Here is an 81,926-nt window from a genome sequence, read left to right on the forward strand (position 1 = left end):
AAACTCAAGGACTGGCGGCGTATCGCAACACGCTATGACCGGTGTGCCCACACCTTCTTCTCCGCCATCTGCATCGCAGCCACCGTCATCTTCTGGCTTTGATCAATGAGTCCTGAGCCTAGGCGCGAAGGGCGGAAAGAGGCGCGCGGAGACCATGACGCCCGAACGGCCCACGGAGATCGCGCGGAAGGCTGCACAGAAGCAGTGGAGCAGCGACTAAAGCGCCGCCAAGCGATCTCCTATGTACTGCCGAACCGGCCCGTAATCCTCTTCTTTCACGCACCTTTTTACCCATTCGGCGCACATGGCATGCCAAAGGACATTGCCGCCTACCGTTAGCCGCCTTGCCGCATCAAAATGCACAAGACGCTGCGCATGACTCCTGCAATCGCAGCAGGCGTGACTGACAAGCTCTGGTCAATGGACGATCTGGTCGCGATGATGGACGCGGTTGCGCCGAAGCCGGGGCCGCGCGGGCCTTATAAAAAACGGGCCTGAGTGCCTTTTTGTTGCCAAATCCACTCCTATTTAACAGGGAACCAAATCGCCCTTTACGCTTTGCTAGAATGTGCGTTGCAAAATGGGCGGGCTTGGACAATGATGCGTCTCAACGATCCACGGAGGTTGTTATGAAGCGAGAAGGTTTCGGAGGCTAACGAACAATGCCGGTTGAGCCGTCAGAGGCATTGACCGTCACATCTATTGCTTTCTGGATTGGCCCCATCATCCAAGCTGGGGCCATTCTTGTATCTGCCGCCTGTGTAGCGTGGATGATACGGACCAACCGAGCGATTGCACGTCAGCGTGCGGTGTTGGATTTTATCGTCAAAGAGCAAACCGATAGCGACATGCTCGAAGCGCGAAAGCGGTTCGTGAAGCTAAAGCAGGATGGGGCAATGGAACAGTATGCCGCCCCAGCCCAGCTCGCCAGCGAGCAGGCGGCAGACATTCGCTTTATTCTCAACATGTATGAGGTGATGGCGATCGGCATCAAAAAGAATGCCTATGAGGAAGCCATATACAAGGACTGGTGCCGCACCACGGCGGTCAAAGACTGGATTGCCTGCAAGGGCTTCGTCTCCCGATACCAAAGCGACTACAACCCGCGCATCTATCAAGAGTTTGAAAAGCTCGCAAAAAAGTGGGCAACGCCCGACGAAGCGAAGCACTGCTAATTTTCAAACTGAGACACTCCACACGCGCGCCAACGCTTGACGATCCGTGCAAATGCCACTATGGGAGGCCGACTTTTCCGAGAGGCCGCCCTGAAACGTCCGCGCGCCATGATGATGGTGCGGTTTGGATTTTGGCCGGTGTCGAACCGAAGGTACGAATTATGTCCCGCGCTTGCGAACTGACCACCAAGTCCGTGCTCTACGGCAACAATGTAAGCCACGCCAACAACAAGACGCGTCGCCGTTTCCTGCCCAATCTCGTCAACGTGACGCTGATGTCGGAAGCGCTGAACCGCAACGTGCGCCTGCGCGTGTCGGCGAGTGCGCTGCGCACAGTCGAGCATCGCGGCGGGCTGGACGCTTTCCTGCTCAAGGCCGACACCACCGAACTGTCGCCCAAGGCGCGCCTGCTGAAAAAGCAGATCGTCAAGAAGCTCGACGAGGCGCCGGCATCGGCCTGAGCTAATTTTTCCAGGCGGGGGACAACCGCCTTACTTGGGCGCCGTGACGCAAGCCGCCACGGCGCCCACTGGTTCCATCACCCAGGCTAAAAAAATGACCCGCATGACCTCCATTGCCCCTTTCGTGCTCGCGATGACCGCTGTCGTCGCCGCCTCCAACTATCTGGTTCAGTTGCCCTTCGCCCATTTCGGGCTCGAGGAGATTCTCACCTGGGGCGCCTTCACCTATCCCGTCGCCTTTCTGGTCAACGATCTGACCAACCGACGCTTCGGCCCGCTCGCCGCCCGCAAGGTGGTGCTTGCGGGCTTCGTGCTCGCCGTTGCGCTGTCGATCTGGCTCGCGACGCCGCGCATCGCGATCGCGTCGGGCAGCGCCTTCCTGGCCGCCCAGTTCTTCGACGTCGCGGTCTTCGACCGGCTGCGCAAGAACGCCTGGTGGCAGGCGCCGTTCGTCTCAACCGTGCTCGGCTCGATGCTCGACACGGTGCTGTTCTTCTCGATCGCCTTTGCCGGGGCTTTCGCAGGCCTCGACGCCCTGTTCGGCATGGAGGACGGGTCGCTTGCCTTTCCCGTCGCCTTTCTGGGCTGGCAGGTGCCGCTATGGGTGTCGCTGGCGCTAGGCGATTTCGCCGTCAAGATCGGCGTCGGGCTTGTCATGCTGGCGCCTTACGGCGCGCTGCTTTCGGTGCTGAAGCCCGTCCCAGCGGCCAGATAGGCCGACACGCGGCGCGCGCGCGAAACGCGCCGCCCGTCACTCCTCGTGCAGGCGGAATTCCAGGTAGAGATTACGCTGCAGGATGGAGTGGTTGTCGTCGGAAATCAGCGACACCATGACGGCGCCGTCGGCGCGCCGCCACACGTCGAGCCCTTCCATATTGTCGATCTGGTAGCCCATATCGGCTTCGAGCAGCACGGGGCCGTCGGCCACCTTGCCCTTGCCGATGCTGTCGCCCTCGATGCGTTTCAGCCGGATCGCCACGCCTTTGGCGACCGAGTAGCTGCGCTCCAACAGCAACAGATCGCCGTCCGGCAGGAAGGCGCCGTCGGTGATGTCGAAATCGCCGCTGCGCCGGACAGTGAAAATACCCTTGGTCGGTCCTTCGAGGATCGCGCCGAAGATGTCGCCTTTCCTGTCGAGGCTCTTTTCGGAAATGACGATGCGCGCGCCCTCATGCCGCCCCTCGGCCGGCGCATAGAGCACGGTTTCGAAACCGCGATTGCGCCGCAGCTCGTGGGCCGGCACCAGAAAGTCGAGATCGCGCAGCGGGCCCTTCATGTCCTTCGGCGTCAGCCGGAACACCGAGATGCGGTGCGCTCGCTCGAAGCCGACCGTCGCCTCGTCGCCGTTTACGGCCAGCCCCTCGGCGTCGGTGGTCCATTTGCGGCCGATGACATCGCCCTGGTCGTCCACCATCTGCTGCAGGGTGAAATCGGCGAAACCGGAGGGACGGCCCGCCTCATCCCGAACGAGGCGGCCGAAATACCAGAAGCCGGTATCGGTCACACCGACGAAACGCTGGCCCGGGTCGAGGAAACGGATCGCCGACATGGCGCCGAAATTCCAGGAGCCCGAGCCGAGCTCCAGCCCGCCGACGAATTCGAGCGAACCGAAACGGGTTTCGCCGGAACCGAGCTTGAATTGATGGATCGGCCGCGCACTGATCTCGGCCCGCTCCACCGGCGCCGGCTGCGCCCGCACGTCGACGGGAAACGCCAAGCCGACGATCGCGAGACCGGCCGCGAACCGGACCGCCCGAAGCCCGCGCCTGGCCAAGACCGTCAGCCCGCCCGCCGCATCGCGGCCCCGCCACGGCGATCGCCCTGACCGTTTTCCTCCTCGAACAGCGCGGCAAGCTGCTCGGTCATGGCGCCGGCAAGTTCCTCGGCGTCGACGATGGTGACGGCGCGGCGGTAATAGCGCGTCACGTCGTGCCCGATGCCGATCGCGATCAGTTCGACCGGCGAGCGCGTCTCGATCATCTCGATCACGGCGCGCAGATGCCGTTCGAGATAATTGCCCGGATTGACCGACAAGGTGGAATCGTCGACCGGCGCGCCGTCGGAAATCATCATCAGGATGCGACGCTGCTCGCGCCGGCCGATCAGGCGGTTATGCGCCCACAAGAGCGCCTCGCCGTCGATGTTTTCCTTCAGCAGCCCCTCGCGCATCATCAGGCCGAGATTGCGGCGCGCGCGCCGCCATGGCGCGTCGGCGGATTTGTAGATGATGTGGCGCAGATCGTTGAGCCGGCCCGGATTGGCGGGCTTGCCGTCCTTCAGCCATTTCTCGCGCGCCTGCCCGCCTTTCCAGGCCCGCGTGGTGAAGCCGAGGATTTCGACCGAAACGCCGCACCGCTCGAGCGTGCGCGCGAGAATGTCGGCGCAGGTCGCCGCCACCGTGATCGGGCGCCCGCGCATGGAGCCGGAATTGTCCAGCACCAGCGTGACCACCGTGTCGCGGAAATTGGTGTCGCGCTCCTGCTTGAACGACAGCGGCTGCATCGGATCGATCACCACGCGCATCAGCCGCGCCGTGTCGAGATAGCCTTCCTCTAGGTCGAAATCCCAGGACCGGTTCTGCTGCGCCATCAGCCGGCGCTGCAGCCGGTTGGCGAGCCGGCCGACCACGCCCTGCAGATTGGCGAGTTGCTTGTCGAGGAAGGCGCGCAGCCGCTCAAGCTCCTCCTCCTCGCACAGCTCCTCCGCGCCGATCGTCTCGTCGAAGGACGTGGTGAACACCTTGTAGTCGAAATCCGGCGGAAGCGACGTGTAGGGCAGGTCCGGACGCTTCGCCTCGCCGGGCGTCTCGGCGTCGTCGACATCCTCATCGGACAGGTCGTCGGAGGTGGCGTCGGTCGCTTCGCTTTCGCCCGCCTCCTGGTCCTCGTCTGAGGCCTCGCTGTCGTCGGACTGCGAATCCTCGCTGCCCTGATCCTGGTCGTCGCCTTCCTCGCTCTGGTCCTCGCCCTCGGGCGGTTCCTCGTTGTCCTCGCTCTCCTGGGTTTCCTCCTCGTCGCCCAGTTCCTCGGCCATTTCCATCGACACCAGCATGTCGCGCACCGTGCGGGCGAATGCCGTCTGGTCTTCCAGGTCGCCGGCAAGCCGCTCGATATCGGCGCCGGCCTTGTCCTCGATCCAGTCGCGCCACAGATCGACCAGCCGTTCGCCGCTGCGCGGTGCCGCCCGGCCGGTCAGTTTCTCGCGCACCATCAGCGCGATCGCCTCCTCGATCGGCGCATCGGCCTGCTCGGCCACGGCCCCCAGATTGGCCTTGGAATATTTGTCCTCCAGCATCAGCGCCAGATTGTCGCCGACGCCGGTCATCGCGCGCGCGCCGATCGCCTCGACCCGGGCCTGCTCGACGGCGTCGAACACGGCGCGCGCCTGCTTGCCTTCGGGCGCCAGCCGGGTGTGCACGGCATTGTCGTGGCAGGCGCGCCGAAGCGCCATCGAATCGCCGATACCCCGCGTTACCGACAGCTCGTTCGCCGTCGGCCGCTTGGTCAGGTCGGGCAGGCGCGCCCGGTGGCCGGCGAGCGCCGGCTTGTCCTTTGCGAACGCGACCTCGAGCTCACCGTCCCCCGAAATGGCGCGCATGCACACCGACACGGCGCGCTTGAAGGCTTCCGCCTCGCCCGCCGTCCTGGGTTTGCCGCTGCGCTGGTTGTCGCCTGGACCCGCCATGCGTGTTCCGTATCACCCCAAAACCACGTTGGCGGCCGATTCCTTCAGCTCCTCGCCGAAGGCGCGCTGGTAGAACTCGGCCACGAGAGCCCGCTCCAGCTCGTCGCACTTGTTGAGGAAGGTGAGCCGGAAGGCATGGCCGACATCGCCGAAGATCTCGGCGTTTTCGGCCCAGGTGATCACCGTGCGCGGGCTCATCACCGTCGCCAGGTCGCCGTTCATGAAGGCCGAGCGCGTCATGTCGGCCACCCGCACCATCTTGTTGACGATGTCACGGCCCTTGTCGTTGCGATAGTGCTTGGCCTTGGCCAGCACGATCTCGACCTCGTTGTCGTGCGGCAGATAGTTGAGCGTGGTGACGATCGACCAGCGGTCCATCTGCGCCTGGTTGATCTGCTGCGTGCCGTGATAGAGCCCGGTCGTATCGCCGAGGCCGACCGTGTTGGCGGTCGCGAACAGGCGAAAGGCTGGATGCGGCCGGATGACGCGGCTCTGGTCGAGCAGGGTCAGGCGCCCCGACGATTCCAGCACGCGCTGGATGACGAACATCACGTCCGGGCGGCCGGCGTCGTATTCGTCGAAACACAGGGCGACATTATGCTGGTAGGCCCAAGGCAGGATGCCGTCGCGGAACTCCGTCACCTGCTTGCCGTCCTTGAGCACGATCGCGTCCTTGCCGACGAGATCGATACGGCTGACATGGCTGTCGAGATTGACGCGCACGCACGGCCAGTTGAGGCGGGCCGCGACCTGCTCGATATGGGTCGACTTGCCGGTACCGTGATAGCCCGAGATCATGACGCGGCGGTTGAAGGCGAAGCCGGCCAGGATGGCGAGCGTGGTGTCCCGGTCGAAGAGATAGTCGGGATCCACGTCGGGGACGTGCTGATCGGCGGCCGAATAGGCGGGCACGACCATGTCCGAGGAAAAGCCGAACGTGTCCTTCACCGAGATGGTCGTATCGGGAAGATTGGCGATGTCGCGATCGATCTTGTTCATCATGCCTCCAGCGCGCCGCAAGCCTTCGGGCGTCGCCGTTTGTTTCTCACGAATTCGGGGGCAGTGCTTACCAGACCTTGGCTTCAACAGAAACCGGATTGTTTGAGCACCCGGTAGGCCTGGATCACGTCGCGGAACCGGTCTTCCGAACCCCGGTCGCCGCCATTCGCATCCGGATGGTGGCGCTTTACGAGTTCTTTATAGCGCGCCTTGATGTCCGCGCCAGTCGCTTTCTCGTCAAGCCCAAGCGTTTCCAGCGCCTTGGCCTCAAGCGGCTTGGCCTTGCGCACGCGCGGCCGCGACGGCTCGGCATCGCCGAAAAGGTTGAACGGATCGCGCACCCGCCGATAGTAACCGGCCCGACCGGACCGCTTGTCGGCGATATCGGGGCTCGACCGGGAGGCGGATTTCGCGCCCATCGCCCAGGTCGGGCGGTGGCCGGTCAGCGCCTCTTTCTGATAGCGCGCGACTTCGCTGTCGGCGAGGCCGGAGAAATAATTGTAGCCCTTGTTGTACTGGCGCACGTGATCCAGGCAGAAACAGAAATACTCGCCCTCGCGCAGACGTCCGACCGGCGCGCGGTGCAGGCCGGCCTCGCCACAGCCGTCCCACTGGCAGCGCGGCGCAGCCGACTTCACCTCCGCCTCGGGATCGGGGCGGACGCGAATGCGGTCAAAGAGTTTCGAATCCAGTTTCATACCTGCCCGATTATGGTGGCTTCGGCCCCGGAAACAAGAATTGACATTTGCGCAAGGTTGCCCCTACCCCGGTGATTTGCGCATTCCGGCCCGAAACCGACCGCACAGGAGATCCCGCATGAGCCTTCAATCAGCGATCGAGACCAAGCTGCGCGCACGGTTTTCGCCCGAAAGCCTGGACGTCCTCAACGAAAGCCATCTTCATGCCGGCCATCACCATCTCGACGGCGGCCACGAGGCCGTCTTCGACGGCAGCGGCGAAACCCATTTCCGCATCCGCATCGTGTCGGAGGTTTTCGCCGGCATGAGCCGGGTCGAGCGCCACCGCGCCGTCAACGAGGCGCTGGCCGAGGAACTGCGCGCCGGCCTGCACGCGCTCGCCATCGAGCCGACGGCGCCGGGAGAAAAGACCCGGCGCTGACGCAACGAGCGCTATTTCTCGGCCTCGCGCACCCGCAGCTTCACGATCCGGTTCTTGTTGCGCTTCATGACGATGAAGCGTTTGCCGTGGAAGGTGAAGGCCTGTTTTTCCTCAGGGATCGACTGCGCCTCGTGGATCACCAGCCCGGCGATCGTCGTCGCCTCCTCGTCCGGCAGGTTCCAGTCGAGCGCGCGGTTCAGGTCGCGGATCGGCACCGACCCGTCGACCACGACCGAGCCGTCCGCCTCCTGCTTGACGCCCTGAACGTCGACATCGTGCTCGTCGGCGATCTCGCCGACGATCTCCTCGATGATGTCCTCCAGCGTCACCAGCCCCTCGACCTCGCCATATTCGTCGACCACGATCGCCACATGCGCCTTCTTGCGCAGGAAGGCGTTGAGCTGGTCGTGCAGCGTCGTGGTGTCCGGAACGAACCAGGGTTTGCTCGCCACTTTGAGGATGTCGACGCGCCGCGGGTCGTTGTCGACATCGTGCAGGGCGCGCAGGAGATCCTTGGCGTGGACCACGCCGACGATGTTGTCGGTCGACTGCCGGTAGACCGGAATGCGCGTGTAGGGGCTTTGCAGGATCTCGCGCACCACCACGTCCGGCGGATCGTCGGCATTGACGAGCCGCATGCCGGTGCGATGGATCATCACGTCGGAGACTTCGAGCTCGGCGAGATCCAGCAGCCCGCCGACCCGGTCGCGCTCCTGCTTGATGAAGGCGCCCTCGCGATGCAGAACCTCGACCGTGCCGCGCAATTCGTCGTGCGCCGACACCATCGGCGCGTCCCGGGCCAGGTTGATGCCGAAAAGCACCAGGATGCCGCGCACGACGACATTGGCCGCGGAGGACACCGGGCCGAACACGAAAACCACGGCGCGCGCGAACGGCGACACCGTCAGCGCGAATTGCTCGGGCCGGAACAGCGCCAGCGATTTCGGCAGGATTTCCGCGAAGATCACCAGCATCGCCGTCATGATCAGCGTGGCGTAGACCACGCCGGCCTCGCCGAACAGCCTGAGAAAAAGACTGGTCGTCAGCGCCGAGGCCAGGATGTTGACCAGATTGTTGCCGATCAGCAGCGCGCCCACCAGGCGGTCCTTGCGCTCGATCAGCTTTTCGACGATCCCGGCGCGGACATGGCCTCCGGCCGCGAGCGAATGCAGCCGCGCCTTCGAGGCCGCCGTCATGCCGGTTTCGCTGCCCGAAAACAAAAAGGACAGCATGATCAGGAAAAGGATGACGGCACCAGTCACCCACAATTCGGATGTCATCCCGGATGGTTCTCCCTGAGAAAGGACAGCACTTCCGCAGCCGGCACGTCCTTGGCGATGTAGGACTGGCCGATGCCGCGGGTCAGGACGAAGGTCAGCGCGCCGCGCGAGACCTTCTTGTCCTGCATAATATAGGCGAGCAATGTCTCGGCGTCCGGAAGCTGCCCGGAAATATCGGCCATGCGCGTCGGCAGGCCGACGGCCGCCAGATGCGCCTCCACCCTGGCGGCGGCGTCGGCGCTGCACTGGTTGAGCCGTACCGAGAAGCGATGCGCCAGCGTCATGCCGATCGCGACGCCCTCGCCGTGCACCAGTCTTTCGCCGTCATACCCGGTGGCGGCCTCGAGCGCGTGACCGAACGTGTGGCCGAGATTGAGCAGCGCGCGCTCGCCCGCCTCGGTCTCGTCGCGGGCCACGATCGCCGCCTTGGCCCGGCACGATTCCGCGATCGCCTCGGCCCGCGCCGCACCGCCCGAAAACACCGCGCGCCAGTTTTTTTCCAGCCAGTCGAAAAAGCCGGGCCGGTCGATCAGCCCGTATTTGACCATCTCGGCATAGCCGGCACGGAATTCGCGCGCCGGCAGCGTGTCGAGCACGGCCGTGTCGGCAAGCACCAGGCGCGGCTGGTGGAACACGCCGACCAGGTTCTTGCCGCGGGCGGTGTTGATGCCCGTTTTGCCGCCGACGGAGGAATCGACCTGCGCCAGCAGCGAGGTCGGCACCTGGACAAAGCCCATCCCGCGCCGCACGACGCCGGCGGCGAAGCCGGCCAGGTCGCCGATCACGCCGCCGCCGAGCGCGATCACCAGGTCGCCGCGCTCGAGGCGGGCCTCCAGCAAGGCGTCGACGACCTGCTCGAACGGTCCGAAACTCTTGGTTTTCTCGCCTGGATCGAGCGTGATGACGCTCTGGTCTATCCCGGCTCGGGCAAGGCTGTCGGCAAGCGCATCGAGATGGACGGCGGCGACGTTTTTGTCGGTAATCACCGCGCAGCGCACGCCGGCCGTCCGGCGCGCGATCTCGTCACCGGCCCGCGCGACCAGCCCGGGGCCGATCAGAATGTCGTAGGCGCGCGCGCCGAGACCGACCTCGACGCGCGTAACCGGCATGTTCGCGGCGTCCTGCATCATTGCGCGCCCTCCTTGTCCTTTCCGGCTTCCAGATGCCGCAGCAGCGCGACAAGCGCTTCCTGCGCGATCACATCCTTCGGTTCGTCGCGCGACTGGACGGTGACGTCGGCCAAGGCATAGACCGGGTAGCGCTCCGCCATCAGTCGGTCCATCACGGCCCTCGGATCGGCGTTTTTCAGCAGCGGACGGTGCCGGTTTTTCATGACCCGTTCCATCAACACGTCCAGATCCGCCTTGAGCCAGATCGACACCGCGCGCTCCGCGATCGCCTGTCGTGTCTGCGCGTTCATGAAAGCGCCGCCGCCCGTCGACACGACGCGCCCGCCCTCGTCGAGCAGCCGTGCGATCACCCTGCGTTCGAGTGAGCGGAATTCGCTTTCGCCATAAAGCGCGAACAGATCGGCCACCGACAGGCGCGACACGGCCTCGATCTCGTGATCGCTGTCGATGAACGGCAGATCGAGCATCTGCGCGACCTTTCGCCCGATAGCCGTCTTGCCCGCGCCCATCAGCCCTGTGAAAACAATCGTCTTCTTGCCGAGCAGCTCTCGCAGCCTGGTTTCGACGGCATTCGGCGCGGTCGTCATGAAACAGTTCCTTCGCCGCGCGTATGCACATGAAAACCGTGAAGGCGTCAAGCGGTTGTGCGCATCTGCGCCGGGGTTGAATTCGCCCCCTTGCCAAAGCATAAGTAGGCGGGCGGGCACAGTATTGGGGAATTTCTGGGCGAATGCCGACCCTTTTTCGGTTCTTGGTGACCATAGCGGTCCTGGTTGGCATCGCATATGGAGCGATGTTCGCGCTGGCCACATTCGTGGAACCCAGGAAGGGCGAGATGTCGGTCAGGATTCCGCCTGAGAAGCTCAACCCCTAGGGTCAGGCACCGGCGACCTTCCGGAACGGGACGCGATGAACAGCCAGGCCGCGATCGAAGCCTTTCTGGAAATGATGAGCGCCGAGCGCGGCGCCAGCGCCAACACGCTCGACGCCTATCGGCGCGACCTCGAGGAAGCCCATGGCGACATGACCGGCGGCCTTGCCGATGCCGATGCCGCCGCCATCCACGCCTATCTGGAATCGGTCGCGGCCCGGGGGTTCGCGCCCTCGACCCAGGCCCGTAAACTGTCCGCCCTGCGTCAGTTTTTCCGCTTTCTCTATGGCGAGGGATGGCGCACGGACGACCCGACCGGAACCGCGAGCGCACCGCGCAGGACAGCGGCCTTGCCCAAAATTCTCAGCGAAGCCGAGACCGGGCGGCTGCTCGATCTGGCGGCGGCCGAGGCGGCAAACCCGCCGCCGGGCGTGGCGCCTGTCGCGGCCATCCGCCTGCATGCGCTTGTCGAGACGCTCTACGCGACCGGCCTGCGGGTTTCGGAACTGGTCGCGCTGCCGCTCAGCGTGGCGCTGCGCGACGACCGGTTCTTCGTGGTTCGCGGCAAGGGCGGCAAGCAGCGCATGGTGCCGCTGACGGACGGCGCGCGCCGGGCGATGAAAACGTGGCTCGACGCCCGCGCCGCCGGCAAAAGCACCGCCGACAGTGCGTTTTTGTTTCCCGCCGCCTCGGCGAGCGGATATCTGCCCCGGCAGGCATTCGCCCGCGAGTTGAAAGCACTGGCCGCGCGGGCCGGCATCGCATCGTCGAAAATATCACCGCACGTGATCCGTCACGCCTTTGCCAGCCATTTGCTGCAAAACGGTGCCGATCTGCGCGCGGTTCAGCAATTGCTCGGCCACGCCGACATTTCGACGACGCAGATCTACACCCATGTGTTGGAAGAACGCCTGGTGCGGCTGGTCAACGACCATCATCCGCTTGCCGATTAGACCCGCGAACGTTATGTGAGGGCCAGTCCGGCGCCGGAACCGGTCGACAACGACCGGTTGAGCGCCTTTTTCGCGTATCGTGAGCACGGCTGATCCACAGCGAATGTACAATTATCTCGACTTCGAAAAACCCGTCGCGGATCTTGAGGGCAAGATCCTCGAATTGAAGAAGCTCAACGAAAGCGGTGAAGCCGTTGACGTGGCCGACGAGATCGCACGCCTGGAAAAACGCGCCGCCGATGCCTTGAAAGAAGCCTACCGGGCGCTGACGCCCTGGCAAAAGACCCAGGTCGCGCGCCATCCCGACCGGCCGCATTGCCTCGACTACGTCAAGCACCTGTTCACCGATTTCACCGCGCTGGCCGGCGACCGCAGTTTCGGCGAGGACAACGCCATCATCGGCGGGTTCGCCCGCTTCAACGGCCAGCCAGTGGCGGTTCTCGGCCAGGAAAAGGGCGCCGATACCAAAAGCCGGCTGAAACACAATTTCGGCTCGGCCAGGCCCGAGGGCTATCGCAAGGCCGTCCGCATCATGAACCTCGCCGACCGCTTCGACGTGCCCCTGGTGACGCTGGTCGACACGGCCGGCGCCTATCCGGGCGTGGGCGCGGAGGAGCGCGGCCAGGCCGAGGCGATCGCACGCTCGATTTCCGCCTCGCTGGCCCTGCGGGTGCCGGTCGTGTCGGTGGTGATCGGCGAAGGCGGCTCCGGCGGCGCGATCGCGATCGCCACGGCCAACAAGGTCTACATGCTGGAACATTCGATCTATTCGGTGATCTCGCCGGAAGGTGCGGCCTCGATCCTGTGGCATGATTCCACGCGCGCCAAGGACGCCGCCACCTCGATGAAGATCACCGCGCAGAACCTGCTCGAGATGAAGATCATCGACGGCATCATCCAGGAGCCGGTGGGCGGCGCCCATCGCGGCCCCGAAAGCGTGATCGAGGCGGCCGGCAAGCAGATTGCGACCGCCCTGGAGGAACTGGCCGGCGCCGATATGGACTGTCGCGAGCACCGGCGCGAAAAGTTCCTCGCCATCGGCCGATCGATCTGATCCGCCTCGGCTGCGGCGGGTTTGCGCTGTCGACGGGCCGGAAAACGGTCGCCGCGAACCGCAAACGACGCGATTTGGCCCCGCTTCGCCACAAAATCGCCAAGTCTTGGCCGTCAATGACAAGCGCGTGAGGCACGCGGGACGGACCTTGTGGTAAGGTTTTTTCAAGGTTAACGACCTTAACGTGCGCCGAATGCGTGGCCGCGCCAGACGCGGCCGCACCCGAAGCGATGCTTGTAGGTAGCCAAACACCGATGATCTTGAGCCTGACACGTGGGGGATTGCTTGTCGCGGCGCTGGCATTGGCGCTAGCCGGGTGCACGGAATCAACCCTGCAATCGGCCAGCGGCAAAGCCGAAAGGCCGGTGCCGGCGCGTCTCATTTCGGAGATGAAGGCCAAGGGAATGAACCGCAATTCGCCGGTCATGGCCCGTGTCTTCAAGGAGGAAGGCGAGCTCGAAGTCTGGAAGCAGAAGGCCAACGGCCGCTACGACCTGCTTGCCACCTACGAGATCTGCAAATGGTCTGGCAAGCTGGGGCCCAAATTCACCGAGGGCGACCGGCAGGCGCCGGAAGGGTTCTACACCGTCAAGCCGGCGCAGATGAACCCGCGTTCGAACTACCATCTCGCCTTCAACATCGGGTATCCGAACACCTATGACCGCGCCAATGGCCGCACCGGGTCGCATCTGATGGTGCACGGCGCCTGTTCGTCGGCGGGCTGCTATTCCATGAACGACAAGGAGATGGAGGAGATCTACGCGCTCGCCAGGGACGCCTTTCGCGGCGGGCAGCGCGAGTTTCAGATCCAGGCCTTCCCGTTCCGCATGACGGCGCGCAACATGGCGCGTTATCGCAACGACCCGAATTACACGTTCTGGACGATGCTGAAGGAAGGCTACGACCATTTCGAGATCACCAAGGTGCCGCCCAAGGTCGACGTGTGCGAGAAGCGTTATGTGTTCAATCGCACCACCGAAGGCGGCGCCGCCTTTTCGCCCACCGGCGCATGCCCGCCGAGCGTTCAGCCCGAAGCGCTGATGACGGCCTTTCAAAGCTATCGTTCGAACTACGAGGCGGCCTTCGCCACCCATACCGCTCGGGGCGGCGGCGAGGCGCCGAAAGCTTCGATCGCCGGTCTCAAGGAAGCCGATCTGGTTGCCGACTGGACCCGTCGCCGCGCCCGCGGCGAGCGCGTGCCGGTCGAGCCGCCGTCGCTGTCGCCGGACGGCACCGTGGTCACCACCTCGGTGATGGGACGCATCGATTCGCCCGCCGGCCGCCGCCAGGCCGCAATCGACGCCGAAAAGGCGGCCAAGCGCAAGGCCGAGGAGGAAAAGGCCGCAGCCGTGCGCCGCGCCGCCGAGGCCAAGGCTGCCGCCGAAGCCGCCGAGAAGGAAGAGGCCGAAGCGGCCGAGCGCGCCGCCGCGGCCCCTGCCGAGGCCGCCCCGCAGGACGATCCGGGCATGCTCGGCTCGGTACGCAAGCGCTTTACCAATCTTTTCGGAAGCTGACGCCGCGGCCATGTCCGCTGCCACGGATGTCTACGATCTGAGAGGCCTGCAATGCCCGCTGCCCGTCCTGCGGACCCGCAAACGGCTGGAGGGCATGCAGGCCGGCGCATGGCTGTGGGTGGAAACCACCGATCCGCTCGCGGTGATCGACATTCCCGCCTTTTGCGCCGAGGCCGGGCACCGGCTGATGTCGAGCGAGGCCGCACAAGGCGGCGGCCACCGCTTCCTGATCGAACGGGGCGGGTAGCGCCCTCACCGGCGGCGCACCGCCTCCTTCAGGGCCGGTATCCGCCGATCGCGAGCGGATTGTCCTCCAGCGCGCGGCGATCGGGGGTATCGATCCCCGGCCGCTCCGCGAAGGCGTCGAACAGGCGGCGTACATAATCCTGCGGCACATCCTTGGTGATCAGCACCAGCCGTGTCCCGCGCCTGTCGTCGGGCCAGGCGGCAAGCCGCACCGGCGGATGCAGGAAGCGCCGCACGCCGTGAATGACCAACGGCCGCTCCGGCTCCTCGACCGTCTCGACGATGCCCTTCATGCGCAGCAGGCCTTCGCCATGCGTGGAACGCAGGAGGTCGAGGAAATTGGCCACCGCCGCGAAGGCGATCGGCCGGTCCAGCGTCAGCGAAAACGTCTCGAAACGATGATCGTGCGCATGGTGGTGATCGTGCCCGTGCCCGTCGTCGGCGTGGTCGTGGTGATGATCATCGGCCGCGACCGCGCGCAGCCATCGTTCGACATCGACGCTCTTGGTCGAGGGGTCGTAGAGCCCGCAATCGAACAAGGATCCGACATCCGCCTCGCCGCCGGCCGCATCGAGGATCGGCGCGCCGGGATTGAGCCGCGCCAGCCGCGCGCGCAAGGACGCCACCGCTTCGGCGGAAGCCAGGTCCGTCTTGGTCAGCACGATCCGGTCGGCCACCGCGACCTGGCGCACCGCCTCCTCATGCGCGTCGAGCGTGGCCTCGCCGTTGAGCGCGTCGGCGACCGCGATCACCCCGTCGAGCCGATAGGCGGCCAACAGCGCCGGATGCGCCATGATCGACTGCAGCACCGGGCAGGGGTCGGCGAGCCCGGTGGTCTCGACGACGACGCGCGCGAGCGGGGCCAGCCGGCCGGTCTGCACCCGGTCGGCGAGATCGGCCAGCGTGTCGACCAGTTCCCCGCGCACGGTGCAGCACAGGCAGCCGTCGGACAGTTCGATGATGCCGTCGGAGGCCTGCTCGACCAGGAGATGGTCGATCGGCACGTCGCCGAACTCGTTGATGATGACCGCGGTTCCGGCCATGTCCGGCGCCTTCAGGAGCCGGTTGAGCAACGTCGTCTTGCCCGCACCGAGAAATCCGGTGAGCACGCTGACGGGAACGGGCTGGCGGGGAGCGTTCTGCGGGTCCATGTCCAAGCCGCTATTGCACCGCCGTTTGCGTTGCCGGCTTGTAGTCGGGACGCGGCGTGGGAATGGGCACGTTGGCGTATTCGACCGCCGCCGCCGGCGATTTCGGACCCGTCGCGCCGCCGAGACCGACGGCGACCAGGCGCGGCTCGCGATCAAGATCGCGGATATAGGGCGAGCGGATGATCATGCTGCCGTCCTCGTCACGGTTTTCGGCCCGCTGCTTGCGCGCTTCCTCGGTGCAGATCACCGGGCGCATGTTCGTCGCCTCGGCGAGCATGCCGCCGCCGACCGGCAGCGCGGCCAGCGACGAGGCGAAGGATTGGTTGCGTTTGAACCCGTCCTCCAGCAACTGCGCCGCCTTCTCGGCCCGTTGCGAGACGGACGCTTCGCCGACCAGCACGGCGATGATCGTGCGCCCCTCGCGAGTCGCCGAGGCCACGAGATTGAAGCCGGCCGGACAGGTAAAGCCGGTCTTCATGCCGTCGGCACCGTCGAACCGGCCGATCAGCGTGTTGTGGTTGGGCAGCTTCACCTTGCCGGCCGCCAGCCCCTCGATCGCGAAATAGCCGACATTTTCGGGAAATTCCCGACGGATCGCCAAGGCCAGAAACGCCATGTCGCGTGCCGTCGTGTATTGTTCGTCGTCGTGCAGCCCGTGCGCATTGACCCAGTGCGAACCGCTCATGCCCAAACGGCGCGATTCCGCATTCATGCGCGTGGCGAAGGCCTTTTCGGACCCGGCGATGCTTTCGGCGATCGCCGTGGCGACGTCATTGGCCGACTTGACCATGATGATCTTGATTGCGTTGTCAAGGGTCAGCACCGAGCCGGGCTTGTAGCCCATCTTGCTCGGCGGTTCCTTGGCCGCGTTCTTGGAGATCGTCACCGGCGATTTCAGCGTCACCTCGCCGGCCTTGATGGCGCGAAAGGCGACATAGGCCGTCATCAGCTTCGACAGCGAGGCCGGATACCAGCGCCGAAACGCCTCCTCCTGGGCCAGCACCTTGCCCGACTTCAAGTCGACGACGATCGAAGGCCCCGCCTGTGCCGGCGATGCCGTCCACACCATGGAAGCCGCCAGCAGCCACGCGGGATTTACGAGACGCCTCGCCCAATTCCGTGTCGATTTCACTATGGCCTCTCCAGGGATTTGCGCTACCTTCGCCCGGTCCCGACAGGCCCGCAAGGCGGAACGGGACGCCTGGCCGAGCGTCGGCGGGTCTTATTTAGCGCATGTGACGCCATGATGGCAAAGCCGGCCGGGACCGGCGCGACGGGGCGGATTTGCGCCTTGATGTGGAGTGGGAGCCTAAGGAATGCCAATACTCAACCGCGCGGCCGAGCTTCAGGAGGAAGTCAGTGGATGGCGGCGCCAGCTGCACCGCAGGCCGGAGCTGAATTTCGACCTGTTCGAAACCTCGACCTTCGTGGCCGACAAGCTGCGCGAGTTCGGGTGCGACGAGGTCGCCACCGGGATCGCCAAGACCGGCGTCGTCGGCCTCATCCGCGGGCGCCTGGGCGACGGGCCGACGATCGGGCTGCGCTCCGACATGGACGCGCTGCCGATCAACGAGGCGAGCGGCGTTCCGCACGCCTCCGAAACCCCCGGCAAGATGCACGCCTGCGGCCATGACGGCCATACCGCCATGTTGCTCGGCGCGGCCAAATACCTGACCGAGACCCGCAATTTCCACGGCACGGTGGCGGTCATCTTCCAGCCGGCGGAGGAAGGCGGCGGCGGCGGCCGCGTCATGGTCAAGGAAGGGCTGATGGAGCGCTTCGGCATCGAGCGCGTCTTCGGCATGCACAATGCGCCGGGCCTGCCCGTCGGCCAGTTCGCCACCCGGCCCGGACCGATCATGGCCTCGACCGCGGAATTCACCATCACCATCAAGGGCAAGGGCGGGCACGCCGCCTTTCCGCACCAGACGGTGGACCCGATCGTCGTCACCAGCCGGATCGTCGGCGCGATGCAGTCGATCGCCTCGCGCAGCGCCGACCCCGTCGACGCGCTGGTCGTCTCGGTGACGAAATTCCACGCCGGCGACGCCTACAACGTCATTCCCGAAACGGCCGAGATCGCCGGCACGGTGCGCACGCTGCGTCGCGAGACCGCCGACCTGGCCGAGGAGCGCATCCGCGCGCTGGTGACCGGCATCGCGGTGGCGAGCGGGGCGGAGGCGAATATCCACTACGACCGCAACTATCCCGTCACCTTCAACCATGCCGAAGAGACCGATTTCGCCGTCGACGTGGCGCGCGACGTCGCCGGCGACGCCAAGGTCGACCCGCAGATGCCCGCGATGATGGGCGGCGAGGATTTTTCCTACATGCTGGAAGCCCGGCCCGGCTCGTTCATCTTCGTCGGCAATGGCGACACCGCCAATCTCCACCACCCCGCCTACGACTTCAACGACGAGGCGATCCCGCACGGTATTTCCTATTGGGTGCGGCTGACGGAAAAGGCGCTCGCCGCCTGAAGCGGGGCCTGCGCCGGTTGGCCCAAAAACGCCGATCGCGCCACAGGGCATGCGTCGACGCCGCCTCCCCCATCGTCTAACCGGCGGCGCGACGGCGGCGCCGAAGACCACGCCATGGCCGAGACCGCGCAGCCAAAACGGTTGGCGAAGCGGCGCGAAACCGCTATGAGGGCGGCGGGGTCCCGTAGCTCAGCAGGATAGAGCATCAGATTCCTAATCTGAGGGTCGCAGGTTCGAATCCTGCCGGGATCACCAGTTTCTCAAGGTCAATTCCGGACGCGGGGCGGCGTCCCGAGCCGCTGGGGACGCGATTACGCGGCGCCGCAGATTTCAGAGAAGGGTCGCGGTCAGTTGATCGTCATGACGACGGCGTCATCGTCGTCATTCCGCGCCGGCGCCACCGGACCGAGCTCCAGATGCCATGCCGCCGGAAGTCGCTTCTCTTCCAAAAAGCGCTTGATCTCGCCCGGGCATTCGCAAGCCGCCTTGGCGGCCAGAAAGGCGCTGTAGGGAATATTCCGGGACTGGGTCTGCATCGCAACCTCCTCCTTGCCCGGCATTGAAGCCGCAGAAATTGGCCGAAATCTGACAGACACTAATTTTTCGTGAACGCGGTGTCCGGCGGCGCGACAGGCGCTTTTCCGGCGCAAACGGTCCGCCGGACCGACTGTGGATTTCATCGCGTTGCAACAAAACCGTAGCCGGACTGTCATGCGCTGCCGATAGGCGATTGGCTGAAAGTGCTGGAACTTTCGCCAACCCAATTCAGGGAGAGCCTCATGAAGCCCTTTGGTATCGCCGCGGGTCTCGCGGCCGGACTGTCGCTCCTTTCCGCCAGTTCCGCCTTTGCCGTCACCGAGATTTCCTGGTGGCACGCGATGGGCGGCGCGCTCGGAGAGACCGTCAACGAGATCGCCACCAATTTCAACGCCTCGCAGGACGAGGTCGTTCTGACCCCCGTGTTCAAAGGCACCTACGAAGAGGCGCTGACCGCCGGCATCGCCGCCTTCCGCGCCGGCGAACAGCCCAACATCCTCCAGGTCTTCGACGCCGGCGCGGCCACCGTCATCGGCGCCAAGGGCGCGGTGAAGCCGGTCCAGGATCTGCTCGAGGGCGCCGGCGCGTCCTTCGATATCGAGGACTACATCTCCGGCGTGCGCTATTTCTACGCCGACAGCGACGGCAAGATGATCGGCATGCCGTTCAATTCGTCCGCGCCGATCATGTATTACAACACCGAGGCCCTGGAAAAGGCCGGCGTCGAGGCCCCCAAGACCTGGGAAGAGTTCGAGCAGATCGCGCCCAAGCTCAAGCAAGCCGGCTACATCCCGCTGGTGCAGTCGCATCTGCCGTGGGAATTCACCGAGAATTTCTTCTCCCGCCACAACCTGCCCTTCGCCACCAACAACAACGGCTATGACGGCGCCGAGGGCACCAAGCTGCTGGTCAACACCGACGGGCTGAAGATGATGTTCGCCAAGCTCGCCGCGTGGAAAGAGGACGGCCATTTCGAATGGTACGGCACCGGCTGGGGCGACAACCAGACCCCCTTCGAGCAGGGCAAGGTCGCGCTGTGGGTCGGTTCGTCGGGTTCCTTCGGCGGCCTGACCAAATCGGCCGCCATGCCGTTCGGCGCCGTGCCGCTGCCCTATTGGGAAGCGATCGGCGGCGAGGAGGGCTACCAGACCTTCATCGGCGGCGCGGCGCTGTTTGCCATGGCCGGCAAATCCGAGGAAGAGAACAAGGCGACCGCCAAGTTCTTCGAATACCTGACCTCTCCCGAAGTGCAGATGATGTGGCACAAGAGCACCGGCTACGTGCCGATCACCAACGCCGCCTATGAGCGCGCCAAGCAGCAGGGTTATTACGACGAGGTGCCGCAGGCCGAAATCGGCATCCAGCAGCTCAACATGAAGGCCGGCGAGTGGACCAAGGGCTACCGCATGGGTTTCTACGTCCAGATCCGCGACGTGATGAACCGCGAATACGGCAAGCTGTTCACCGGCGAGACCACCGTGGACGAGGCGTTCAAGACGATCGAGGCCGAAGGCAACCAGCTTCTCGAGCGTTTCGCCAAGACCGGTAGCTAAACAACGGCTCCCTTCCCGATAGCGGGGCGCATCCGGCAGCGGCTGCGCCCCTTCCTTTCCCGGCAACGGAGTCCCGCGCCATGGACAAGGTCCGGTTCGGCCATTCGATCGTGCCCTATCTGTTCCTGCTGCCGCAGATGGTCGTCGTTGCGGTGTTTTTCTACCTGCCCGCCGGCGAGGCGGTGCGCTCGTCCTTCTTTCTCGAGGATCCGTTCGGCTTCAGCGCGACCTTCGTCGGCCTCGACAACTATGCCGATGTGCTGTCGAGCGCGGAATATCGCCGCGTGGCGAGCTTCACCGTCTGGTTCACCGCGCTCGTCGCCTTCTTTGCGCTCGCCATCGCGCTGCTGCTCGCCGTCAAGGCCGACGCGGTGCTGCGCGGCGCCAAAACCTACCGCACGCTCCTGATGTGGGTCTACGCCATAGCGCCCCCGGTCGCCGGCCTGCTCGGCATTTTGTTGTTCGACCAGCATGTCGGCCCGTTCGTCGACATCGCGTCCTGGTTCGGCTGGAACCTGCGCATCGGGGTCAATTACTACGACACCGCCTTTGCCATGATCGCGACCGCGGTCTGGTACCAGGTGGCGGTCAACTTCATCTTCTTTCTGTCCGGCCTGCAGTCGATCCCGCGCGCGGTGCGCGAGGCAGCCCTGATCGACTGTCGGTCTGGCCTGCGGCGGTTTTTCACCGTGACGCTGCCGCTGCTGACCCCGACCGCCTTTTTCCTGCTGGTGATCAACATCACCTACGCGCTGTTCGACACGTTCGGGCTGATCGACCTGATGACCAAGAACGAACCGGGCAACAACCCCGTCACGCTGGTCTACAAGGTTTTCCTCGACGGGTTCCGCGGCAACGATCTCGGCGGCTCCTCGGCGCAGTCGGTCATTTTGATGATCGTCGTCTTCGCACTCACCGTCGTGCAGTTCCGCTTCATGGAACGCCGCGTGCATTATGCGTGAGGCCCAGATGAGCGACGCCGTTTCCACCGCCCGGCCGCTTGCGCCGGCAAGCCACAGGCCGGCCTTCAAATGGGGCCCGGTCTTCGACCACGCCATCCTGATCGCCGGCGCGGCCTTCATGCTCGTGCCGGTCTTCCTCGCCTTCATGACCTCGACCCACGACGCCGTGACGATCCACACCGGCGGCGTCCAGGCGCTGCCCGGCACCAGCCTGGTCGACAATTACGCGACCGTGATGTTCGACGGTCTCGGCTTTTCCGGCGCGGTCAACGGCACCACGATGATGCTCAATTCGATGATCCTCGGCCTGGGTTTCGCCGTCGGCAAGATCGTGCTTTCGATGATGGCCGCCTACGCGATCGTCTATTTCCGCTTTCCCCTGGCCGAATTCGCCTTCTGGGCGATCTTCGTCACCCTGCTCCTGCCGCTCGAGGTGCGTATCCTGCCCTCCTACGAGATCGTGCAGTCGATGGGACTGATCAACACCTATACCGGCCTGATCGTGCCGCTGGTGGCCTCGGCGACCGGAACGTTCTTCTTCCGCCAGTTCTTCAAATCCGTGCCCGACGAGCTGATCGAGGCGGCGCGCATCGACGGCGCGGGGCCGCTGAAATTCTTCCGCGACATTCTGCTTCCGCTCAGCCGCACGATGATCGCCGCCATCTTCATCATCATGTTCGTCTACGGCTGGAACCAATATCTGTGGCCGACCCTGATCACCACCAACGAGGATTATTTCACCCTCGTGCGCGGCATCAAGCAGATCATCCAGGTCTGGGTCGGATCGCAAATTCCCGAATACGGTCAGGCGATGGCGCTCGCCGTCCTCGCCATGCTGCCACCCGTCATCGTCGTGGTGGTGTTCCAGAGCTGGTTCATCAAGGGCCTGACCGAGAGCGACAAATAGGAGCAACATTCATGGCCCGGCTGCATATCGACCAGGTTTCCAAGATCTATACCGGCACCCAGCGTGCCGTCGACACGGTGTCGATCGACATCGACGACGGCGAATTCCTCGTGCTCGTCGGTCCGTCCGGCTGCGGAAAGTCGACGCTTTTGCGCATGATCGCCGGGCTCGAGGCGATTACCGAAGGGGCGATCACCATCGGCGAGCGCGTCGTCAACGATCTCGACCCGGCCGAGCGCGACATCGCCATGGTGTTCCAGAACTATGCGCTCTATCCGCATATGAAGGTCTACGACAACATGGCCTACGGCCTGCGCAACCGCGGCATCGCCAGGGACGAGATCGACAGGCGCGTGCGCGAAGCCGCGACCACGCTCGAACTGGGCCCGCTTCTGGAGCGCAAGCCGCGCGAACTGTCGGGCGGACAGCGCCAACGCGTGGCCATGGGCCGGGCGATCGTGCGCAACCCGGCCGCCTTCCTGTTCGACGAGCCGCTGTCCAATCTCGACGCCAAGCTGCGCAGCCATATGCGCGTGGAGATCAAGCACCTGCAACGCTCGCTCGGCATCACCTCGGTCTACGTGACCCACGACCAGCTCGAGGCCATGACGCTGGCCGACAAGCTGGTGGTCATGAACGCCGGCAAGGTCGAGCAGATCGGCGCGCCGCTCGACGTCTACGAACGACCGGCAAGCACGTTCGTGGCAAGCTTCATCGGCGCGCCGGCCATGAACCTCATCCCCTTCTCGGCCCTCGGCGACGACGGCCGGCTGGGCCTGCGCGACGCGGCGGTGGCCACGATCGGCTTCAGGCCGCAGGACGTTATCGAGGTCGCCAACGACAATGAGGACGGCGACGGCCTGTCGTTGCGCTTTATCGTCGATGCCGTCGAGCCGGTCGGCTCCGAAAGCTTTTTGCACGGCAAGGTCGGCGCCGAACGCGTTGTGGTGCGCATCGACGGGCGGGCGCCGCATCGCGAGGGCGACAGGGTCGGCATCGCGGTGCCGTCCGAACGGCTGCATGCCTTCGACGCCGACGGCCGGCGGCTGGACGACTGGCGCGCGCCGATCGGCACCGACACCGCCAAGCCCAAAATCCGCGCGCGCTGATTGGGGGTCGCGGAAGCGGCGCACATGCGGTAGGAAACGGAAGGATCCGTCAGACTCCTTCCGTTTCGAGACCGCCATGCCCAACCCACTCTACGATGCCCTCTTTCGCCCGCATGAGGGCAGCGACCGGCCGTTCCTGATCCTCAAGACCGGAGAGCGGCTGAGCTACGGCGATTTTCTGGCGATGACGGCCCGCTTCGCCCATGCGCTGCGCGCAGCCGGCGTCGAGGTCGGCGACCGCGTCGCGCTGCAGGTGGCGAAATCGCCGCAGGCGCTCGCGATCTATGCCGCCTGCGTGGCTTCCGGCGCGGTGTTTCTGCCGCTCAACACCGCCTACACGGCGGCCGAGGTGGAGTATTTCGTCACCGACGCGCAGGCAAGGCTCCTGATCTGCGACCCGGCGGCTGCGGCAACGCTGGCGCCGGTCGCGGAGGCCGCCGGCGCGGCACTGGCGACGCTCGACGCCGATGGCGGAGGCAGTTTCGTGGCCGCCGCCGACGGCAAGCCCGAGCGCTTCGAGCCGGCGGGGCGCGAGCCCGACGATCTGGCCGCCTTTCTCTATACGTCAGGCACCACCGGTCGCTCCAAGGGCGCGATGCTGACCCAGGACAATTTGCTGTCCAATGCGCGGGTGCTGGTCGACTATTGGCGCTTTTCGGCCGACGACGTGCTGTTGCACGCTTTGCCGATCTTTCACACGCACGGCCTGTTCGTCGCCACCAACGTCATGCTTCTTTCGGGCGGCGCGATGATCTTTTTGCCCCGGCTCGACGTCGACGACCTGATCGCCGGCCTGCCGCAAGCGACGGCGATGATGGGCGTGCCGACATTCTACACCCGCCTGCTCGCCGATCCGCGGTTGACGCGGGATCTGGTCGCCCATATGCGGCTGTTCATCTCCGGCAGCGCGCCACTCCTCGCCGAAACCCACACCGCCTTCGAGGCCCGCACCGGCAAGCGCATCCTCGAACGCTACGGCATGACCGAAATCAATATGGGCACCTCCAACCCGTATGAGGGCGAGCGCCGCGCCGGCACGGTCGGCTTTCCCCTGCCCGGCACGCGACTGCGCATCTGCGATCCGGAAACCAGCAAGGCGCTGGCGCAAGGCGAGATCGGCGTCATCGAGGTGCACGGGCCCAACGTCTTCAAGGGCTATTGGAACATGCCGGAAAAAACCCGCGCGGAGTTCCGCGCCGACGGTTTCTTCATCACCGGCGATCTCGGCACGATCGACGCCGACGGCTACGTCACCATTGTCGGGCGCGCCAAGGACCTGATCATCTCCGGCGGCTACAACATCTATCCCAAGGAGATCGAGCTTGCACTCGACGAACAGGAGGCCGTGGCCGAATCGGCCGTGATCGGCGTGCCGCATCCCGATCTCGGCGAGGGTGTCGTCGGTGTCGTCACCGCCAAGCCGGGTACCGCCGTCGACGCGCAGGCCCTGCTTGACGGCCTGGGCGACAGGCTGGCGCGCTTCAAGAAGCCGCGCCGGATCGTCGTCGTCGACGACCTGCCGCGCAACACCATGGGCAAGGTTCAAAAGAACGTGCTGCGCGAGCGTTACGCGACGATTTTCGCGGCCTGATCCGGGTCCGAAACCGCCCGCCCTGCGTCTGCGTCACCGGGCCAGCACGTCGTCCCAGTCGGGATGATGGCGCTTGAATTCGTCGGCAACGAACCAGCAGCGCGGCACGATCGTCCTGCCCGCCGCCCGCGCGTCGGCGACCAGCCGTTCGACCAGCGCCTCGGCGATGCCCTGCGCGCGATAGGGAACCGGGACGAACGTGTGGTCGGCCTCGATCACTCCCTCGCCGAGATGACGCCAGGTCAGGCGCGAATCCTCGCCATTGGGCATGGCGACGACATAGTGCCCGCCGGCCTGCGTTTCCGCCGCGTGGATGGGCAGTTGGGTATGGTCCATCACGTCGCCTTTTTCAAAACATCCGCCCATTCGGGATGCCGGCGGAACTGCGAGGCCGCGAACGGGCACAACGGAATGACCGTCTTGCCTGCGGCGCGCGCGTCCTCGACCGCCCGCGCAACGAGCCGCGCGCCCACGCCCTGGCCGCGAAAACTGTCGGGAACGCCGGTATGATCGATGATGATCTGGCGTGTTCCGATCTTGGAAAAGGTCAGTTCCGCCTCGTCCCCGCTCTCACCGCGCAGAACATAGCGTCCTTTCGAGTCCGTCTCCTGGAGTTCGATGTCTTGCGACGGCTCGGTCATGAACGGGGCTCCCTGGCAACGAACGGGCTGATCAACAGGCTTTCTGATCTCGAACTGCGAAGGATGGATCGTATCCGTCCTCGCGGCGATACATGGTGGCATCACCGCGGGCCGTCTGCAAACGGCTTTCCGACCGGTTGATCCGCAACCGGCCGACAGAGCGGATCGGAACGTCGAAACGGATCGAATCGCCTTGACATGCGTTTGCCGTTCTCTTCTCTGGTTCTACCGGCATCGGAAGATCATGCGCATAATCGCCCTCTTGAATCGCGGCGGCGGCACGCTCCGCACCACCGACCTCGACGCCCTGGAAGCGCATTTGCGCGAGGCGATGCGGGTGGGCGGGCACACGATCGAGCTGGGCTACATCGAGGGCGAGGAAGTCGGCCGCGAACTCGAGGCGGCCGCCGGGAGCCCGGATCATGACGCTGTGCTGGCAGGCGGCGGGGATGGCACGATCTCGGCCGCGGCCGCGGCGCTGATGGGCTCTGGCAAGACGCTGCTGGTGTTGCCGGCCGGAACGATGAATCTCTTCGCCCGCGCGCTCGGCCTGCCGATGGACCTGCACAAGGCCGTCGACGCGCTGGCAAAAGGCGTCGCGCGCGACGTCGATATCGCCACCGCCGACGGCCGACCGTTCGTGCACCAGTTCTCGGTCGGTCTGCATGCGCGCATGGTGTTGATGCGTTCGCGCTTGGAATATGCCTCGCGACTGGGAAAGATGCTCGCCTCGCTGCGCGCGGCATTCGCCGCCCTCGCCAAACCCTCGACCATCGAGGCCGAACTGGTCATGGGTGAGACGGTGGTCCGCGCCAGAACGCCGGGCATCGGCATTTCCAACAACCTGTTCGGGGACGGTCCGTTGCCGATCGCCGAAAAGCCGGATGGCGGGCTGCTTGGCATCTATATTTTCCGCACCGCGCGGCGTCTGGAGATCGCCCTTCTGTTCGTCGCCATGATGCTCGGTCGCTGGAAGGAGATCGAAACCGTCGACATCCACCAGTCGGAAGAGGTTGTGCTGCGCGTCCGCTCGCGGCGCCGCAACCAGACCTGCGTGATCGACGGCGAACTGGTTCCCGCCAGCAACGAAACCAGGCTGCGCATTCACCCGAAAGCGTTGCGCGTCGTGGTTCCCGCCGACAACGACCGCTAGCAAACGCAGCCGCGCGCATCAATCGCGGGCGGATCGCTCAAGGCTCAGCCGACATGTTCGACCCGCGCGCCGGTGTCGGCATCACCGGTGTCGGCATCGTAGGCCTCGCCCCACCACTCCACGCCGACCCAGGCCACGCTGGCAAGGATCAGAGCGACGATTAGAACGATCAGCACGCGAAGGCCGCGACGGCCTTGACGGGCGTTTTCTGGATCAAGCGGAGTTGGCATGGGTCCTGTCTTTGTCCTCCTGGAACCTTTCGTGGGCGGCAGCGATCGCCGCGGCACGCCACGACTTCGCTCCCGATCCTAGAAACGGTTCGGGCGCGGCATCGTTCCAAGACGGGTCAGGACGGTCTCACCGAACCTCTAAATCTCGTCGTCGGAAAACGGCTCGTCGTCATCGTCATCGACATTTTCGCGATAGATCGCATAGGCCGCGATCGCGGCAAGCGGAATGGCGACCTGCCCGACAAGACTGCGCGAACGGATGATCGACGGCAGCGCCGCAAGCGCCGCCGTCATGGCGAAGGACTTGATCTGCTCGGCTCGTTTTTCCTCCGCGCGGCGGCGCATCTGCAGGCCGACGATCATGCGGTGCACGATCAGAATCAGGCCGGCGAGCACGATGAAACCGACGCCGAAGCCGGCCGTGGTGTAGAGCGCCCCGTAACGTTCGGACACGAAGATGAAGGCGGCGGCGAGCAAAAAGCCCAGGCCGAGCAGCAGCGCCGCACCGGCAAGCGCAAAATCGATCAAGGCCCGACGGAACCGCCGCGCCGCCCGCTTGGCATCGAGACCGGCGAGCATTTCGATGGCCGATTTGAGCATGGGGTGCAGCCCGAGCCTCAGCGCCGCGCGATCAGGGCAAACAGGAACCCGACACCGGCGGCGATCGCCAGCGAGGTGACCGGCTTGCGACGCACATTGTCCACCAGTTGGGTTTCGATATCCCTGGCACTGGCGCGCAAATCGTCGAGTGCGGCCTCGCCCTGCTCGCGCAGATGGTCGCGCCCGCTGGCCGCCGCCTTGCGCGCCGCTTTCGCCGAACGTTCGCCCGAACCCGCGAGTTGCGCCTTGACGGCCGCCAATTCCTCTTTCAACGCCTCGATCTGCGCCTCGAATTCCGCCTGTGCGTCGGTCTTGCCGGCGGCCGCCGATTTGGCGCTTGCGGTCCGTGCAGCGTTCATGTCTGTCTCCCTGTCTGGTTCATGCGTGGCCTGGACCGAACGCATACAGCCGACGGTCGTTCCCGAAAATCGTCTCAGCCATGAAAATGGGTTTCATCGACCGAGTCCAGCCGCAATCTTATCCCCATGCCCGATCGACGCGCGCCCGCGTCATGCGGCCCGAACGGGCCGTCATATTGTGCCGGCGTGAGTGCGCTATTTGACATAGGGCGGAACCGAAGGGCGCTAACATCGTTTTCCAGGCACGAAAGGAACGCGCCATGGAACACATTGCCGCCTTACTTCTCGTTATCGGATGTTCCGGTAACCTCGGCGATTGCCGCGAGATTCCAGTCGACGTCCCGATTTTCGAAACGCGGGAGGAATGCCGTGACGCCTTGCGCGAAGTCCCCGAAAAGGGCAATCAGGAAACGCCCCGGATCGTGGCGACATGCGTCAATGTCGATCCTGCCCTGGTTTACGATGACGCCGAGCTGGTCTGGCATGTCGATGCCGACGGCCGTCTCGAAGCCGCGCTGGAGCAAACCGACGTCCTGACGGCGTTCAATACCCATCGCGCGAGCGAGGGGCTTGCAATCACGCAGGATTTCTGAAGCTATCACGTTGGCATCACACTGATGCAAGGGCGAGGATCCGAAGGGACATCAGCGTAGAATGGAGAGAATGGAATGAAGAAATTCTTGCTAGTCGCGGCGGCGGTGGTGGCACTAGCCGGCTGCACCACCAGCGAGCGCGACGCGGCGCTGGGCGGCGCTGCCGGTGCCGCGATCGGCGGGCTGGCCACGGGCACGGCGTCAGGCGCGGTCATCGGCGGTGTCGCCGGTGCTGCAACCGGTGTGCTTTTAGGGCGAGCGACCCGCAAAGGGATGTGTGTATATCGCGATCCGCGCACCCTCAAACGCTACACCGACGTTTGTCCCGCCGGGTACTACTAACATTTCTGCATGCATGACCCGACAGACGATCGCCGGGTTCGTATAGGAATAAAAAAGACGAAGCCCGACCGCGGAGAAGTGGAACGTGGTCGGGCCTCGATTTTAACAACCGGTGTGCGAGGTCGTGGTCTGCCGCTGTCCGCCCGGTTCAGGCCACCGCGCTCAGCGCGCCGGGTCCCGGCGTGGCGCCGGCCGGGCATTTTCCCAGAATGATCATGCCCAGCACCTCGTCCTTGGTGACGTCGTCCGTGCTGGCCGTCCCCACCACCTGCCCGTTCTTCATCACGCATACCCGGTCGGCGAGGTCGAACACGTCGTGGATGTCGTGGCTGATCAGAAAGATGCCGATCCCCTCGGATTTGAGCTGCTTGACCAGGTCGGCGACCTGGGCCGTTTCCTGCGGGCCGAGTGCTGCCGTCGGCTCGTCCATGATCAGGATGCGCGCGTTGAACAGGATCGCCCGCGCGATCGCCACCGACTGGCGTTGACCGCCCGAAAGCGCCTTGACCGGATCCTTGAAACGTTCGAAACGCGGATTGAGCCGTCCCATCACCTTGCGCGCCTCCGCCTCCATGGCGACGTCGTCGAGCGTGCCCCAGGGCGTCAGGCGTTCGCGGCCGAGGAACAGGTTGGCGGCGGCGTCGACATTGTCGGCAAGCGCCAGCGTCTGGTAGATCGTTTCGATACCGTAATGCTTTGCGTCGCGCGGGTTGTTGATCGCCACCGGCTTGCCGTCGACGCGGATCTCGCCGGCGTCGCGCTTATAGGCCCCCGACAGAATCTTGATCAGCGTAGACTTGCCCGCGCCATTGTGGCCGAGCAGCGCCATCACCTCGCCCCGATGCAGATCGACGGACGCGTCGTCCACGGCGCGGATGCCGCCGAAGGCGATCGAAATATTGGTCAGTTCGACCAGCGGGGTTTGCGTTGCGCTCATCGTCCCCTCCTACTGAACCCGGCGCCGATAAAGCGTATCGAGCCATACCGCCACCACCAGCACGAGCCCGACCACGATGTTTTGCAACGGCGTGTCGACGCCGAGCAGCACCATGCCGGACTGGAGCGACTGCATCAAAACGGCGCCCAGCATGGCGCCGGCCACGGTACCGGCGCCGCCGGCGAGCGACGTCCCGCCGATCACCGCGGCAGCGATCACCAGAAGTTCGTCGAGCGTGCCCTGGGCGTTGGTGGCGGCATTGAGGCGCGCGGTCGAGATCGCCGATCCGATCGCGGCCAGCGCGCCCATCAGCATAAAGATCTTCATCACCACCCAACGCGTGTTGATGCCGGCCAGCTCGGCGGCCTCGGGATTGCCGCCGATCGCGAAAACGTAGCGGCCGAAGCGGGTCCGCGTGGCGACGAAGGTCATCACCACGCCGGCGCCGAGCGCGATCAGCACCGGAATCGCGATCCCGTGGGCTATGAACACGTCTTCGGGCACCGGCAGGCCCTGGCCCTCGAAATGCCGGCGCACGATGCCGATCGGCCAGGGATAGGAATTGACCACCCAGACGGCGCCGAGGATCAGCGCCGCGCCGACGGCGCCGAGAAAGATTTCGGCCCAGACCGGACGCAGCGGAAACGCGAAGCGTTTGCGCTGGATACGGCCGTTGACCAGCACCAGCATCAGCGCAACACAACCGGCAAGTCCGATGATCCAGCTCCATGTCGCGCCGATCGAACCGGCCGGACCGCCGCCCATCAGCCGGAACGTTGCATCCATCGGCGCAACGGTGCGCCCGCTCGTGACCCACCAGGCCGCGCCGCGCCAGACAAGCAGACCGCCGAGCGTGACGATGAAGGCGGGCACGCCCAGATAGGCGATGACGAAGCCCTGCAGGCCGCCGATCAGCGCGCCGACGCCGATGCCCACCGTGAGCGCGATCACCCAGATCCAGGGATTGCCGAAATCGAGGCTTTGCGGCAGCAGCTCCGCCTGCACGACGCCCATCACCATGCCGACGAAGCCCAGGATCGAACCGACCGAAAGGTCGATATTGCGGGTGACGATCACCAGCACCATCCCGGTCGCCATGACCGCGATCGACGAAGATTGCACCGACAGGTTCCAAAGATTGCGCGGCGTCAGGAACAGGCCGCCCGACAGGAAATGGAAACCGACCCAGATCAGCACCAGCGCACCGATCATGCCGAGCATGCGCGTATCGAGTTCGGTCGCCTTCAAGAAGCCGGCCACGGGACCGGCCTCGGTCGTGCGGGCTCGGTCGGCCGATGCCGCCGAAGTCGCTTCGGACATCGTTTCCTCCCCATTGTCCTCGGGGCCGTCACCGTCTGCGCGGCGTTATGTTGGGAAGACTAGAGCAAAGCCGGATCGGATTGAACCGCTACGGTCGATCCCGCCCTGCTTCGAGGCGTGCCGCGATGCCCCTCGCATCGCGGCACGCAAGCCAGCCGGCGTATCAGCCGCAGACCTCGAGCTGGCCGGCGGGAACGCCCTGGCAGACCACGTCCTTTTCCACCCAGCCCGCGTCGATGACGACGTCGAGATTGTCTCTGGTGATCGGGATCGGCGCCAGGAAGACGGCGTTCATCTCCACGCCGTTCGGTCCGCCGGACCATTTTTGCGCGTCGGGAATGTCGGCCATCGCCGTGCCTTCCGCCATCATCGAGGCGATTTCGGCCGCAGCCTTGCCGAGTTCGCGCGCATCCTTCCAAACCGAAACGGTCTGCGTGCCCAGGGCCACGCGGTTCAGAGCGGCATGGTCGCCGTCCTGGCCGGAAACGGGTACCGAACCGGCCAGCCCCTGCGCATCGAGCGCGGCGACGACACCGCCGGCCGTCCCGTCATTGGAAGCCACGACCGCGTCGACCGCGTTGTCGTTGGCCGTCAGGATCTGCTCCATGTTCTTCTGCGCGTTGGCCGGCAGCCAGCCATCCGTATAGGCCTCGCCGACATTCTTGATCTTGCCGGCATCAATCGCCTCTTTCAGCACTTCCATCTGGCCGGAAAACAGGAAATCCGCATTCGGGTCGGCCGACGAGCCCTTGATGAAGGCGTAGTTGCCTTCCGGCTTCACTTCGAAGACCGCGCGGGCCTGCATGCGGCCGACTTCCTTGTTGTCGAAGGTCAGGTAAAAGGCCTCCGGATTTTCGATCAGGCGATCATAACCCACTACCGGGATGCCTTCCGCGACCGCCTTTTCGACCGCCGGGCCGATGGCTGAGGCGTCCTGCGCCAAGATGATCAGCGCGTTGGCGCCCTGCGCGATCAGCGCCTCGACATCGGTCAGCTGCTTGGCGGCAGACGATTGCGCGTCGGCCGAGATATAGGTGTCGCCGGCGGCCTCGATCGCCGCCTTCATGGCCGCTTCGTCGGTTTTCCAGCGTTCTTCCTGAAAGTTCGACCAGGACACGCCGATGGTCTTGTCCTTGGCCAAGGCCGCGCCGGAAATCGGCAGGGCGAAGGCGGCGCAGCTCAGCGCCAGAGCCAGTCTGTTCATGTTTTCCTCCCGGGTGCATCGTGCACGTTATTGGCCGGAACGGTGCGAGCGGCCCGGCCGCCACCTCTATTAATTCGAGACTCGAAAAAAATAGTGACTCACCCGGAAAGCTGTGTCAAGATGATTTTCGGGCGCCCTAACGTGTTGCAATGCAACATGGATTTCCTGCAAAGCTGTCGGGACGCCCAAGGGAGGAAGACGCCGCATGACGGCGATCGCACGTTCGGACGATGTACGCCGGCAGAACCGGCGCCTGGTGCTCTCGGTGCTCCGGCGCAGCGAAAAGCTTTCGCGCACCGAGATCACCGCCCGCACCGGCCTGAGCCCGTCCACCGTCTCCGCCATCACCTCCGACCTGTTGTCGGACGGCATCCTGTGCAAGCTTCGCGACGGCGACGCGACAGCCACGCGGCGGGGCCGTCCCCAGGTCGCCCTCGGCCTCAACCCCGACGCGGCGGCCGTGATCGCCGTCGTCTTGTCACTCAACGCGCTGTCAGCCGCCCTGATCGACTATGCCGGCGACGTCATCGTCAGCGAACAGGCGCGGCTCGACACGCTGGCGATGTCGGGCGAGGAGATCGTCGCCAGCGTGCGCGCCATGGTCGGCACGCTGGTCGACGAGGCCACCTATCGCGACATGCACGTGCCGCGGATCGCCGTCGCCTTCCAGGGCATCACCGATGCCGGCGCACGCACGCTGCTGTGGTCGCCGATCACGCGCGAGATCGACATCCCGCTCGGCGACGCGCTCGAGAACGCATTCGGCATTCCCGTCACCGTGGAAAACGACTGCAACATGATCGCCGTCGCGCTCAAGGCGAAGGATCCCGGGCACTATGGCGACAATTTCATCGCCATCCTGCTGTCGCACGGCCTCGGCATGGGAATGATGGTACGCGGCGAACTGTTTATCGGCACCAAGTCCTCGGGCGGCGAATTCGGTCATATGAACCATGTCCCCGACGGAGCGCTGTGCCGGTGCGGGCGACGCGGATGCATCGAGGCCTATGCCGGCAACTACGCCATCTGGCGCGCGGCCCGCGGTCTGGGCGACGACACGCCGCCGGCCGCCGATATCGCCGACGCCGACATGGCCGCGCTGGCGGCCGCCGCGCGCGCCACCGACGGACCGGAGCGCCGCGCCTTCGATGCGGCCGGCCGGGCGATCGGCTTCGGCCTCGGCAGCCTGTTCGCCATCCTCGACCCAGCACCGGTGGCAATCGTCGGTCAGGGCGCGCTGGCCTTCGACCTGATCCGCACGCCGATGCTGGAGGCGCTGGCCAAGACGGCCGGCGGCCAGCACCACTCCATTCCGAGCTTCTACACCGACCCCGACGAAATGCCATTGATCCGCGCCGGCTGCGCCATGCGTGCGCTGGCCTTCGTCGACCGGGAAATCTTCGCGCGCGGCGCGGCTTCGCCCGCGGCCGGCGTCGGGCGGGCGGTCGCATGACACGCGGCGGCCTCACGCGCCTCATCTTTGCCGCCCTCGCCGGCCTTCTTGCCGCACGCCCGGCGACCGGGACGGAACCCTGGGCCGAGCGCGTCGTCACCCGTCACGTCGAGCAGGCGTCACTTGCCGGGCGGCTCGAGCACGACGCGCTTGCCCGCCTGCGCGCGGCGGGCGCGCATCTCTTCACCGGACGCTTCACCGCACTCGACGGCGTCGGCCGCCCGCTCGCCACCCAGGCCATCATTCCCACCAAGCGCAAGCGGCCGCCCGAAACCGCGTTCAGCCGGACGTCGGGCATGGATTCCAATGCCTGTTCGTCTTGCCACAACCAGCCGGTTACGGGCGGCGCCGGCGATTTCGTCACCAACGTGTTCGTCTCGGAAGGGTTCGAGAGTTTCGATTTCGATTCCACCGATCCGCAGTTTTCCAACGAGCGCGGCACCAATCACCTGTTCGGCGCCGGGCTGATCGAGCTCCTGGCGCGCGAGATCACCGCCGAACTGAAGGCGATCCGCGGGGACGCTCTCGCCGAGGCGCGTGCGACCGGCGCGCCGGCGACCCGCGCGCTTGCCGCCAAGGGCATCGATTACGGCACGATCACCGCGCATCCCGACGGCATGCTCGACCTGACGGGCATCGAGGGCGTCGACGCCGATCTGACGGTCAGGCCGTTCAGCCAGAAGGGCGTCATGACGTCGCTGCGCCAGTTCACCGTCAACGCGCTCAACCATCATCACGGCATGCAGCCGCAAGAGCGTTTCGGCACGCGCTGGACCGGCGAGCGCGACCATGACGGCGACGGTCATGACGACGAGATCAGCGTCGGCGACGTGTCCGCGCTCGTCGCCTGGCAGGCCGGCCTGCCGGCACCGGTGCGCGCCGTGCCCGAAGAGGCCGCCTGGCGCGCGGCCGCCGCCCGCGGCGAAACGACTTTCGCCGCCATCGGCTGCGAGACCTGCCACAAGCCGTTCCTGCCGCTGGCCTCGCTCGATTTCGCCGATCCCGGCCCCGACGACATGGCCGGCACGCTGCGCACCGGCGATGTCGAGAAAGGCGCGATCTACGACCTTGCCCTGCTCGAATGGACCAAACGCCTGCCGCGCAACGACAAGGGCGAGATCATGGTCCCGCTGTTCGGCGACCTGAAGCGCCATCGGATCGCCGACCGCCAGGTCGCCGTGCTCGGCAACGAGCTGCTCGCCCAGCGTTTCGTGGAACGCAACGTCTTCATGACGGCCGAATTATGGGGCGTCGGCTCGACCGATCCCTACGGCCATCGCAACGACCTGCCCTCGCTCGATGTCGTGATCCGCGCCCATGGCGGCGACGCGCGCGCGGCGCGCGACAATTACCTCGCGCTTGGCGAAACCGAGCGCAGCGCCCTGATCGCCTTTTTGAAGACCCTGGTGATCGAGCCGGCGCGGGTCACGCCATGACCGCCCGGTCGCACCCCATTCTGCGTCTCGCGCGCCGGGCCGCGATCGCCGCGGCGCTTTTGTCGACGCCGCTTTACGCCGACGAGGCCCTGCCCGATCCGTCTGGCGATGTTCCGGTAATGGAGGAGCAGGCGCGCGCGGCGGGGCTCGTCCACGCCTATCGCGGCCCCTGGGAATTCTTCGTCGGCGGCGGCGCGGCGGCACTCGACTGCGATGGCGACCGCCTGCCCGATTTGTTCGTGGCCGGCGGCCGCGAACCGGCCCGGCTCTACCGCAACCGCAGCACGGCCGGCGGCGCGCTGCGTTTCGACGAGACCCCGCTCGGCCTCGATCCGGACGACCTCGACAAGGTACTCGGCGCCTATCCGCTCGATATCGACGATGACGGCCACCAGGACCTCGTCGTCCTGCGGCTCGGCGAAAACCTGATCCTGAAGGGCCGACCGGACTGCGCCTTCGAAAAGGCCAATCGCGCCTTCACCTTCGACGGCGGGCGGGCCTGGACGACGGCCTTCGCGGCGAGCTGGGAGGAGGGCCGGCGTTTTCCCACGCTCGCCTTCGGCAATTATGTCGACCGCAACGCGCCCGGATCGCCCTGGGGCACCTGCCACGACAACCGGCTCCACCGGCCCGGCGCCGGCCCCCGGCCCGACTATGCCGCCGCCAGCGCGCTCAGGCCCGGCTATTGCGCGCTGTCGATGCTGTTCACCGACTGGAACCGCTCGGGAACGCCGGCGCTGCGCATCACCAATGACCGGCATTATTATCGCGGCGGCCAGGAACAGCTCTGGCGCGTCGAGCCCGACCGACCGCCGCGCGCCTATCGCAAATCGGAAGGCTGGCAGCACCTGACGATCTGGGGCATGGGCATCGCCGAGGGCGACCTCGACGGCGACGGCTTCCCCGAATACGCGCTGACCTCGATGGGCGACACCAAGCTGCAAAAGCTCTCCGAAGAGGCAGACGAGGACGAGCCCGCCTATGTCGACATCGCCTTCGAAAAGGGCGCGACCGCCCACCGCCCCTACGCCAGCGACGATTTGAAACCGTCCACCGGCTGGCATTCCGAATTCGCCGATCTCAACAATGACGGCCTGCTCGACCTCTTTATCGCCAAGGGCAATGTCGAGCGCATGCCCGACTTCGCCGCGGTCGATCCCGACAATTTGCTATTGGGCCAATGGGACGGCACCTTCGTGGAGGCCGGCCACCTGGCCGGCATCGACCGGCCGACCAAGGGGCGCGGCGCGGTCGTGACCGATTTCAACGCAGACGGCATGCTGGACTTGGCCGTCGTCAACCGCGAGCAGAACCTGTCGCTGTTCCGCAATCGCGGCGCCAGGACGGCGTTCGGCACAAGGCCGATGGGCAATTTCCTGGCCGTGGAGCTCAGCCAGCCGGCCCCCAACCGCCACGCCGTCGGCGCGCTCATTTCAGTCAAGGCCGGCAACAACACCTATAGTCGCACGGTACAAGTCGGCGGCGGCCACGCCTCCGGCCATGCCGGCTTCGTCCATGTCGGGCTGGGCACCGCCGAACGGGCCCAGGTGCGCATCAAGTGGCCGGACGGCGAATGGAGCGCGCCCTACCGGGTGTTCGCCAACAATTTCGTGCTGATTGCGCGCGAGGCCGACGCGGCGCGCTACTGGTATCCGCCCGAGGCACCGCACGCCGACACGGCTCGGCGCAAGGACGGCGACAGCTGGAAGGCCGGCAGCGCGCGGTGACACCGCCGCCCGGCGCTAACCATCCTTGATCGCGTAGCCCGCCCCGCGAATGGTGCGGATGACATCGGGAAGCCGGCCGACATTGACCGCCTTGCGCAACCGACCGACATGCACGTCGACGGTGCGCTCGTCGATATAGATCGTCTCGCCCCACACATTGTCGAGCAACTGGCTGCGCGAGAACACGCGGCCTGGATGCTGCATCAGGAATTCCAAAAGCCGGAACTCCGTAGGGCCGAGCCGGATCTCGCTCTTGCCGCGATAGACGCGGTGCGCCTCGCGGTCGAGCACGATGTCGCCGACCTTCAAGACGCTCGACAACACCTCCGGCTTGGCGCGTCGCAGCAGCGCGCGCACGCGCGCGATGAACTCCGGCGTCGAGAACGGCTTGACCAGATAGTCGTCGGCACCGGTCGACAGGCCGCGCACGCGGTCGCTCTCCTCGCCGCGCGCCGTCAGCATGATCACCGGCAGGCGCTCGGTCTCGGGTCGCATGCGCAGCCGCCGGCACAATTCGATCCCAGACACGGCCGGGATCATCCAGTCGAGCACCAGAAGGTCGGGCACGCTTTCCTGCAGGCGGATTTCGGCCTCGTCGCCGCGCGTGATGACCTCGACCTGATAGCCCTCGGCCTCGAGGTTGTACTTGAGCAGCACGCAAAGCGGCTCCTCGTCCTCCACGACCATGATCTTTGCCGCATTCATAGCCAAGTCGGCACTCCGTCAAGCTTCGGACGCCGCGCTCGAAACGGCTGTTTCGTCGAGCTTCGGCCGGTTGATGGGGAGTTGTTCGCCGGTCATCACATAATAGGCGTTCTCGGCGATATTGGTCGCGTGATCGCCGATGCGCTCGAGGTTCTTGGCACAGAACAACAGATGCGTGCAGGCGGTGATGTTGCGCGGGTCTTCCATCATATAGGTCAGCAATTCGCGGAAGATGGCGGTGTATTTGATGTCGATCTTCTCGTCGCCGGCACGAAGCGACTTGAGCGCCGCGGCATCGCGCGCGACATAGCGGTCGACGATGCCGGAGGCTTGGGCATGCACCATCTCCGCCATCGATTCGATCGACTGCGACAGGCTTTTGGGCGTGGTCGTCTGGCCGACGGCGCCGACACGCTTGGCGATGTTTTTGGCAAGGTCGCCGATCCGTTCCAGATCGCCCGCCATGCGGATCGCGCCGATCACCGCGCGCAGGTCCTGCGCCATCGGCTGGCGCCGGGCAATCAGCGTGATCGCCCGGTCATCGAGCTCGCGCTGCTTGGCATCCATGATCGCATCGTCAGACACGACGCGCTGCGCCAGTGGATTGTCCGACGACAACAGCGCCCGCGTGGCGTCGGCGACCATCGTCCCCGCCAAATCGCCCATCTCGCGGATCAGGCGGTCGACGCCTTCCAACTCCTCGCCGAAAGAAGTGACGATATGTTCGCCCATCGGTTCATCCTTGCATTCGAAAAAACGCGCAAACGCCCGGTCAGCCGAACCGGCCGGTGATGTAGTCCTGCGTGCGCTTGTCGTCGGGATTCGTGAACATCTTGTCGGTGGCCCCTTCCTCGACCAGATAGCCGAGATGGAACATCGCCGTGCGCTGCGAAACGCGGGCGGCCTGCTGCATGGAGTGGGTCACGATCACGATCGTGTAGTTCTGCCTGAGCTCGTCGATCAGCTCCTCGACCTTGGCCGTGGCGATCGGATCCAGCGCCGAGCACGGCTCGTCCATCAAGATGACTTCCGGCGACACGGCGATCGCCCGCGCAATGCACAGGCGCTGCTGTTGGCCGCCGGAAAGCCCGGTGCCCGGCTCCTGCAGCCTGTCTTTGACCTCGTCCCACAAGGCGGCCTTGCGCAGGCTCGATTCCACCACCGCATCGAGCTCGGCCTTGTTTTTGGTCAGGCCGTGAATGCGCGGACCATAGGCGATGTTCTCGTAGATCGACTTGGGGAACGGGTTCGGCTTCTGGAATACCATGCCGACGCGCGCACGCAGTTCGACGACGTCGATCTTGGGGTCGTAGATGTCTTCGCCGTCCAGTGTGATATCGCCGCCGACGCGGCAGATCGGGATCGTGTCGTTCATGCGGTTGAGACAGCGCAGGAAGGTGGACTTGCCGCAGCCGGACGGGCCGATCAACGCCGTCACCTGCTTTTCGGGCACATCGAGATCGACCCCGAAAAGGGCCTGCTTGTCGCCGTAATGAACGGTCACGCCCTTGCCACGCATCTTGATGGCCGGGGTGTTCCCCTGGTCGGCGAGTTGCTGTTCAACACCGGCTTCGGTCAGCATGTTCATCGTCCTCACTCCGTTACCACCGCCGCTCGAAGCGCTTGCGCAGCACGACGGCGATGGCGTTCATGATCACAAGAAATCCGAGCAGGATCAAAATCGCGGCGGACGTCTTTTGCTGAAAGGCGGGTTCCGGAAAATCGGCCCACATGAAAATCTGCACCGGCAGGACGGTGGCGGCGTCGGTGAAGCCGCCGGGTATGTCGACGATGAAGGCGACCATGCCGATCATCAGGAGCGGCGCCGTCTCGCCCAGCGCCTGGGCCATGCCGATGATCGTCCCGGTCATGATGCCGGGCATGGCCAGCGGCAAGACGTGGTGGAAGACGGTCTGGACCTTGGACGCCCCGATGCCCAGCGCGGCCTCGCGGATCGAGGGCGGCACCGCCCGCAGCGCCGCGCGCGCGGCGATGATGATCGTGGGCAGCGTCATCAGCGCAAGCACCATGCCGCCGACAAGCGGGGCCGATCGCGGCAGGCTGAACCAGTTGAGAAAGACCGCCAGACCGAGCAGGCCGAAGACGATCGACGGAACGGCGGCAAGGTTGTTGATATTGACCTCGATGAGATTGGTAAGCCGGTTCTTGGTTGCGAACTCCTCGAGATAGATCGCCGCGGCGACCCCGATCGGAAAGGACAGCGCCAAGGTGACGACCATCGTCAGTGCCGAGCCGACCACCGCCCCCCAGATACCGGCGAGTTCCGGTTCGCGGCTGGCGCCGGTGAAGAAAAACAGCGTATTCCAACGGTTCTCGATCTTTCCAGCCCCGGCGAGCCGGTCGAGCCAGACGATCTCGCGATCGGTGATCTTGCGATTGGCTTCCGCGGTCTCGATGGTGCGCAACATAGCGTCGGCCGGCATGTCGGACGCGCTTGCCAAGGGCTCCAGAACCGTCGCCTTGCCAATGGCGCCGCCGGCCTCTCCCGTCGACAATTCGGTGATCTTCAGCGTGCCGCCGACGATCTCGAGCAAAAGCGATTGCGATCCGCTGGTCAGGCGCAGGCCGCCGTCCTCGCCGTCCACCGCACCCGCGCCGCGCGCCATCGCCAGGATGGCGTCGTCGGGAAAGCCGACCGCGACCTCGTCGCCCGCACCCGAAACCGTGACCCCCGCGATCCGGCGCGACGGCCCCGACTTCGCCAGCAGGCCTTTCAGATAAAGATCGGCGAAATCGTCGAGCGGCACGGCGATCCGGCGCGTCCCCCCGAGCATGGTCGGGTCCGCCTCGATCGCTTCGCGCAGCATCACGCCCGCCCCCGTCGAGACCAGGCCGCGCAGGAGCCGGCGTTCCTGCCGCCCGGAGACCTGCGGAAACTCGCCGGCCATCCCGTCATGGACAAGCCCGAGAAAATTCGCCGCGCCCGGATCGGCCGGATCGATCTTGTCCGCCGACAGATCGACCTCGAGCGCGACATAGTTCTGATGGAAGGCGGGCAGCGCCTTGGTCACGATTGTGGAAAGCAACAGCAGCAGGAAGAACCCTGCCAGTGCCACCGCGCCGGCGCCCAGCCATTTGAAGCGTGCCTCGGCGGCGTAGCGCGCGCGCAGGCGTGCCTTCGCGGCATCGCCGGTGTGGAGGTTGTCGGGCGAGGCAGGCCCGGTCGATAGGGTGGTATCAGTCATATTGCTCACGATATTTCTGGACCACACGCAGCGCGATCACATTGAGAGCCAGCGTGATGACGAACAAGAGCAGGCCGAGCGCGAAAGCCGCACGCGTCTTGGCGCTGTCGAATTCCTGGTCGCCGACCAGCAGCGTCACGATCTGAACCGTCACCGTCGTCACCGCCTCCAGCGGATTGAAGGTGAGATTCGCCGCCAGGCCGGCCGCCATCACCACGATCATGGTTTCGCCGACCGCGCGGCTGACGGCCAAAAGCAGGGCCGACACGATGCCCGGCAGCGCCGCCGGCAGCACCACGCGCCGGATCGTCTCCGAGCGGGTCGCGCCCAGCCCGGCCGAGCCGTCGCGCAAGGATTGCGGCACCGCGTTGATGACATCGTCCGACAAGGACGACACGAACGGGATGATCATGATGCCCATGACCACGCCGGCGGCGAGCGCGGATTCGGAGGCGACGTCAAGGCCGATGCTCTCGCCGACGCCGCGAAAGAAGGGAGCGACCGTCAATGCGGCGAAGAAACCGTAGACGACGGTGGGAATGCCGGCGAGAATCTCCAGCACCGGTTTCGCAACCGCCCGCACACGCTGGGTGGCGTAGTCGGACAGGTAGATCGCCGCCATCAGCCCGACCGGGGCCGCGATCAGCATGGCGATGAAAGTGATCAGCAACGTGCCCGCCAGCAGCGGCACGGCGCCGAAGATTTCGGTGTTGACGTCGCCCGCATCGCCGCCGGCGCCGGTAAAGGCGCTTTGCGGCGACCAATGCAGGCCGAACAGGAAATTGAAGATCGGAATTTCCGAGAAAAACAGAATCGATTCGAAGATCAGCGACAACACGATCCCGATCGTCGTCAGGATGGCGATCATCGAGCACAGAATGAGAAACCACTTCACCACGCGTTCGACGACGTGGCGCGCGCGATAGGCCGGCGCGATCCGGGAATAGCCGAAAAAGCTGCCGCCAGCCGCGAGAATGAGCGCGACCGCGGTGATCAGCCAGATGCTGGTCTGGTGGAGCGAGCGGAAGACCACGGCCGCGGCTTCCTTGGTTTCGTCGGGGAACGAGACGATGCCGCCGAAGGCGATCGCGCGCGCATCGCGCAGAAAGGCCTGGAGCTGCGGCACGCCGAATTCGGCCAGTTCCGCCGCGAAGCGCGACTGCACGATCGAATCTTCGATACCCGGCGTGGCGATGCGCCAGATCAGGACGGCCAGCAGCGCCGGCCCGGCGGCGATCATGGCCAGAAACAGGCCGTGCTGGCCGGGAAGCGAGTGAAGCCGCGACACCTCGCCACCGACGGATGCGACAGCCCGCGAGCGCCCGACGAAATAGGCCGCGACACCCAGGACAAGCAGCAACAGGACGAGATAACTAACCATCGGCGACGTCCCACCCGGAACAGTGTCTCAAACTCTCAGGCGCTCGAACGCACCGGTCTTGCGGGGATCGCATGGCGCGGCCGGCCGACAGCCGGTCGCGCCATGCTTTATAGTGTCAGGAGCCCATGCCCTTGAGCGCCTTGGCTTCCTCGGCCTGCGTCGCACGGGCGGCCTCCGGCAGCGGGATCAGACCCTTGTCGGCGAGATAACCATCGGGGCCCCAGGCCGCCTCGGACGTGTATTCGGCAATGAACTCTTCCATGCCCGGAATGACGCCGACATGCTCCTTCTTGGCGTAGATGAAGAGCGAGCGGGACACGCCATAGTCGCCCGAGGCGATGTTTTCGAAGGTCGGCTCGACGCCCTCGACCGTCGCGCCCTGCAGCTTGTCGGCGTTCTGGTCCAGGAAGGAGAAACCGAATATGCCGAACGCCTTCGGGTTGGCCTCCAGCTTCTGCACGATCAGATTGTCGTTCTCACCGGCTTCCACATAGGCGCCGTCCTCGCGGATTTCCGTGCAGGCCTTTTCATTGGCCGCCTCGACCGCTTCCTGGCAGGCCTCTTCCATCACCAGCTCGACAAACGCGTCGCGCGTGCCGGAGGTGGGCGGCGGGCCGAGCACCTCGATCTTGTCGGCCGGCAGGGCCGAATCGACATCGGCCCAGGTCATGTACGGGTTGGCGACCACCTTGCCGTCGACTTCGACATTCTTGGCCAGAGCCTTGAAGATCTGCTCCTTGGTCAGCTCCACCGCCGTGCCGGCCTTGGAATTGGCGAGCACGATGCCATCGAAACCGACCTTGATCTGCACCGGTGTTACGCCGGCTTCCTTGCAGCTCGCCAGTTCCGTGTCCTTGATGGCGCGCGAGGCGTTGGTGAAATCGGGCGTGCCTTCACCGACACCGGCGCAAAACAGCTTCATGCCGCCGCCGGTGCCCGTCGATTCCACGACCGGCGTCTTGAACGCGCCGCTCTGGCCGAGCTTCTCGGCGACGGCGGTGGTGAACGGAAACACCGTCGACGAGCCGACGATCTGGATCTGGTCGCGCGCCGCCGCAACACCGGCGGACGCCGCAACGGCGAGGGCAGCCGCCGACGCCGTGAGGAGAACTTTCTTCATGAGGCCTACTCCTGTTCGGAATTCTTCTTCGCCGCGCTCCAGCGGCGACGGGCCCCGATTAGCCGGCCTGTGTTACAGTTCGATGACGGTTTTGTGTCGCGCCTATTACGCCGTCAACGGGCGCTGCGCGGCCGCAATGCCGGCGAGGCGGCGGCGTCGCCGATAATCCGCACATATCAGGGACTTGGTTTCGCGCCTCTTTCCGGCTCGCACCGGCCAGGCGTCAAGAGATTTTTCCGGCGCGCCCGGTCTTTGAAGGCTTCGGAATAAAAAGCCGGGCAGGTGAGCGTTGCGTGCATCGTCTGGAGCACATGCGGCAGACTTGGTGGGAACCGGATCGGTTGGAGCTTGCGATTGCCGTGTTCGATCCGCCGCCGCTCATCCTGCCCGGAAACGATATCCGGCTGAATATGGGGATGATGGTACCGGTTAACCATAGGGGGTGCGCTATGGCGTGATCGCACCATGGTTTCATTTATCGGCAAAGGAACGCGAAAAGGCGTCAAACGCCCTGATCGCGGCGCGGGGCCGCGGTTTCATGCCACTTGTAGACCTTCGCCAACAGCGCGTTCGGGCTGATCGGCTTGGGCAGATAGTCGTCCATGCCGGCTGCCGTGCAACGCGCGCGATCGCCCTTGAGCGCATGCGCGGTCACGCCGATGATCGGCGTGTGGACCCCACGTCCCGCCTCCACGCGACGGATCGCCTCGGTGGCCTCGAAACCGTTCATGTCCGGCATCGAGACATCCATCAGGATCATGGCCGGCTGCATCTCGGCATGCGCCTCCACGGCGAGCCGGCCGTTGCGAACGATCTCGTAGGTGAACGGCGTTTCGCCCAGGATCTGCGCGAACACGAGCTGGTTGACCTCGTTGTCCTCGGCCACGAGGATATCGAGCCGCGCAGTCCGGCGCGGCGGCCGCGCCTGGGCGCCGTTGTCGTGCGAAACGTTGCCGCCCGAGGGTCCGACCACCGCGTTGGACTGCGAGGAGTCCTGGCTGAAACCGGAGACGGCCGGCGTCGCGCTGTTGTCCGGGTCTTCAGCCGGCGCACTATCGGTCGCGGGCAAGCCACCAAGCCGGCCGCGCCGATGCTGTATCTGTTCGACCACCACATCCAGCAAGGCGCAGGAGCGCACCGGTTTGGTGAGCTGGGCGTCGATACCGTATTCGGCGAATTCCGCGCTTGTCAGGGCGTGGTCGACCGAGGTCAGAAGAACGATCGCGGTCCCGGCGAGACCGGCGGTGTTGCGGATCGCGCCAGCAACCTCGAGCCCGCTCATACCCGGCATCTGGTAGTCCAGCACCACGCACTCGACCTCGAGCCCCAGTGCTGCCGCCGCCCGCAGGACCGCCAGCCCCTCGCCGCCGTTTTCGGCCGCGCATGCGTCGAAATCCCAGGAACGCATCTGTTCGAGCAGGATGGCGCGATTGACCTGGTTGTCGTCCACCACGAGCACCCGCGCGCCGGAGACGTCGACGGCGACGGGGTTGTCGCGCGCGCCCTCCTCCGCGACCGGCAGCTCGACCGTAAACCAGAAGGTCGAGCCCTTGCCCACCGTGCTTTCGGCGCCGATCTTGCCGCCCATAAGCGCGACGAGACGCGCGGTGATCGCCAGGCCCAATCCGGTCCCCTCGTGCCGGCGGGTCGCGCTGGTGTCGGCCTGGCTGAATTTCTCGAAGACCGTCGGCAGCTTTTCCGACGCAATCCCGATGCCGGTATCGGTTATCTCGAAGCGCAGTGAAACCCGTCCCGCATCGACAGCACCCGATACGTCGGCCAGCACATGCCCGGAATCCGTGAACTTCACCGCATTGCCGACCAGATTGGTGAGGATCTGGCGCAACCGACCGACATCGCCGGTCACCATGCGCGGCAGATCGGGGTCGACACGCACCACCAGTTCCAGGTCCTTTTCCTTCGCCCTGGTCGACATCAGCGTGGCCACGTCCTCCACGGCCTCGGCCAGATTGAACGGCACCGGATCAAGAACGAGCTGGCCGGCGTCTATCTTGGAAAAGTCGAGAATGTCGTTGATGATCGTCAGCAGCGCATTGCCCGATTTCAAGATGATCTCGGTGAAGGTTTTCTGCTTCTGATCGAGATCGCTTTTCGCCAAAAGTTCGGCCATGCCCAGCACGCCGTTCATCGGCGTGCGGATCTCGTGGCTCATATTGGCCAGGAATTCCGACTTTGCGCGGTCGGCGAGCACCGCGCGCTGCTCGGCGGCGCGCTGCTCCTCCTCGCGTTGCTTGAGTTCGGTGACGTCCGTGGTCGAGCCGATCAGATATAAGGACCCGTCGGAGGCGATCATCGTGCTCTTGCGGGCGATCCGATAGTTGGGGGCGCCGTCGGCATCGGTACCGGTTTCCTCGATGACCCGCATCTCGCCGGTCTTCAGGACCGCGCGGTCGGCCTCCATATAGGCTTCGCCGTCGGCCCCAAACACCTCCACATCGGTACGACCGATCGCGGTATCCTTGGCGAAACCGGTCAGATCGCACCAACCCTGATTGACATAGGCAATGCGCAGATCCGGATGCTTGGCGTAGATGGCGACCGGCACATTGTCGATCAGCGTACGGAAGAGCTCGTTCTCGCGCGTGGTTTCCTGCAGCGACGCCTCGCGTTGCTTCATGTCGGTAATGTCGACACGAACTCCGACGAAAAGGCCGTCTTCGGTGCGCGTGTCGTAGACCCGGAGCCAGCGGCCGTCCGGATTGCGGCGTTCCGACACCGACTGCCGCACGTGATAGCGCTCGAGCGTCCGCTCGATCCACGCCTCGCGATCTGCGTCGAACAGCGCGTCCAGCTCCGGATCGCCGGAGTGACGGAAATAGCCGGCGTCGTGCGCGGTCTCGATCGCAACGCGCAACGTTTGCCCGGGCTCGGTGAACGGCCTCAGCGCCGGCAACAAATCCTTGATGCGCTGGTTGGAAAGCACCAGCCGGTCTTGTTTGTCGTAGATGATCACGCCGGCCGGCAGCGTCTCGATGACCCGCGCCAGCAGCGTGCGCGCCTCGTCGGCTTCGCGCTCGCGCCGCCTGATGTCGCTGATATCGAAAACGAAGCCGGCGACATAAGCGGTGCCGGTCGCGGTCTCGAGGCGGGTTTTGCGCACCAGATGCGACCGCGCGACGCCGGCATGGTCGAAATCCTCCTCGATCTCGTAGGCCTCGCCGCTGGCCAGCACCGCGCGCTCGCTGTCCTCGAACCGGACGGCGTCGGCGGGCGCCACGATATCGGCGGCGCGCTTGCCCAATATGGCGGCGACGGTGGTGCCGTTCAGCCGCGCGAAGGCTTCGTTGGCGAACACGAACCGCAATTGGCAATCCTTGACGAACACCGCGTCCTCGACGCTGTTGATCGCCGCATCGGCCAGTTGCGACCGCTCGAGCGCCTCGGCGAGCTCCGCCTCGCGTTGCTTCAACGGCGTGATGTCGGTGCAGACGCCCATCCGTCCGCCGTCCGCCGTCGGCAGTTCGCGGTGCATCAGCCAGCGCCCGTCCGAAAGCCGCAGCGTCACCGCGGCGTCCGGCTCCCGCGCGCGCCGTTCGAAATAGGCTTCGCGCCATGCGGCCGCGTCGAGCCCGTCCGTCGACCAGATCCCCCGCTCGAGCCCGGTATCGATGAATTCGCCGACCGGCAGCCCCGGCCGGATCACGTCCTCCATGCCGCGATAAAGCGTAAACAGGGCATCGTTGTACAAAACGATGCGATCCTCGGCATCATAATAGACGAACGCGTCCTGCATGACGTTGAGCGCCGCCATCAGACGTTCCGCGTTGGTCCGGCCGGCTTCGGGCATCGGCTCCGCGACGGCAGCGGCGCTCGGCGCAACTGTTTCGATCAATTCGGTCACGTCGCGCGCGGTGCCGCGATAGCCGGCAAAAGCGCCACCCGCGTCGCGTTTCGGCATGCCCGACAGCGACACCCAGCGGCATGACGCGCCAGGCACGGGTACACGCTGCAGGAAATCTCGGAAGGGACGCCGCGCCGCAAGCGTTTGGCGATGGCTGGCAGCGGCTTCGGCGGACGCCGCGTCGCGGTCGAGCGTGGCGAGCCGCGAATGGCCGATAATGCCCGATCGCTTGATCCCGGTCAGGGCGGAGCAATCCTCGCCAATATCGGTGTAGCGATGCTCAGCGTCGGTTTCCCAGGTCCAGTCGCAGGTCAGGGCCGGGAGTTCGGCGGTGGCCGACAGATCGGCTCTTGCGGACACGTCGAGCCGCTCCGGGTCGCGCCTGACAGCGCGCGGCTTTGCTTTCTTCCGGCCTTTACCGGGACTGTTGTCGCCTCGCTCCACCCTCGCGGCGTCCTTTCGGCACCTCTTGCCGATCAAGGATGCGCGACAACGCTTAACGTTCCGCTAACCCTGTTGCCCGTCAGGAGCGAGTCCGGTCCGCGCCGGCCTCAGGCGAACGCGCCGTGGCAATGCTTGAACTTCTTGCCGGACCCGCACGGACAGGCCTCGTTGCGGCCCACCTTGCCCCAGGTCGACGGATCCTGCGGATCGCGATCCTCCGGCGCAACCGTGCGCGAGGACTGCAGCAAGGCGAGCGCGCCGTCGCCGTCGTCGAAATCGTCCTCGCCGGTGCTGGCGTCGAGATGATGGCCTTCCGCCTCCGGCGCTTCCGGCATCGGTGCGTCCGCGGCCTCGCGCACCAGCTCAACACGCATGAGTTGTGCCGTCACCGCCTGGCGCAGATTGCCGAGCATGCCCTGGAAGAGTTCGAACGCTTCGGATTTGTATTCGTTGAGCGGATCGCGTTGCGCGTAGCCGCGGAAGCCGATCACCGAACGCAGATGGTCGAGATTGACCAGGTGCTCGCGCCACAGATGGTCGACCGTCTGCAGCAGGATCGATTTTTCGACATAGGTCATGACTTCCGGGCCGAAGCGTTCCGCGCGTTCGGCGGCCGCCTTTTGCGTCGCCTCGGTGAGACGCTCGCGGATGGCCTCCTCGTCGATCCCCTCTTCCATGGCCCACTCCTCGACCGGCAGATCGAGGTTGAGATAGGCCGCAACGCCCTGTTTGAGGCCGTCGACGTCCCACTGCTCGGCATAGGCGTTTTCAGGGATATGCTTGGCGACCAGGTCGTCGATCACGTCCTGGCGCATTTCGGCGACGGTGTCGGACAGGTTCTCCCCGTCCATCAATTCGAGCCGCTGCTCGAACACGACCTTGCGCTGGTCGTTCATCACATCGTCGAACTTCAACAGGTTTTTGCGGATGTCGAAATTGCGCGCCTCGACCTTCTTCTGGGCCTTCTCCAACGCCTTGTTGATCCAAGGATGGATGATCGCCTCGTCTTCCTTCAGGCCAAGCTTCTTGAGCATGCCGTCCATGCGCTCGGACCCGAAGATGCGCATCAGATCGTCTTGCAGCGACAGGAAGAATTTGGAGCGCCCCGGATCGCCCTGACGGCCGGAGCGGCCGCGCAGCTGGTTGTCGATGCGCCGGCTTTCATGGCGCTCGGTGGCCAGCACGTAGAGCCCGCCGGCGGCCAGCGCCTCGCCCTTCAGCCGCAACACGTCCTCGCGGATTGCCTTTTCCCGCGCTTCGCGCTCGGGGCCGTCCGGCATGTCGCCCAGTTCGTCCTGAATCCGCAATTCGGCGTTGCCGCCAAGCTGGATATCGGTGCCGCGACCGGCCATGTTGGTGGCGATCGTGATCGCACCCGGCTTGCCGGCCTGGGCAATGATCTGCGCCTCGCGCTCGTGATGGCGGGCATTCAGGACCTCGAAGCCCGGCAGGCCTTCCTTGCGCATCAGCTCGGCCAGATATTCCGATTTCTCGATCGAGGTCGTGCCGACCAGGATCGGCTGGCTGCGCGCGTTGGCGTCGCGGATCTCGCGCACGATGGCGCGGAATTTTTCCTCCGCGGTGCGGTAGACCTCGTCGTCCTCGTCCAGGCGCGCGACCGGCAGATTGGTCGGGATTTCCGAAACGCCCAGGCCGTAAATATTGCCGAATTCCTCGGCCTCGGTCGAGGCCGTACCGGTCATGCCGGCGAGCTTGTCGTACATGCGGAAATAGTTCTGGAAGGTAATGGAGGCCAGCGTCTGGTTTTCGGGTTGGACCTGGACGTGCTCCTTGGCCTCGAGCGCCTGGTGCAGCCCCTCCGAAAAGCGACGGCCCGGCATCATCCGGCCGGTGAATTCGTCGATGATGACGACTTCGCCATCGCGCACGATATAGTCCTTGTCGCGCTGGAACAGGCGATGCGCCTTCAGCGCGTTGTTGATGTGGTGCACGACGGCGACGTTTTCCACGTCGTAGAGCGACTCGCCCTTCAACATGCCCGCGTCGCGCAGCAGGTTTTCGACCTTTTCCGTGCCCTGCTCGGTGAAGGTCGCGGTGCGCTGCTTCTCGTCGATCTCGTAATCGGCCTCGTCCAGGCCCGGAATGAACGTGTCGACCTGGTTGTAGAGTTCGGAGCGGTCGTCGAGCGGGCCGGAGATGATCAGCGGCGTGCGCGCCTCGTCGATCAGAATGGAATCGACCTCGTCGACGATCGCGTAATTGTGACCGCGCTGCACCATCTGGGCGCGCTCATATTTCATATTGTCGCGCAGATAGTCGAAGCCGAGCTCGTTATTGGTGCCGTATGTGACGTCGCAACCATAGGCCTCACGCCGCTCGTCGTCCGAAAGACCGTGCACGATGACGCCGGTGGTCAGGCCGACGAAGCCGTAGACCTTGCTCATCCACTCCGCGTCGCGGCGGGCGAGATAGTCGTTAACCGTCACCACGTGAACGCCCTTGCCCTCGAGCGCGTTCAGATAGACCGGCAGCGTGGCGACCAGCGTCTTGCCCTCGCCGGTTTTCATCTCCGCGATCGAGCCGTCGTGCAGCACCATGCCGCCGATGAGCTGCACGTCGAAGGGCCGCAGCCCGAGTGCGCGCTTGGCGGCTTCGCGCACGGTGGCGAAGGCCGGCACCAGCAGGTCGTCGAGCGAGGCTCCGGCGGCGACCTTGTCGCGAAACTCAGCCGTCTTGGCCTGGAGCTGCGCGTCCGTCAGCGCCTCCATTTCGGGCTCGAGCGCGTTGATCGCCTCGACACGCGGCCGAAGCCCCTTGATGCGGCGGTCGTTGGACGAACCGAATATCTTGCGGGCGAGGACACCGAGGCTGACCATCAGATGGTCCTTTCGATCAATTATTTTCCGGCTGAACCGGCCGAAACGTGCTTACGATCGCGATTTGAGCGGATCAAGGATATAAAATGCGTCCGGAAAACGGTTCTGGACGCGAAGCCGAAGGACAGATAAGAGGGGCCCACCGTGATGTCAACTTGACGCCGGGGAGCGGTGACACGCGGATTTTCGCCGTATTGACGCCCATATTGGCGCCATTCTGCGCGCTGTTTTCTGGAGACATTTGATGCCCGTGTCCTACGCCTTCCGCCCCCTGCTTGCCTGCGGAGCAGCATTGGCGTTCTCGATCTGCGCCGCCACGGCCGGTTTCGCGGCCGAAACGGACGTGGTCGCGACCGTCAACGGCGCACCGATCACCGAGGGCGACCTCGCCATCGCCGAGAGCGATCTTGATCCGCAATTCAATCAGCTGCCGCCGGAAAAGCGCCGTGCGGCGGCGCTTTCCGCCATCATTGAGATCCGGCTTCTTGCCGCCGCCGCCGAGGCCGGCGGACTGGCCGACGATGATGCGTTCAAGCGCCGCATGGCGTTTTTGCGCGACCGGGCTCTGCACAGTGCCTTCGTCGAGCAAAACGTCGCCGCCAAGGTCGGCGAGGAAGCGGTGCGCGAACGCTACGACCGGGAAATCGCCGACACGCCGCCCGCCAATGAAATCCGCGCCCGCCATATCCTGGTCAAGACCAAGGAAGAAGCCGAGGCGATCATCGCCCAGCTCGAGGCCGGCGAGGATTTCGAGGCGCTCGCCAAGGAGAAATCGACCGATGGAGCTGCCGCGCAGGGCGGCGACCTCGGTTATTTCGGCCCGGGCCAGATGGTTCCCGCCTTCGAAAAGGCTGCCTTCGCGATCGAGGTCGGGGCGTTTTCGAAACAACCGGTCGAAACCCAGTTCGGCTTCCACGTGATCAAGGTCGAGGACAAGCGCGCGCAGCAGCCGCCGGCCTTCGACCAGGTTCAGGAGCAGTTGCGCTCGCTGCTTCTGCGCGAGGCCTATTTCGGCGCGGTCAAGGATCTGCGCGAAAAGGCTGAAATCGAGATTGCCGATCCGGCCCTCAAGGAGACGGTCGACTCGCTCGACCGAAGCGAATAGAGACCGCTTCGTCGAGGCAAGCCCATGTCGACCGCCATTTCTCCGCTGGCCCCGAAGAAGGCCCCTATATTGCCGGCGCTCGACGGGGCGCGGATCGCCACCGCCGCCGCCGGCATCAAGTATAAGGACCGCACCGACCTGATGGTCATGCTGTTCGAGCCGGGCACGCAGGTGGCCGGCGTTTTCACGCGCTCGAAATGCCCGTCGGCGCCGGTCGATTTCTGCCGTGCCAATCTGCCGGCGGGTGCGGCCCGCATCCTGGTTGTCAATTCCGGCAACGCCAACGCCTTCACCGGGCGCAAGGGCGAGGAGGCGACGCGGTTGACCGCCGAGGCGGCCGCGCGCGCGGCCGGCTGCGAGACCGGAGCGGTTTTCCTGGCATCGACAGGCGTGATCGGCGAGCCGCTCGAAACCGGTCGCTTCACCCCTCTGCTCGACCGCCTCGTCGCCGAAGCCGAACCCGATCGCTGGGCCGACGCGGGCAAGGCGATCATGACGACCGACACCTATCCCAAATACGCCACCGCCACGGTGAAGCTCGACGGCGTCGAGGTGACGGTCAACGGCATCGCCAAAGGGGCGGGCATGGTCGCGCCCGACATGGCCACCATGCTGTCCTTCGTCGTTACCGACGCGCCGATCGAGGCGCCCGTCCTGCAGACGCTGCTGCGCCAGGGCGTCGGCCGGTCGTTCAATTCGATCACCGTCGACAGCGACACCTCGACCAGCGATACGCTGATGCTGTTTGCCACCGGCGCCGCCGAACGGCGTGGCGCGCCGCGCATAAAGGACGCCGCCGACCGGCGGCTGGTGCCGTTTCGGCGCGCCCTGAACCGGATTTTGAAGTCTCTCGCTCTCCAGGTCGTGCGCGACGGCGAGGGCGCGCGCAAGGAAATCGAAATCACCGTCTCGGGCGCGCGCTCGGCCCGTTCGGCCAAGCGCATCGCGCTGTCGATCGCCAATTCGCCGCTGGTCAAGACCGCCGTGGCCGGCGAGGACGCCAATTGGGGCCGTATCGTCATGGCCGTCGGCAAGGCCGGCGAGCCGGCCGAGCGCGACCGTCTGGCGATCAGCTTCGGCGAGTACCGGGTCGCCGTCGATGGCGAGCGCGACCCGTCCTACTCGGAGGATGCCGTGTCGCGCTACATGCAGGGCGAGCGCATCGCGATCGGCGTCGACATCGGCATCGGCCGCGGCCGGGCCACCGTGTGGACCTGCGATCTGACGAAGGACTATGTCGCCATCAACGGCGATTACCGCAGCTAGGCGGGGACGAGACGTGCGGACCAACGCCGAAAACAGGATCGACCTGGCCAAGGTCCGGCGCTACGAGGCGGCCGGCTTTCGCGCCTGGCCGGCGAATTTCGTCGTTTACGACGGCACCTGGCTGGTCCGGCTGACGGCCGGCCTGCCGGCAAAACGGCTCAATTCCGTCAACCCGCTCGACCCGCGCGACGACGGCAGGCTCGAGGAGCGACTGGCCCGTGTGCGCCGGCGTTTCGACGGTTATGGCCGCCCTTTGACCTTTCGCATGTCGCCGCTGGCCGGCCAGACCCTTGCCCGTCATCTCGATCGCGAAGGCTGGAGCCGCTTCGGCGAATCGATTGTCATGCACGCGCCCCTGGAAGAGGCGGGGCTCGAGGGCGTCATCGACCAGATCCCGCTGCAGGACGTGGGACGTTTCGTCGGCGCGGCCCTCGACATCCATGCCCTCGATGCGGCCCTGCGCCCGGGCCTGTCGGAGGTGATCGGGTCGATCGAGCCCGAGACCGGCCTGTTCGTCCTCGAGGGCGAAAACCAGCCGGTGGCGACCGCGATCTGCGTTCTCGACAGCGACCTGGCCGGCCTGTTCGAAGTCGCCACGCTGTTGCAACAGCGCGGCCGCGGCCACGGCCGGCGCGTCGTGCAGACCGCCTTGAAATGGGCCCACCAGCGCGGCGCGCGCGAGGCCTGGCTGCAGGTCGAGGCCGACAATGTCCACGCGCTCGGCCTTTATCGCGCGCTCGGCTTTCGCGAGGCCTATCGCTACCATTATCGGCGCCCGCCCGGCTCATGACCTCTCGCCAGCCTGCCAAACCGGTTGTTCTGGTCGCCGCCTGCGCGCTGGTCGACGCGGACGGGCGCGTTCTGATCGCGCAACGGCCGGCGGGCAAGGCGCTGGCCGGGCTGTGGGAATTTCCCGGCGGCAAGGTCGAGGCCGGCGAGACGCCGGAAACGGCGTTGATCCGCGAATTGGAGGAAGAGCTCGGCCTCACCACCTGGGCCTCGTGCCTGGCGCCGCTGACCTTCGCCAGCCACGGCTACGAGACCTTCCACCTGCTGATGCCGCTCTTCGTGTGCCGCAGGTTCGACGGCACGGCGGCCGGGCGCGAGGGGCAGGCGATCAAATGGGTGCGCCCGCGCGCGCTGCGCGACTATCCCATGCCGCCGGCCGACGAACCGCTGATTGCCCATCTGATCGACCTGTTGTGATCTGCCGCCCGGCACGCCATTCGCGCAAACAGCGTTAATGGATCGTTTAGCCGCACGTGGCAATTTCAGCCGGAGCGGCCGGCCGATGCCGGCCCGGCGAGGCGCCTGCCGGAGATGGACCGATGCGATCAGAACACGAATGGCGAGCAGATGACACGGAGGCTGCCTCCGTCCCGAACGGCACCGGCTTGAGCGCGGTGCGGCTGGCGCTTCTGTTCGGGGCGGGCGCGGTCGTGCTCGGCCTCGTCGTGGCGCCGCTCGCCGAAAAACGCCTTTCCGGCGGCGTGGTTGCCGCCGACGGCTTCTACGGCGTGGACATGACCAGCACCGGCTCGATCGGCTCGGGCAAAACCTACACGGTGCGCAAGAGCGTGCTGCAAACCGTTCCCGGCGCGGCTTGCATCATCAACGGCGACGGCCGCCGGATCGGCGATTGCTGAACGCCGTCCCGGCGCTTCCCCGTCGGGATCGACGCGACCGCCGGCACCGACCGGCCGGCAAGGAGCGGTTAACCGTCCGCGTTAAGCTTTTTTCACCGCTTTGCGACTAGTTTTACAGCAAAGGAAAGGTGCCCGAGCATGCTTGTGCGTTTCTGGAACGACCGATCGGGCGCCACCCTCATCGAATACGGCGTGCTTTTGACCGTGTTGTCGTTGGTGATCGTGGCGGCTATCGCCAATGTCGCCGACAAGATCGAATTCCTGTTCTCCGATCCCGCCAGCAAACTGCAACAAGGGCTCGACTAGGCGATAAGCCTGAAAGCCCAAGACCGGTTTTCAGGGCTCATCGCGGCAACGAGGCAATTTGACCGCACTGATAGATCGCTGGACCAGCACATCCCGTACGGCAGACTTGGAGAAATATCCCGTAGAACGGCCGGGCGGATGTCCACAAAGAAACCGCGTTTCACCAGATCAGCGCCCATGAACCCGCCGCCGCGAAGACGGTGGCGAAAGTGCCTACCCGGTGGCCCCACCACCGGATGCAGAGGCGTGAACGACTTTGCCGCCCACCACCGTCAGCTCGGCCTTGATATCGCGTAGATCATCTTCCGGGCAGGTCAGCGGGTCGCTTGACAGCACGGCCAGGTTCGCCAGTTTTTGTGGCTCGAGAGATCCTCTGTTCCGCTCCTCCTGTGCCAGATATGCGCCACCCATTGTCATGCAACGCAACGCTTGGGGCCGGGTGAGCGCCTGCTGCGCGCCAATAACGCGGTCGGTGCTGCGCTCCCGACGACCCACGGCATGCCAAAACGAATGAAAACGGCTGGGCGGCAGGTTGTCGGAACCGAACGATACCGGCACCCCTGCATCCACGAGCGCGCGCAAGGGCACGATTTCATCTTCCCAATCGGGCCCCAACCGCTCGAGCAGCGCAAGGCCGCCTTTGTACAGAAAGCTGCTGGTGTGTGTCGTGATCACCAGACCGAGATCGCGAATTGCGGCGATGTCGTCTGCCGTCAGGTTGGCAATGTGGCCGAACACCCTGCGCTGGCCTGAAATCGACGCTTCAACATCCACGTCGCGGAACGGATCGAGCATAAGGGGGAATATCCCGGTAACGCGGATGCCGTAACGGGCGCATTCGACAAGAAGCGGCTTGAGCTTCTCGTGCGGCAACGACGAATCGAAATTGAAACCCGCCCAGCCGGCCTGAGGCGATCCGGCGGCGCGAAGGGTACGCTCACGCTCGCCGCAACAATTGTCTTCTGGCTATGAGCAAAGAGGCATGAGCCTAGCGTGTGGACAGCGCCTGTCCGCTCCGCAGGAGCCGGTCACGAAGGACTGCCGTCTGATCGTCGGACAGGTCGATCGGCAGCACCAAGCAGATCGTGGCTTCCACCTGATCCTCCGCATTGTAGATTGGCGCCGCAAGGCATTGCGTATACGCGTCGACCAATCCTTTCGTCAGGCAATAGCCGTCTTGCCGGGCCTGTGCGATGGCGTCGATGAAATCGTCGATCATGATCCGGCGCCCGTCGGGGAGTACCAGATCCTCCGGCACGATCAGTGCCTCGATCTCCGCGCGGCTATGTCCGGCAAGCAAAAGCCTTCCCGACGCCGTCCAAGGAATCGGAATTTGCAGGCCGACGGCGGAACTGATGCGGAAGGGCCGGGTGCCCGGACACATGTGCATAATTGTATAGCGGCCGGTCTGCAGCATGCAGAATTCGCTGGTCTCGCCGGTTTCCTTCGCCAGCCGATCGACTTCCGCGCGCGCGCGCTTGGCGAGCGAATTCTCGCGGATATAGTTCAGACCGTAGAGATACATCCGCTTGCCGAAAAAGATGCGCCCGTCGTCCGAGGATACTTCTAGGAGCCCGGCATCGGTCAGGTCATTGACGACGGTGTAGATCGACGAGCGTGGCGCATCCAAGGCCTTTGCCAGGGCCCCGATACGGATGCCCTCGCCGTGACCATGCAGAAACTCCAGAATCTGCACGATGCGATCGACGCTGCGTTCTCGTCGAGTCGCGGGTCTCGCGCGCGACGCCCGACCTTCGGCATCAATCCCCACGTCCTGCTCCACTTGCGTATTTCTCCGTCAATGCTATTCTGTCTCTAACACAAGACAATTGTCCTGTATATAGGACAAATTTCATCGCGAGCGACGCGCAATCCGCCGCCTTCCAACAAGGGGCAAGCGTTGCCGACAAGGGGATTTCGGTGAGGTTGGGATGAGTGGCTTGCCTGGGATCCATGCGCGCATACGTCAATCGATCGCGACGCTGCCGCGCCTCGATATCGCGCTCAAGAAAACGCCGCTCGAGGAAGCCGGAAACCTTTCCCGCGTGCTCGGCGGTCCGCGCATCTTCGTCAAGCGCGACGATCTGACCGGTGTGGCGCTCGGCGGCAACAAGCTGCGCAACCTCGAGTTCCGGCTCGCCCACGCGATGAAGGACGAGCCCGACACCGTCATCGTCGGTCTCGACCTGCAATCGAATTCGGCACGCCAGACCGTCGGCGCCTGCAACAAGCTGGGCCTGCGAACCGTCCTCGTGCTGGAAGGGCGTCGGCCCGACACGATCCAGGGCAATCTTCTGGTCGACTATCTTTTGGGCGCCGAGGTTCATTTCGCCGCCGACGTCCACGAACAGCGCACGATGCTCGACCGTCTGGCCGCGGCTGTTCGTGCCGGCGGCGGACGCCCGCACATCCTCAACGACAACCCGATGTTCGACGTCGCCTCCGCCGTTGCCTATCTGGAAGTGACGCTGGAGATCGTCGAGCAGCTTGACGCACTCGGAAAGACGCCCGATTGCATTTACATGTCGTCAAGCGGCAAGGGGCAGGCGGGCATGATTCTGGCCCAAAAACTGCTCGACCTGCGCTTCGCCATGCATGGCGTAACCGCCACGGACGAGTTCCACATTCCCTCGCGCACCGCAACCATCGCCAACCAGACCAGCACGGCCATCGGACTGGACGTAACCGTCGACGAGAAGGACGTGGTCAATTTCGACGATTTCGTCGGCGAGGGTTACGGCATCCCGAGCGAGGCCGGCAACGAGGCCGTGCGCCTGTTCGCCCGAACCGAGGGTATCATTCTCGACCCCATCTATACCGGCAAGGCGGCCGCCGGCCTTGTCGCGCATGTGCGCGAGGGCCGCTTCGCAAGCGACGACGTGGTGGTGTTTGTCCATACCGGCGGCACACCGGCGATCTTCACCTGGAACGAATTATGGCTCTGACGCGCGACGCGCAAAGTCCGCACCCGGCAATGTCAACGAAGAAAAGGGGAATAGTCATGCAACGCAGAACACTTCTCACCGGCGCGGCAGGCGCCATGCTCCTGTCGGCACTGCCGGCAACGACGCTCCGGGCTTTCGCCCAAACAAGCCAGGGTGTGATCACCTTCGGCCAAAGCACCGCCGTGCTGACGCTCGATCCGGCGCACGGGGCGTTCACGGGCTATCCCGGCGGCTACGAGGCGGCGCTCGTGCTTTTCGACCGGCTGCTGGATTTCGATGCCGACATGACGATCGTGCCGCAGCTCGCCGAATCCTACCGCATGAGCGACGATCTCAAGTCCTGCGAGTTGAAGCTGCGCAGCGGTGTTACCTTCCATGACGGAACCCCCTGCGACGCGGCAGCCGTCAAGTTCAACATCGAGCGGATGATGAATAAGGAGATCAACACCACCAACAGGCCGCTCTGGGATCCGATCTCGGGTGTCGACATGGTCGATGACACCACGATCGTCATCCGCATGTCGGCGCCTTTTGCACAACTGCCGAACACGCTCGCCCATGGCTCCGGGGCGATCGTCTCGCCGGCGGCGATCGAGAAGTTCGGCGAGGACGGCTTTGCCCAGAACCCGGTCGGTGCGGGCCCCTATAGGATGGACTCCTTCAACGCCGGACAGGAACTGGTGCTCAAGGCCTATGACGGATACTGGGGCGGCGCGCCGGGCGCGACTGGAATCGTCTTCCGCTTCATCGCCGAACCGGCAACGCGCATCAACGCGTTGACCACCGGAGCGGTCGACGTCATCGACGCCGTACCGGTGCATCTGGTCGGTCAGCTCTCCGGCAATGCCGACATCGAGATCGCACGCCGCCCGGGTCTGCGCCCGATCGGTCTCGCCTTCAATCTCACCCGGCCCGCTTTGCAGGACGTGAAGCTGCGCAAGGCGCTCAATCTCGCCGTTCCCGTGGCGACGATCGCCGAGCGGGTCTTCTTCGGCTTCGCCAAGGCGCCCGATTCGCCGCTGGCCTTCGACGCCATCGGCCACAGGACGGTGGGCGAAACCGTGTTCGATCAGGCCAAGGCCAAAGCCCTGCTCGCCGAGGCCGGCTATAGCGCGGGCGCCGACGGCATCCTGGAAAAGGACGGCGAGAAGCTCAGCCTGTCCTTCTTCGCGCCGGACGGTCTGTTCCCGGGCGACGTCGCAGTGGCGGAAATCGTCGCGGCCTCGCTGCGACAGGTCGGCGTCGACGCCGCGATCAACAAGATCGAGAAGGGCGCCTACTGGGATCATCTGCGCCAGGACAAGGCCAACCTCGCCTGGGACATGGCGATGTTCGGGTTCAATCCCTCCAACGCGTCCGGCACCTATCACCTGGCCTCGCTGTTCAAGTCGAACGCCGACGATAACGGCAAGCCGGATGTCTGGAATATCGCCCGCTACCGCAACGAAAAGGTCGACGCGCTTCTGGAGACGGCCAGCAGCGCGCCCGAGGAATCCGCGCGCCTCGACGCGCTCGGCGAGGCCCAGGCGCTGATTTGGGAAGACGCGCCCTATCTGTGGCTGCAGATCAACGAGAACGTGTCGGCGGCCGGCAAGTCCGTCTCCGGTCTGGGCGTGCTGCCAATCGTCTTTACGACATTGCGCAACGCCTCCAAGGCATAACGACCGGCGGCACGATGTTCAGGTTCCTCGTCAAGCGTTTTGCGATGATTCCCTTGGTGGTGCTGGGAGTCGTGACGATCCTGTTCATCATCTTCAAGTCGGTGCCCGGCGACGAAGCGGCCTTCGTCGCCGGAGCCACCGCAACCCAGGAAGAGATCGAGGCGGTGCGCATCCGGCTCGGCCTCGACCGTCCCCTGGCGGAACAATATCTCAAGCATCTCGCGGGCCTCGCCGTCGGGGATTTCGGCTATTCCACCACCTTCCGCGGCAATCCGCTTCCCCATATCGTCGACAGACTGCCGGCCACGGTCGCCCTGACGGTATCGGCCATCGTGCTAACTATCCTTGCGGGCATACCCGCCGGCATCGTCGCCGCCGCCTTCCGCAATCGATGGCCGGACTACCTGATCTCGTTCACCGTCGTGGGCCTACTCGCGGTGCCGAATTTCTGGCTCGGCATGCTGCTGATCGCCTTCCTGTCGGTCAATCTCGGGTTGCTGCCCAGTTTCGGCGCAGCGGGACCGACATCGCTGGTCATTCCAACGCTCGCGCTCGCCGCACGGCTGATCGCGCTGGTGGCCAGGATGACGCGGGGCGTCGTGATCGAGGAACTGCGCAAGGACTATGTACGCACCGCGCGCGCCAAGGGTCTTTCCCATGACGGCGTGTTGCGTGGACACGTGTTGCGCAATGTGATGATCCCGACGGTTACCGTGATCGGCCTTCAAACGGGATATCTGCTCGGCGGGTCGGTGGTCATCGAAAGGCTCTGCGCATGGCCGGGCATCGGCGACCTGATGCTGACGGCGGTCTCGGTGCGCGACTACACGCTCGTTCAGGCGATCGCGCTGATCTTCGTCGTATCCTTCCTCGTCATCAACATCGCCGTCGAGATCATCTATCGCTTCGTCAATCCGAGGTTGCGCTATGCATGAGGTCACGCCGGCACGGCCGGCAAGGCGGCGACGAGGCGTCAACGTGTTCCTGTGGCTGGGCGTGAGCCTGCTGGCAGTCTTCGCACTGTTGGCACTTTTCGGCGAGGTCGTGGCGCCACACGATCCCAACGCCCAGGACCTTTTCGCGATGCTCGAGCCGCCCTCGGCGACCCATCTTCTCGGCACCGACAATGTCGGGCGCGACATCCTTTCGCGCATCATCGTCGGCACGCGTTATACGCTATCGATTGCACTCGCTTCGGTCCTTTTCGCCGGCATTGGCGGGGTCGCGCTGGGCGCCATTGCCGGTTATTTCGGCGGCGTAACCGACCGCGTGGTCACCGGGATCATCGATCTCCTGCTGACCGTGCCCAACATCGTGCTTGCGATCGCCATCGCCTCGGTTGCCGGCTCCAGCGCAACCGGGCTCACCATCGCCATCACGGCGAGCTTCATCCCGCCGCTGGCACGGCTTGTCCGGGGCCGGGTGATCGAACTCGCACAGGAAGATTTCGTCGCCGCCTCAATCACCGTGGGCATGAGCCATACGCGCATCCTCCTGCGCCACATCCTGCCCAACGCGGCGACTGTCATCATCATCGAGCTCAGCCTCAATGCGGGCCAGGCGGTGCTGATCGGCTCGGCGCTGGGTTTCCTCGGGCTCGGTGTCCAGCCACCCGCGCCCGAATGGGGAACCATGCTCGGCGCCAGCCGGGAATATCTGACCATGGCCCCGCACCTCGTGATCGCCCCGGGCATCGCGATCTCCCTCCTCGTTCTCGCCTTCAACGCCTTCGGCGACGGTCTGCGCGACGTGTTCGATCCAGGTTCAAGCTCATGACGGTGTCCACAATGGATTTCGGCATCATCGACTGCCACGCCCACATCTTCCCCCCGGCCGCCGGTGCTGCCGGTTTTCCCGACGTGGAAACGCACCGGCTGCACCAGCAGCGCGCCATGCACATGCATGGAAACCAACCCTACCGCCGAACCCGCGACGGCTCCCTGGTCACCGAGCGCATGCTGTGGAACCAGACCGACCCGTCACCTGCGGGCCGGCGCGACTGCGCCTTCCGGGCCGGGCGGTTCGGCCGCTTCGAATGGACGAGCGGCGGCGAGGATTTTTACGTTCAGTTCCTGCCACCCTGGATGGACGACCTGTCGATGAGCGCCGAAAAGCTGCTGGCGTTCATGGACAATGCCGGTGTTGCGGCCGCGATTCTCCAAAACGACCATATTTACGGCAATCTGGCCAAGGATTTTGCCGCCGCGGCAGGCGCGCATCCGGGCCGCTTGGTCGGCCTTGCCCAGGTCGAGGAGGCCTTCGCCTATACCGACGAGGAACTGCAGCGCCTTGCCGACGAGATCGGTCGTCTGAAGATGGCAGGCGTCTATTTTACCACGACGGGGCTGTTTCGCAGCGGCTACCGGCCAATGCACTCCGACGCCGTCTACGACCCCTTCTGGCGCTTCATCGAGCAGAGCGGCCTGCCGGTGTTCTGGGTCCAGTCGGCAAACTCGCCGGTTGGCACCTATGAAGACGAGATGCGCCATCTGGAACGCATCGTGGAGCGCTTTCCCGGCATTCGCCATGTTCTGGTTCACGGCGTGCCGACATCGCTTTATGCCGACGACCAGGATCGTCTCACGCTTCCCGCCGTGATCGACACACTGCTTTCCCAGGCGCCGGTTTCCGCCGAAATTCTCTACCCGATCGCCTGGGGCGGGCGGCAGGACTACCCCTACCCGCGCGCGCACCTTCATATCCGCCAATTGGTCGAGCGCTTCGGCGCGGAGCGCTTCCTGTGGGGCTCCGACGCGCCCAATGTCGACCGCTACTGCACCTATGCGCAGTCGCTGACCTATTTCACCCACTACGCCGACTATCTTTCGGACCGGGATCGACGCGCCATCCTGCGCGACAACGCGGTCGCGCTCATCCCGGCGCTCGCCGGGCGGGACGGCACCGGATGACGCCGCTTCTCTCGATCCAGGACCTAACCGTGGAACTGTCCGCCCGGGACCGCACATTCGATGCCGTAAGCGATCTGTCCTTCACCGTCGCGCGCGGCGAAGTGCTTGCGCTGGTGGGAGAATCCGGCTCGGGCAAGAGCATGACCGCCCTGGCGATCATGCGACTCTTGCCCGAGCCGGTCGCGCGGATCAGCAAGGGCCGCATCCTGTTCGACGAACTCGACCTTGCCGCGGCGAGCGAGGCCAGCCTGCGCTCGATAAGGGGAAATCGCATCGGCCTGATCTTCCAGGAACCGATGACATCGCTCAATCCGTCGATGCGCGTCGGCCCGCAGGTCGCCGAGGCCCTGCGCCTGCACAAGGGGCTCGACGCCGCCGCCGCCAGACGGCGCGTGGAAGAGATCTTCGAACAGGTGCGCATACCCGATCCGAAGCGGCGTTTCGACGACTATCCGCACCAAATGTCGGGCGGCATGCGCCAACGCGTGGTGATCGCGCTCGCACTGGCCTGCGATCCGGATGTGCTGATCGCCGACGAGCCGACCACGGCGCTGGACGTGACCACCCAGGCCCAGATCCTGGAAACGTTCCGCGACCTGCAGGCCGCCGTCGGCGCCGCGACGATCCTGATCACCCATGATCTGGCCGTCGTCGCCGAAACGGCCGACCGCGTGGCCGTCATGTATGCCGGCAGGATTGTCGAGGAGACGACGACCGAACGATTGTTTGCCGCCCCCCAGCACCCCTACACCCACGGCCTGCTCGGTTCGATCCCGCATATCGCCGAGGCCGGCCGCGCCACCGAACGCGGCCGTCTTGCCGAAATTCCCGGCACCGTGCCCGCACTGTGGGCCCTGCCCCGCGGCTGCGCCTTTGCGCCGCGCTGCCCGCGAGCCCGGCAGCGATGCGAGGACGAACGACCGCCACTGTCCGACATGGCGCCCGGACACCGCGCGGCATGCTGGTATCCGATGAAAGGCGCGGCATGAGCAAGCTGCTTGAGGTCAGCAATCTGGGCAAGCGCTTCACCATTGCCGGCGGGCTCGCCGGTAAGGCGCGAACCGTTCACGCCGTCGACGACGTTTCCTTCTCCATCGCCGCAGGCGAAACGCTCGGCCTGGTTGGCGAATCGGGCTGCGGCAAGTCGACCGTCGGCAAGATGATCGTCAGGCTGCTTGAGCCGAGCGACGGAAAGATCCTTCTCGACGGCATCGACATTTCCCATTTGTCCCATCGCCGCATGCGCCCGTTGCGACGCCGCGTGCAGATGATTTTCCAGGATCCGAACGGTTCACTCGATCCGCGACAGCGCGCCCAGGATATCGTCGCCGAGCCGCTTCTGGTCAGCGGCATGCGCGGCGCCGCGCGGCGACGCGAGCGGGTCGCCGACCTGTTCGAAAAGGTCGGATTGCGGCCGGACCAGATGCGCAACGTGCCGTCGAAATTCTCCGGCGGCCAGCGCCAGCGGCTGGCGATCGCCCGCGCCCTGGCGCTCAACCCGGCTCTGATCGTCGCCGACGAACCGGTATCGGCCCTGGACGTGTCGATCCAGGCACAGGTTGTCAACCTGATGTCGGACATCCAGCGCGAATTCGGTCTCGCCTATCTGTTCGTCGCGCACGATCTCGGCATCGTGCAGCACATCAGCGACCGGGTCGCGGTGATGTATCTGGGCCGCATCGTGGAAATCGGCGACACCGCGCGTGTCTATCAGCAGCCCAGCCACCCCTATACGCGCACGCTGATGGATGCCGTGCCCAAGCCCGATCCGTCGCGCCGCCACCGTCGCCTCAAGGTGCCGCGCGGCGAGGTGCCCAGTCCGCTGGACCCGCCCTCCGGCTGCGCGTTCCATCCGCGTTGCCCGGTCGCGACCGACATCTGCCGCCGCGAGCGGCCGCTTCTGCGCCGTGTTGCGTCCGGCGCCGAGACCGCGTGCCACCATGCTGATTGATCAACCGCCGCGCCGCCGGCGCGGACACGGCCAACGCAAGCCCTGCGTTCGGCAATCATGGAGTCTTCGATGAATCTCGCATGTTCCGGCCCAGCGGCCGGTCGCTCCCCCGAGGAACGGCTTGCGCAAATGGGGGTCGTTCTGCCGCCTCCCCCGCCGCCGATCGGCAACTTCCTGACGCATGTGCGCGAGGGCGAGCTTCTGTTCCTGTCCGGCCAGGGGCCGCGTGAGGCCGACGGACGCCTGCATACCGGCAAAGTGGGCGCCGATGTTTCGGTCGAACAGGCCTACGCGCATGCGCGGCTGACCGGCATGAACCTGCTTTCGGTCATGCGCGCCGCCCTCGGCGAGCTTCACCGCGTCAGGCGCGTGGTCAAGCTCCTGGGCATGGTCAACGCAACCCCGGACTTCGCCCACCATCCCGACGTCATCAACGGCTGTTCCGATCTGCTCGTCATGACATTCGGCGAAAACGGCCAGCATGCGCGCTCAGCCGTCGGACTGGGATCGCTGCCGGGAAACATCACCGTCGAGATAGAACTGGTCGTCGCGGTCGAACTATTCGCCCCAGAGAAACTGTAACCTATCTCTCCGGGTCGTACAGTCAGATAATGGCGGTGCTGGCAGACCAATTCGAACCAGTCTCTGCATGGACAGCGACTCTGTCCCCTATGCCGCAAGAAAACTGCGCCACTCGGCGAGAGCGACGGCGCGGTTCCGTTTGAAAATGGCGCGACTTGAGAGGTTACTGAATAGCCCCGATTTCCCTGGGCGTCATCGGGTTACATCTTCTGCTGCCGCTCGAACTCGACGGGTGACAGCATTCCGTTTCTAACGTGCTTCTGTTTGGGATTGTAGAACATTTCGATGCAGTCGAACACGTCGTGCTTTGCTTCGCCGATCGGCTGATGACACCACTTCGGCGTGCCAGACATCATGAACAACGCAGATGACCGGCAATTCCAGATCGGAAAAATGCTGCAACAGTGCCTCTGGCTCACTCGCCACCTTCGTCTCTCGCACGATCTTGCCCGATGAATCGACTACGCAAGCGCTTCTCTGTTCCAGCGACACATCAATTCCTGCACAATAGTCGATGGTTGTCCCTCGCTTGATGCTTGGGGCCGACACAATCGGACCCCGTTATCAACATCATCACGCTGAGGGACAGCCGCCTTCCTGGCTATGCGAGGAGCGTCGGCCCACTATGGCATCTAGCCCAATCGGGCAACCCGAACGATTTGGATCGGCGTATCCAGATATTCCTTGCTTGTTGCGCGAGCGAACAGGTTTTCAATGGTCTGGCGGCCGGAGACAAGCTGGCCGAACGCCGCAAAGCCGGCGCGATCGGGATTGCGGCCGCCGCCCTCGTCGAGTTCGGGCTGGTCGCCGCGGCAGATGAAGAAACCCGGCCCCGCAGTGCCCGGCGCGCGCCGGGCCATCGACAGCGTCCCGTCCAGATGCCGCAGCCCGGTCTGCGAGGTCGGCTCGTGCGGGATCGGCGGAAATGGCGGTTCGGTGCCGTCGATCAGGCGCCACCCCCATTGGATGACCTCGATCTTGTGTGGTGTCTCGGGCGGCTGATTGTGCATGGTGACGATCCGGTAGACCGCGCTGCCGTCGAGATGGCCGCCATCGACATAGGCGAGAAAATTGCCGGCGCTGATCGGTGCGTTGGCCTCGTCAACAGCCAGCGTGAAGCTGCCAAGCTCGGTTTCGACCTCGACCCGTGTCGGGGCGGATGCGCTCATGTCGTCCTCGTTTTCATGCAGGGTGCCGCAGCGCGGCGAAAAAAATGTCGAATCAGATATATTTCGTCGTCACGGCGGTTGTGAACTTCATCTCCTCCATGCTGATCGACGAATTGAAGTCGGAAAATTCGAGCTTTGAGATCATGCGCTTGTAGACCGTGTCGTAGACCTCGATATTGGGCACGACGATCTTGATCAAATAGTCAGTCTCGCCGGTCAGCCGGTAGGCCTCCACGACTTCGGGCGTGTTTTCGATCAGCTTACGGAAATCGTCCAGCCAATCGATCTGATGGCGCGGCGCCTTGACGCCGACAAACACCGTCATCGCGACGTTCATCTGTCGCCGGTCGGCCAGCGCGACGCGCTTCTTGATGAAGCCGAGTTCCTCCAGCCTGCGGATGCGCCGCCAGCACGGCGTCGACGACAGATTGACCTCGTCGGCGATTTCGCTGACCGGCCGGTCGCTGTCGTGCTGCAGCGCATCCAGGATCTTGCGGTCGATGTCGTCTATTCCGCGACCGCCGACAGGCGTCCCGCCGCCGACCTTGGCCGTTTTCGAACTGTTTTCGCTCATGGGCCGATAAACTCGATGATGGCGCCGCTGGCGGCTGCCGGGCTGACAGCAAGACCGTGCGGCATGGTCCGATAGGGGATGGCGGCAGCGGCGAGCAGACGCTCGGCCGCCGCCCGGTCGGCGACCGCGATCTGCAAAACGGCGAAGGCGCCGCTCGCCAGCCCGGTAGTGTCGAGGCCGTCATAGCGGCGCCCGAGCGCATCGCGTGTGACGAAATCGACGGGGATCGAACCCGTTTCGACCCGCCAGCCATCGCCGATGACGACAGCGCGCCCGGCCGCGAACAGTCGGGCATAGCGTCTGGCCGCCGCTTCGGGCGCATCGACCGCGGCACCCATGCCGGCAAGCGCCCTGGCGCCGTTGGCGTGCTCCATCAATTCGGGCCGCCAGACCAGGTCGCGGGTGCGGTGCTGGCACATGAAGGCGATGCCGACCGGCACCTCCGCGGCCTCGAAGGCGAGCGTCGAAAAGGCGGCGGTAGCGCGGGTACCGTCTGGCAATGTCAACGGCCGGTCGAAATCGTTGACCGCCCCGGTGGCGATGCCGCGCGCGGCAAGGCCCACCTTGGCCACGTACGCGTCCTCAATGCGACAGGCCACAGCGTAAAGCCCCTCGCCGCCGCTGGCGAGCAACGCGCGCCGCGGTGCGTTCTCTGGCGTATCGGCCACAACGCCCAACAACTCGAAATAGTCGTTGTCGGAGAGCATGATCGTATGGTTGGCCGTACCCTTTTTGGCGCTGTGAAGACCACGCGGCGAAACGGTAAAGCCGAGCCTGCGGTATTGCTCCAGACTGCTGTCGAGATCGCGCACCAACAAGAAGCAATGGTCGACCCCGCGCACCGGATGGGGCGTATCATGCTTGGCCGCAGGCGCTTCCGGCACGAAGGTTGATTTCACAACAATGCCTCTTTCTTGGATGGAAATCACATCCATATGTAGAAATTGAGCATATGATTACATAATTATCAAGAGAATGAGGAGTCCTTTCTATTGACTTGCGGGCAAGCCGGTTGCAGTGATGGGCTCGACGGTGCCCGTCCGGGCCGCCGCGAAAGACCGAGCGGATTCCCGCGAACGTCCTTGCCTGCCGGAGTACTTCATGCCCCCTGCCCCAGAATGGCCGTCCTCGCTCTGGAACGCCGTGACCGCGCCGCGCGCCGCCGCGGCACCGTTGCGCGGCACGATCGAGGCCGACGCGGTGGTGGTCGGCGGCGGCATGTGCGGCCTGTCGACGGCGTTGCATCTGGCGCGCGGCGGCCTTTCGACCGTGGTGCTGGAGGGGTTCGAGCTCGGCTGGGGCGCTTCCGGACGCAATAATGGCCAGGTGATCCCGACCATGTCGGCCGTAGAACCGGATGCGCTGGTCAGGCGTTTTGGCGAGACCGGAGAGCGCTTCGTGCATCTCATCGCGCAAAGCGCGACAACGTTATTCGACCTGGCGCGCGACGAAAAGATCGATTGCGAGGCGGAACAGACCGGCTGGTACCAGCCGGCTCACTCACCCGGGCGGGTGCGGCTCAGTGAGAATCGCGTGGCAACCTGGCGCCGGTTCGGGGCACCGGCCGAATTGCTCGACCGGGACGCCAGCACCCGCCTGCTCGGAACCGATTTCTGGCATGGCGGCATGTTCAACCCGACCGGCGGCCACATCAACCCGCTGGCCTTCGTGCGCGGACTTGCCGCAGCATGCGAGCGTCGCGGCGTCGTCATTCACGAACACTCCATCGTGACCGGCTACGCACGCGACGGCGATGGCTGGCGGGTCGCCACAGCGCACGGCGCGGTCAGGGCGCGCACGGTGGTGTTGGCGACCAATGCGTATACGGATGCGCTCACCACGCACTTCGAGCGCCGCATCGCGCGCTCGGTCGTGCCGATCCTGTCATGGCAGATGTCGACGCCGCCGCTCAACGAGGCGGTGCGGGCGGCGCTCGTGCCCGGCCGACAGGCTGTGTCCGACACGCGCGCCGATCTGCGCTTTTTTCGCTACGACGCGCGCAACCGTCTCGTGACCGGCGGTTCCGTGCTCGGCACCCACAAGGCCGCAGCGCGCGTGGCGGCGAATGCGTCCGCGCGCATGGCTGAGGCCTTTCCCGGGCTCGAGGGCGTGCGGTTCACCCATGTGTGGAACGGCCGGGTCGGCATAACCCTCGACCGCCATCCGCATATCCACCGCCTGGCGCCGGATCTGTGGAGCTGGGTCGGCTGTAACGGGCGCGGCGTCGCCTTGTCTGTGGCGCTCGGGCGCGAACTGGCCCGCGCGATACGCGGCGAGCCGCTCGACACACTCGCCCTGCCGGTCACCGACGTCGACCCGATGCCGTTTTACCCGATCGCGCGCCGTGTCGCGCCGTTCGTGCTCGCCTGGCTGAAACGCCGCGACCACGTCGAAATCAATCCGCGCTGAAGACAGGTATCCCGGACATGGCCGTCGAAAACTGGGTTTCCCGCCATCTGGACGAACTCATCTCCTTCCGCCGCGACCTGCACGCCCATCCCGAACTGCTCTACGACGTCGACCGCACCGCCGGGCGCGTCGCGCAGGCCTTGCACGCGGCCGGCGTCGACGAAGTCGCCACCGGGATCGGCCGCACCGGCGTGGCGGGCGTGATCCGCGGCGCGACCGCCACCAGCGGACGCGCGATCGGCCTGCGCGCCGACATGGACGCCTTACCGGTCAGCGAGGAGACCGGCGCGGCCTGGGCCTCGACCAAACCCGGCCTGATGCATGCGTGCGGCCATGACGGCCACACGACGATGCTGCTGGGCGCCGCTCGCCATCTTGCCGAAAACCGCACCTTCGACGGCACGGTCGTGCTGATCTTCCAGCCCGCCGAGGAAGGCGGCGCCGGCGCCAGGGCGATGATCGAGGACGGCCTGTTCGAGCGTTTCCCGGTCGACGAAGTCTACGGCCTGCACAACAAGCCGAACCTGCCGCTCGGACATTTCGCGATCGCGCCCGGGCCGGTCATGGGATCGGTCGACGAAATCCGCATTCGCGTCCGCGGCGTCGGCGGCCATGCCGCCTTTCCGCACAACACGGTCGATCCCATTCCGGTAACCGGGGCGATGATCCAGGCGCTCCAGACCGTCGTGTCGCGCAATCTGGATCCGCTAAAATCGGCGGTCGTGTCGATCACCAGCCTCCATGGCGGCGATGCCTTCAACGTCATTCCGACAGAGGTCGCCCTCAACGGCACTGTGCGCACGCTTGACGCGCAGGTCCGCGACATGGTCGAGAACCGCCTTGGCGCGGCGGTCGCAGGCATTGCCTCCGCTTTCGGCTGCGCGGCCGATCTGGACTATGTGAGACATTACCCGGTGACTGTGAACGACGCCGACGGAACGGCGCGCGCCGCGGAGGCGGCCATGGCGGTCGCGGGCACGCAGCAGGTGGCGACCGATCTGACGCCGAGCCTTGGCGGCGAGGATTTCGCCTTCATGCTGGAGCAGGTGCCGGGCGCGATCATTTTCGCCGGCAACGGCGCCGGCCCGGGCCTGCACCACCCCGCCTACGACTTCAACGACGAGCTTATCCCCTGGGGATGCTCTTACTGGACCAGGCTCGTCGGACAGCGCCTGCCGCCGAAAACGAACACCGAGAAACAAAATCCATAATGAGAACAATAATCGAGCATGAAATATCTCTTCTGAAATTCTAGATAGCATGAAATTTGAATTTTTTTGGAAATGCCGCAAAAATTTGGTCACAAATTCCCAGCCCGAATCGCTAGAACGGAGCACGTCGACCAATTCAAGGAATTCTCTATGCGCTCCATCGGATTGCTTGGCGGCATGAGCTGGGAAAGCACGGCCGTCTACTATCGCCATCTCAACGAACGGGTTCGAAGCCTGCGGGGCGGCCTCGCCTCCGCCGATATCGTTTTGCGGTCGCTCGATTTCCAGGAAATCGTCTCGCTTCAAAAAGCGGATGCATGGCAGGACGCGGCCGACCGTCTGGCAACCGCCGCACGCGGTCTCGAGGCGGCCGGTGCCGATATGGTGCTGATCTGCACCAACACCATGCACAAGCTCGCCGAAGAGGTCGCCTCGGCAGTCAACGTGCCGCTGATCCATATTGCCGATGTCACCGCCGGGGCGATCGTTGCGGCGGGCTGCCGGCGTCCCCTGCTTCTGGCGACGCGCTACACCATGGAACAGGATTTTTACCACAGCCGCGTGCGCAGTGGTTACGACGTCGAGATCATGGTGCCGGACGAACAGGATCGCGGCACCGTGCATGACATCATCTTCGGCGAGCTGTGCTGCGGCATCATCCGCGAGGAGTCGCGCGCGGCCTACCGCGCCATCATGGAAAAGGGGCGGAAGGCCGGCGCCGACAGCGTCATTTTGGGGTGTACCGAGATCGGCTTGCTGGTCGGCGCGGACGACACCAGTCTTCCCGTCTTCGATTCCACGCTGCTGCATGCCGATGCCGCGCTTGACTACGCGCTGCAGCCAGCTGGCGAACCGGTCACCGTCCAATAGAGCGAGGCACAATGACAAACAGCAGCGACAGGATCGGCGCGCTACGCGGCCTCATGGCCGAGGCGGGCCTGGACGCAGCGGCCTTCATCCCCGGCGCCACGTTCCGCTACCTGACGGGTGGCGTCTTCCACGTCATGGAGCGGCCGACGGTTCTGATCGTACCCCGCCAGGGGCGCCCGGTCGTGGTCCTACCAGATATGGAGGCCGATTCCTGGACCCTGCTGTCCTGCGACGCCCACGTGATCCGCTGGCGCGACGAGGAAGGCTATGCCGCCGCGTTCGCCAAGGCGGCCGAGCTTGTCGAGGCCCGGCGCCTCGGTGTGGAGGGGCTCAGTATGCGGGTTGTGGAGGCCAACGCGCTGCGCGCCGCCTTCCCCGGTGCCGAGCTCATCGACATGCAGGCCTGGACGCTCGGCCTGCGCGCCGTCAAGGACGACGCCGAGATCGCCTGCCTGCGCAAGGCGGTCGCGATGGCGGAAGCGGCGCTGACGGCAACCCTTGACGAGGTCGACGTCGGCATGAGCGAGCAGGACGTCCAACGCCTGATGCTGCAAAACATACTGGCGCAGCCCGTACAGGGACCGGTTTCGCCACCGCTGGTGCTGGCCGGCCCGAGCTCGGCCATGCCGCACGGTCGCGCCGGCAGCTATCGGCTCAAGGTCGGCGACGCGCTGTTGTTCGATTTCGGCGTCGGGGCCGGAGGCTACCGCTCCGACATCACCCGTACCGTGTTCATCGGCGACGTCTCGCCCGAGGATCGCGCGCTTTACGAATGCGTGCTGGCGGCGAATACGCTCGGCCGCGAGATCGCCCGTCCAGGCCTCACCGCGCATGCCCTCGACGACGCGGTGCGCGGCCATCTCGAGGCAAGCCCCTATGCCGACTACGTCGTGCACAAGACCGGCCACGGCCTTGGCCTGGATGTGCACGAAGCGCCGCAGATCATCCGCGGCAACCATGTCGAGCTCGTCGCCGGCAACGTCATCACCATCGAGCCCGGCCTCTACCGTCCGGGGCGGCTCGGCGTGCGCATCGAAGACGACGTTCTTGTCACAGCCGACGGCTGCGAGAGCCTGAGCGCGCTTCCCAGAGAGTTGCTGGTCGTCGGCTGACCGGCCCGGATATCAAAAGGAGGAACTGTATGTTCAACATCACCAGAAGAAGTCTCCTGATCGGCGCGTCGCTTTCGGCGCTCGCTTTCGGAACCCTGCCGGCCCTGGCCGTGAACGACACAGTGCGGATCGGGATGGATGTCGATTCGGTGTCGCTCGACCCGCGCACCGCCCGCAACACCACCGACTACCGGGTTCTCGATCTCGTCTATGACGGCCTGGTACGGATGAACAGCGAGCTGGTGCCGCAGCCGAACCTCGCCACCAAGTGGGAACAGGTCGATCCGACCACGCTGGTCGTGACGCTGCGCGAGGGCGTGACGTTCCACGACGGCACGCCGCTGACCGCCGCCGACGTCGTCTTTACCTACACGACAATCCTGGATCCGAAGTTGGCATCCAACGCCGCCTCGCTGTTTGCACCGATCGACAGCGTCGAGGCGACCGCACCGAACCAGGTTACCTTCAAGCTCAAGCACCCGTACGCGCCGCTGCTCAGCTATCTCGACGTCGGCATCACGCCGAAGCACGCGGTCGAGGCCGGCCACGATCTTTCCGGCAATCCGATCGGCACCGGCCCCTACAAGTTCGTGCGCTGGAACCGCGGCAGCGAGATCGTCCTCGAAGCCAATCCGAACTATCGCGACGGCGCGCCCGGCACCGGCGAGATCGCCTTCGTCACGCTCGGCGACAACACCGCCCGCGCCCAGGCGCTCGAAGCCGGCGACCTCGACATGATCATGACGCCGCTGTCGCCCGACGACGTCGAGCGCCTGGCCGACGACGAGCGCTTCACCCACACCAAACTGCCGGGCCTGACGATCACCTATCTCAACTTCAACACCGCGAGCCCGGTGCTGAGCGACCCGCAGCTTCGGCACGCGCTCGGCATGCTGGTCGATCAGGAGGTGATCGTCGAGCAGATCTATGGCGGGCTCGACATCCCGGGCACGTCGGTGCTTCTGCCAACCTCGGCATGGAGCTACACCGACACCATCCGCCAGCCGAGCTTCGACATGGAAGCAGCCGCCAAGGCGCTCGCCGATCTCGGCTGGACCAAGGGTGGCGACGGCATCCTGCAAAAGGACGGCACCAAGCTGTCGATCACGCTCAGCACCAATTCAGAGGACTCCGCGCGCATCCAGACGATCGAGTATATCCAGAACGTCATGCAGCAGGTGGGCGTGGACGCCAAGATCGAGATCGCGGATTTTCCGGCCTGGATCGCCAATGTGCGCAGCGGCAAATACGACATCGCGCTTTTGTCGTGGGTGAACCTCGTCGATCCCGACCGCGGCACCTATTCGCAGCTTACCAGCGACGGAGCGCTCAACTGGGGTAAATATTCCAACCTGCAGGTCGATGCCGCGCTCGAACTCGGCCGCAGCGCCACCGATCAGCAAACGCGCGTGGAGGCCTATCGCGAGGCGGCCAGCATCATCGCCGAGGAGGTGCCCTACTACATCATCTCCTACACCGGTTTCGACGCGTTCGCGCAGGAAACGGTCGAGGGCGGCCGGCCCGACGACGCACGCGGCTATGTCCGCGGCCTGATGGCACAGTAACGGGCGGCCGGCATGGGCATGTTTGTCTATACCGTCAAACGGGGGCTGCTGTTCCTGCCCATGCTGGTGGGCGTGACCGTCGTCGCGTTCGCGTTGATTCAGCTCGTACCCGGCGATCCCGTCGGGATCCTGCTCGGCGACAGCGCGACGCCGGAGCAGATCGCGCTGATGCGCTACGAACTTGGACTGGACCAGCCGCTGCTGGTCCAGTTCACCACCTACGTCACCAATCTGCTGCACGGCGATCTCGGCAATTCCATTTTCATGAAAGAGCCAGTGCTGTCGTTGATTCTGGAACGTCTGCCGGCGACCCTGGAACTGGCCTTCGGCGCGATCCTGGTCTCGGTATTGATCGGCGTGCCGCTCGGCGTCGTGGCCGCGATGCGCCAGGGCGGCCTGGTCGATTTTCTGGTGCTCGTCTTCGCCCAGCTCGGCGTCGCGCTGACAGTGTTCTGGCTGGCCATCCTGTTGATGTACGTCTTCGCGGTCGAGCTGAACTGGCTACCGGCGATCAATCGCGGCGTGCCGCTGGTGGTGGCGATGAAGGCACTGCTGTTGGAGGGCCGGCTCGGACCGCTGGCGGATTCGCTGTCGCATCTCATCTTGCCGTCGATAGCAATGGGGCTGCAGGGCGCGGCGATGATCTGCCGGCTGGTACGCGCATCCATGCTTGAGGTGCTGGGCAGCCATTTCGTGCGCACTGCCCGCGCCAAGGGCGTCAGGGAGCGGCGCGTGGTGTGGCGGCACGCCCTGTCGAACGCGCTACTGCCGGTGGTGACCGTTATCGGCCTGCAATTCGGCAACCTGCTGAGCGGCGCCGTCCTGGTCGAGGGCATTTTCGGCTGGCCGGGACTCGGCCAACTCACCGTGGGCGCGATCTCCCAACGCGACTTTCCGCTCGTCCAGGGCATCGCGCTCAGCTTCGCGGTCCTGGTCGGCCTCATAAACCTTCTCACCGATCTCGCCTATGCGCTGATCGATCCGCGGATCCGGGTCTAGCCATGACGTTCGCTCGCCAGAATCCCCTGCTGGTCGTCGGCGCGGCCATGGTGGCCGCCCTGCTGCTGGTCGCCGCGTTCTACGATCTCGTCTCGCCCTACGGGCTGGAACAGATGAACATGCGCAACCGTTTCGCCTTGCCCGATCTCGAGCATTGGCTGGGAACGGACAATTTCGGTCGCGACCTTGCCACGCGGCTGGCGGCTGGCGCGCGGGTGTCGATCGTGATTTCGATCGGAACGGTGCTGATTTCGGCGCTCGTCGGCACCGCGCTCGGCCTGATCGCCGGCTATCATGGCGGTTATGTCGACATGGTGCTGATGCGGATCGTGGACGTGTTCATGGCCTTCCCGGCCTTCGTCCTGGCGCTTGCCATCATTGCCGTGCTTGGACCCGGCACATTCAATCTCATTCTCTCGCTGGCCGCCATCTACTGGACCCAGTATGCGCGCGTGGCCCGGGCCATGACGCTCAGCGAGCGCGAGCGCGACTACGCCGTGGCCGCGCGCGGACTGGGCGCGTCGGCGACGCGCATCATGGTGCGCCACATCCTGCCCAACATCATGGGGCCGCTGATCGTTTTGGCCACGTTCGGCATGGGCACAGCGATCGTGGCCGAAAGCGGGATGAGCTTCCTCGGCCTCGGCGTGCAGCCGCCGACGCCGACCTGGGGCTGGACGCTCGCCTACGGCCTGAAATATCTGCGCGCTGACCCCTGGATGTCGACGGCGGCCGGACTGTCGCTGATGTTCGCCGTGCTGGCCTTTAACCTGCTCGGCGATGGCATCCGCGACTGGCTCGATCCGAACCGCGTCACCAAGACGGCGCTCAAGCGCAAACCCGCCCGGAAACGGACCGCTCCCGCCGGATCCGCCGGCTGACAGTTTTCCAGAACATCCTAGGACCCCCCATGAAGCTCGACCCCGTCACAATCGAAGTCATCAGCCGCAAGCTGATCGCCATCACCGACGAGATCTATTTTACCGTCCAGCGCACGGCGCGCTCGAGCTACGTCAACGAGGTGGCCGACTTCGCCGTCGCCATGCTCGACGTCAACGGCGACGTGTTCGCCTATCCGCCCTCGGCCAGTTTCAACTTCCTGATCGACACCAATTTCAAGTCGACCATCGACGCCGTGCCCGACCTTCGGCCGGGCGACGTCATCATCACCAACGATCCCTACGCCTCAGAGGGGCTGTCGACCCACCTGCCCGACGTGCATCTGATCCAGCCCTATTTCCACGACGGCGAGATCATCGGCTATGGCTGGTCCTTCATACACTCGCTCGATTTCGGCGGCGCGGTGCCCGGCAGCGTCTCGGCGACGAGCCACGAAATCTACCAGGAAGGCCTGCGCATCCCGCCGATGAAGCTGGTCAAGGGCGGGGCGATGAACGAGGAACTGCTCGCCCTGATCAGGCTCAACACCCGCGTGCCCGACATCACCATCGCCGACTTCAAGGCGATGATGGGCGCGCTGGAAACCGGCAACAGGCGCTACGCCGACATCATCGCGCGCTTCGGCGCACCGACCGTGCTGCAGGCCCAGACCGACCTGCTCGACTACACGGCGGCGCGCGGCCGCGCCGTTCTGCGCCGTATTCCCGACGGGGTCTACGAATTCTGGGACTATCTCGACGACGACGTGGTGACCAACATTCCGCTGCGGGTGCGCCTGCGCATGGAAGTCAAGGACGGCGAGGTGCTGCTCGACCTGACGGGGACGGATCCCGAGACCCGCTCGGCCTTCAACGTGCCGTCGCTCGGCCGGCGCATGTACTGGCTGTCCTTCCGCCTGACCGGCATCCTGACCACCTACGATCCGGACATTCCCCGCAATGCCGGGCTCTATCGCTCAATCGCGGTGCGCAACCAGCCGGGCTCGGTCTTCGACGCGCGCCCGCCTGTCGCCGTCGGTATGCGCCACAGCGCGCCCTACCGGCTGTTCGACTGCGTGACCGGCGCGGTATTGCAGGCCAACCCGTCGCTGATGTCGGCGGCCATGGGCGGATCGATGGCGACCTTCCGCTTCACCGAGCAGAACGAGGACGGCTCGCTGCGCGTGGAGGTGGTCGAGCCGCTGCGCTCGGGAATGGGCGCCTTCGAGGGGCGCGACGGCGTCGACGGGCGCGACAACTCGATCAACAATATGCGCAATCGGCCGATCGAACTGATCGAGATGGAACAGGGGCTCAGGGTCCTCAGATACGACATCAATCCCGATTCAGGCGGCCCCGGCAAATGGCGCGGCGGCGTCGGCCAGCTTTTGGTGGTCGAGCTGACCGGCGAGGCCGGGGGCGATATCCAGATCAGCGGGCTGGAACGCTCGCGCATGGCGCCGTGGGGCTTTGCCGGCGGCAAGCCCGGGGCACTGGTGCGTGCGATCATCAACGAGGGTAGGCCCGACGAGCGACCAGTGTCGAAGGGCGTGCCCGTGCGGCTCGGCCGCGGCGACACCGTCACCTTGCGCATGCCGGGCGGCGGCGGCGTCGGCGATCCTTTCGAACGCGATCCCGCGGCGGTGGAGACCGACGTGCGGCGCGGCTTCGTCACGGCCGAAGCGGCGATGCGCGAGTACGGCGTGGCGATCGTCGACGGTCGCGTGGACGAGGCGGCGACGGCGGTCCTGCGTGCGGCGGCCCCGAGCGAACGCAACGACGTGTTCAGCTTCGGCACGCAACGCGACGCTTGGGAACAGGTGTTTGGCGACGAGGCGATGCTGGACCTGAACGCGCGGCTCTACGCCGCGCCGAAAACCCACCGCCACGAACTGCGCCGGCGGGTGTTCCAGAGCGTGCTGCCCGGTCTGAAGGACGGCCGGCAGTCGCCACTCGACGAACTGGTCGCCGATCCGGCCGCGGCGCGGGCGCGCCTGACCGAAGCCATGGACACTTTGCTGCCGAAGGCCACGGCCTGACGGCGCCACGAAAAAGACTACGAAAGGTCGCTGTATGAGCATCGAGCAGGCATTTTGCCGTATCGGCGTCGACGTGGGGGGCACCTTCACCGATTTCGTCCTCGCCAACCAACGCACCGGTGCGGTGGTCCGCTACAAGGAACCGAGCGTGCCCCAGGACCCGTCGCTGTCGATCGAACGCGGCGTGCCCAAGCTTCTGGAACTCGCCGGGGTCGAGGCGCGCGACGTCGGACTGATCGTGCACGGAACCACGATCGCGCTCAACGCGACCATCCAGCGTCGCGGCGTCAAGCTCGGCATGGTTGTGAGCCGGGGCAACCGGGGCGTGCTGGAGATCGCGCGCGCGCAGATGCCGAGCGCCTTCGATTTCGCCGCCCCGCGCGAGGAGGCCCTGGTGCCGCGCGACCTCGTGCTGGAAACCTCGGCCCGCTGCGCCCATGACGGCGCGGTGTTGGCCACCGCCTCGCCGGCGGAACTCGACGAGATGGCGGCGACCTTCCGCAGCGCCGGCGTTCAGGCGGTGACCGTCATGCTGATGCACTCCTTCGCCCATCCCGAACTCGAGCGCGAGGTCGCGGAAGGGCTGAAGCGGCGGCTGCAGGACGTTTCGGTGACGGCGTCGGCGGCGATCTGGCCGGAAAAGCGCGAATATGAGCGTTCGATGGTGGCGCTGCTCAATGCCTATACCCAGCCGCTCATGGAGGCCTATTTCACCAAGTTGGAGCGCCGCGTGGCCGCCCTCGGCCTGAGCGCGCCGATCTACATCACCGCCAATAATGGCGGCATCCTCAGCCTCGAAACGGCCCGCAGACGCCCGATCGACACGATCCTGTCCGGTCCCGCCTCCGGTGTGGTGGCGGCGTCGGCGGTGGCCGCCGACACCGGGATCGAGCGGCTGATCACGGTCGACGTCGGCGGCACCAGCGCCGACATGGCGGTCGTGCATGACGGGCGACCGGCCAATACGGTGCGGGCGCGCATCGGCGAGTTTCCGCTAGTTCTGCCGGTGATCGGCGTGACGGCGATCGGCGCCGGCGGCGGTTCGATCGTGTGGGTGGACCCTCACAGCATCATGAAGGTCGGCCCCGATAGCGCAGGCGCCTTTCCGGGGCCGATCTGTTACGGCAATGGCGGCACACAGCCGACGATAACCGATTGTTATCTGGTCGCCGGCTTGCTCGACGCGGCGCGGTTCCTGGGCGGACGCATCGAGCTCGATCTCGATGCCGCCCGCAGCGCGCTGGCAACCATCGGCCAGCGGCTGAACTTCACCGGTGACAACATCGCCGAACAGGCCGCCGAGGCGGCCATTCGCGTCGCGGCGGCCGTTATGGCGACGGAGATGGGGCGCGAACTCGCCCACCGTGGCGACGACCCGCGCGAGTACGCCTTGCTCGCCTTCGGCGGCGCCGGCCCGACTCATGCCAGCCTGGTCGCCGACGAGGCCGGCATCGCCACCACAGTGGTGCCCGCCCTGCCGGCGACCTTCTGCGCGCTCGGCGCGGTCCTGGCCGACGTCAAACGCGACTATCTCAGCTCGTTGCGCATCGACCTGGCCGCGGGCGCCGAAACCGCGCTCGATCGGGAATATGCCGCGCTGGAGAGCGAAGCTGCCGACTGGATCGCCGGCGAAGGCGATTTCCTCGACGAGATCACCTACGAATATCTGCTCGACATGCGGTATGTCGGCCAGGGTTTCGATCTCCAGGTGATGCTGCCGCCGGGCATGCGCGACGCGCTCGACGCGGAAGCCCTGACCGCGCTGTTCCATGCCCGGCACGAGGATAATTATGGGTATCGTGACTTGGACAGCCGCGTCATCGTGACCACCCAACGCGTGCGGGTGATCGGCCGGATGCCGCGACTGACGCTGCCGAAATTGGCCGCGCACAAGGATGACGCGACGCCGGCACGCTCCCGCCAGGTATTTACCGCTGGGAGATTCGTCGACGTGCCCGTCTACGATCGTGCGTGCCTGGCTGCCGGCTTCAACCTGCGCGGTCCTGTGTTGATCGAGCAGGGCGACACCACGATCTGGGTCCTGCCCGAATGGAGCTGCCGCGCCGACGCAGCCGGCAATCTGGTCATCGAAAACGGCAACGCGGCGGCGAAAAGGACATGATGCCGCTGCTCGACATTCGCGACGTCACGACCGAGTTCGCCACGGCCGACGGCGCGGTGACGATCGTCGATGCGGTCAGCCTTTCCGTCGACAGGGGCCGGACGCTGTGCATCGTCGGTGAAAGCGGCTGTGGAAAGTCGATGCTGTCTCTGTCACTGATGCGGCTGGTGCCGGCGCCGGGCGAGGTCAGCACCGGCCAGGTGTTGCTCGACGGACAGGACCTGCTCGCGCTGGACGAGGAGGCCATGCGTTCGGTGCGCGGCCGGCGCATGGCGATGATCTTCCAGGAGCCGATGACCAGCCTCAATCCCGTGTTCACCATCGGCGACCAGATCGTCGAGGCATTGCGCTGTCACGATCGCACGACCGGCCGCAAGGAACTCGAGCGGCGGGCGCTCGATGCGCTGGTGCAGGTCGAGATGACGGACCCGGTCCGGCGCATGAAACAATATCCGCACGAATTGTCGGGCGGGATGCGCCAGCGCGTGATGATCGCCATGGCACTGGTGACGCGACCTGAACTCCTGATCGCCGACGAGCCGACGACCGCGCTCGACGTCAGCGTGCAGGCGCAAATCCTGGATCTTCTGAAACGCCTGCAGGAAGAAACCGGCATGGGGGTGGTGTTCATTACGCACGATCTCGGCGTGGTCTCCGAGATCGCCGACGAGGTGGCGGTAATGTATGCGGGCCAGGTGGTCGAGCGCGCCCCGGTCGCCGATTTGATCAGCGATCCCCAGCACCCCTACACGATCGGGCTCTTGGCGAGCGTTCCCGAACTGGACGGCGCAGCGGCGCGGCTGCACGCCATTGACGGGATCGTGCCGGCTCCCGATTCCTTTCCCGCCGGCTGCCGGTTTCATCCGCGCTGCGCCTTCGCGACACCGGCCTGCGCCGACACGCAGCCGGCTCTGCGCGCGGTAACCCCCGCGCATCAGGTGGCCTGCTTGCGCGCGCCCTTGGAGGAGCATTGGTGATGGGCCCAGCCCTGCTCGAGGTTCGCGGGCTGACGAAGACCTATCCGGTCGCCACCGGACACGTCTTCAACCGTAAAACGATGCGTGCGGTCGACGACGTCAGCTTCGACGTGCGGGCGGGCGAAACGCTCGCCGTCGTCGGCGAAAGCGGTTGCGGCAAGTCGACCATGGCGCGGATGGCGAGCGGTCTGCTACCTCCCACGAGCGGCTCGATACGCTATCAGGGCGAGGAGATCGCCGGCCTGCGCGGCAAGCGCCTCTTTGCCTTGCGGCGGCGTGTGCAGATGGTGTTCCAGGACCCGATGGCCTCGCTCAACGCACGCATGAAGGTCGGCACTATTCTCGAGGAACCGCTGATCATCCACCGTCATGGCGATGCTGCGGCGCGCAGGAAGCGCGTGGACGAACTGCTCGATCTCGTCGGCCTGCGGCCCGAATATGCGCGCCGTTATCCGCATCAGTTCTCCGGCGGGCAGAAGCAGCGCATCGGCATCGCGCGCGCGCTCGCTGTCGAGCCCAGCCTGCTGGTGCTCGACGAGCCGGTGTCGGCGCTCGACGTCTCCGTGCAGGCACAGATCATCAACCTGCTCAAGGACCTTCAGGCGCGCCTTGGTCTGGCCTATGTGTTCATCGCCCACGATCTGGCCGTAGTCCGCCACATGGCCGACCAGGTGGCGGTGATGTATCTCGGCCGCGTTGTGGAACGCGGGGACCGCAAGGCGCTATTCGACGCCCCCGGCCATCCCTATACGCGCATGCTGGTGTCGGCCGTGCCGCGGGTGGGCAGTCTTACGGCTGCCCGCAAGAGGGAAATTCTGGGCGAGATGCCGAGCCCGATCGACCCACCACCCGGCTGCCATTTCCATCCGCGCTGCCCGTTCGCCGTCGAACGCTGCCGACGCGAGCCGCCGGCCCTGGCCGATAGGGTCGATCGCGAAATCGCCTGCCACCGCGCCAATGAACTGCCGATTCTCAGCGACGACGCGGATCGGCGCGCACTCGGCCCCAGCGCAATGAAGCGCATGCAACGATACGTCAATCTTACGCACTGAACGGTATGTTCGTGATCAACGGGGTCTACCAAACTCTTGAGGAGGTTCAGGGACTCAGGTCGCCTACAAGCGACTGGAGGAGCATACATTCACTTAGCTCGGCATCAAGGACGCTGATGACGTTGGGGCTGCTCTGATCCCTGAAAACTGGACCGTTCGAAACTGGAGTTTTCCGCGGTAACATCCCTTGGCTGGGAGGAGCGGAAGACGATGAAGGCATCGAAGTTCTCGGATGCGCAGAAGGCGTTCATT

Annotated in this window: 76 protein-coding genes, 1 tRNA gene and 4 pseudogenes; 49 read left to right on the forward strand and 32 right to left on the reverse strand. The window is 65.3% G+C overall.

Going from position 1 to position 81,926, the window contains the following annotated elements:
* The 5 genes and pseudogenes from C7T96_RS21160 to C7T96_RS21180 form a co-directional block, all read left to right on the forward strand.
* Positions 1-102, forward strand: a pseudogene (locus C7T96_RS21160) (IS5/IS1182 family transposase); the annotation flags it as partial.
* A gap of 249 nt (positions 103-351) precedes the next feature.
* Positions 352-498, forward strand: a pseudogene (locus C7T96_RS24100) (IS1 family transposase); the annotation flags it as partial.
* A gap of 164 nt (positions 499-662) precedes the next feature.
* Complete coding sequence (locus tag C7T96_RS21170) at positions 663-1,175, forward strand: DUF4760 domain-containing protein (RefSeq protein WP_106573251.1); 513 nt, start codon at positions 663-665, stop codon at positions 1,173-1,175.
* A 161-nt stretch (positions 1,176-1,336) separates the two neighbouring features.
* Positions 1,337-1,636, forward strand: coding sequence for a 50S ribosomal protein L28 (rpmB, locus tag C7T96_RS21175; protein WP_106573252.1), 300 nt, complete (start codon positions 1,337-1,339; stop codon positions 1,634-1,636).
* A 94-nt stretch (positions 1,637-1,730) separates the two neighbouring features.
* A complete protein-coding gene (locus tag C7T96_RS21180) occupies positions 1,731-2,351 on the forward strand; it encodes a queuosine precursor transporter (protein ID WP_106573253.1) in 621 nt (206 codons plus the stop codon).
* Positions 2,352-2,387: 36 nt separating this feature from the next.
* Here the strand turns inward: C7T96_RS21180 and C7T96_RS21185 are convergent, their stop codons facing one another.
* From C7T96_RS21185 to C7T96_RS21200, 4 genes are all read right to left on the reverse strand, one after another.
* On the reverse strand, positions 2,388-3,353 hold the full coding sequence (locus C7T96_RS21185; protein ID WP_238719764.1) for an esterase-like activity of phytase family protein: 966 nt from the start codon (positions 3,351-3,353) through the stop codon (positions 2,388-2,390).
* A gap of 62 nt (positions 3,354-3,415) precedes the next feature.
* Positions 3,416-5,320 carry a cobaltochelatase subunit CobT gene (gene cobT, locus C7T96_RS21190; RefSeq protein ID WP_106573255.1) on the reverse strand — a complete coding sequence of 635 codons (1,905 nt, stop codon included), beginning with the start codon at positions 5,318-5,320 and terminating at the stop codon, positions 3,416-3,418.
* Positions 5,321-5,332: 12 nt separating this feature from the next.
* Complete coding sequence (gene cobS, locus C7T96_RS21195) at positions 5,333-6,319, reverse strand: cobaltochelatase subunit CobS (protein ID WP_106573322.1); 987 nt, start codon at positions 6,317-6,319, stop codon at positions 5,333-5,335.
* 83 nt (positions 6,320-6,402) lie between these two features.
* Positions 6,403-7,017 (reverse strand): J domain-containing protein, encoded by a 615-nt coding sequence (locus C7T96_RS21200; protein ID WP_106573256.1) that lies wholly within the window; start codon positions 7,015-7,017, stop codon positions 6,403-6,405.
* Between the two features lie 118 nt (positions 7,018-7,135).
* Between C7T96_RS21200 and C7T96_RS21205 the strand changes: the two genes are divergently transcribed.
* Positions 7,136-7,438, forward strand: coding sequence for a BolA family protein (locus C7T96_RS21205; protein ID WP_106573257.1), 303 nt, complete (start codon positions 7,136-7,138; stop codon positions 7,436-7,438).
* 11 nt (positions 7,439-7,449) lie between these two features.
* Here C7T96_RS21205 and C7T96_RS21210 read toward each other — a convergent pair whose 3' ends face one another.
* From C7T96_RS21210 to C7T96_RS21220, 3 genes are read right to left on the reverse strand one after another with little or no spacing between them, the layout of a single operon-like run.
* Entirely contained in the window at positions 7,450-8,718 is a 1,269-nt protein-coding gene (locus C7T96_RS21210) for an HlyC/CorC family transporter (RefSeq protein ID WP_106573258.1), read from the reverse strand.
* The gene (gene aroB, locus C7T96_RS21215; RefSeq protein WP_245414204.1) at positions 8,715-9,848 is read right to left on the reverse strand and encodes a 3-dehydroquinate synthase; all 1,134 of its coding nucleotides are present in this window, start codon (positions 9,846-9,848) and stop codon (positions 8,715-8,717) included. Before aroB ends, C7T96_RS21210 begins: the two co-directional genes overlap by 4 nt.
* Positions 9,845-10,435: a shikimate kinase gene (locus C7T96_RS21220; RefSeq protein WP_106573259.1), complete on the reverse strand. Its 591-nt coding sequence runs from the start codon at positions 10,433-10,435 to the stop codon at positions 9,845-9,847. Before C7T96_RS21220 ends, aroB begins: the two co-directional genes overlap by 4 nt.
* Before the next feature lie 143 nt (positions 10,436-10,578).
* Between C7T96_RS21220 and C7T96_RS24430 the strand changes: the two genes are divergently transcribed.
* The 5 genes from C7T96_RS24430 to C7T96_RS21245 all read left to right on the forward strand — a co-directional run bounded on the left by C7T96_RS24430 (position 10,579) and on the right by C7T96_RS21245 (position 14,487).
* On the forward strand, positions 10,579-10,722 hold the full coding sequence (locus tag C7T96_RS24430; protein ID WP_106573260.1) for a histidine kinase: 144 nt from the start codon (positions 10,579-10,581) through the stop codon (positions 10,720-10,722).
* 35 nt (positions 10,723-10,757) lie between these two features.
* Complete coding sequence (locus C7T96_RS21230) at positions 10,758-11,672, forward strand: site-specific tyrosine recombinase XerD (protein WP_106573261.1); 915 nt, start codon at positions 10,758-10,760, stop codon at positions 11,670-11,672.
* A gap of 103 nt (positions 11,673-11,775) precedes the next feature.
* Positions 11,776-12,726: an acetyl-CoA carboxylase carboxyltransferase subunit alpha gene (locus tag C7T96_RS21235; RefSeq protein ID WP_106573262.1), complete on the forward strand. Its 951-nt coding sequence runs from the start codon at positions 11,776-11,778 to the stop codon at positions 12,724-12,726.
* Positions 12,727-12,980: 254 nt separating this feature from the next.
* Entirely contained in the window at positions 12,981-14,240 is a 1,260-nt protein-coding gene (locus C7T96_RS21240) for a murein L,D-transpeptidase family protein (RefSeq protein ID WP_106573263.1), read from the forward strand.
* A gap of 10 nt (positions 14,241-14,250) precedes the next feature.
* The gene (locus C7T96_RS21245; protein WP_106573264.1) at positions 14,251-14,487 is read left to right on the forward strand and encodes a sulfurtransferase TusA family protein; all 237 of its coding nucleotides are present in this window, start codon (positions 14,251-14,253) and stop codon (positions 14,485-14,487) included.
* A gap of 28 nt (positions 14,488-14,515) precedes the next feature.
* On the opposite strand, the gene C7T96_RS21250 is transcribed toward C7T96_RS21245, so the two are convergent.
* Together C7T96_RS21250 and C7T96_RS21255 are read right to left on the reverse strand one after the other, a co-directional pair.
* Complete coding sequence (locus C7T96_RS21250; protein WP_106573265.1) at positions 14,516-15,637, reverse strand: GTP-binding protein; 1,122 nt, start codon at positions 15,635-15,637, stop codon at positions 14,516-14,518.
* A 10-nt stretch (positions 15,638-15,647) separates the two neighbouring features.
* Complete coding sequence (locus C7T96_RS21255; protein WP_106573266.1) at positions 15,648-16,706, reverse strand: D-alanyl-D-alanine carboxypeptidase family protein; 1,059 nt, start codon at positions 16,704-16,706, stop codon at positions 15,648-15,650.
* A gap of 247 nt (positions 16,707-16,953) precedes the next feature.
* Here C7T96_RS21255 and C7T96_RS21260 point away from each other — a divergent pair, with 247 nt between their 5' ends.
* Positions 16,954-18,117 carry a M20 aminoacylase family protein gene (locus tag C7T96_RS21260; RefSeq protein WP_106573267.1) on the forward strand — a complete coding sequence of 388 codons (1,164 nt, stop codon included), beginning with the start codon at positions 16,954-16,956 and terminating at the stop codon, positions 18,115-18,117.
* Between the two features lie 178 nt (positions 18,118-18,295).
* Positions 18,296-18,372 (forward strand) — tRNA-Arg (locus C7T96_RS21265).
* A gap of 92 nt (positions 18,373-18,464) precedes the next feature.
* On the opposite strand, the gene C7T96_RS21270 is transcribed toward C7T96_RS21265, so the two are convergent.
* Positions 18,465-18,653 carry a hypothetical protein gene (locus tag C7T96_RS21270; protein ID WP_146149223.1) on the reverse strand — a complete coding sequence of 63 codons (189 nt, stop codon included), beginning with the start codon at positions 18,651-18,653 and terminating at the stop codon, positions 18,465-18,467.
* A gap of 243 nt (positions 18,654-18,896) precedes the next feature.
* Here C7T96_RS21270 and C7T96_RS21275 point away from each other — a divergent pair, with 243 nt between their 5' ends.
* The 5 genes from C7T96_RS21275 (at position 18,897) to C7T96_RS21295 (ending at position 24,776) form a co-directional block, all read left to right on the forward strand.
* Positions 18,897-20,207 (forward strand): extracellular solute-binding protein, encoded by a 1,311-nt coding sequence (locus C7T96_RS21275; protein WP_106573269.1) that lies wholly within the window; start codon positions 18,897-18,899, stop codon positions 20,205-20,207.
* Between the two features lie 80 nt (positions 20,208-20,287).
* Positions 20,288-21,169: an ABC transporter permease subunit gene (locus C7T96_RS21280; RefSeq protein ID WP_106573270.1), complete on the forward strand. Its 882-nt coding sequence runs from the start codon at positions 20,288-20,290 to the stop codon at positions 21,167-21,169.
* Between the two features lie 7 nt (positions 21,170-21,176).
* Positions 21,177-22,076, forward strand: a complete 900-nt coding sequence (ugpE, locus tag C7T96_RS21285) for a sn-glycerol-3-phosphate ABC transporter permease UgpE (RefSeq protein ID WP_106573324.1) — start codon at positions 21,177-21,179, stop codon at positions 22,074-22,076.
* Between the two features lie 11 nt (positions 22,077-22,087).
* Positions 22,088-23,185, forward strand: coding sequence for a sn-glycerol-3-phosphate ABC transporter ATP-binding protein UgpC (gene ugpC / locus C7T96_RS21290; protein WP_106573271.1), 1,098 nt, complete (start codon positions 22,088-22,090; stop codon positions 23,183-23,185).
* Positions 23,186-23,261: 76 nt separating this feature from the next.
* On the forward strand, positions 23,262-24,776 hold the full coding sequence (locus tag C7T96_RS21295; RefSeq protein WP_106573272.1) for a malonyl-CoA synthase: 1,515 nt from the start codon (positions 23,262-23,264) through the stop codon (positions 24,774-24,776).
* A 33-nt stretch (positions 24,777-24,809) separates the two neighbouring features.
* On the opposite strand, the gene C7T96_RS21300 is transcribed toward C7T96_RS21295, so the two are convergent.
* Both C7T96_RS21300 and C7T96_RS21305 read right to left on the reverse strand, forming a co-directional pair.
* Positions 24,810-25,112 (reverse strand): GNAT family N-acetyltransferase, encoded by a 303-nt coding sequence (locus tag C7T96_RS21300; RefSeq protein ID WP_106573273.1) that lies wholly within the window; start codon positions 25,110-25,112, stop codon positions 24,810-24,812.
* Positions 25,112-25,417: a GNAT family N-acetyltransferase gene (locus C7T96_RS21305; protein WP_106573274.1), complete on the reverse strand. Its 306-nt coding sequence runs from the start codon at positions 25,415-25,417 to the stop codon at positions 25,112-25,114. Before C7T96_RS21305 ends, C7T96_RS21300 begins: the two co-directional genes overlap by 1 nt.
* A 244-nt stretch (positions 25,418-25,661) precedes the next feature.
* Here C7T96_RS21305 and C7T96_RS21310 point away from each other — a divergent pair, with 244 nt between their 5' ends.
* Positions 25,662-26,570, forward strand: coding sequence for a diacylglycerol kinase family protein (locus tag C7T96_RS21310; protein WP_106573275.1), 909 nt, complete (start codon positions 25,662-25,664; stop codon positions 26,568-26,570).
* 44 nt (positions 26,571-26,614) lie between these two features.
* Here C7T96_RS21310 and C7T96_RS21315 read toward each other — a convergent pair whose 3' ends face one another.
* The 3 genes from C7T96_RS21315 to C7T96_RS21325 form a co-directional block, all read right to left on the reverse strand.
* Positions 26,615-26,800 (reverse strand): hypothetical protein, encoded by a 186-nt coding sequence (locus C7T96_RS21315; protein ID WP_106573276.1) that lies wholly within the window; start codon positions 26,798-26,800, stop codon positions 26,615-26,617.
* Positions 26,801-26,938: 138 nt separating this feature from the next.
* The gene (locus tag C7T96_RS21320; protein ID WP_106573277.1) at positions 26,939-27,400 is read right to left on the reverse strand and encodes a hypothetical protein; all 462 of its coding nucleotides are present in this window, start codon (positions 27,398-27,400) and stop codon (positions 26,939-26,941) included.
* Positions 27,401-27,417: 17 nt separating this feature from the next.
* Positions 27,418-27,759, reverse strand: a complete 342-nt coding sequence (locus tag C7T96_RS21325; RefSeq protein ID WP_106573278.1) for a DUF883 family protein — start codon at positions 27,757-27,759, stop codon at positions 27,418-27,420.
* Positions 27,760-28,019: 260 nt separating this feature from the next.
* On the opposite strand from C7T96_RS21325, the gene C7T96_RS21330 reads away from it, so the two are divergent.
* Positions 28,020-28,352 carry a hypothetical protein gene (locus C7T96_RS21330; protein WP_199190537.1) on the forward strand — a complete coding sequence of 111 codons (333 nt, stop codon included), beginning with the start codon at positions 28,020-28,022 and terminating at the stop codon, positions 28,350-28,352.
* Positions 28,353-28,427: 75 nt separating this feature from the next.
* Positions 28,428-28,694 (forward strand): YtxH domain-containing protein, encoded by a 267-nt coding sequence (locus C7T96_RS21335; RefSeq protein ID WP_106573279.1) that lies wholly within the window; start codon positions 28,428-28,430, stop codon positions 28,692-28,694.
* Between the two features lie 148 nt (positions 28,695-28,842).
* Here C7T96_RS21335 and C7T96_RS21340 read toward each other — a convergent pair whose 3' ends face one another.
* The 3 genes from C7T96_RS21340 to xylF all read right to left on the reverse strand — a co-directional run bounded on the left by C7T96_RS21340 (position 28,843) and on the right by xylF (position 32,155).
* Positions 28,843-29,631 carry an ATP-binding cassette domain-containing protein gene (locus C7T96_RS21340; protein WP_106573280.1) on the reverse strand — a complete coding sequence of 263 codons (789 nt, stop codon included), beginning with the start codon at positions 29,629-29,631 and terminating at the stop codon, positions 28,843-28,845.
* 9 nt (positions 29,632-29,640) lie between these two features.
* The gene (locus C7T96_RS21345; RefSeq protein WP_106573281.1) at positions 29,641-30,951 is read right to left on the reverse strand and encodes a sugar ABC transporter permease; all 1,311 of its coding nucleotides are present in this window, start codon (positions 30,949-30,951) and stop codon (positions 29,641-29,643) included.
* Positions 30,952-31,114: 163 nt separating this feature from the next.
* On the reverse strand, positions 31,115-32,155 hold the full coding sequence (gene xylF / locus C7T96_RS21350; RefSeq protein ID WP_106573282.1) for a D-xylose ABC transporter substrate-binding protein: 1,041 nt from the start codon (positions 32,153-32,155) through the stop codon (positions 31,115-31,117).
* A gap of 205 nt (positions 32,156-32,360) precedes the next feature.
* Between xylF and C7T96_RS21355 the strand changes: the two genes are divergently transcribed.
* From C7T96_RS21355 to C7T96_RS21365, 3 genes are read left to right on the forward strand one after another with little or no spacing between them, the layout of a single operon-like run.
* Positions 32,361-33,608 carry an ROK family transcriptional regulator gene (locus C7T96_RS21355; protein ID WP_106573283.1) on the forward strand — a complete coding sequence of 416 codons (1,248 nt, stop codon included), beginning with the start codon at positions 32,361-32,363 and terminating at the stop codon, positions 33,606-33,608.
* Complete coding sequence (locus C7T96_RS21360; RefSeq protein ID WP_106573284.1) at positions 33,605-35,044, forward strand: di-heme oxidoredictase family protein; 1,440 nt, start codon at positions 33,605-33,607, stop codon at positions 35,042-35,044. Before C7T96_RS21355 ends, C7T96_RS21360 begins: the two co-directional genes overlap by 4 nt.
* Positions 35,041-36,771, forward strand: coding sequence for a VCBS repeat-containing protein (locus C7T96_RS21365; RefSeq protein WP_106573285.1), 1,731 nt, complete (start codon positions 35,041-35,043; stop codon positions 36,769-36,771). Before C7T96_RS21360 ends, C7T96_RS21365 begins: the two co-directional genes overlap by 4 nt.
* Before the next feature lie 15 nt (positions 36,772-36,786).
* Here C7T96_RS21365 and phoB read toward each other — a convergent pair whose 3' ends face one another.
* From phoB to secA, 8 genes and pseudogenes are all read right to left on the reverse strand, one after another.
* Positions 36,787-37,476 (reverse strand): phosphate regulon transcriptional regulator PhoB, encoded by a 690-nt coding sequence (gene phoB, locus C7T96_RS21370; protein ID WP_106573286.1) that lies wholly within the window; start codon positions 37,474-37,476, stop codon positions 36,787-36,789.
* A gap of 18 nt (positions 37,477-37,494) precedes the next feature.
* Positions 37,495-38,208: a phosphate signaling complex protein PhoU gene (gene phoU, locus C7T96_RS21375; RefSeq protein WP_106573287.1), complete on the reverse strand. Its 714-nt coding sequence runs from the start codon at positions 38,206-38,208 to the stop codon at positions 37,495-37,497.
* Between the two features lie 40 nt (positions 38,209-38,248).
* Positions 38,249-39,064 carry a phosphate ABC transporter ATP-binding protein PstB gene (gene pstB / locus C7T96_RS21380; RefSeq protein ID WP_106573288.1) on the reverse strand — a complete coding sequence of 272 codons (816 nt, stop codon included), beginning with the start codon at positions 39,062-39,064 and terminating at the stop codon, positions 38,249-38,251.
* A gap of 13 nt (positions 39,065-39,077) precedes the next feature.
* Positions 39,078-40,637 (reverse strand): annotated as a pseudogene (pstA, locus tag C7T96_RS21385) (phosphate ABC transporter permease PstA); the annotation flags it as partial.
* Between the two features lie 37 nt (positions 40,638-40,674).
* The gene (gene pstC / locus C7T96_RS21390; RefSeq protein WP_106573290.1) at positions 40,675-42,063 is read right to left on the reverse strand and encodes a phosphate ABC transporter permease subunit PstC; all 1,389 of its coding nucleotides are present in this window, start codon (positions 42,061-42,063) and stop codon (positions 40,675-40,677) included.
* 115 nt (positions 42,064-42,178) lie between these two features.
* Positions 42,179-43,183 (reverse strand): substrate-binding domain-containing protein, encoded by a 1,005-nt coding sequence (locus C7T96_RS21395; protein ID WP_106573291.1) that lies wholly within the window; start codon positions 43,181-43,183, stop codon positions 42,179-42,181.
* 502 nt (positions 43,184-43,685) lie between these two features.
* Positions 43,686-47,405 carry a response regulator gene (locus C7T96_RS21400; protein WP_245414205.1) on the reverse strand — a complete coding sequence of 1,240 codons (3,720 nt, stop codon included), beginning with the start codon at positions 47,403-47,405 and terminating at the stop codon, positions 43,686-43,688.
* 191 nt (positions 47,406-47,596) lie between these two features.
* Positions 47,597-50,326 (reverse strand): preprotein translocase subunit SecA, encoded by a 2,730-nt coding sequence (secA, locus tag C7T96_RS21405; RefSeq protein WP_106573293.1) that lies wholly within the window; start codon positions 50,324-50,326, stop codon positions 47,597-47,599.
* 244 nt (positions 50,327-50,570) lie between these two features.
* Here secA and C7T96_RS21410 point away from each other — a divergent pair, with 244 nt between their 5' ends.
* From C7T96_RS21410 to C7T96_RS21435, 6 genes are all read left to right on the forward strand, one after another.
* On the forward strand, positions 50,571-51,431 hold the full coding sequence (locus C7T96_RS21410) for a peptidylprolyl isomerase (RefSeq protein ID WP_106573294.1): 861 nt from the start codon (positions 50,571-50,573) through the stop codon (positions 51,429-51,431).
* A gap of 24 nt (positions 51,432-51,455) precedes the next feature.
* The gene (gene argJ, locus C7T96_RS21415) at positions 51,456-52,697 is read left to right on the forward strand and encodes a bifunctional glutamate N-acetyltransferase/amino-acid acetyltransferase ArgJ (RefSeq protein ID WP_106573295.1); all 1,242 of its coding nucleotides are present in this window, start codon (positions 51,456-51,458) and stop codon (positions 52,695-52,697) included.
* Positions 52,698-52,710: 13 nt separating this feature from the next.
* Entirely contained in the window at positions 52,711-53,487 is a 777-nt protein-coding gene (locus C7T96_RS21420) for a GNAT family N-acetyltransferase (RefSeq protein ID WP_245414206.1), read from the forward strand.
* On the forward strand, positions 53,484-53,903 hold the full coding sequence (locus C7T96_RS21425; protein WP_106573297.1) for a (deoxy)nucleoside triphosphate pyrophosphohydrolase: 420 nt from the start codon (positions 53,484-53,486) through the stop codon (positions 53,901-53,903). The genes C7T96_RS21420 and C7T96_RS21425 overlap by 4 nt, the downstream gene beginning before the upstream one ends.
* Positions 53,904-54,025: 122 nt before the next feature.
* Complete coding sequence (locus C7T96_RS21430; protein WP_238719769.1) at positions 54,026-54,343, forward strand: hypothetical protein; 318 nt, start codon at positions 54,026-54,028, stop codon at positions 54,341-54,343.
* A gap of 138 nt (positions 54,344-54,481) precedes the next feature.
* Complete coding sequence (locus C7T96_RS21435; protein WP_106573299.1) at positions 54,482-54,649, forward strand: Flp family type IVb pilin; 168 nt, start codon at positions 54,482-54,484, stop codon at positions 54,647-54,649.
* A gap of 213 nt (positions 54,650-54,862) precedes the next feature.
* On the opposite strand, the gene C7T96_RS21440 is transcribed toward C7T96_RS21435, so the two are convergent.
* Together C7T96_RS21440 and C7T96_RS21445 are read right to left on the reverse strand one after the other, a co-directional pair.
* Positions 54,863-55,522, reverse strand: coding sequence for an amidohydrolase family protein (locus C7T96_RS21440; protein ID WP_106573300.1), 660 nt, complete (start codon positions 55,520-55,522; stop codon positions 54,863-54,865).
* A gap of 115 nt (positions 55,523-55,637) precedes the next feature.
* Complete coding sequence (locus tag C7T96_RS21445; RefSeq protein ID WP_245414207.1) at positions 55,638-56,432, reverse strand: IclR family transcriptional regulator; 795 nt, start codon at positions 56,430-56,432, stop codon at positions 55,638-55,640.
* A gap of 148 nt (positions 56,433-56,580) precedes the next feature.
* On the opposite strand from C7T96_RS21445, the gene C7T96_RS21450 reads away from it, so the two are divergent.
* The 8 genes from C7T96_RS21450 (at position 56,581) to C7T96_RS21485 (ending at position 64,697) form a co-directional block, all read left to right on the forward strand.
* Positions 56,581-57,594: a pyridoxal-phosphate dependent enzyme gene (locus C7T96_RS21450; RefSeq protein WP_106573301.1), complete on the forward strand. Its 1,014-nt coding sequence runs from the start codon at positions 56,581-56,583 to the stop codon at positions 57,592-57,594.
* Between the two features lie 56 nt (positions 57,595-57,650).
* A complete protein-coding gene (locus C7T96_RS21455) occupies positions 57,651-59,255 on the forward strand; it encodes an ABC transporter substrate-binding protein (RefSeq protein WP_158264442.1) in 1,605 nt (534 codons plus the stop codon).
* Positions 59,256-59,269: 14 nt separating this feature from the next.
* A complete protein-coding gene (locus C7T96_RS21460) occupies positions 59,270-60,190 on the forward strand; it encodes an ABC transporter permease (RefSeq protein ID WP_106573303.1) in 921 nt (306 codons plus the stop codon).
* On the forward strand, positions 60,183-61,031 hold the full coding sequence (locus C7T96_RS21465; protein ID WP_106573304.1) for an ABC transporter permease: 849 nt from the start codon (positions 60,183-60,185) through the stop codon (positions 61,029-61,031). The genes C7T96_RS21460 and C7T96_RS21465 overlap by 8 nt, the downstream gene beginning before the upstream one ends.
* Positions 61,028-62,164 (forward strand): amidohydrolase family protein, encoded by a 1,137-nt coding sequence (locus C7T96_RS21470; RefSeq protein WP_106573305.1) that lies wholly within the window; start codon positions 61,028-61,030, stop codon positions 62,162-62,164. The genes C7T96_RS21465 and C7T96_RS21470 overlap by 4 nt, the downstream gene beginning before the upstream one ends.
* Positions 62,161-63,153, forward strand: a complete 993-nt coding sequence (locus C7T96_RS21475; RefSeq protein WP_106573306.1) for an ABC transporter ATP-binding protein — start codon at positions 62,161-62,163, stop codon at positions 63,151-63,153. The genes C7T96_RS21470 and C7T96_RS21475 overlap by 4 nt, the downstream gene beginning before the upstream one ends.
* Positions 63,150-64,115 carry a dipeptide ABC transporter ATP-binding protein gene (locus C7T96_RS21480; protein ID WP_106573307.1) on the forward strand — a complete coding sequence of 322 codons (966 nt, stop codon included), beginning with the start codon at positions 63,150-63,152 and terminating at the stop codon, positions 64,113-64,115. Before C7T96_RS21475 ends, C7T96_RS21480 begins: the two co-directional genes overlap by 4 nt.
* 69 nt (positions 64,116-64,184) lie before the next feature.
* Complete coding sequence (locus C7T96_RS21485) at positions 64,185-64,697, forward strand: RidA family protein (RefSeq protein WP_106573308.1); 513 nt, start codon at positions 64,185-64,187, stop codon at positions 64,695-64,697.
* A gap of 402 nt (positions 64,698-65,099) precedes the next feature.
* Here C7T96_RS21485 and C7T96_RS21490 read toward each other — a convergent pair.
* From C7T96_RS21490 to C7T96_RS21505, 4 genes and pseudogenes are all read right to left on the reverse strand, one after another.
* A pseudogene (locus C7T96_RS21490) lies at positions 65,100-65,213 on the reverse strand (IS110 family transposase); the annotation flags it as partial.
* Between the two features lie 116 nt (positions 65,214-65,329).
* Positions 65,330-65,866: a peptidylprolyl isomerase gene (locus C7T96_RS21495; protein WP_106573309.1), complete on the reverse strand. Its 537-nt coding sequence runs from the start codon at positions 65,864-65,866 to the stop codon at positions 65,330-65,332.
* A gap of 52 nt (positions 65,867-65,918) precedes the next feature.
* On the reverse strand, positions 65,919-66,377 hold the full coding sequence (locus C7T96_RS21500; RefSeq protein WP_199190539.1) for an Lrp/AsnC family transcriptional regulator: 459 nt from the start codon (positions 66,375-66,377) through the stop codon (positions 65,919-65,921).
* Positions 66,378-66,436: 59 nt separating this feature from the next.
* Complete coding sequence (locus C7T96_RS21505; protein ID WP_245414208.1) at positions 66,437-67,339, reverse strand: VOC family protein; 903 nt, start codon at positions 67,337-67,339, stop codon at positions 66,437-66,439.
* Positions 67,340-67,541: 202 nt separating this feature from the next.
* Here C7T96_RS21505 and C7T96_RS21510 point away from each other — a divergent pair, with 202 nt between their 5' ends.
* The 11 genes from C7T96_RS21510 to C7T96_RS21560 all read left to right on the forward strand — a co-directional run bounded on the left by C7T96_RS21510 (position 67,542) and on the right by C7T96_RS21560 (position 81,674).
* Positions 67,542-68,849 (forward strand): FAD-binding oxidoreductase, encoded by a 1,308-nt coding sequence (locus tag C7T96_RS21510; protein WP_106573312.1) that lies wholly within the window; start codon positions 67,542-67,544, stop codon positions 68,847-68,849.
* Positions 68,850-68,866: 17 nt separating this feature from the next.
* Positions 68,867-70,060, forward strand: coding sequence for a M20 aminoacylase family protein (locus C7T96_RS21515; protein ID WP_106573313.1), 1,194 nt, complete (start codon positions 68,867-68,869; stop codon positions 70,058-70,060).
* 150 nt (positions 70,061-70,210) lie between these two features.
* Positions 70,211-70,930, forward strand: coding sequence for an aspartate/glutamate racemase family protein (locus C7T96_RS21520; protein ID WP_106573314.1), 720 nt, complete (start codon positions 70,211-70,213; stop codon positions 70,928-70,930).
* Positions 70,931-70,941: 11 nt separating this feature from the next.
* A complete protein-coding gene (locus tag C7T96_RS21525) occupies positions 70,942-72,042 on the forward strand; it encodes a Xaa-Pro peptidase family protein (RefSeq protein ID WP_106573315.1) in 1,101 nt (366 codons plus the stop codon).
* Positions 72,043-72,071: 29 nt separating this feature from the next.
* Positions 72,072-73,607 carry an ABC transporter substrate-binding protein gene (locus C7T96_RS21530; RefSeq protein WP_106573316.1) on the forward strand — a complete coding sequence of 512 codons (1,536 nt, stop codon included), beginning with the start codon at positions 72,072-72,074 and terminating at the stop codon, positions 73,605-73,607.
* Between the two features lie 12 nt (positions 73,608-73,619).
* Positions 73,620-74,606: an ABC transporter permease gene (locus tag C7T96_RS21535; protein WP_245414209.1), complete on the forward strand. Its 987-nt coding sequence runs from the start codon at positions 73,620-73,622 to the stop codon at positions 74,604-74,606.
* Between the two features lie 2 nt (positions 74,607-74,608).
* Complete coding sequence (locus C7T96_RS21540) at positions 74,609-75,487, forward strand: ABC transporter permease (RefSeq protein WP_106573317.1); 879 nt, start codon at positions 74,609-74,611, stop codon at positions 75,485-75,487.
* A 29-nt stretch (positions 75,488-75,516) separates the two neighbouring features.
* Positions 75,517-77,523, forward strand: coding sequence for a hydantoinase B/oxoprolinase family protein (locus tag C7T96_RS21545; RefSeq protein ID WP_106573318.1), 2,007 nt, complete (start codon positions 75,517-75,519; stop codon positions 77,521-77,523).
* A gap of 34 nt (positions 77,524-77,557) precedes the next feature.
* Positions 77,558-79,645 (forward strand): hydantoinase/oxoprolinase family protein, encoded by a 2,088-nt coding sequence (locus tag C7T96_RS21550; protein ID WP_106573319.1) that lies wholly within the window; start codon positions 77,558-77,560, stop codon positions 79,643-79,645.
* Positions 79,642-80,622 carry an ABC transporter ATP-binding protein gene (locus tag C7T96_RS21555; RefSeq protein WP_106573320.1) on the forward strand — a complete coding sequence of 327 codons (981 nt, stop codon included), beginning with the start codon at positions 79,642-79,644 and terminating at the stop codon, positions 80,620-80,622. The genes C7T96_RS21550 and C7T96_RS21555 overlap by 4 nt, the downstream gene beginning before the upstream one ends.
* Complete coding sequence (locus C7T96_RS21560) at positions 80,622-81,674, forward strand: dipeptide ABC transporter ATP-binding protein (RefSeq protein WP_106573321.1); 1,053 nt, start codon at positions 80,622-80,624, stop codon at positions 81,672-81,674. The genes C7T96_RS21555 and C7T96_RS21560 overlap by 1 nt, the downstream gene beginning before the upstream one ends.
* The last annotated feature ends 252 nt before the right edge of the window (positions 81,675-81,926 follow it).

The sequence above is a fragment of the Nitratireductor sp. StC3 genome (assembly GCF_003015025.1).
Classification (GTDB): Bacteria; Pseudomonadota; Alphaproteobacteria; order Rhizobiales; family Rhizobiaceae; genus Mangrovimarina; species Mangrovimarina alexandrii.

Bases quoted from the DNA above. Each gene is read 5' to 3' on its own strand.
- xylF (WP_106573282.1), bottom strand. From the start codon at position 32,155: ATGAACAGACTGGCTCTGGCGCTGAGCTGCGCCGCCTTCGCCCTGCCG.
- C7T96_RS21480 (WP_106573307.1), top strand. From the start codon at position 63,150: ATGAGCAAGCTGCTTGAGGTCAGCAATCTGGGCAAGCGCTTCACCATT.
- C7T96_RS21515 (WP_106573313.1), top strand. From the start codon at position 68,867: ATGGCCGTCGAAAACTGGGTTTCCCGCCATCTGGACGAACTCATCTCC.
- C7T96_RS21335 (WP_106573279.1), top strand. From the start codon at position 28,428: ATGAAGAAATTCTTGCTAGTCGCGGCGGCGGTGGTGGCACTAGCCGGC.
- C7T96_RS21330 (WP_199190537.1), top strand. From the start codon at position 28,020: ATGGAACACATTGCCGCCTTACTTCTCGTTATCGGATGTTCCGGTAAC.
- C7T96_RS21495 (WP_106573309.1), bottom strand. From the start codon at position 65,866: ATGAGCGCATCCGCCCCGACACGGGTCGAGGTCGAAACCGAGCTTGGC.
- C7T96_RS21540 (WP_106573317.1), top strand. From the start codon at position 74,609: ATGACGTTCGCTCGCCAGAATCCCCTGCTGGTCGTCGGCGCGGCCATG.
- C7T96_RS21320 (WP_106573277.1), bottom strand. From the start codon at position 27,400: ATGCTCAAATCGGCCATCGAAATGCTCGCCGGTCTCGATGCCAAGCGG.
- C7T96_RS21325 (WP_106573278.1), bottom strand. From the start codon at position 27,759: ATGAACGCTGCACGGACCGCAAGCGCCAAATCGGCGGCCGCCGGCAAG.
- C7T96_RS21430 (WP_238719769.1), top strand. From the start codon at position 54,026: ATGCGATCAGAACACGAATGGCGAGCAGATGACACGGAGGCTGCCTCC.
- C7T96_RS21305 (WP_106573274.1), bottom strand. From the start codon at position 25,417: ATGACCGAGCCGTCGCAAGACATCGAACTCCAGGAGACGGACTCGAAA.
- pstC (WP_106573290.1), bottom strand. From the start codon at position 42,063: ATGGTTAGTTATCTCGTCCTGTTGCTGCTTGTCCTGGGTGTCGCGGCC.
- C7T96_RS21425 (WP_106573297.1), top strand. From the start codon at position 53,484: ATGACCTCTCGCCAGCCTGCCAAACCGGTTGTTCTGGTCGCCGCCTGC.
- C7T96_RS21450 (WP_106573301.1), top strand. From the start codon at position 56,581: ATGAGTGGCTTGCCTGGGATCCATGCGCGCATACGTCAATCGATCGCG.
- C7T96_RS21235 (WP_106573262.1), top strand. From the start codon at position 11,776: ATGTACAATTATCTCGACTTCGAAAAACCCGTCGCGGATCTTGAGGGC.
- C7T96_RS21395 (WP_106573291.1), bottom strand. From the start codon at position 43,183: ATGAAGAAAGTTCTCCTCACGGCGTCGGCGGCTGCCCTCGCCGTTGCG.
- C7T96_RS21520 (WP_106573314.1), top strand. From the start codon at position 70,211: ATGCGCTCCATCGGATTGCTTGGCGGCATGAGCTGGGAAAGCACGGCC.
- C7T96_RS21180 (WP_106573253.1), top strand. From the start codon at position 1,731: ATGACCCGCATGACCTCCATTGCCCCTTTCGTGCTCGCGATGACCGCT.
- C7T96_RS21560 (WP_106573321.1), top strand. From the start codon at position 80,622: ATGGGCCCAGCCCTGCTCGAGGTTCGCGGGCTGACGAAGACCTATCCG.
- C7T96_RS21230 (WP_106573261.1), top strand. From the start codon at position 10,758: ATGAACAGCCAGGCCGCGATCGAAGCCTTTCTGGAAATGATGAGCGCC.
- C7T96_RS21410 (WP_106573294.1), top strand. From the start codon at position 50,571: ATGCCCGTGTCCTACGCCTTCCGCCCCCTGCTTGCCTGCGGAGCAGCA.
- rpmB (WP_106573252.1), top strand. From the start codon at position 1,337: ATGTCCCGCGCTTGCGAACTGACCACCAAGTCCGTGCTCTACGGCAAC.
- C7T96_RS21510 (WP_106573312.1), top strand. From the start codon at position 67,542: ATGCCCCCTGCCCCAGAATGGCCGTCCTCGCTCTGGAACGCCGTGACC.
- C7T96_RS21340 (WP_106573280.1), bottom strand. From the start codon at position 29,631: ATGAGCGCAACGCAAACCCCGCTGGTCGAACTGACCAATATTTCGATC.
- C7T96_RS21255 (WP_106573266.1), bottom strand. From the start codon at position 16,706: ATGGTGTGGACGGCATCGCCGGCACAGGCGGGGCCTTCGATCGTCGTC.
- C7T96_RS21530 (WP_106573316.1), top strand. From the start codon at position 72,072: ATGTTCAACATCACCAGAAGAAGTCTCCTGATCGGCGCGTCGCTTTCG.
- C7T96_RS21460 (WP_106573303.1), top strand. From the start codon at position 59,270: ATGTTCAGGTTCCTCGTCAAGCGTTTTGCGATGATTCCCTTGGTGGTG.
- C7T96_RS21545 (WP_106573318.1), top strand. From the start codon at position 75,517: ATGAAGCTCGACCCCGTCACAATCGAAGTCATCAGCCGCAAGCTGATC.
- C7T96_RS21365 (WP_106573285.1), top strand. From the start codon at position 35,041: ATGACCGCCCGGTCGCACCCCATTCTGCGTCTCGCGCGCCGGGCCGCG.
- C7T96_RS21360 (WP_106573284.1), top strand. From the start codon at position 33,605: ATGACACGCGGCGGCCTCACGCGCCTCATCTTTGCCGCCCTCGCCGGC.
- C7T96_RS21260 (WP_106573267.1), top strand. From the start codon at position 16,954: ATGCCAATACTCAACCGCGCGGCCGAGCTTCAGGAGGAAGTCAGTGGA.
- C7T96_RS21535 (WP_245414209.1), top strand. From the start codon at position 73,620: ATGGGCATGTTTGTCTATACCGTCAAACGGGGGCTGCTGTTCCTGCCC.
- ugpE (WP_106573324.1), top strand. From the start codon at position 21,177: ATGAGCGACGCCGTTTCCACCGCCCGGCCGCTTGCGCCGGCAAGCCAC.
- C7T96_RS21200 (WP_106573256.1), bottom strand. From the start codon at position 7,017: ATGAAACTGGATTCGAAACTCTTTGACCGCATTCGCGTCCGCCCCGAT.
- C7T96_RS21300 (WP_106573273.1), bottom strand. From the start codon at position 25,112: ATGGACCATACCCAACTGCCCATCCACGCGGCGGAAACGCAGGCCGGC.
- C7T96_RS21485 (WP_106573308.1), top strand. From the start codon at position 64,185: ATGAATCTCGCATGTTCCGGCCCAGCGGCCGGTCGCTCCCCCGAGGAA.
- C7T96_RS24430 (WP_106573260.1), top strand. From the start codon at position 10,579: ATGCCGACCCTTTTTCGGTTCTTGGTGACCATAGCGGTCCTGGTTGGC.
- C7T96_RS21555 (WP_106573320.1), top strand. From the start codon at position 79,642: ATGATGCCGCTGCTCGACATTCGCGACGTCACGACCGAGTTCGCCACG.
- C7T96_RS21310 (WP_106573275.1), top strand. From the start codon at position 25,662: ATGCGCATAATCGCCCTCTTGAATCGCGGCGGCGGCACGCTCCGCACC.
- C7T96_RS21355 (WP_106573283.1), top strand. From the start codon at position 32,361: ATGACGGCGATCGCACGTTCGGACGATGTACGCCGGCAGAACCGGCGC.
- C7T96_RS21475 (WP_106573306.1), top strand. From the start codon at position 62,161: ATGACGCCGCTTCTCTCGATCCAGGACCTAACCGTGGAACTGTCCGCC.
- aroB (WP_245414204.1), bottom strand. From the start codon at position 9,848: ATGATGCAGGACGCCGCGAACATGCCGGTTACGCGCGTCGAGGTCGGT.
- C7T96_RS21435 (WP_106573299.1), top strand. From the start codon at position 54,482: ATGCTTGTGCGTTTCTGGAACGACCGATCGGGCGCCACCCTCATCGAA.
- C7T96_RS21275 (WP_106573269.1), top strand. From the start codon at position 18,897: ATGAAGCCCTTTGGTATCGCCGCGGGTCTCGCGGCCGGACTGTCGCTC.
- C7T96_RS21270 (WP_146149223.1), bottom strand. From the start codon at position 18,653: ATGCAGACCCAGTCCCGGAATATTCCCTACAGCGCCTTTCTGGCCGCC.
- C7T96_RS21345 (WP_106573281.1), bottom strand. From the start codon at position 30,951: ATGTCCGAAGCGACTTCGGCGGCATCGGCCGACCGAGCCCGCACGACC.
- C7T96_RS21465 (WP_106573304.1), top strand. From the start codon at position 60,183: ATGCATGAGGTCACGCCGGCACGGCCGGCAAGGCGGCGACGAGGCGTC.
- cobS (WP_106573322.1), bottom strand. From the start codon at position 6,319: ATGAACAAGATCGATCGCGACATCGCCAATCTTCCCGATACGACCATC.
- C7T96_RS21550 (WP_106573319.1), top strand. From the start codon at position 77,558: ATGAGCATCGAGCAGGCATTTTGCCGTATCGGCGTCGACGTGGGGGGC.
- C7T96_RS21280 (WP_106573270.1), top strand. From the start codon at position 20,288: ATGGACAAGGTCCGGTTCGGCCATTCGATCGTGCCCTATCTGTTCCTG.
- C7T96_RS21245 (WP_106573264.1), top strand. From the start codon at position 14,251: ATGTCCGCTGCCACGGATGTCTACGATCTGAGAGGCCTGCAATGCCCG.
- phoU (WP_106573287.1), bottom strand. From the start codon at position 38,208: ATGGGCGAACATATCGTCACTTCTTTCGGCGAGGAGTTGGAAGGCGTC.
- C7T96_RS21205 (WP_106573257.1), top strand. From the start codon at position 7,136: ATGAGCCTTCAATCAGCGATCGAGACCAAGCTGCGCGCACGGTTTTCG.
- secA (WP_106573293.1), bottom strand. From the start codon at position 50,326: ATGGTCAGCCTCGGTGTCCTCGCCCGCAAGATATTCGGTTCGTCCAAC.
- C7T96_RS21220 (WP_106573259.1), bottom strand. From the start codon at position 10,435: ATGACGACCGCGCCGAATGCCGTCGAAACCAGGCTGCGAGAGCTGCTC.
- argJ (WP_106573295.1), top strand. From the start codon at position 51,456: ATGTCGACCGCCATTTCTCCGCTGGCCCCGAAGAAGGCCCCTATATTG.
- cobT (WP_106573255.1), bottom strand. From the start codon at position 5,320: ATGGCGGGTCCAGGCGACAACCAGCGCAGCGGCAAACCCAGGACGGCG.
- C7T96_RS21470 (WP_106573305.1), top strand. From the start codon at position 61,028: ATGACGGTGTCCACAATGGATTTCGGCATCATCGACTGCCACGCCCAC.
- C7T96_RS21525 (WP_106573315.1), top strand. From the start codon at position 70,942: ATGACAAACAGCAGCGACAGGATCGGCGCGCTACGCGGCCTCATGGCC.
- C7T96_RS21210 (WP_106573258.1), bottom strand. From the start codon at position 8,718: ATGACATCCGAATTGTGGGTGACTGGTGCCGTCATCCTTTTCCTGATC.
- C7T96_RS21295 (WP_106573272.1), top strand. From the start codon at position 23,262: ATGCCCAACCCACTCTACGATGCCCTCTTTCGCCCGCATGAGGGCAGC.
- pstB (WP_106573288.1), bottom strand. From the start codon at position 39,064: ATGAACATGCTGACCGAAGCCGGTGTTGAACAGCAACTCGCCGACCAG.
- C7T96_RS21170 (WP_106573251.1), top strand. From the start codon at position 663: ATGCCGGTTGAGCCGTCAGAGGCATTGACCGTCACATCTATTGCTTTC.
- phoB (WP_106573286.1), bottom strand. From the start codon at position 37,476: ATGAATGCGGCAAAGATCATGGTCGTGGAGGACGAGGAGCCGCTTTGC.
- ugpC (WP_106573271.1), top strand. From the start codon at position 22,088: ATGGCCCGGCTGCATATCGACCAGGTTTCCAAGATCTATACCGGCACC.
- C7T96_RS21240 (WP_106573263.1), top strand. From the start codon at position 12,981: ATGATCTTGAGCCTGACACGTGGGGGATTGCTTGTCGCGGCGCTGGCA.
- C7T96_RS21455 (WP_158264442.1), top strand. From the start codon at position 57,651: ATGCAACGCAGAACACTTCTCACCGGCGCGGCAGGCGCCATGCTCCTG.
- C7T96_RS21315 (WP_106573276.1), bottom strand. From the start codon at position 26,800: ATGCCAACTCCGCTTGATCCAGAAAACGCCCGTCAAGGCCGTCGCGGC.
- C7T96_RS21250 (WP_106573265.1), bottom strand. From the start codon at position 15,637: ATGGACCCGCAGAACGCTCCCCGCCAGCCCGTTCCCGTCAGCGTGCTC.